Raw genomic sequence first — 83,554 nt, 5'->3', positions numbered from 1 at the left:
TTTCCATAGACAGAATCGAATTCCTCGGCTTCATCCTTCTAAGCTAGTGATATCGGCGGATTAGATCGCTATTCAACAGAGCAGTTTCCTGTAAGTCAGTAAGTCAGTACCGGCGCACCACAGCCCCCGTGGTTGTTCCGGTACCTCGGGACAGCAGTCCGTTTCGGGCGACTTGGATCATCGCTCGCTCACTCGGCGCGTCCTCTGGCGTTCCCGAACGCGTCCCGCAGCGCCTGGCGCTTGACCAGGACGAACCCGATCGCGATGAGGCCAAAGCCCACGATAGTCGTCGTATCGATACCTTCTCCGAGGTAGAGCCAGCCGACTACCGCGGCGAAGACCGGCGCGACGTAGGAGACCATATTGATTTCGACGGCACCCAGTCGCTCGAGCAGATCGAAGTACAGCAGGAAGCCGAGCGCGCTCGCGAGTAGCGCCAGATAGCCAAGCGCACCGAGCGCCTCGGGGTTGGTCCACGCCGACGGCTCGAGTGGTTCGCCCAGCCCGAAACTGAGCGCGTGCATCAGGAGAGCACCGCCGAGCATCGACCAGGCCTCCATGGTCTCGATCGGGAGCGTCGCGTCGATACTGCGCGTCAGGACGCTCCCGAGTGCGAACGAGGCCGCCGCACAGAAGACCAACAGCGTCGCGATTACCTCCGTTGCGAGGAGATCGGACGGGTCCGGTTGCGCAATGACGCCGACGCCAAGGAGGCCGACGAGGAGGCCGACGACACCGACCCGCGAGAGCGCGTCGGCGGGGACGAGCAACCGCGCGAACCCGGTTGTTAGGACCGGCGAGAGGCTCACGACGATCGCGGCCGCAGCGGCCGTCGTGTTCTGCTGTCCGATGAACAGGAAGGCGTGATAGGCCGCGATCAACAACACGGCGCCGACGACGACGAGTCCCCACTCGTCGCGACCGCGTGGCCGCCAGTCGTCGACGGCGTAGGCCGCGTACGCGAGCATGATCACGCCCGCAATATCGTATCGCAGCGCCGCGAACAGAACGGGTGGAAAGTGCTCGAGACCTGCGCTGATCGCGACGAACGATGTACCCCAGATCGCCGCGAGCGACAGGAAGAGCACGAGGTTTCGATACCGGCTCACATCGACAGTCTTGCCAGTACGGTCCTACGTGTTTCGGTTCAGAAGTTCCGACAGGGCTGTCGAAGGATGTTGCCGTACGCCGATCGGACGGTCGGACGACCGAACGTGACCGTCGGTAGTCGAACCGCAAATCGCGGGATGAAAGAGCGACTGTGACAGCTCAGAGCGGCGGAAGCTGCCGGATTTCGGGCAGTTCCTCGGTCTGTTTGAACTGTTCGAGCAGCGGCTTGACGTCGTCGAACCCCTCGCCGAGGACGATATCGCCACTCCGGAGATCGTACTCGATGATACCGTGATCCGAAAGCCGCGGGAGGTGGTTGTGGACCAGCGAAACGTAGACTCGCTGTCTGGTCTCTTTGTCGATCCGATCCGGATGCATATCGAACTCCCAGGAGGCAATCTGGGTCACGACGTCCTCGAGGTTCGCGTCCTGCTGTTCGGACAACTGATAGAGCAGGAACCGGCGTTCGGATTCCGAGAGAAGGCTACAGGCTGCTTCCATCCGACTCGCGCTCGCGTCGTTCATACACCGGGAAAGGAACCCAGTGATATTACACCTGCTGCCAACACAGATTGGCTTCCCAATTCGATTGATCTGCAAAACCCGGCTACAGAAGGGCCGTTAGCGCTGATTTCAACTGTTTCGGGAGCAGGTACCACTCGTTCATGAACGCCGACGTGTCCTCGAGGGGCTCGAGGTCGCCGAACCGTTACGTCCAGGAATCCGGTTCGGCGGTCCGCTCGCTCGCTGTACCGTGGAGGTGACAGGCGACCGGATGGGCTTGTTCTCCGAGGTCCGGAGACTCCCGTTCGCAAACGCTTTCGTACTCCGTTCGCAACCGTTCGGCGGCCGCTTCCCAGTTTTCGGCGGCTAATTCCGCGAGCGCCTCCTCGACGATCGCGTCGTGGCGCGGTGGCAACGGTACGTCGAGCAACCGCTCCTTCACCGCCGCGATGAACGCCGGGACGTCTTCGTCCGGAACGCTGCCGTCGTCGGCGTCGAACTGGCCGTCGTCGCCGACGGACTCGAGCGAAATGTCCCGGCGCTCGATGCGCTCGCGGAGGCTCATCAGTTCGCGGTAGGTCTCCTGTTCGAGTTCGAGGTCTTCGGGCGGGATGACCATCGGACACCGGGTCCGGAACCGACAGCCGCTCGGCGGATCCCGCGGCGAAGGGACGTCGCCGGCGAGGGTTTCCCTGTCCCGATCGCGTTCGTCGGTCGAAGCGCGGGGGACGCTCTCGAGGAGCGCCTGCGTGTAGGGGTGGTCGGGGTTCTCGAACAGTTCGTCAACGAGACCGATCTCGACGATCTCTCCGAGGTACATCACGGCGACGCGGTCACAGACGTGCCGAATCACGGAGAGATCGTGGCTGATCAGCAGGTAGGTGAGATTGAACTCGTCTTGCAGGTCGTCGAGCAGGTTCAACACCTGGGCTTGCACCGAAACGTCGAGCGCCGACGTCGGTTCGTCCAGCACGATGAACTCCGGCTCGAGGGCCAGCGCTCGGGCGATCCCGATACGCTGGCGCTGGCCGCCGGAGAACTCGTGGGGGTACCGATCGAGTTGGTCGGGCGAAAGCCCGACTCGTTCGACGAGATCGCGGACGCGTTCCCGGCGCTCGTCGTCGGTCCCGATGTCGTGGACCTCGAGCGGCTGTCTGATGGTCTCGCCGATCGTCATCCGGGGATCGAGACTCGAGAACGGGTCCTGAAAGACGACCTGTGCTTCCCGTCGGAACGCCGTCAGTTCGTCGCCACCGAGGTCGTAGACCTCGTGACCGTCGAACGTGACGTGTCCGTCGGTCGGCTCCTGCAGCCGAAGCAGGGTTTCTCCGGTCGTCGATTTCCCGCACCCGGATTCGCCGACGAGGCCCAGCGTCTCGCCTTCGTGAATGTCGAAGCTCACGCCGTCGACAGCGCGAACTGGAACCGGGTCGTCCCCGAACAGGCGATCGAGGATCGAGTCGTTCTCCCAGAAGTACTTCTGCAGGTCCTCGACCTGAACGAGCGGCCGTCCCGACCGGCGACTCATAGGCGATCACCTCCCGAGTCGTCGACCGGTTGTTCCGCTCGTTGTGGTTGTACGTCGTCTTCGGTCCGATCGGGGTCCGCGTGTTTATCCGCGGCGGTCCGACTCGTCTCCGAGAAGTGGTCGTCGGGTACCGCCCGCGACTCGGCGTACTCCATCTCCGCGAGAACACACCGAACTTCGTGATCGTCGCTTCCCGGTACCTCGAACTCCGGCGGATGCTCGAGACAGTCTTCCATGGCCTTCGGACACCGATCGGCGAAGTAGCACCGATCGTCCATCTCGTGATCGAGCAAGCTCGGAACGTTTCCGGGAATCGGCTGGAGTCTGCGGGTCGCTCCCTCGAGATCGGGGACGGAGCCGAGCAGCCCCTGCGTGTAGGGGTGGACCTGTTCGTCGAAAACGTCCTCGAGGCTGCCCCGTTCGACGATTTCGCCGGCGTACATCACGCCGACGCGGTCGCACATGCGGGCGATGACGCCGAGATTGTGCGTGATCAATAGAATCGTCATCCCGGTCTCTTCCTGAAGCTCATCGAGCAGGTCGAGCACCTGCGCCTGAATCGTCACGTCGAGTGCCGTCGTTGGCTCGTCAGCGACCAACACGTCGGGTTCTCCGGCGAGCGCCTGAGCGATCATCGCCCGCTGGAGCATCCCGCCGGAGTACTCGTGAGGGTACTCGTCGGCCCGTTCGACCGGGTCGGGGATGCCGACCAACTCGAGGAGTTCGATGGCTCGTTCGCGGCTTTCCTCGGTGATATACTTCTGGGACGGAAGGACCGTCGAGAGAAGGAAGTTCCCGAGCGAATACTCCTCGGACTGCGTCCGGGCACGAGTCGACCGCGGACGGGCGCTGGCCCGCCGCTGGACCTCGACGGCTTCGGCGAGTTGTTCGCCGACCGTGAGCGTCGGGTTGAAGCTGCTCTCCGGGTCCTGGAAGATCATACTGAACGACGTCCCCCGGAGCGACTGTCGAACGTTCGGGGGAAGCTCGAGGAGGTTGACGAACTCCCCATTGACGGCGTTCGGGTGCTCGTCGGCGACTGTCTCGGCAAACTCTCCGTTCCGGTACTTGATCTCGCCGCCGGTAATCTCTCCCGGCGGCTCGATCAGGTCCATGATCGATCGGGCAGTAACGCTCTTGCCGCTGCCGCTTTCCCCGACGATCCCGAAGACCTCGCCGCGTTCGATCCGAAGATCGAGATTCGAGACCGCATTTACCTGTCCGTCCTGCGTGAAATACCGCGTCGAAAGGTCGTGTACGCGAAGTATATCCTCTGTCATCGTCCTTCTCCTTCGATGTTCGGATCCAGTGCGTCGCGGAACCAGTCGCCGAGCAGGTTGACGCTAATCACCGCCAGGACGATTCCGATCCCCGGAAGCATCGAGATCCAGGGGCGGGTCCGTAGATAGTCCTGTCCGCGCTCGATTTCGTACCCCCACGACAGCGTCGTCCCGGAGAATCCGAGATACGCCAGCGAGGCCTCGAGCAGGATGATTACTGCAACCTGAATCGTCGCGAGGACGATTATCGGTGTGAGGCTGTTCGGGAGCACGTGTTTGAGCAGAATCGTCCGATCGCTCGTTCCGAAGCTCTTTGCCGCTTTGACGTACTCTTCGTTCCGTATGGACAACGCTTCCCCGCGAGCGACGCGTGCAAACCAGACCCAGGTGACGAGTGCGACGACGAGCGTAACCATTCCCGGTATCGGTATGGATTCGGGCATTCCGTCGGCGAGGCCGGCTAACACGATTGGATCGGGTACCTGAATCGGTGTCTGGCCGAACACGCCGATCAAGGCTAGTGCGAGGACGAGGGCCGGGAACGCGAGCATGATATCCGCGATGCGCATCATCGCGTCGTCGACCCGGCCGCCGTAGTATCCGGCGACGAGTCCGAACGGGACGCCGATCGCCAGTGCCATACTCGTTCCGAGCAGTCCGACGATCAAGGAAACCCGCGCCCCATAGAGGAATCGGGAATAGACGTCCTGACCGACGTTGTTCGTTCCGAGGATGTGCTCGCTGGTCGGCTCGACCGTCACTTCGACGATGTCACCGTCCTGTGCGATCTGGGTCGTCAGGTCCTGTCCGAGCGGCGGATACGCCGTCCCCTGATCGCTGTAGTGGCCGGTCCGTGTTGGATCGTGGGTGGCCAACACGGGTGCAAATATCGCCATAAAGACGATCGAGACGAGCAGTAGCAGTCCGAGTTTCGGCAACAAACTCTCGGAGAACGTCTGTTTGAGATTCGATTTGACTCGGTCTGAGATCATTCTTCTCTCACCTGCGGGTTGAGGTAGGTGTACAGCGAGTCGACGATAATGTTAATCGACACGAACGCGATGGCGATGAAGACGACGATCCCCTGCATGAGCGGCCAGTCACGCGCGTTCAGCGCGTCGATGAGCCGAAGCCCGAGCCCCGGCCAGTTGAACACTGTTTCCGTAATAACCGCACCGCCCAACAGGGTCCCCATCTGGAGGCCGAGGACGGTAATGATCGGGATCATCGTGTTACGAAGAACGTGTTTGTACCGAACGAGTACCGACGGCAGTCCTTTCGCCCGACTTGCGGTGACGTAGGGCTTGCCGAGTTCGTCCACCATACCGCTTCGAGTAAGACGAGTAATAAGCGCCGTAAAGTACGTTCCGAGCGTGAGCGCCGGAAGCGTGATGTACTGGAGCCAGATACCCAAATCGTAGAGCGATCCGTGCTGTACGAGCGTCATGACCGCTTCGGCGAACCCAACTGGTCGACGGCCGGTCGGAAAGATGCCGGCCCAGACGCCCAGAATCAGGATCAGCATGAGCCCGAGCCAGAAGTTAGGCGTCGAGATGCCAAGTAGCGAGAACAGCGTCGCTCCGTAGTCGGCGGATTCGTTCCGCCGCGTTGCCGAAATCACGCCCAGCGGAATCGCGATGACGATCGCGACGACCGTCGCGGCCACGGCGAGTTCCACCGTCGCTGGAATGCGCTCTATTACCATCGCCTCCACTTCTCTGTTCGATATCCAGGAGTACCCGAAGTCGCCGACGACCATTCCCTGGAGGTAATCGAAGTACTGGACGTAAATCGGCTCGTTCAACCCTTCCTGTTCACGGACGTGCTCGATGAGTTCCTGTGTCGCGCCTTCGCCGAGCATCAGGGTCGCCGGATCTCCGGGGGAAACCGCTCGGAGACCGAACATGATCGTGATCACTCCCCAGATAACGAAGATACCCTGTAGTAGCCGTCGTATAAGGAATTTCCCCATCGTCATTGGAATCTGTCACCTATCGTCATTAAAATGTATTACCCACGGTCATTGGACCATCTTCTCTCCCGTCATTGGAACGTTCGAGTGAATCGGGGGTTCGATATTGATACTTTCGTTTTGGCAAAGAACCGAACGTGGGTGTCTACGTGTCCATGCCCCAGATGTACACCGTTTCGTCTTCCCGTGGCTCCCACTGGATATCTTCTCTGACGCCGTAGATACTTTCCTGGGTGTGAAGGAACAGGAACGGCGCCTTCTCGTGGGCTAACTCGTTGACGTCTTCGAGCTGCTCGCGTCGCTCGTCCGGATCTTCGATCTGCTGGCTCTCGAGGATCGCGTCGCTGAGTTCCTCGTCGTCGAACGTTCGTGCTTCGTTGTCGGGGATCGTAAAGAAGCCCTGGACTCCGTAGTCGGTGTCGCCGGTGATGGTTCCCCATCCGATCAGGTAGAACGGAATCTCGATCGTGTCGGGATCGACACCGGCCGAATTCGCGTCCGAGACGACACCGAAGTCCACGATGTTTGCGTCACAGTTGACGTTATCGAGTTGATCGATCTGATCAGCGACCGTCTCGCCGACCTCTGCGTCGTTGAGATAGCGACCCTGCGGGACGGTCAGCTCGATATCCATATCGCCATACCCGCTTTCTTCGACGAGACTCTCTGCCGTACCGAGATCCTGTTCGTACGGTTCGATATCGTCGTTGAACCCGTTGATTCCGGGCGCGACCGGCTGCCCTCGTGCTTCGCCGTATCCGCTCAAGATTTCGTCGACGATGCTTTCGTTGTCGACCGCGTAGTTCATCGCCTGCCGGAACTCCTGGCTGTCGAACGGTTCGACCGTATTCTTCATCGGACAGAAGATGTTCCGGAAACTGGTCACTCGTCTGATCTCGACGCCGTCGGCGTCCTGGACGGTTGCGACGTCCTCCGGCAGAATGTTGATCGTGAGATCCGTCTCTTCCGTCTCGAGAGAGTTTACCCGGCCGCTGGATTCTCCGTCCGCGTTGAACGTTACTCTCTCGAACGGCGGTTCGTCGCCCCAGTAGTTGTCGAACCGCTCGAGGACGATTTCTTCTCCCGAGGTGAAGTCGACGACCTCGTACGGACCTGTTCCGTTGAAATCTTCGGCGTCGGCGCCGGAAATCGCCTCGTTTTCGGCGTCGTGGTTCTCGATCGCCCACTCTCTGTTGATCGCGCGGGCGTAGTTACCGAACTCGAACTCTGCAAGGCCCGGTGCAGCACCGTACTCGACCGCAACCGTCGTGTCGTCGAGCGCCTCTGCACCTTCGATCGAGCCGAGTCCGAACGAACCGATGTCGCTGACGACGCCCATGTCGGGATCGACCGTCCGTTCGATCGTCCACGCGATGTCTTCCGCGGTCAGATCGTCGCCGTTGTGGAACACGACGTCGTCTCGCAGGTAGAGCTCAGTGACCCCTTCGCCCTCCTGAATCTCCCAGTCATCGACGACCCGCGAAAAGATCCCTTCGCCGGGCTCGAAGTCGAACAGCGGCTCGTAGATGTGGTCGTATACGTCGAAGTAGTCCCCAGTAATGTGATCGAGCGGATCGATCGTGTCCGGGAACTGCGACAGCGTGATCGTCAGTTCGTCCGCATCGTCGTCCTCGTCGGCATCCGGATCGTCCAGACAACCGGCGATCGTACCGAGTCCGGCTGTTGCACCAGCAGCCCCAGTAAGCTTCAGTAGTGTTCGGCGATCGATGCTTCGTCTGTTAGCACCCTTCATGTCCCATAATGAGACAGGCATCCCTCTTATAAATATTGGTAATAGATGCCAATATTGCATCGTTGGTTCGATCGGTCGGAAAATCAACCACCGTACGCAATGGCTGTCCGGTCTACTGGAAGTCAGTGCCGGTGCAACCACGGACGGGTGTGGTTGCTCCGGTAACTCGTTGGAGCAGTCCGTGCGTTCAAAACCCATTTCGGAGCTTCCACTTCGATTCGTGTGCCGGACCGATACCCGGACAACGACGCTGCTGTCTCCGATATCGGGTGCTACTACGCCTGTCTCACCTTGTGATTTCCCCCACAAGCTTAAGTGGTCCTCATCTCCTAACAAAAGTATGGCCGCTCACGGCCGGTCCGCACTGCGGGACCTGTTCGACGAGTCGCCCACGCCGCATATCGCTCATCCCCCGCGGACCCATCATCGTGACTTCTACGTCGCTACTGATGGGTCCTTCCGGGAGTCGGGCGGCGGTCTGGGCGCCGTCATCGAAACACGCGACGGCACCCGCGTCGCACGGATTGCGACGACGGATACGTCGCCGGACAACAACGTCGCCGAGTACCGAGCGTTACACCTCGGACTCGACGTGCTGGCAGCCCGTGCCCCACGGGACGCCTGCGTCGGTGTTCTCATCGATCACGATGCACTCGCCAGCAACGTCAACAGCACCATTCTGGCGACGAACCACCCGGACGGGAAACCGCCGCGTCCCGTCTCCGTGCCGTCCGCGACACGGTATCACTGGCGTGGAATTCAGGCGCGGCTCAACGGTTTCGGCGAGGTCCGTGCCGCTCGTATCGACAGCGACCAGAATCCCGCACACCCGCTCGCAAACACACCCGAACACTACCAGCACGTCAACCGAGAGCCCGAGCGCTGCGTCCTTCCGGAGACGCCCGAACCGACTGCGGGTGAGTTCCCGCCGCCGTCCCGAGCCGACCGTAACGGCGGTAGCGGACGCGCGTCGGACTAACGCCGCGGCGTGTTGTGATATGGCTTACTGTAGTCAATTACCGCCGATCACCAGGGACGGGGTCGGTGATCGGCGGTACATAGTTACAGCAATCCGTATGAGTCGTCGAGTTCGCACACGAGTTCGCCGTCGCCGCCGTTCGTGGTGTAACTCGAAAGCTGTCGCTCGACCGGAACCGCCACCGTTATTTCGTCGTTCCCGCGATGGCTATTCGATGAGTCTTCGCGTCGCCGTCGCCGCCCCGTTCATCCAGAACGGCGCCCGTCGCCTGCAGGAAAACGAGTTCGTCGTCGCGCTCTCGCTCGATCGCGACTGGTTCTCCCCCGACCAGTCCAAACGCCTGATCGACGTCGCAACGCAGGACGGACTGCTCGAGCGCACGGACGACGCACTCGAGATCACGTTCGATCCTGCCGAGGTGACGGTCCCGGAGGAGTTCGTTCCCGACGAGGATCTCCTGCGGGAACGCTCCGCGTTCGAACGCGTCCTCGATACGCTCGTCGCTGAGGGGGTCGAGAAACACGAGGCGGTCGGTGCGATCAACACCCTGCAACAGGATCTCGGCCTGACCATCGAAGCCGCTGCCGTCGTCTACGCCCGTCGAGAGGGCCTCGACGTGACCGAGCTGATCCCGACCGCGCGCTCGGCGCTGGCAGCGGACGCTGCGGACGCGGAAGCGGAAGCCGAAGGGCGTTAATCCCCCGCCGACCGACAGCACGCATGGTCGAGGAACGGATCACCGACGGTCGCCGAATCGCCGAACTGCTCGCGTCCGAACTCGACGGCCGCGAAGACGGTACGCTCGCGTCGGTTCGCGTCACCGACGCCGATCGCGACGTCGAGCCGACTGCCGACGGATCTCGCGCGTACGATGTTACCCTTTCCGATGAGCGGATCGCACAGGTGTTCGTCCACGAGGACCGGGCCCGCCTCGAGTTCGAGGTCGGCCAGGACGTCGCCGCCGAGACGGGATCGGAACTCGAGTTACGAGTCCGGCCGAAGGCAACCCAGCCGCCGCGAACGCTCGTGTTCGTCGAAAGCGGGGCGGCGGTCAAGCGGGCGACGGACGTCGTGCAGGCCGTAAACCGGTCGCTATAGGACGAAGACGTTCGAACAGTGGGGACAGTGTTCTTCCCGTCCTCTCGATCGTCGTCCCGATGATCGTGGAGGCCGGCGGAAACGGGCCGTCTCCGATGTTACGATATCTGTTCGACGACCTCCGGAATCGCCGTCGCGACCGACGCTTGTTCAACGTGGGCCACTGCTCGCGGATCCGGGTCCGGGCCGTCCTCGAGGAGCACCTGAATCGCGTCTAGTCCGGCGTTGGTCGCGCCGTAGATGTCGGCTTCGACCTCGTCGCCGATGTAGACGGCGTCAGCGGGGTCGACACCCAACTCGCCGACGATCGCTTCGAACGCGCGTCGGTCGGGTTTGCCGGCCTCGAGCTCGCCCGTTACGAGGGCGGCGTCGAACGTTCGCTCCCACCCCAGCGTCGCGAGTTTGTCGCGCTGGGCACGGACCGGCCCGTTCGTCAGGAGGCCGACGCGGTACTCGCGTTTGAGCCCCTCGAGCATGGATTCGACGCCCGGAAGCGGCTCGAGTGTCTCCGCGATCGTTTCCCGGTAGGCGTTGGCGACGGCCGCCGGATCCGCCTCCGTCTCTCGCCCTTCGAGTAAGTCGGCGAAGATCGGTTCGCGCGACTCGCGAGTGAGGTTCCGACGGTGGGCCGCGAGGTACTCCTCGCGAGACAGCGGCGGGGCGTTAGCGGCGGCCGCGGCGTCCTGCAGAATCGTCGTTCGATCCTGCGTGGGAACAGCGAGCGTGTAATCGAGGTCGAAAACGACCGCCTGTGGCATAGACGTCACGGGGGGCTCGAGAAGGTTGAAGCTATCCCTTTTCGACGACCTCACCACCGATCACTGATCGTCGTCCGGCGGCTGGTACTCGTAGCCATCGCGTTCGACGTCCAGTTCGTTCACGCCGGTATCGAGCGTGGACGAATCGGGGGGAGACGCGGGATCGGAACCGGGAGCGAACTCGGCGCTTTCGAAGTGCAGATCTCGCTGCGGATAGGGGATGGTGATCCCCGCCTCGGCGAACCGGTCGTAGACACCCCGATTGACCTGGTCGACGGCTGACTTGTCTTTCAGGGGGTGGACGACGAACGCGCGCAGTTCGAAGACGAGCGCCGAGTCGCCGAACTCGCTGAACAGCACCTGCGGTCTCGGCGAGTCGCGGATCAACGTCGCCTCCTCGCAGACCTCGAGCAGGATCCGTTCGACGGCCTCGTAGTCGGTGCCGTAGGCGGCGGTGATCGGAATCCGCAGTCGCATTCGCCGCTGGGGGGTCGACTGGTTGACGACTTGCGAGGAGTTCAACACCGAGTTCGGTACGGTGATCGTCACGTTGTCCCGCGTGAGAACCGTCGTGCTCCGGATGCCGATATCGACGACCGTCCCGCGGAAGCCGTCGTCGAGTTCGATCACGTCGCCGACGGTGTAGGTGTTGTCGAAGTATAGGGAAACGCCGCCGATGAGGTTCGAGATCGTTTCCTGGGCTGCGAGTCCAAGGACGATTCCCAGGATGCCGGCCGAGGCGAGAAACGGCGTGATCTCGAGGTTCCAGATCGAGATCAACAGAAGCACTGCGCCGAGGACCGCCGCGATCGTCCAGAGATTCTTGAATATCGGGGCAAACTTGTAGTCGGTCTCGCTCGCGTGGGCGTGTTCGATCCAGCGGTTGCCGAGTCGGAGCGCCGCCCACGTCCACAGCAACACGAACGCCGTGAGCAGGGCGTCGACGAGGACGACACTCGAGTCCACGAAGCCGAGGACGACGAAGCTCAAATAGAGGCCGCCCAGTCCGATCGAGAGGTACAGCGGCGCGTGGATCACCTCGAAGAGCGTTCTGTTGAACGACGTCTCCGACGAGGCGTCCGACCGCTCGAGGAGTTCCCTCCCGCCCCACTCGACGAGGCGGGCCGCGACGTAGGAGAGGGCGAAGACGATTACGGCGACGAGCCAGGGGTTTTCGATCCCGAACGCGTCGAACGGGCCCGGAATCCTGACGGCGAGGTGTGAAGCGGCGATCATCTCGAGTCCGGTGATACCAACGTTCTCGAGGCGGGGATTATAATCGTGTCGTGACGTGCGGGCCCCTGGAACTGATACGGTTTACTGTAGTCAATTACCGCCGATCACCGACCACGTCCCTGGTGATCGGCGGTACATAGTTACAGCAATCCGTATGAGTCTCTCGGCAGACGGTATCGAGTGTGGGTTCGTACGTAGGTGGTTCAGTCCGGAGCACGAACGCAAGGCCAAGGAAGTGAGCCCGGTAGTGTCGGAGGAGGCTACCGAAACCGACATCGCGCACCTCGAGGATCGGTGGTGTCTCCCGCGACGGTTGGTTTCGTGATCGGTATCGTAGCCGCCGGAGGGGAATCCACACCCAACCGGTATCGAGTGGGGCGAAGATCGGGCTTTATGCACCGTCAGAGCGTCCAACCCCAAACGGGTAGATTGTGGGCCTTTTTGAGGCGACTCGCTCACGGTTACAAATCCGTCTCGCTTATGATACCGTCCCGAGAATTGATACTCGAGATGGTGGATCGAAGATTCCGTCGGAGCGTCCACCCACCGAGTTAGGAACCGGACCATGGATTCTACGTCAGTACTCAGTGACACGTCGACGAACTGGCATCGACGGATCGCGATCGCCACGGTCGCTGTCAGCGGCGTCGTCGTCATCTACACGTACGTCTATCAGTGGCTCGTGTTTAGTACGACAGGTGCCGAAATTTCGTTCGTTCAGGCCCTACAGGTCGTTATCGAGGCCCTGACGACCGCCGGATTCGGCGGCGACACCGACGCCTGGCGCGAGAGCGATGCGCTGGCCGGACTCGTCATCCTTATGAACCTCTCGGGCGTGTTTCTGGTCTTCCTCGCCATTCCGCTGTTTGCCGTTCCGCTGTTTCGTCGGGCCTTCGAGACCCAGCCGCCGACCAGCAGTTCGCTGACCGACCACGTGATCATCTGCGGGCACAATCCGCAAGACGAGACACTCCGAGAGGAACTCGACACGGTGGGTGTCCCGTATCTGTACGTGCTCCCCGATCGGGAGGCCGTCAAAGCGCTGACCGAGAACGGACTCCCAGCGATTCTCGGAGATCCGGAGCAAACGGATACTCTCCGAGCGGCGAACGCTGCCGACGCGCGGGCACTGGTTGCGGATATCGACGATGAGACGAATCCGACCGTGATTCTTTCGGCCGAACAGATCGACCCGGATCTGCGAACGATCAGTATCGTCAGAAGCGCCGAAGCGGAGTCCTACCACCGGTACGCGGGAGCCGACGAGGTCGTTCTCGCGCGCCAACTGCTCGGAAAAAGTCTCGGACTTCGGGCGGCGGGGTCGTACGCCGAGAAACTTCGGAAGACGATCGCGGTCGAGAGCGATCTGCAGGTCACGGAGCTTCTGGTAAACGCGGAGAGCGATCTCGTTGGAAAAACGTTCCGCGAAGCGACCGTGTTCGATCGCGAGGGAATTACCGTCATCGGGGCCTGGATCGGCGGTAAATTCATCGTCTCCCCAAACCCGGACACGCGAATCGAACGGCACACCATCCTACTCGTCGCGGGGGCACACGAGACGTACGGTGACCTGAAGGCGAGACCGATTCCAACACACGAGAACGACGGTCGACGCGTCATCGTCGGCGGGTACGGAACCGTCGGTCGATCCATCACCGACGCGGTTCGGGATGAAGCGATCGAGACGACGGTGATCGATGTCGAAGCGAAAGACGGCGTCGATATCGTCGGGGATCTTACCGACCGAGAGACGTTCGATCGGACGCCGATCGACGACGCTCGAGCCGTCGTACTTTCGCTCGACGAGGACACGCCGACCATCTACGCGACGCTGATCGTTAACCAGCTCGCACCCGACGTGGAGGTTATCGCTCGAGCCGACGACGACGAAACCGTCCAGAAGCTCTACAACGCAGGCGCGGATTTCGTCATTCCGCTCGAGACGGTAACCGGAAAGATCGTCGCGTCGCTTCTGATCGACGCAAAGGAGATCGTCACCCCGGATGTCGAGTTCGAATTCGTGCGTACCGAGGCGCCACCGTTCGTGGGACGGACTCTCGGCGAACTCGACGTTCGCGACGAAACCGGATGCACGGTCGTCGCTGTCGAGCGTGACGGAGATCTCCTGACCGATATCGGTGCGGCGTTCGTCGTCGAACCGGACGATATCCTCATCGTCGCAGGTGGCGCAACGTCCCGAAAGCGGTTTCACCGTCTCCTCGAAACGAATGCCACTTCCACTGACGTTTCATCGTGAGCGGGTACAGATCCGAACTCGATACGTCTCGGTGGGACCATAGCTGTCCGGAAGACGACACGCGAGGACAGAACCGTTCGGCCCAGGCCGGGATTCGGGGCGGTAAATCGGTTCCATCGTCATACTGACTGCTGTACCCATTTATCGCCGATCGCCGAATCGGGGTCGGCGACCAGGGTAATCGACCGCAACAGTCCGTCTCAGTCGTCGTCCGCCCGCGATCCCGATTCCGATCCGGATCGTGCCTCGAGTCGCGGTACGACCAGGCTCTCTATCTTTCCGGAATAGCCCATGAGCGTCGTGCCGAGGATGCTCATGAACAGCACGTAGCCGACGGCGAAGGCGTAGATGTCCTGTGCGACGGCGTCCGTGAGTCCGATTCCAGCACCGGCGATGGCGATACTCGCGATGATCAGCGAGAACTCCCCGCGGGTCGTCATGCCGAGGCCCACGCGGACCGACCGCCGCTCGTCGAGTCCGTAGATCTGTCCCCCGAGATAGCCGCTGACGAGCTTCGAGGGTGCCGTCAGGAGGACCGCGAGCGCGATCGCCCCGAGGACGAACGCGTCCGCGAACACGGCGGGATTCGTTAACAGACCGATCCAGAAGAAAAACACCGCCGCGAAGGTGTCCCGGACGGACTCGAGCAGCGTCTCGAGTTCGTGGACGTGGCCCGTCGAGGAGAAGGCCATTCCGACGAAGAACGCGGCGACGGCCTCGCTGACCTCGAGCGAAAGCGCCGCGCCGGCGATCAGGATCGTGATTCCGAGCGCCCGTAACACGGTGAACTCGTGTGAGTGGGTCTCGAGGGAGCGCTGGAAGAACGCGGTCCCGAAGTAGACGAGCAAGAGCAACGCGAGAATAAAGCCCATCGCGATGCCGATCTGGCCCATCGCCTCGCTGACGTCGCCGCCGCCGAGGACGAGCGCCGACGCGACGGCCAGGTAGATCGCGATGAACAGATCCTCGTAGACGAGCGTTCCGAGCATCGGATCGGACTCGTCGTTGGCGATCCAGCCCAGATCGATCAGGGACTTCGTGATGATCGCCGAGGAGGAGATGTAGACGATCCCGGCGGTCAGAAACGCCGGGAGGAACGCGCCGAACAGGACCCAGCCGATGACGAGGCCGATACCGAAGTTGATTACGAGGTCGACGGTTCCGGCCTTCCCGATTTTCTCCTTGGCGGCGATCAGTCGATCGAGGTTGAACTCGAGACCCAGGAAAAACAGCAGCATGACGATCCCGATCTCCGCGCCGATGTGGATGAAGTCGGTTTCGGTGAGCGCGATCGCCGAGAGTTCGGCGAGGACGTCGTAGCCGAGGAGCGAGACGTCGGCGCCGACGATATCGGGGAGACTTCCGAGGACGTACGGGTTGAAGATAACTCCCGCGAGAATGTAGAAGGGGATCACCGACTGGCCGATCCGGTTGGCGATGAGCCCGGCAAACGCGACCGCTGCAAAGAGGATGCCGACGTCGAGTAGAACCGTCTCACCGGCCATCGCCAGTCACCTCCGGCGAACGCGCCACTGTTGGATTCGGTCCACTCATCGATCAGTTCGAACCGCCAGTGTCGACGAGACGCGATTCGAATCGGTCGAGCGAGTCGGTTTCGCCGACGACGATGATCGTATCGCCGCTTCGAAGCCGCCGCTCGGCGTTCGAAGCCGGAATCACCTCGTCGCCGCGTTGGACCGCAACGATCGCAGCCTCGATCGACTCGTCCGCGAGGATATCGGCGAGAGACTCCCCCGCGAACGCCGAGCCGTCGGGAACGTCGAACCACTCGATGCTCGTCCCGTCCCCGAGCGTGGTCTCCCTGTCGTCGGTCTTGACCGGCTGAAAGTACGCACCCTCGAGAATGGTCCCGACGATCCTCGCGAGTTCGTCGGAGAGTTCGAACAGTTTCTCGGAGTCCGCGCCCTCGGCGGGCTTCAGGAACACGTCGCGCCGGCCCGTGTTGTGGGTAACGACGACGAGTATCTGTCCGCCATCGAGATCGATTTCGAATTTCTTTCCGACACCCGGTAGGTCGGTCTCGGTAATCGGCATACGTCTGTAGCTCTCGCGGTCCCTCTTAAATCGGTTGAGAGGCAGTGATCCGGCCGTCGTCGGTACCGCTTGACGAACGCGCGAGCAGCGACGAACCGCGCCGTCGTCGGAGTCGCTTTCGGTACCCTTAATCGAGTCCGATGGAAGATTCGAACGAATGATATCCGAGGTAGCGCTCACCGTCGATTTTGCCATCATCTTACTGGGTGCGACACTCGCCGGATTCATCGCGAAGCAGACGGGCCAGCCGACGATCATCGCCTACATCCTCGCGGGAGTCGTGCTCGGCCCGGCGGCGCTGGGTCTCGTCGGCGCCAGCGAACTCACCGAATTGCTCTCGGAACTCGGACTCGCCTTTCTCCTCTTTCTGCTCGGGATCAAGATGCGACTTGACGACATCCAGCACGTTCTCTCGCCGATCGTCAAGATATCGCTCCCGCAGATGCTGCTGGTCTTCATCGCGGGTGCGGGTCTCTCGCTGGTGCTCGGGTTCGGTCTCCTCGAGTCGTTCTTGATCGGGCTCGCGGTGATGTACAGCTCCACCGCGGTCGTCATCAAGATGCTCACCGACAAGGACGAGGCGACCTCGCTGCACGGCAAGATCGACGTCGGGGTGTTGCTCGTCCAGGACGTCGTCGTCGTCATTATTCTGGCGGTGCTCGCGGCGGGACGGCCCGAGAGCCTCGGCGAAGTCGCGACGACGCTCGGCGTCGTCCTCGTCCTCGTCGCACTCGTTACCGTCGCGGCCGTCGGCGCGTCTCAGACCGTGTTACCGGTCGTCTTCAGGCGGATCGCCGACAACAAGGAGGTGTTCTTCCTCATCGCCATCTCGTGGGCGTTCCTGTTCGTCTTCGTCTCCGACAACATCAACCTCTTTCTCGCCCCGCTCGGCATCGAGGCCTACCTCTCGATCGAGATGGGGGCGTTCATGGCCGGGCTGGCGATCGCCCAGCTTCCCTACAGCAAGGAACTACAGGATCGGGTCAACCCGCTGACCGACCTGTTCGTCATGGTGTTTTTCGTCTCCGTCGCGCTGGACCTCGAGGCGAGCCAACTGCTGGCCTACTGGCAGGAGGCGATCGTCGCCGCGCTGGTCCTGATGCCGGTCAAGTTCCTCGTCTTCTTCTACCTGCTCGACTGGCAGGGGTTCGACACGGAGACGACGTTCCTCGGCAGTATCAACATGATCCAGGTCAGCGAATTCGGCATTATCGTCGCCGCCGTCGCCTTCGAGGGCGGTTTCATCGACGCGGAAGTGCTCGGCTTCATGACCCTGCTCGCGATCTTCACGATGGCCGTCTCGGTGTACTTCATCGAGTTCAGCCACCCGCTGTTCGAGCGGTTCGAACCGACGCTCTCGCGGTGGACTTCCGACGGCACGTTCGAGGGCGGGAAGCGGGAGTACCGCAATCACGCGATCGTCATCGGCTACGACGACGTGACGCGAAACGCGCTTCCGCTGCTCGCCGACCGCTACGAGGACGTCGTCGTCGTCGACAGGAGCGTCGAACACGTCGAGGCGCTCGAGGCGGAGGGGTACGACGCCATCTACGGCGACTTCCGGAACGCCACGATCCGAAAGGATGCGGCCGTGAAGAAAGCCGACTTTGCGCTCTCGTCTTCGGTCGAACCTACGGTGAACAAGGCGTTGCTCCGTGAGGTCGGCGACGACGCGACGGTGTTCGTCGAGGCCGAGCGCGTCGAGGACGCGCGCGAACTCTACGACAGAGGTGCCCACTGCGTGATCATGACGGCACACCTCGCGGGCGAACGACTCGCGGACTACCTCCGGGCGTACCTCGCGGAGGACGAGCGACTCGAGAGCCTGATGGACGGCGACGTCGAACTGCTTGCGAGTTCGGACCCGTTCCCCGATACGTACGAGCAACTCGGGGGTGGTCTCGATGACTGAACTGCTCACCGCGGTTTCGATCATGTTCATCGTGGCCGGACCGTTCCTGCTGGTCGCCAACCGATTCGATCTCCCGACCGTCCCGCTGCTGGTACTCGCCGGGATCGTCGCCGGATTCGGATTGGACGCCTTCGGGATCGACGAAGAGCTCACGCTCGAGCTCGCGCAGTACGGCATCGCGCTGCTCGTGTTCGCCTTCGGCGTCGATATCGACCTCTCCGCGGTTCGGACGGTGATCGTCGACAGCGAAATCGCCGCGCTCGCTCAGGTCCTCGTCGTCGGCTCGCTCGGGGTCGCCTTCGGAGTCGCTCTCGGCGTCCCGATCGAAGAGGCGGCCTTCCTCGGCATCGCCGCGGCGCTCTCGTCGACGATGGTCGGGACCGCGCTGTTGCGGACCGAGATCGCGACGAACCTCGTTCGCGGTCGGCTGGCCAGGTCGATCCACTTCTCCCAGGACCTGCTGGCGATTCTGCTCCTCCTCGGTCTCGGCGCCGGAACGCTCGCCGTCGGCCCGATCGCGACGCTAGTGGGATACGGCCTCGCGTTACTCGCCGTTGCCGTCCTCGTTAACCGGTACCTCTTCGATGCCATCGGCCGACTCGCGGACGACTCGGCCGAACTCATGATTCTCGGCGCCGTCTCCCTGCTCGCCGTGTTCGTCGGTGCGGCCGAGTACGCCGGTATCTCGATCGCCGTCGGCGCGTTCGCCGCCGGGCTCGCCGTCCGACACGACCCCGTCGAGTATCTCGGGCTGTTCAACGGACTCGAGTCGATCAAGGACTTCTTCGTCGCCATCTTCTTCCTGACGATCGGCGCGCTTGTCGTCCTGCCGTTCCCGTTCCTGCCGTACGTCGAAATCGGCTGGACCGAGTCCGTCGAGAAGCTCCTCCTCGCGGGCGGACTCGTCCTCCTGACCGTCGTGGTGAAACCGGCGATCACCACGGCGACCCTGATCTACCGCGGCTACGAGGCGCGGTCGGCGACGCTGGCCAGTCTCAGCAGCGATCAGGTCAGCGAGTTCGCGCTGATCATCGCGATCGAAGCGCTGATACTCGGGCTGTTGACGCAGTCGGTATTCGACGCGATCATCCTCGCCGCTGCGGTGACGATGGTGGTCTCGAGTCTCACCCAGCGCTACGACGAGCGAATCTACCGCACGCTGGCCGATCGGGGTGTGCTCTCCGCCAACCACGAGCGAATCGATACACTGAGCGACGTCCCCAGAGAACTCTCCGACCACGTGGTCATCGTCGGCTACGGTCGACACGGCCGGAAGCTGATCGAAGCTTGCGAAGAGGACAACCAGCCGTACGTCGTCATCGAGAACGACCCGGTTCGCAGGGAAACGGTCGTCGCGGAGTGTGACGCGTTCGTCTTCGGCGACGCGATGGAACGATACACCTGGGAGAAAGCGAACGTCGACGACGCGCGGATCGTCGTTTCGACAGTGGACTCGGACCCCGTCTCGAGGCGGCTCCTGTCGTTCGAGTTCGACGCGGATCTCACGCTTCGGGCCAACGATCGAACGATCGCCCTCGAACTGCTCGAGGCGGGCGCGCTGTACGTTAGCCAGTCGGATCTCCTCGCCGGACAGCAACTCGTCACCCAGATCGAGAGCGTACTCGACGGCGAGCGGACGCCCGCGGAGCTCCGAGACGAGCAGCTGGCCGAACTGGAATCACACTCCCAGGCCACCTCCTGACACCTCCGAGAGCTCTGATTTGCCTCCCGTTGGGAGGACTATACGCGATCCTCGCGCGTCGCGAGTCCGTACCGCTCGAGCGTCTGGAAGTACTGCAGTTGCTCTCGCTCGAGCGCGTCGAGGTCCGTCTCACCGGCGGTGAGTTCCGACACGGTCGCGATCAGCTGTTCACCCGCGAGCACGTTCGGCACGCTCACGTAGGTCGCCCCCCGATCGAGCAACGCTCGCGCGTCGCCTGACGTCTCAGACCGGAGGATCACGTCCGCGTCTGTCTCGACCTCGAGGATCGCCTCCGAGACGGGGTGGTGATCGACCGTCGAGACGACGAGTTCGGCCTCCGTGACGCGGGCTTTCTCCCACGGATAGGTGGACATGGCGTCGCCGAAGACGTAGTTGCGACACTCCGCGCGCATGTCGTCCCAGAGGACGGGATCGTTGTCCATGACGACGTACTCGCGGTCGAGTCGCTCGCAGGTTTCGACGATCCGTCGGCCCTGTCGGCCGTAGCCGACGACCACAATGTGCTCTTCGAGATCGTCCGCGACCGCGCTCCGCTCGTCGATCTTTCGCGTCTGTCGGCCCGCGACGAGTCGCTCCACGAGCGAGCGGTAGACGGGTTCCTCGTATCGGCGGGCGACCGAGGTCAGGATCATCGTCGCCGCGGCCGCGAGGATGATCGCCTCGAACAACGTCTCGGAGATGTTTCCGAGCAACAGCGCCTGGATGGCGATGACGAGCGAGAGTTCGCTCACCTGATTGAGACTCGTACTCGAGAGGAACGCGGTGCGGGCGTCGTACCCCTCGTAGACGAACGCGAGCATGAGCACGAGCGGGTTGACGAAGAGGACGAGCGCGGCGAGCGTGGCCGCGACGAGCAGGACGCCGGGGCTGGGAACGGCGACGAGCGCGCCGAGGGTGACGAAGAAGATCGCGACGAAAAAATCCCGAATGGAGGCGATCCCGTTTCGGACACCGAGCGAGGAGACGTCGTCCCCGCGGATCGCGATGCCGGCGGCGAACGCGCCGACGACGATCGAGACGCCGGCGTACTCGGCTCCGGCGATGAACGCGATGAGAATCGAGATGCTGCCCATCATCACGAGCTCGTCCGAGCCGCTTGCGAGCCGAACCAGCAGCGGGAACCCGTGTCGGTAGACCAGAAACGCGACGAGCAGGAGGATCACGCCGTAGCCGATCTTGGACGTGACGAGCGTCGACGTGTACTGCTCGGCGGAGAGCATGACGATGAGCCCGATCGCCAGCAGGTCGTCGAAGAAGTGGACCGACGAAGCGAGTCGGCCGTGGACGAGGTTGCTCCGAATTTCCTGCTCGAGTTCGCGCGCGCCGACGATCGTCGAACTCAGCGTCGCCGCGATCGCGAAGTAGACGGCGTTCTCGAGGCCGAAGCCGAACACCAGGTGGGCCACGCCGAACGCGATCGGGCCGACGACGAGCAGCTGCGTGACGGCGGCGGTCTCCGCGTCCCTGATCACCGACTCGACGGAGCTGAAGTCCGTGCGGAAGCCGAAGGTGAAGACGAGAAACGCGATCCCCCACTGAGCGAGTTCGATCAGCTCCGGTTCGGAGACGAATCCTCCGGCGGAGATAACCAGCCCCGCGAGGAGGTAGAACGGAATCGACGAGAGCGAAAGCTGGTTCGCGATCAGCAGGAACACTCCGGCGGTGATGAAAACGACCGCGAGGGCCGTGATCAGGTCAGTCATCGTCCTCACCTCCCGTCTCGGTCGCCCGCCGCTCACGATCGGCCGGGACGTCGCCGTCCCGATCCACGATCCGCTCGATATCACGTTCGATCAATCGCCGGAACGCTTCGCGGTCGGTGACGTACTGCTCGACGTACTCGCTCAGTTTCTCGGCGGTCAGGTACGTACTCATGATGACGTAGGCCGCACCGCGGTCGTAGAGCTCGCGCGCGTCGTCGATGCGCTCGGCCTCGACGAACACCGTCGCGTCGTCGTCGACTTCCTCCAACAGGGCTCTGTTCACGTCCGCCTGCACGGTCGAGCTCAGGACGAACGACGCCCCCTTCAGATTCGCCGCCTTCCGGATCTCACCGTGACGGAAGTCGCCGTAAATGTAGTCGTATCGTCCTTCCTCCTCGAGCGCGTCGATGTGATCCGTCTGCCGGTCGATAATGACCACGTCGTCGTACTCGTCCTCGAGGACGGGAAGCACTCGCTCGGTGATCTCGTCGTAGCCGATCGCGATGGCGTGGTCGTTGTATTCTCCCAGGTCGACGTCGTTCTTGTCCGCGGATTCGAAGCGGCTGAACCACGGCCGCGTTTGTGCGTAGAGTGTGTGGTTGTAGTTGATAATGTACGTCGAGACGCTCATCGTCAACAGCGCCATCAGGCTCAGATAGCCGAGGATATCGGTTCCGATGTATCCCTGTTGGACCGCGAGTGCACCGACGACCAGCGAGAACTCGCTGACCTGGACCATGTTGATCGCCCCCAGAAAGGAGGTCTCGACGCTGAAATCCTCCCGGTCGATCAGATAGAACATGATCCAGAAGTTGCCGACCATCATGACGACCGAGGCAATGACGGCCTCGAGCCAGTACGCCAGCAGGTCGTCAGCCGCGAGCCGAAGCCCGATACTGGCGAAGAAGATGAGGATAAAGAAGTCCGTAATCGGGGTAATGCGATCCTCGAGTTCCTTGCTGTAGGGCAACTGGGCGAGACTGATGCCGGCGAGGAAGGCACCGACCTCGAGGGAGAGATCGAACTGTTCGGAGACGGCGATAAAGAGGAACGCCCAGGCGATGGCGACGACGAGGAAGACGTCCTTGTTGTCCGCGATTCGGCGAAACAGCGTCGGGAGCAGATATCTCGAGGACGCAACCGAGAAGAGGCCGATGAAGGTCATCATCACGGCGATGACGCCGAGGGTGGTTGCGATTTCGCTCGCGCTGCCGAGTTCCTCCGCCCCGAGCAGGGCGAGAACGACGACCAGATAGATGTCCTGGACGATCAACACGCCGACGTCGATCTTCCCGGGCAGCGACGTGATCTCGTCCTTGTCGGTGAGGATCTTGACGATGATCGGCGTCGCACCGAAAACGGTCGCGAGCGCGATGATGACGATCTCGGTGGGATCGAATCCGAGCGCCCAGGCGACCGCGAGTGCGAGTGCCGTCTGGAGGATCGTCTGCCAGACCGCGATGTTGACGATGGGCCGCAGAATCTCGCGGATGTCGTCGAACCGCATCTTCATCCCGAGCAAGAAGAGCAAGAATCCGAGACCGAGTTCGGCCATGCTCTCGACCAGCCCTTCCTCGGTGACGATATCGAACATTACCGGCCCGAGGATCAGCCCCGTAAGGATGTAGGCGATGATCGTCGGCTGGCCCGTCTGGCGGGCAATAATGCCGACGGTCGTCGCGACGACGATGATAATGGCGAAGTCGGCCGCGAGAGCGATTTCACTCATCAGAAAGTCGGTTCGTCCTCCCCTTTGTGTATCCCACCTTTATGCGTTGCTTTCCGTTTCAGCGAGCGGATCGGTCGGCTCCGCTGAATCGCCGATCGAGTCGGTCGGTCGTCGTGACGGTATTCGGTACTGAACCACCGTTTCACCCGTCTTTCCCTGTTTCTTGTGCAAGCCTGTCGGCTTTTCATCCGGAGCCCGTAAACGTCAATTATGACGGGCTGTTCGCGTTCTACCGGCGGGATCAACCAGAGGGGTGTCTCGTGAGCGGTGAGGACGGCGAACTCGCTCGCAACCTCGGCTTTACCGAGGCGATGACGATGGGCGGCGGGACGATGATCGGTGCGGGAATCTTCATCCTGCCGGGAATCGCCGCCGAAGGTGCCGGACCAGCGAGTTCGCTCTCCTTCGCCCTCGCGGGGGTCGTCGCCTTGCTCGCGGCGATCTCGCTGTCGGAGCTGGCGACCGGAATGCCGATCGCCGGCGGGAGCTACCACTACGTCAACCGGGCGCTCGGCAGTTTCTTCGGCAGCATCGTCGGCTGGGGGATGTGGACCGGGCTGATGTTCGCGAGCGCCTTTTATATGATCGGGTTCGGGCAGTATCTCGTCGCACCCGTGGCGCTGCTCGACGGGCGACTGTTCGTCGTCCTGCTGGGGCTGCTCGGCCTCGCCTTCCTCATCGGCGTCAACTACCTCGGCACCGAGGAGTCGAGCACCTTCCAGAACGTCATGATCGGCGCTGAAACGGCCGTGATTATCGTCTACCTCGCGGTCGGCTTCTTCTACGTCGATTCGGCGAACCTCGAGCCGTTCGCCCCGACGGGAGTGAGCGGGATCATCGCGACGACGGGGCTGGTCTTCGTCACGTTCCTCGGCTTCGAGATCATCGCGACGGTCGCCGAAGAGGTCGAGAACCCGGGGAAGAACATTCCGCTGACCATGATCCTCTCGGTGGTATTGGTCTCGCTGCTCTACGTCGTCGTCATGATCGTCAGCACGGGCATCGTTCCGTTCGACGAACTCGGCGGCTCGCTGGTTCCGGTCTCGGACGTCGCGGAAGTGTCGATGGGAACGGCGGGCGTCGTCGCGATCGTCACCGCCGCGGTGATCGCCGCGATCTCGAGTTCGAACTCCTCGATTCTCGCGGCCGCGCGGGTCGTCTTCGCGATGGGGCGGGATAACCTGATGAACGACTGGCTGAACGCGACCCACAGCCGATTTCGGACGCCCCATCGAGCGGTCGTAGCCACGGGCGCCGTGACCGCGCTCCTGATCGCCGCCGGCTTGCAGGTCGGGGCGATCATCGAACTCCTGGCGGAGGTCGCCAGCTTCAGCTTCCTCGTCGCCTACTCGCTCGTCCACGTCTCCGTCGTCGTAATCCGGCGGGCCGATCCCGACGAGTACGATCCGGCGTTCGAGATTCCGAGCCCGCTCTACCCGGGCGTTCCGATCGCCGGCATCGTGCTCTCGGTCGCGATCATCACGCAGATGGCGCCCGTCGTCATCGCGATCGGCTGCGGGATCGTTGCGCTTGGCGCCGCGTGGTACCTCGGCTACGTTCGGTATCGCGACATCGACGAGAGTCTCATGGGCGAAGCGATCGTCGGCGAGCCAACAGAAACCGGCTCACCCGAACGGTATCGCGTCGTCGTTCCGGTCGCAAACCCCGAAACCCAGAAGAACCTGTTGCGTCTCGCCGCCGTCAACGCACACACGCACCCCGGGGAGGCCGATCCGGAGATCGTCGCGGTCAATGTCGTCAAGGTGCCGAACCAGACCGCCCTCGAGCAGAACGTCCAGTTCGAGGAAGAACGCATCGAGACCCAACGGCAGTTGCTCGACAGCGCTCGCGAAGCCGCCGCCGATCTGGACGTCGACCTGCGGACCCGAGCGATCGTGGGTCGCGATATCGGACGAACAATCCTTACCGTCCTGGACGAGGAGAACGCGGATCACGTCGTCCTCGGCTGGCGAGGGCAACACCGAGATCGCGAGAAGGTGTTCGGCTCGACCGTCGATCCGGTTCTGAAACGAGCGCCGTGTGAAGTATCGATCGTGAACCTTGAAAAGGGCGAGATCGGCTCGCCCGTCGCACTGGCCGGGCCCGGCCCACACGCGCCGATCGCCGCGCGGCGCGCGGCCGAGTTCGCCACACTCTCGGGAACGAAGCCGACGCTGTTGAACGCCCAACAGCCGACTGACGACGACGATATCGATCCGGTCGACGTCGGCGAGTCGATGATCGATGAGGTCGCGAGGGAAGCCGGACTCGAGCCCGGATCCTACGACTCCGAAGTAATTATCGCGGACGATATCCAGTCGGCGATTCTGGAGAACATCGGCGACTACGACACCGTCTCAGCCGGCGTCTCCGAAAAGAGCGGCGTCTCGAAGATCCTGTACGGATCGATCGCCGAGAAGGTCGAATCGCACGCGAAGGACAACGTCGTTATGATTCGCGGACCGTACGACACGAATCGATCGGTCCGCGAAGCGGTCGCCGAACGCCTCGCCGACTGACCGCCACGCACGTTTCACTCGCACCCAGCTCCGAACGCCTATGTTTCGCTTCAGTCGGGACGTCACACTCCGGCCGAAGACCGAACTGTGTCGATCGACAAAGTGACCCACGCCACCCATGTACGACCGAATTCTCTTGCCGACCGACGGGAGCGACACGGCGGATCTGGCCGCGGAACGGGCGATCGACATGGCCGACAGACACGACGCCGTCTTACACGTCCTCTACGTCGCGGAACGAACGCGAGACGAGCCGACGCAGACGGGCCTCGAGGAGAAACTCACGGACGAACTCGACACCGGAGAAGACGTCGTCGAAGCCGTCGACGCGGAGGCGGCGACGGCGGGCGTCGAAACCGAGGTGACGGTCGAGTCCGGCGTTCCGCGAACCGTGATCGAGGAGTACACCGACGACCACGGCATCGAGTTGATCGTCATCGGGTCGACGGGTGCCTCGGACGTCACCGAGAAACTCCTCGGGACGGTCTCGAAGTACGTCGTCAACGAAGCGCCCGCGGACGTGTTCATCGTTCGGCCGGACGTCCTCCTGAGCGACATCGACGGGTAGTCATCGATCCGCGAGACCTTCGATCAGGAATTCGGCTGACGCCAGATTCGTCGCCAGCGCGGTGTCGTGGACGTCACAGATCCGCAGCAGTGCGGAGATGTCGGGCTCGTGGGGCTGGGCCCGCAGCGGATCTCGCAGGAACACGATCCCGTCGAGAACGCCTTCGGCGACCTCCGACCCGATCATCAGGTCGCCGCCCAGCGGACCCGACTCCTTGCGTTCGACCTCGAGATCCGTCGCCTCCATCAGCCGCTTCCCGGTCGTCCCGGTCCCGATCAGCTCGTACTCGCGTAACTGTTCCTCGTGGCTCCGGACGAACTCGATCAGTTCCGACTTCTTCTCGTCGTGGGCGATAAGCGCAATACGAGTCATACGGAACGGACATTTTCCCGCCACATAACAGTACGCTCGCGGCGACCCGTGGAGGTCGCCTTCCGGTCACGAAACGATTCCTTCACCGATCGTACCGCGATCTTGCGACGGAGGACCACTGACTTTCGGTGGCGACTCCACCCCTCGAGCGCCGCGGCGCAGACGCGTCCGTCAGTCGGCCTCGATCGGTTCCGCCACTTCCTTCGACTGCTGACCGTATTCCGACCCGGGTTTCGTCACGAGGCAATCCTCGAGGACGAGCACGTCGAGCCCCATCCCGAAAAAGTCCTTCAGCGCTTCGGTCGGCGTCCGAACGATCGGTTCGGCGTGGTCGTTGAACGAGGTGTTGAGGAGGACGGGAACGCCGGTCACGTCCTCGAACTCGCGAAGCAGGCGGTAGTAGCGCGGGTTCTGGTCCTTCCGAACCGTCTGGGCCCGCGTGGTGTCGTCGGCGGGGTGGACCACCGCGGCGAGGTCGTCCTGGCGCTCCGGTTTCACGTCGAACGTGTTGATCATGAACGGACTGGGCCGGGCGTTCTCGAGGTAGTCCTCGGCAGCCGCTTCGGTCATCGACGGGGCGAACGGCCGCCATTCCTCGCGGTGTTTGACGAAGTGATTCACCCGGTCGCGGGAGTCCTCGCTCCGCGGATCGGCGAGGATGCTCCGGTTGCCCAGCGCCCGCGGCCCGAGTTCCATCCGACCCTGAAACCAGCCGACGAGCGCGCCGTCCGCGAGCAGTTCGGCGACCCGACGCTCGAGGTCGTCAGGCTCGGCGTACTCGATCTTGTTCGTCTCAAGGAGCGCCCGAATCTCGTCGGTCTCGTACGCGGAGCCCCAGTAGACGTCGGTTAGCCGCTCGATCTCGGTCGGCCGGTGGTCGATCCAGCCGCCGCCGAGCGCGAGGCCGGCGTCGTTGGCGACCGGCTGGATGAAGACGTCGTCGACGCCGGGACGCTCCGCAACCTGCTTGTTGAGCTTGCAGTTGAGCACGACGCCGCCGGCCAGGCAGACGTTGCTCGTGCCGAAACGGCGGACGTAGTCGTCGACCAGCTCCGAGATCGACTCCTCGAGCAGTCGCTGGGCGGCGTACGCAAGGTCCGTCTCGAACTGGTCGAACTCGTCGGTCGTCTCCGAGGCCGGTCGACCGAACAGCTCCTCGAGCGTCTCGACGCCGTGTTCGGTCCCCCAGCGCCCGGTCAGTTCGGTCACGTCGTAGTCGACGCCGGTGTCGACGAGCGTTCGGAGCCGCCGTTCGATCTCTGCGTTTGCCTCGCCGTAGGGGGCGAGCCCCATCACCTTCCCCTCGCCGTTGAACATCCGGTAGCCGAGGTAGTTCGTGATCGCGGCGTAGAACAGCCCCCAGCTGTTGGGATGCTCGTACGTCCGCACGCGCTCGAGCCCGTCTGGGGTCGCGTGCCAGACGACGGTCGAGTCGTACTCGCCTTTGGCGTCGATGGTCAACACGAGCGCCTCGTCGAACGGCGACGGGTGGAACGCGCTCACGGCGTGGCACTCGTGGTGTGCGCGGTTCTCGATCGGCGGCACCGGCGTGCCGATCTCCTCGAGTCGGGACTCGACGATCCGATTCGGCGCGAACCGACCCAGAAGCTGATCTCTGGCGACGTTTTTCAGGTGCGTCACCTTGCTCAGGTGGCTATCGAGCTGCGCGGTGTTTTTGAGGTAGTGGCCGGCGATCTTCGAGCGGAGTTTCGGATCGTACGGCAGGACGATCTTCTCGACGTCGGCGAGTTCGATGCCCTCGTACTCGAGGCAGGCCCGGATCGCCCGCTCGGGGAAGGTGTCGACCGCGTGCTTGTCTCGTGTCAGCCGCTCTTCTTCGATCGCAAAGCGGAGCTTGCCATCGTCGAACAACGCCGCGCTCGGGTCGTGCTGGCCGTACAGGTCGATCGCCGGTTTGAACGATAGGGTGTATGTCATGGTACTGAAACTGGGGTGGTGGGGTCGGAGACGGTGTCCGCTCGAGTCACTCGACGTAGCCGAGGTCCGCCAGTCGGTCCTCGACGTCGGCGTCGACGGTGTCCCGCTCTGACGCCGCGTAGTCCGGATAGCCCGTCGGCTCGGTCGCCTCGACGATCGGCAGCACCCGTCCGTCCATGCGGTCGCTGTGGGCCACGCCGAGCGCGGAGAGAATCGTCGGCGCCACGTCGTACAGGTGTGGGTCCTCGAGCGACTGCGAGGCGTCGATTCCCTCGCCGCTCGCGGCGAAAACGCCCTCGAGTTTGTGGTTCCAGGGTTCGGTCGTCTCGGCGAAGTACTCGTCCGCGGGCTCCGCCGAGAGGAAGTGCTGAAAGTCGGTCGGAATCGTGACGATATCGACCGCGTCGTCCGCGTACGGTCCGTCGAAGTACTCCTCCCGCGGCGCGACCGTCTCGAAGATCGGGTCGCCGTCGGGGGCGGTCACCGACTCGAGATCCGCGATGAGTGCCGCCCGGACGTCGTCGTACTCCGCTTCGGGGACGACCCCCTCGGGATCCCGACCCTCGACGTTCAGTCGAACGCCGAGTTCCGTCCGCGCGCGGACGTACGCCGTCGAGTTCGGGAAGTCGACCTGTTCGTTGCCGGTTCGGACGACGCCGTCCGGGGCGTGGGCTTTCGCGAACTCCGCGAGGCCGAGTCGCTCCAGCACGACACCGATTCGGTGGGTCGTGATGCCGACGTTCGCCAGTCTCGCGGCGAGTCGTTCGGTCGCGCTCGGCTCCCACTCGTCGGCCTGTTCGCCGCTCCGGAGGTCGTCTCGCATCAGGTTCCACGTCGGCATCCCCTTCCCGCCCAGCGTGGTCTCGAGGTAGCCGGCGTCCTCCAGAAAGGCATTGACGCGGAACTCGGATTTCTCGTATCGCCCCATCCCGTGATCGCTCGCGACGAACACCTGGCGGGGGTTACAGGCCTCGAGGACCTCGCCGATCTGCTCGTCAGCGGCGGCGTACACCTCCTCGACTTTCTCCCACTCCCCGTCGAACTCGTGGAAGACGGTGTCGGTCTTCTGGAACTGGAGGAAGCCGAAGTCGGGTTCGAACCGCCCGCTCAGGTACCGGAACGCCTCGCCGCGCATCTCGACGAGCCGGCAGTACTCCTCGAGCTTTTCGGCGTCGGTCAGCGAATCGTCCCCGCGCGCGTAGTTGGGATATACCCGGTAGTCGCCGATCTCGTCGCGGACGTCGTCGAGGATTCCCTCGGGGTGGCAGGGCGGGTTCTCCGGACCGATGAACCCCGGAACGATCGCGCCGTCGATCTCGTCCGGCGGATGGGTGACGGGGACGTTGACGACGACGCTCGAGCGGTCGTGGCGGTCGAGTAGCGTCCAGAGCCGGTGGGCACGAACGTCGTCGCCTTTGACGACGTGAAAGTCGTAGCCGTCGAAGCCGGTGAAGCCGAACACGCCGTGTTTCCCGGGGTTGACGCCGGTGAACATCGACGGCCACGCGCTCGGCGTCCACGGCGGGATCTGGGACTCGAGGGGCGCGGAGACGCCCGTCTCGAGCAGCGATTCCAGGTTCGGAACGACGTCTTCGTCCGACAGTCGATCGAACACCGAGAGACAGCCGGCGTCGATCCCGACGAGCAGGGCGTCCATTCGGTTTCGGCCCTCGCTCGACTCCGTCCGCGCTTTCGCAGCGTTGCCTGTCATTTCGTTAGCCGAGCGTTGCAGTTGGAGGGTGATTATTAATATTCGCACAAACGCCGGCCGGTCGGACGGTCCGGTATCGCCTCGAGAATCACTCGAGCGGCGGTCGTGACCCGATTCCGCGACCGTTTCGTTTCTGGAACGGCGTCTAACACCTCCATAAACGCTCCCTTGTGGTCTCGGGCGGGGATCCGAAACCGGACGAACGACTCTTCGCGCCGGCGAATCTCGATTAACGGATCGATCACTAAGCGTCTCCGTCACCGATCGAACGCCGACGATGACACATCACTTCTCTCGGCGACGGGCGCTCGCCACGCTCGCCGCGACCGCGGGATCGGGCGCGCTCGCCGGTTGTTTCGAACGCAGTTCCGACGACGGCGACGGCCGCAACGACACCGCGTCCGGAGATACCGACGGTTCGACGGATGCCAGCGCCGTCTGGCCCGCGATCGACGACGGAGAGGTCCTCTCGGACTTCGAGACCCTCGACGAGTGGTTTACGCCGAAGGGACGAGTCGAGCCCGCACCGGACGAGGCACGAACCGGGACCCGGGCGGCGAGACTCGAGGGCGACGACGTCGAGGCTGAGCTGAGCATTTCGTTTCCCGACGGACTCGACCTCGAGGGCTGGGACACCTCGATCGCGGTCAAGCCGGAGTCCGCGACGCGAATCGTCGTCGAGTTCATCGCGCCCGACCGCGACAATCGGCTGACGACGGTCCGACAGCTCCCCAACGAGTACGACGGCTGGTTCCGACTCGACTGCGGCTACGAGCACAAGCCGACGGGTGATCCGGACGTGATGAACGAGCCGGACCTGACGAACGTCACCCGGATCAACGTGGTCGCCGTCGGACCCGAGGGGGAACCCCCGCGCATCGTGGTCGACGACCTCCGCCGGACGGAGGCGGTCGACAACGGCAAGGCGATCCTCGCGTTCTACGACGGCCACGAATCGCACTACGAGATCGCCGCGGACCTGCTCGAGGAGCGAGGCTGGTCCGGCGCGGTCCCGGTCGATCCAGGACGAGTCGGTGGCGGAAGCCGGATAGGGTTCGACGAACTGCGCGATCTCCGGGACCGCGGCTGGGACGTCTGTGCGTACCCGCGAAGCGAGTCCGCCCTCACCGAACAGCCCGAGGATCGCCAGCGAACGGTCGCCGAGGCCGCTCGCGATGCGTTGGCGGACCGCGGCTTCGAGGACGGCTCGCGACACTTCTTCGCCCCCTCCTGGCGGCGGATGACGCCGACGACCCACGAAGTCGTCCGGGACTACTACGAGACGGGATTCCTCTTCGGTAGCTGTCCCGTCGGTGCGCCCCCGACCGGGCCGCACATGACGCCGGTTATCTGGGGACCCGCGCTCCACAACGGCGTTCGCCGCCACATCAACCTCTGCGATCAGTACCGACAGCTCACCGTCATCCGGATTCCGCCGATCGTCGACGAGGAAGCGCCCGACGGCGACGTGATGTCCCTCGGCGACTTCGAGCACCTGCTCGATCACCTCGAACATCGAGGGCTCGACGTGATCACGCCCTCCGACCTCGTCGACGGGATGGACGCGGTCGAACACCAAGAGCCGGCAGGATCTGAGACGCGACCCGACGGCGTCGTCTTCGAGGCCGGCGAAAGCCACTCGTTCGACGGCTCGGGATCGAACGATACCGACGCCGTCGACCTGTCTGAGGGGCTCGTTACCGGCGAGTTCACCCACGACGGCGACGGTCCGTTCGAGGTGTCGGTCGTTCCCGAGGACGGTGCCGGAAGCGGCGAACGGCTGGTGACTCGCGCCGACGGCGACGGCGAGTCGGTCGCGGTCGTCGACGGCGGCTCGTACCGCCTCGAAGTCGACGCCGACGGCGGCTGGTCGATCGACCTCGACCAGCCCGGTGTCCGCGCCGACGACCTCGACGATCCGCCCGTCGAGGCCGGCGGAGACGGATCGGCGGTTGTCGGCCCGCTCTGGGCGCCGGACGCGCTCAGCCTCGGCGTGACCCACAACGGCACCGGTTCCGTCGTCGTCGACGGACTCGGGACGGACGGCAGCCGAGAGCAACTCGTCAATCGGACGGGCGCGTTCGACGCCACGCGGTCGTACGCTGCGGGCGGCGTCTGCTGGATCGACGTCGAGGCGGCGGGGAACTGGACCCTCGAGATCGGCGACCCGTAACGACGCTCGCCTGCGGCGTGGGCCTGCGTCTCGAGGGCGAACCGACGTCGCGGCCGGTCGGGAGCCGGAAGCGTTTTTCCGCCGCGGCCGGACGACCAAACGGATGACGTCTCTCAGCGCCCACCACGTCGGTATCACCGTTCGCGACCTCGAGGAAACCCTGCCGTTCTACCGGGACGTTCTCGGCCTTTCGGTCGCCGACCGGTTCAGCGTCGGCGGCGAGGCGTTCGCCGAGGGTGTCGGCGTCGAGGGGGCGAGCGCGGAGTTCGCCCACCTCGAGGCCGACGGCATCCGCGTCGAACTCGTGGAGTACGACCCCGAAGCGCGCGGGTCGCCAGCCGCGGGGCTCAACCAGCCCGGTGCGACACACGTCGGCCTTGCCGTCGACGATATCGAGGCGTTCTACGCCGACCTTCCCGAGAGCGTCTCGACGATCAGCGAGCCGCGGACGACCGAGAGCGGCACCTCCATCCTGTTCCTGCGCGATCCGGAGGCGAATCTCGTCGAAGTGCTCGAGACCTGAATGGCTACGGGCTGCGGGTACGGGCTACGAGCTACAATTGTGGATTCGGGTGCGTAGACGGAACAACGTGACAGAAATCAGTACGGCTACGGCCGCATGAGCGACGACTCGAGCGTCGACGAAACCTGTTCAACGTCTTCGTCACAGGTCGAACAACGGCTCTTTTCGGCGTCGATGTAGACGGTTCCACAGGTCGCACAGTGAAAGAGATTGCCCGGTGCATCGGGTGACGGAGTCGACGGTTCGGCTGCTTGCTCGCGGGCGCCAGGGGCGTCATCTGTCGTCTCCGTGTCAGTAAACAGCGTCGAACGGATACGATCTCGGAGCCGGCCGAGCGGTGAGTTGGATTTCGCATCGTTTCGTATTCCCATAGTGTAGCCATCAATTATACGAGCGAAGTACCTGATGTCTAAAGAATTTGGAAGTGGGGCCGTTCGGCGGGTCTGAGCGCTTCGCTCGTAGCGATCAAACCGTCCGGAAGAGCGGCTCGTTGCTCGATTAGAGGGTAGTATTCCAGTAGTTGACAGATATCCTCGTTCGACGAGAGATAGTACCACCTGTAACTACTTACACGCTGATCGCACGACGACTGTGCGATCGGGTGTACAGTGACTCGCAGCGGCTACTATAGCAACCTTTTCGACCGCTGGACTACCACTCGCGTACATGAACTTCTTCGACCGCTTGCACGACCGCATTCGGACGGTCGACAGCGTCGTCAGCGTCGGGCTCGACCCCGAACAGTCACGGATCCCGGACCACTTACAGGACCACGACCTTCCCCGGTGGGCGTTCAACCGGCGGATCATCGATGCGACTCACGAACACGCCGCCGTCTTCAAACCCAACGCCGCCTTCTACGAGGACCCCGACGGCTGGCGGGCACTCGAGGAAACGATCGCCTACGCCCACGGGAAGGGCGTCCCCGTCCTGCTGGATGCCAAACGAGCCGACATCGGGAACACGACCCGACAGTACGCGCAGTTGCTCGAGACGGTCGACGCGATCACCGTCAACCCCTACATGGGCCGGGACTCGCTGCAGCCGTTCCTGGCGAACGAGGAAGCCGGCGTCTTCGTTCTCTGTCGAACCTCGAACCCCGGTGGAGCCGACATTCAGGACCTCGAACTCGAGACCGGCGAACCGGTCTACGAGCGGGTGGCCGCGCTGGCGGACCTCTGGAACGAGAACGACAACGTCGGCCTCGTCGTGGGGGCGACGAACCCGGACGAACTCGAGGACCTGCGCGAACAGGTTCCCGACCTGCCGTTCCTCGTTCCCGGCATCGGTGCACAGGGCGGCGACGCGGAGGCTGCCGTGGAGTACGGCCTCGCGGACGGCGTCGGACTGATCAACTCTTCGCGAGGAATCATCTTCGCCGGGGAGAACGAGGGCGAAGGTTTCGCCAAAGTGAGCGGTCAGGCCGCAAAACGACTGAAACAGCGGCTGAACCGGCACCGGGAGTGACCAGTATCGGCGACAGTCAACCGATGGCGGTTCACGTATCACCGGTCGCGTCGTCCACCGGTTCGCCAGCCCCGGTACCGACCACGCGTCCCGCGATCCGTCCGTCGACGATCCGGCCGAGGAGTTCGACCTCGACGGGCTCCGTCGGCGGGTGCTCCGGTAATCGGTCCAACCCCTCGACGACCGCGACGTCCATCGGACTCGAGTCGTAGGGATGATCCGCGACGAGGGTGCCGTCGCGCTCCTCGATGGAGAGCGAAAACCGCTCGCCGATAGCGAGTGACTCGCCGAGGACGTCACGGATCGATGTCACGGTAGATCAGAACCGGTGGATGTCGACGTCCTCGGACTCCGACGGGGACGGTTGCGTCGGATCCGCTTGCGCGGCACATTCGACGCACAATCCCTTTCCCTCCTCGTAGTGGCCGTCGCAGGCAAGCGTCCCGCAGTTCGCACACCGCTCCTGAGCCGGCCGCGACTCGCAGATCTGACAGAGGCCGCTCACGCTCATAGCGAACGTAGGTTCTCGAGCGTCTTGAAACCGGGCCCGGAACGACCCGGTTCGTCCGCGGATCCGACCGATCGGTTCGTTTCGCGGTATCCGAACCACACGTTCACATTATGATTTAAGACGATAACACCACACCGAGAGAGTATGAACGAACCCAACCGCGTGAGCCGGCGTCGGGCGCTCGCGCTCTCAGGATCGGCGCTCTCGGTCGCGGTCGCCGGCTGTACCGGTAGTCGCGCCGACGGCGATAGCGGCGACGCCGACGGACAGATACTCGAGCGGGAAGATTGGGAAGATATCGAGGAGATCGAGTTAGAAGGATACATGAGCGGCTGGGTCGGCGTCGCTCCGGATCTCATCGCCGGGATCCGCAACCCGTCGTTGCTGCTCTTCGAGGGCAACGACTACGAGATCACGTGGGAGAACGCCGACAACGCCCCGCACAATATTGCGATCAGGAACGCGGAGAACCGAGTCGTCGACGGCAATCGCACCTCGAACGTGCGCGAGCGGGGGCAGACGCAGACCCTTGCGTTCGAAGCCACCGAGACGATGCACGAGTACGTCTGTGAACCCCATCCGCGGTCGATGATCGGTTACCTCAGGGTCGACGAATGAACGTTTTGACAGCGACGAACTCGCTCTGACAGTCAGCGACACACTCTTCTAGTCGGAGAGTGCCGTTCCGAAACCCACAGTAAACGCGGCCGGACGGCTGTTCTCGCTGTCAAATACCTTCTCGTCTCCCCGATAGTTTCTTCGGCGTTTCGACTCAGTACTGTGTCCCCTGTTGACAATATGCAGGAAGGCTTTTGCCATGTGGGCCGCTACCGTGGCGTATGAGCCGTGACCGGGCTCTCCTCGAGCGAGCCCTGGACCGTGGCGAACAGGACGGTGGCAACGTCGAGTTCAAGGAACGACTATCACGTGACGTTCACCTCGAGGGTGGACGCCGGGAGAGTCTGGCCGCGCAACTGCGTCATCGACTGCTCTCCGGGGATGGCGAGGCAACCTACGTCGTCGGCGTAACGGACGACGGCGGCCTCGCCGGAATCGATCCGGACACCTTCTCCGAGACGATGGACGTTCTTTCGCTGCTCGCCGAGGAAGCCGACGCGCACATCGACGACGTACAGACGTGGGGAATAAACGGCGGTCTCGTCGGCGTCGCGACGGTGCGGGAGGGCGGCGTCCTCGAGACGGACGACGAACACGTCGTCGTCGGCACGGCGGGCCACGTCGACCACGGCAAGAGTACGCTCGTCGGATCGCTCGTGACCGGCCAACCCGACGACGGCGACGGCGCGACACGAAGCTATCTCGACGTCCAGCCCCACGAAGTCGAGCGCGGGCTCTCGGCGGATCTGTCCTACGCGGTCTATGGATTCGACGACGATGGCCCGGTCCGGGTCCGGAACCCGAACCGCAAGGCGGATCGCGCGGAAGTCGTCGAGGAAGCCGACCGCCTCGTTTCGTTCGTCGACACCGTCGGCCACGAGCCGTGGCTCCGCACCACCATCCGCGGACTCGTCGGCCAGAAACTCGACTACGGCCTGCTCGTCGTCGCCGCCGACGACGGCCCGACGCGCACCACGCGAGAACACCTCGGCGTCTTGCTCGCGACCGATCTGCCGACGATCGTCGCGATCACGAAAACCGACGCCGTCGACGACGACCGCATCGAGGAGGTCGAACGCGAAGTCGAACGCCTCCTGCGCGAAGTCGATAAATCGCCGCTACGGGTTGCCCGCCACGGCATCGACGCCGCCGTCGACGAGATCAACGAGCGCGTCGTTCCGATCGTCGAAACGAGCGCCATTACGATGGACGGCCTCGAGACGCTCGACGAACTGTTCGATCGCCTCCCGAAAACGTCCCAGAACACCGGCGAGTTCCGAATGTACGTCGACCGCAGTTACTCGGTGACCGGCGTCGGTGCCGTCGCCTCGGGCACGGTCATGTCCGGCGAGGTCGAGGCCGGCGACGAACTCCTGCTCGGACCGATGCCCGACGGTCGGTTCCAGGAGGTCGAAGTTCGGTCGATCGAGATGCACTACCACCGCGTCGATCAGGCGCAGGCGGGCCGGATTGTCGGCATCGCACTCAAGGGAGTCAAAGAGAGCGCAATCGAGCGGGGCATGGTGCTCGTACCTCGAGATGCCGATCCCGACCCCGTCCGGGAGTTCGAGGCCGAAGTCATGGTGCTCAACCACCCAACCCGGATCGGCGACGGCTACGAACCCGTCGTCCACCTCGAGACGATCGGCGAGGCGGCCGCCTTCCACCCCGAGGACGGTCGTCTGCTCCCGGGTGATACCGGCGAGACTACCGTCCGGTTCAAGTTCCGTCCGTACCTCGTCGAGGAAGGCCAGAAGTTCGTCTTCCGCGAGGGTCGAAGCAAGGGCGTCGGGACGGTGACCGACGTTCGGCCGATGGACTGATCGACTCCCCTGTATTCCCGTTTTTTACCACGGTGGCGTCGTCAGGTCGGCCAGGCCCTCGAGCCGATAGGTCGGTTCCGGATCGGGGGCTGCAGTACTGCCGTCGCCGTCGGGAATCCACACTGACCGAAGCCCGGCCGCCTCGGCACCCGCTACGTCCGCCGACACCGAGTTACCGATGTAGACCGCTCGGTCGGGCGTCGCTCCGAGCGCCTCGAGCGCCGTCTCGAACGGCTCGGTCGCGGGCTTGGCTGCCGTGTCGTGGCCGGCGTAGACGACCGTTTCGAAGGCTCCATCGAGGCCCGTCGCCTCGAGCTTCGTTCGCTGCATGTCGGGCATACCGTTAGTGATCAATCCGAGTCGGTAGTCCGTAGCCAGCGTCTCGACGATGTTGCGCGCGCCCGGGAGCAACTCTACGGCCTCCTGATCGCGTACTTCGGCGTATGCGTCCGCGACGGCGTAGCCCGCCTCTCGGTCGTGGCCCGTCTCGACCGCAAGATCCCCGAAACATCGCCTGCGAAGGTCCGCGATGGCCTCACTGTCCTCGAGATAGTTCCGATACCGATCGTAGTAGTCGTCGACTGTCCACAGGGGATCGACGTCGGTGCGGTCGAACGCGGCCGCGAGCACGTCTTCGCTGCGTTGGGTGTAGCGACAGAGTGTTCCGTCGAGGTCGAAACAGACGGCGTCGACGTCGCCGGTTCCGGTCGTTGACTCGGTAACGGATTTGATTCCGGCTTGACGATCGGACATACCGATCGGTTCGTCCACCCAGGACTAAAATCAACCGCCCTGATCGGCTGTCAGCCGTCGGTCTCGTCAGACACGCTCGACGAGCGGTATCGATACCGATCGGCAGCCGCGGTTCGCTCGGCCAACTCGAGCACCACGGCCCACTCGAGCAACCGCCGGACGCGCTCGGTCCAGACGGGCTCGAACCGATCGCCGAGTTTCTCGCGTTCGTATCCGGGAATCTCGCCGCGAACCGCGTCGAAGACAGCCTCGACGCTCGCCGGTTCGTCAGCTGTCTCGAGCGCGTCGAGGACCGTCGACGCGGCGACGACGCGCTCGCGAAACGCCTGCTGGAGGGCCACCGACTCGAGGGACGGATCAACGGCCCGTCGATACCCCGCTGATTCCTCCGCGGCGAGTTCGAGCGCCCGAAGAAACGTCAACCAGGTCTCGGCCTCGCTTCGCGTCTCGAGTCGCGTCTCCTCGAGAAGGTGTGCACAACAGTCGTCGACGGCCCCGGCCGTCGCGGGAACGGCCTCGAGAATCGCCTCGACGCCTTCGGCGTTCTCGGGCGCTTCGGGAACCGGTTTGAACTGCACGGCTACAGGTCGAACGAATCGACGAGCAGGTCTTCGTCCGTCTCGCCGTGGACGTACGTCGGTCCGCCGACGACGTCGATCGTCACCTTCGCGGGCGCGAAGAGGTCGGATGGCACTTCCGCGAAGTCCCACTCAAGGTCGTCGAAGACCTCGCCGAACGGTCGCCCGTGGTCCTCGGCGGCCGTCGACGGCACCGAGTCGAAGACGTCGGCGTCCTCGCGGACCGTGAGGTGCGCCGTACCGCCGTACGCGATGGCGTCGTTCGTGCGGGCGATAGCGGTCTGTTCGTCCTCGGCAACGGGGGCGACCGGCGCCCGGCCCGTCGCGGAGACGATGTCCAGCGGATCGTAGCCTAGCTCCGAGAGCCGGAACGTCGCCAGTTCGGCCGCGCGAGCCGCGTTGGTGATGCTGCCGACGAGGCTCGCGGTCGGGTAGGCAAGCAGGAAGACGCTGCTGGTCTCGACTTCGGCGAGTTCTGCAACCTGTTCGGCGGCGGCTTCGGTCGGATCCTGCTCGGTTTCGAGTGCCAGCGCCGTCAGATCGAACGCGTCCGTGTACCCGATCCGGCGGAACTCGGACTCCTCGGCGACCAGGGCCCGTGCGGGGCCGCTACCCAGGCCTTCGAAGTCGTCCGTGGTCAGCTCCCAGCCCGCCTTTTGCGAACAGAGCAACGAGAGCGCTGGCTGATCCGTCGCAAGCTGGACGAACGGGATCGGTGCGCTGCCGATTTCGCCCAGCCGGTGGCTGGGCGTCGCCATCCCGGCCGTCTGGATCTCCGTTAGCAACAAGCCCGCTTCGATCCCGCCCTCGAACTCGAGGCCGAAGTCGAGTACCGTCGCCTCGTTTTCGAGATCGTACCCCCCGATGTTCAACTCCTCGGCGTAGTCGAGGGCCTCGTCGACCAACTCGATCGCCATCCGGTTGAGACTCTCCATAGCAACGGGTTCGCTCTCCGCCGTAAAACAGTTTGTTAGTTCGTGATCTGGACTCGTGGTCCGACGTGTCCGTTCCAGCCGCCGGCCAGACGGACTGCTACCAGTCGGTTCCGGTTATCGGTACGGCGAGTCGCGGATCCATCGGCAGATCGGACGACGGACCGTCTCATACGGATTGCTGTAACTAGTTACCGCCGATCGCCAGAACGGAGTCGCGATCGGCGGTAATTAACTACAGTAAACCGTATCAGGCCGGTACTTCGTATCCGGCGTCCTCGATCGTCCCGCTGATCGTCGTCTCGTCGACGGCCGTCTCGTCGTGTTCGACGCGGACCTCGCCGACCTCGTGGTTCGCCGTTACGGAGGAAACGCCCTCGAGTGCTTCGAGCGCTTCGATCACGGTCGATTCACAGCCGTCACAGGCCATTCCGGACACGTCGAGTGTCGTCTGTTCCATACCTGAATCTGTCTCTCGGGAACAGTGAGTCTTCCGCCCTCGGTGGTTCTACGGCGGCGGGTTTCGATGGGTGGTTTGATATGATGTCGCGCTGTTCGGTTCACCATGTACACAGTACTCGTCCCGGTCGATGCGGAGGAAGCGCGGGTGACCGCTCAGGTCGAAGCCGTCCTCGACCTTCCGAAAGCGGCCGACAGTATCCAGGTCGAACTGTTGCACGTCCAGTCGGAACTCGAGTTTGCGGACAGTGACGAGGGGGTCCAGATCGGCAAGATCAACAGCGACCTCGACGCCGAAGCAATCGACGACCTCGCCGAGACGGTCTCGCTCGCCGCGGACGAACTGACGGCAGCCGGTGTCGACACCACCGTCCACTCCGCGACCGGCAATCCTGCGGCCGCTATCGTCGACATCGCCGAGCAGTTCGACGTCGACGAACTCGTCGTCGGCGCCCGTCGGCAGTCGCCGGTCGGCAAAGTCCTCTTCGGGAGCGTTGCCCAGTCCGTCATCCTCGACACCGATCGGCCGGTCAAAGTCGTTCCAGCGTAGTCTCTCGGTACTCGAGGGCTCGATTCGAGTCTCACTTCCGGCGCTGTTACTCTTCGCGATTCGTCGCCGGACGGCCGAGATGTTCCTCCACGGCTTCGACTTTCTCCGCCGCGGACGTCTCCCGGGATCGCTTGTCGTCGATCTTCAACACCGTGCTTACCCGATCGCCGTCGACCGCTTCGTGGGCCGCCTGTGCGGCCGCGAACAGTTCGTCGATCTCGTCGGTTTCGATCACCGTCCCCATCGGATTCGTCTCGTACTCGACGTCGTACTCCTCGAGGGCATCGACGGCTTTTGCGATCTCGTCCGACATGCTGTCCTCGACGACCGGAGCGACGCTCAGTAGTGCGATCACCGTCATACGTGCCACTGTCGGCGGGGAGGGTTCTAAACCCGTTCCATGCGAGTCGCGTGGCTGTCCAGTGGTCCGGGTGCGTTCAGAAAAGGTGGCGGTTAGGGGTCCGGGGTGGGGTGACGACGATCGGAGACATCGCAGTCGGGGAGAAACCGGTTCGTCACCCACTTAGTTCGATGGCGTGTCAGCTTTCGCCGGTGGGTAGACGATGATGTCGCCGTTAGCGTAGACGTACACCTCGTGCTCGAGTGCGGTGAAGGCGACGTGACCGCCGCTGCGTTCGGTGCCGTCCGCCTTCTGTCGGAAGAGTCGATCGAGCGCGTCCGGATCGACGCTGTCGTAGAGGGAAAACTCGCCCTGAGACACGTCGGTCTCCGCGATCGACGCGATCGCGTGGACGATCGTCGTCGTGATCGTCGCCGTACCCTCGCTGTCGTGGTGGAAGACGTATCGATCGTTGGTCTGGTCGTAGCGGGGTTCGTTCGTCTCGTCGGAGGTAGGGATTTCCGTTTGCATTGATATCTCAGCGGTTCAATCGTCCATTGACTCGTAGCGCCTCGGACTATAAAAGCCAATCGCAGGCAGTATCAGTTGCGTATTGTGACGGAAAACATCGAATAATAGTTCATATATGGATATTGTGTCTGCGGATTGAAATCCAGCTGGGGTGATCGGTACCGATCCGGACAGCGTCTACCCCTTTTGCAACAGCTGGTTACCGTCAGTCACCGATCAGAACCGTGGCTAAGATCTAATTAAATCTGTGCTCGCGTACGCGCGTGTACTACTGCCTAAAATCCGACTTATGATCTGGTTACCCAGAATCAACACGACGGAGCAACGGATTACTGCTGGCGGTAGCGCTGATCTACATCGAAAAACGTGCGATAGTAGCAACTGAAACGATTGCTACATCGATCGCGTTCTGCGGTTCTCACTCTCCGTTGACTCAGGGCTTGTTTCTCCAATGTCTACCGAGATACAGCGAGAGTGCCTCGGGGCTTGACCCCGAGGTACTTCACGATAGCTTGGACTTGAACCACTCCTCGAGAACGATCTCTACTCGTATCGTCGCTCGGATTTCCGTGGTTCAAATCCACGAACGATTTCTGTCGCTCAGGAGTTTGTTCGAAAGAGAAATGCGCTGGCTGGGATTTGAACCCAGGTTGTGACCATGGCAAGGTCACGTGATACCACTACACTACCAGCGCCCTGCTGCACTCATACCTACTGCCCGAGGGATGTATAAGCGTTGCGAATCGGGCCGTCATAGGCATGCCGCGACATGCCGTCCTCTGGCCCTTTTGTCGCTGTGGATGCCGACTTTCGTCGGCACAGTTGTGCGTTTTCACCCGCTACAGGAACGTGACCAGTTACCTCGAGTGAGTGTGTGGCTGTAACACACGAATTTTGGGGTGTGAGAGCGTCACAGCCGGAATCGAATCCGCTACCCTTTTAAGAACCTATCCGCAACACATCGCTACAGTCTAGTGACGCGGCGCCGAAGCGTTTCGGCATGACCGTCAGCGTACTCGTCCCGTCGTCGCTCACCCGTGAAGCCGAAGACAAACGCGAGGCAACTCGGAAGCTCGGATACGTCGCCCGTGCGGTGACCGTGTTCCGGGCGGACCGCCTCATCGTCTATCCCGACCGGGATGGCGAACACGGGCGATTCGACGGCGGGTTCGTCCAAACCGTCTTGGAATACGCCGCAACGCCCCCATACCTCCGCAACGAGGCGTGGGGGATGCGGGACGAACTGGAGTATGCGGGCATCCTGCCACCGCTCCGCGCCATGTCACAGACCGGCTCCGAATCGAACGGTTCGGGGTCGTCAAGACAAGGGATCGTGACCGAGGTCGGACCTGAAGGGCGCGTCCGGGTCAATTGCGGCTTGCAACACCCGATCTCCCTCAACGTACCGCCGAAAATGGCGGTCGAGGAGGGGGAGCGCGTGACCGTCAGGATCTCTTCGCGACGACCGGTCCGAGCGAAGCTCGTCGACGAGCCCCTCCCGGGGCTTGCCGTCGAGTGGACGGACCTTTCGACAGCTCTCGGCCGTGAGGACGCCGGCGTCTGTATTGCAGCCTCCCGATTCGGTGAACATCTCACCGTCGGGCGGCTCGAGACGCTGGCCGGACGCACTGAGCGAGACGGGATGACCGTCGCGTTCGGCGCGCCCGACAGAGGGCTGCCGGATATCCTCGGAATCGAGGCATCCGCTGTCGCCGCTGCGTACGGACCAGGCGACGAGGATGACGGAGTCGAACCCACAGCCGATCCGGGGTTCGACCTCTGGCTAAACACGGTTCCGGATCAGGGAAGCGAGGTCGTGCGAACGGAGGAAGCTCTGTTCGCTTCCCTCGCTCCCCTCTCACTGAGAGAGTGATAGAATGCCACAAGCAAATTCACCACGCAAAGGCTCACTCGGGTTCGGCCCACGAAAGCGTGCGACCAGCGAGGTCCCACGCTTTAACTCGTGGCCGGACGACGACGGACAGCCGACGCTCCAGGGTTTCGCGGGCTACAAGGCCGGCATGACCCACGTTGTCATGGTCGACGACCAAGCGAACTCGCCGACCGAGGGGATGGAAGAGACCGTCCCCGTGACGATCGTGGAGACGCCGCCAATGCGCGCCGTTGCTCTGCGAGCGTACGAAGACACGCCGTATGGTATGAAGCCGATAACCGAGGTCTGGACCGACGAGTTCGTTCCCGAACTCGATCGCGTTCTCGACCTTCCCGGTGACGACTACGACACCGACGCCGCCGCGGACGAGCTCCGCGGCCTCCTCGAGGAGGGGCGCGTCGACGACGTACGCGTCATCACGCACACGGTTCCCGGATCCATCCAGTCGGTCCCGAAGAAGAAACCCGACGTGATGGAGACTCGAGTCGGCGGCGGCTCCGTACAGGACCGCGTCGACTTCGCCCTCGAACTGCTCGAGGACGGCGGCGGCGAACACGTCATGAACGACGTGTTCCGCGCCGGCGAGTACGTCGACGCAAGCGGCGTCACGAAAGGGAAAGGGACCCAGGGTCCCGTCAAGCGATGGGGCGTCCAGAAACGCAAGGGCAAACACGCCCGGCAGGGCTGGCGTCGCCGCATCGGCAACCTCGGCCCCTGGAACCCGTCCCGTGTTCGCTCGACGGTCCCACAGCAGGGACAGATGGGCTACCATCAGCGAACGGAACTGAACAAGCGCCTCGTCGACATCGGCGAGGGCGCAGACGCGACGGTCGATGGCGGCTTCGTCAACTACGGCGAAGTCGACGGACCGCACGCGCTGATTAAGGGCTCGCTCCCCGGGCCACAGAAGCGTCTCGTACGCTTCCGCCCGGCGATCCGACCCGGAGACCAGCCGCGCCTCGATCCCGAGGTGCGCTACGTCTCCACCGCATCCAACCAGGGATAACACATGGACGCAACAGTACGAAACCTGGATGGCTCGGACGCGGGCTCGGTCGATCTTCCGGCGGTCTTCGAGACCACGTACCGCCCGGATCTGATCGGTCGCGCCGTCCGCGCCGCACAGGCAAACCGAAAACAGGACTACGGCGCCGACGAGTTCGCCGGCCTTCGAACGCCGGCCGAATCGTTCGGTAGTGGCCGAGGTATGGCCCACGTTCCACGACAGGAAGGACGCGGTCGCCGCGTCCCCCAGACCGTCAAGGGACGAAAGGCACACCCGCCGAAAGCCGAGAAGGACCAGTCCGAATCGATCAACACGAAAGCAAAGAAACTGGCCGTCCGCAGCGCGATTGCTGCGACGACCGACGCCGAACTGGTCGCCGACCGCGGCCACCAGTTCGACGACGATATCGAGATTCCCGTCGTCGTCACCGACGAGTTCGAAGACCTCGTGAAGACCCAGGAGGTCGTCGAGTTCCTTGAGGCAGCCGGCCTCGCGGACGACATCGAACGCGCAGACGAGGGTCGAAGCGTCCGTGCTGGTCAGGGGAAAACCCGTGGCCGGAAGTACAAGACGCCGACGTCGATTCTCTTCGTCACCTCGAGCGAGACCGGCCCATCCCGAGCGGCCCGGAACCTCGCTGGAGCGGACGTGACGACGGCAGCCGAGGTTAACGCGGAAGATCTCGCCCCTGGCGCACAGCCGGGTCGACTGACCGTCTGGACCGAAAGCGCACTCGAGGAGGTGGCCGACCGATGAGCTCGCTTATCGAGCACCCACTGGTCACGGAGAAGGCGATGAACGACATGGACTTCGAGAACAAGCTCCAGTTCGTTTGCAACCCTGACGCCACCAAGCCCGAGATTCGCGACGAAGTCGAACAGCGCTTCGACGTCTCGGTCGCCGACGTCAACACGCAGGTAACGATGAAGGGCAAAAAGAAAGCAACCGTCAAACTGAGCGAGGACGACGACGCGCAGGAAGTCGCCTCGCGAATCGGGGTGTTCTGAGAATGGGACGACGCATTCAGGGACAACGACGCGGTCGCGGTTCCTCCACGTTCCGTGCCCCGTCGCACCGATACAAGGCGAAGCTCGAACACAAGAAAGAGGAAACCGACGACATCGTCCGCGGGACGGTCGTCGATATCGAACACGACCCCGCTCGCTCGGCACCCATCGCCGCCGTCGAGTTCGAAGACGGCGATCAGCGACTCATCCTCGTTCCCGAGGGCGTCGCTGTCGGCGAGGAGGTCCAGGTCGGTGTCTCGGCGGAGATCAAACCGGGCAACACGCTGCCGCTCGGCGAGATCCCAGAAGGGGTTCCGGTCTGTAACGTCGAAGCCAATCCTGGCGACGGCGGTAAGTTCGCCCGTTCGTCGGGTGTCAACGCGGACCTGATCACCCACGACCGCAACGCGGCGGTCATTCAGCTTCCGAGTGGCGAGGTCAAGCGCCTCGATCCACAGTGTCGAGCCACCATCGGCGTCGTCGCCGGTGGCGGTCGAACGGAGAAGCCGATGGTCAAGGCCGGGAACAAGTATCACAAGATGAAAGCACGGGGCACGAAATGGCCTCGCGTCCGTGGTGTCGCGATGAACGCCGTCGACCACCCGTTCGGTGGCGGCGGCCGCCAGCACCCCGGCAAACCGAAGTCCGTCTCGCGGGACGCCCCGCCGGGACGGAAGGTCGGTGACATCTCCTCGCGCCGTACCGGCCGAGGTGGAAACAAATGAGTCAGGAGTACAGAACCGGCCGTGAAGGTGAGTTCACCTACCGCGGCCACACGCTCGAGGAGTTGCAGGATCTGGACATCGAGGAAGTCGCGGAACTGCTGCCCGCTCGAAAGCGGCGAAGTATCGAACGCGGACTCTCCGTCGAGAAGCAGAAGCTTCTCGAAAAGGCCCGCGAGAAAGGCGAGGAAGAGACAGCGAACGCGCCGATCCGAACCCACCTGCGGGATATGCCGATCCTGCCGGAGTTCGTCGGGCTGACCTTCGAAGTGTACACCGGTCAGTCGTTCGAGCGCGTCCGCGTCGAGCCCGAGATGATCGGACACTATCTCGGCGAGTTCCAGCTGACCCGAAACTCCGTCGAACACGGACAGGCCGGTATCGGCGCGACTCGATCCTCGAAGTTCGTCCCACTGAAGTGATCATCGTATGGGAATCAACTACTCAGTCGACGCGGATCCGGACGCCACGGCGAAAGCGATGCTCCGGGAGCGTCACATGAGCCACAAGCACAGCAAGGAAGTCGCCCGCGAACTGAAGGGCCGAACCGTCGCAGACGCTCAGGCGTACCTGCAGGACGTCATCGACGAGGAGCAGTCGGTGCCGTTCAAGTCCCACAATTCCGGTGCCGGACACCGTTCCGACATCGACGGCTGGGACGCCGGTAAGTACCCCGAGAAGGTCTCGGGCGAATTCCTCGACCTGCTCGAGAACGTTGCGGCGAACGCAGACCACCAGGGCTTCGACGGCGAGGCGATGGAAATCGTCCACGTCGCCGCTCACAAGGTCGGCGAATCGGTCGGTCGCAAGCCCCGTGCGATGGGGCGTGCCTCGGCCTGGAACACGCCGCAGGTCGACGTCGAGATCGTGGTCGAAGAGGTAACCGAGGACGAGGAGGGAGATAACTAATGGCTGACGAACACCAGTTCATCGAAAACGGCCTGCAGCGATCCCAGATCGACGAGTTCTTCCAGGAAGAGCTCGGCCGTGCAGGCTACGGTGGCATGGATGTCGCCAAGACGCCGATGGGAACCCAGATCGTCCTCAAGGCGGAGAAGCCCGGGATGGTCATCGGCAAAGGCGGCGAGAACATCCGGAAGGTCACGACGGCTCTCGAGGAGAAGTTTAACCTCGAGGACCCGCAGATCGACGTCCAGGAGGTCGAGGAGCCAGACCTCAACGCACGGATCGTCGCGGACCGACTGGCCAACGCACTCGAGCGTGGCTGGTACTTCCGGAAGGCCGGTCACACGACGATCGACCGGATCATGGAAGCCGGCGCACTCGGCGCCGAGATCGTCCTCTCCGGAAAGGTCACGGGCGCGCGATCGCGCGTCGAGAAGTTCAACCGTGGCTACATCAAACACAACGGCGAACCCGCCGAAGAGGTCGTCGACCACGGACAGGGCGTCGCAGTGATGAAACTCGGTACCATCGGGGTCAACGTCAAGATCATCCCGCCAGGTGCCGAGCTGCCCGACGACTTCGGCGTCCACGAAGACATGGACCCCGAAGAGGTCGTTCCCGACGCCGTCGAGGCCAACGAGGCCGAGGGTGTCGAGGAACTCCTCGAGGGCGAACCCGAAGAGGCCGAAGCGACCGAATCCGGCGCCGAAGCGGCGGCCGACGAGGCCGTCGAGCCGGAGCCTGACGTCGACGAAGACGTCGTCGAGGAGGTCATCGAAGAAGAGGTTGCGTCCGACGAGGACGAAGCCGAGGAAGTCGAAGTCCCCGACGAGTCGCCGATCGAGGACGACCTCGACGAACTCGAGGAGGACGTCGAAGCGGAAGCCGAAGAGCTCGTCGCCGAAATGGACGAGGAGGACGCTGAATCCGAGGCTAACGCGGATGCAGAGGCAGACGAAGGAGGTGACGCCTGATGGCGATCCTCCACGTCGAAGAGATCCGCGACATGACGCCCGCCGAACGCGAAGAGGAACTCGAGGAGCTCGAGACGGAACTGCTGAACCAGAAGTCCGTCCTCGCCGCCGGTGGTGCCCCGGAGAACCCGGGTCGCATCGGTGAGTTGGGTACCACCATCGCGCGGATCAAGACGATCCAGCGGGAAGAAGGCGACCTCGACGACGAATAACGACACGATACAATGGCACTAACACCCGAGACCCTCCCGCGACACGAACTCAACGGCCTGCGCGTCCGCGTCGTCGAGAGTGACGACGCTTCGCGCGTTGGTATCGAGGGCCGCGTCGTCATCGAGACGACGAACACGCTCTCGATAGAGATTCGTGACGACGGGGAGTCTCGAGTGGTGATGGTGCCGAAGTCGGGCTCGACGTTCGAGTTCGCGATCACAGATGAAGCCGCCGACTCCGGGAAGGAGTCGGGGACTGCGTCCAAACTGGCCGACACTCAACCTGCAGCGGCGGACGATTCGTCCGACGCCGCAGACCGAGCCGGCGGCGATGGCAATGCTGATGCCGCCGGCTGTCGTGGCGATGATCCCTCCCGGGACCACTGCCGCGCTGCTGGCGAGGATGTAGCCTACGTTACGGTCGATGGATCGCGGCTGCTCTCACGACCCGCTCGACGCACGGAAACTAGTGGTGATTCACCATGGCAATAGGACTAGACGTTGAAACCCCTCCGGAACCCGAAAACCCGGAGGAATACGACTACGAGAAGTGTCCGTTCTACGGCGAGCTCTCCGTTCGAGGTCAGATCCTCGTCGGAACCGTCGTCTCGACGGACATGGACAAGACCGTAGTCGTCGAACGAGAGTACGATGTGGCGGTTCCGAAGTACGACCGCCTCATGAAGCGACGCTCGCGCATTCCGGCACACGTGCCGGGCGTGCTCGAGGAACTCTCTGTCGGCGATACGGTCAAGATCGCAGAGACCCGACCACTGTCGAAGACGAAATCGCACGTGGTCGTCGAAGTAACCGAAGAAGCGACTGCGGCTGACGTCGCCGACCTGACCCGTCAGGCAGAGCCTGACCGGGAACTGTCGGAAAGCGACGTCACCGAGGGCGCCGAACCCGAAGCAACCGAGGCTGATCAGTGATGGAGGCGATGAAAGCCGACGTCACCCAGGGGCTCAAAAAGGGCTCGCTGGTCACGTGTGCCGACAACACCGGCGCACGCGAACTCAAAGTCATTAGCGTCGCGGGCTACCACGGCACCAAGAACCGCCAGCCGAAGGCGGGGATCGGTGACAAAGTGACCGTCTCGGTCACGAAGGGTACCCCCGAGATGCGCCGACAGGTCCTCGAGGCCGTCGTCGTCCGCCAGCGGAAGTCGATCCGCCGGCCCGACGGTACGCGGCTGAAGTTCGAGGACAACGCGGCGGTCATCATCGACGAGAACGAAGAGCCTCGCGGGACCGAGATCAAAGGCCCGATCGCCCGCGAAGTCGCAGAGCGCTTCGGAGCAATCGCCAGCACGGCGACGATGATCGTATAGATATGAGTAAGCAACCACACAAACAGCGAAATCAGACGGAGCGTGCCCCGCTGCACAAGCGACAGAAGCAGCTCCACGCGACGCTGTCCGACGAACTCCGCGAAGAGTACGGCACCCGTCGAACCCGCGTCAACGCGGGCGACACGGTCGAGGTTATGCGCGGCGACAACGCCGGCGACGAAGGCGAAGTCCTGCGTGCCATCCTCGAGGACGGCACGATCCACGTTGAGGACGTCACGGTCGAGACGGCAGACGGCGAAGAAGTGCCGCGGCCGCTTGCCCCATCGAACGTCCGTATCACGGACCTCAACCTGGAAGACGAGCGTCGCGAGGCACGCCTCGAAGGCGAAAGCGACGACGGTGATAACGAATGACCAAACACCAGAAACGACTGTCCGTTCCGAAGTCCTGGCCGGTCGAGCGCAAGACGGAGACCTTCACGGTCAAAGCCGGCGCCGGCCCGCACGGTGAGGACGGCGTGCCGCTCGTCGTCTTGCTGCGGGACGTACTCGGTTACGTGGACTCGAAGAAAGAAGCACGATACGCCCTGAGCGAGGATGCGATCCTCATCAACGGGGACCCGATCAACGACGAACAGCGCCCGATCGGCATGTTCGATATCGTTGCGTTCCCCGGCCGCGAGGAGTACTACCGCGTCTTCCCCGACGAAGGCGGTCGGCTCGCGCTGACCGAAATCGACGAGGAATCCGCCGGAAGCCGCCTCGGCAAGATCGAGGGCAAACAGCAGGTCCCCGGTGGGGACACGCAGCTGACGCTTCACGACGGGACGAACGTCCTCGTCGATGACGGCAGTGAGTACAGCAGCGTCGACTCGGTCGTCGTCGATAACGACGATAAATCGATCGTCGCCCACTTCCCGTTCGAAGAGGGTGCGCTCGTGACGGCCGTCCGTGGCAACCACGGCGGCAAGATCGGCGAGATCGACGCGATCGACATCACGCCGGGCAGCGGCCCGAACACCATCGGTGTCTCCACGGACGATGGCGGTTTCGAGACCGTCCAGGAGTACGTCGTCGTGATCGACGAGAACTTCACTGGCGACGACGAGTCGTCGGAGAACGCAACCGAAGGTGATGACGAATGAGCGAAGCTGACGCCGGCGACTTCCACGAAATGCGCGAACCGCGCGTCGAGAAAGTCGTCGTCCACATGGGCGTCGGCCGCGGTGGCCGCGAACTCGGCAAGGCAGAGGACATCATCGAGGAAGTCACCGAACAACAGAGCGTCCGTACCCAGGCGAAACGGACCGAACCCGACTTCGGTATTCGTCAGGGCGATCCGATCGGCGCGAAGGTCACCCTTCGTAGCGAGGACGCCTACGACTTCCTCGAGAAGTCTCTGCCGCTCGCTGACATTGACCCCGCGCAGTTCGACGATACGGGCAACTTCAGCTTCGGCGTCGAGGAACACACCGAGTTCCCGAGCCAGGAGTACGATCCGAACGTCGGGATCTACGGACTGGACGTTACCGTCAACCTGGTTCGTCCGGGCTACCGCGTGGCCAAGCGCGACAAGGCCAACCGGTCGATCCCGTCGAGCCACCGACTCACCCCCGAGGACGCAATCGCGTTCATCGAGGCGAACTTCGACGTGAGCGTGGAGGCAGACGATGAGTGAAAGCGAAACAGACAACGTAGAAAGCGAACGCACGGGCGAGCACGCGGCAAAGCGCACCGGCCAGATCGAACAGTGCCAGCGCTGTGGCCGCGAGCAGGGCCTCGTCGGCAAGTACGACATCAACCTGTGCCGACAGTGCTTCCGCGAAATCGCCCGCGATATGGGATTCAAGAAGTATCGATAATATGACTGGGAACGATCCACTCAGCAACGCGCTCTCGGGACTCGACAACGCCGAGAGCGTGGGGCATCTCACCCACGAGGTAACACCCGCCTCGAACGAGATCGGCAGCGTACTTGAGGTCTTCTACGACCGCGGGTACATCGACGGCTTCGAGTACGTCGATGACGGAAAAGCCGGTCAGTTCGAGGTCGAATTGAAAGGAGCGATCAACCAGTGTGGCCCCGTCAAGCCCCGCTACGCCGCAGGTTCCGAAGACTACGAGAAGTGGGAGAAGCGCTATCTCCCCGCTCGAGACTTCGGTGCGCTCGTCGTGACGACGAGTAGCGGCATCATGAGCCATTACGAGGCTCGTGAGAAGGGTATTGGGGGTCAGGTGATCGCATACGTCTACTAACCATGCGAGTCGAACTGGAAATCCCCGAAAACGTAACCGTCGAGATCGATCATCTCGACGTGACCGTCGATGGTCCCGAAGGCAGCGTCAGCCGCCGCCTCTGGTACCCCGACGTGTCCGTCGAGACGGAAGACGACAGTGTGGTCATCGAAAGCGATGCCGAGGACGCGAAAACGAACGCGACCGTCGGCACCTTCGAGAGCCACATCCAGAACGCCTTCCACGGCGTGACCACGGGCTGGGAGTACAAGATGGAAGTCTTCTACTCTCACTTCCCGATGCAGGTCCGCGTCGAGGGCGAGGATGTCGTCATCGAGAACTTCCTCGGCGAAAAGGCACCGCGACGTACGACTATCCACGGTGAAACCGACGTCTCCGTCGACGACGAACGACTCGTCCTCTCCGGCCCGAACAAAGAGGACGTCGGTCAGACGGCGGCAGACATCGAGCAGCTGACGCGAGTCAGCGGCAAGGACACCCGCGTCTTCCAGGACGGGGTCTACATCACCGAGAAACCCGCCGCAGGAGGTGCCTGATAGATGGCAGACGACGAACCACAGGAACTCGAGGACATCAGCGGTGTCGGCGCGAGCAAGGCAGACGCCCTGCGCGAGGCCGGCTTCGAATCCATCGAGGACGTCAAAGAGGCCGACCAGGACGCCCTGGCCGAGGCCGAAGGCGTCGGGAACGCACTCGCGGCCCGAATCAAAGCCGACGTCGGTGACCTCGAGGTCACCGAGGAAACGGACGCCGAGATCGAGGACGAGAGTGCCGAGGAGGAAGAGCCCGAAGAAGACGTGGAGACGGAGCTGCAGCCCCGCGGGCTGACCGAGAAGACGCCCGAACTCTCCGACGAGGAGGAACGGCTGCTCAACCGTCGACGATCCGTCGGCAAACCGCAGTTCAACCGACAGGACTACCACAAGAAAAAGCGGACGCCCGAATCCTGGCGCCGACCACGCGGACAGCTGTCGAAACAGCGCCGCGGTGTCAAGGGGAAGGGTCCGAAGGTCGCGGCCGGCTTCCGCACCCCGAAAGAGGTACGCGGGAAACATCCCAGCGGCTTCGAAGAGGTCTACGTGGAGAACACGAACGATCTCGAGGGTGTCGACGGCGACCGCGAAGCAGTTCGAATCGCTTCTTCGGTCGGCGCGCGCAAGCGCGAGCGAATCGAAGAACAGGCCGAGGAACAGGGCGTTCGCGTCCTGAACCCGACCTACGAAGAAGTCGAGGTGGAATCCAATGACTGATCTCACCGCACAGAAGCGACTCGCTGCCGACGTCTTGGACGTCGGTCAGAACCGCGTCTGGCTCGACCCCGACGCTCAGGCGGACATCGCCGAAGCGATCACCCGTGACGAGATCCGCGAACTCGTCGACGAGGGTCGCATTCAGGCGGAAGACGCCAAGGGCAACTCCCGCGGCCGCGCTCGCGAGCGCAACGCAAAACGCGCGTACGGCCACCAGAAGGGGCCCGGCAAGCGCCGCGGCAAGAAGGGCGCACGCCAGAACGAGAAAGACGAATGGCAGAAGAAGATTCGCGCACAGCGACGGAAGCTGCGTGAACTCCGCGACAAGGGCGAGCTGACGCCCACGCAGTACCGCCAGCTCTACAAGAAAGCCGGCGGCGGGGAGTTCCGTAGCGTCCGGTACCTGTTGAACTACATCGACGAAACCTACGGTGACCAATAATGGCGACAGGACCACGATACAAAGTACCGATGCGGCGTCGCCGTGAGGTCCGGACGGACTACCACCAGAGGTTGCGCCTGCTGAAATCGGGCAAGCCCCGCCTCGTTGCTCGCAAGAGCAACAAGCACACTACGGCGCAGCTGATCACTCCCGGACCTCAGGGAGACGAGACGCTCGCAAGCGCACACTCGAGCGATCTAGAAGAGTACGGCTGGGAAGCCCCGACAAGCAACATCTCCGCTGCCTACCTGACCGGCCTGCTGGCCGGCAAGCGAGCGGTCGACGCCGGTCTCGAGGAGGCTGTCCTCGACATCGGTCTGAACACCGCGACGCCCGGGAACAAAGTGTTCGCGGTACAGGAAGGCGCAATCGACGCAGGTCTCGAGATCCCGCACAACGATAGCGTGCTCGCAGACTGGTCGCGTACCCGCGGCGAACACATCGCCGAGTACGCTGAACAGTTAGACGAGCCGCTGTACAGCGGCGAATTCGACGCAGCGGACCTCCCAGAACACTTCGACGAGGTACGAGAGGCGATTCTCGAATGAGTAACTACAACGACAGCGGATGGGAACCCGTCACCCGTCTCGGTCGGAAGGTCCAAGAGGGCGAGATCGACGATATGGCGACCGCCCTCAACTCGGGACTCCCACTGAAGGAGCCCGAGATCGTCGACCAGCTCCTCCCCGGACTGGACGACGAAGTGCTGGACATCAACATGGTCCAGCGGATGACCGACTCCGGACGCCGCGTGAAGTTCCGATGCGTCGTCGCGGTCGGTAACCGCGACGGCTACGTCGGCTACGCGGAAGGCCGAGACGATCAGGTCGGGTCTGCCATCCAGAAGGCGATCGGTATCGCGAAGCTGAACATCATTCAGGTTCCCCGCGGCTCCGGGTCGTGGGAGGATCGCTCGGACCGACCCCACTCGCTCACCCGACGGACGACCGGCAAAGCCGGCTCCGTCGAGGTCGACGTCATCCCCGCCCCCGAAGGGCTCGGGCTGGCTGCGAGTGACACCGTCCGCGCCGTCCTCGAACTGGCCGGCATCGAAAACGTCTGGACCAAGAGCCACGGAAACACTCGAACTACCGTGAATCTCGCCAAAGCGACGTTCAACGCACTCGAGAACGCATCGCAGTCGCGTCATCCACGACGCCGACCCGATCGAGAGCGAGAGGAAGCCGAGGTGAGTGAGTGATGAAGGCAATCGTGCAGGTTCGTGGCGAAGTCAACCGTCAGGAAGACGTACAGGATACGCTGGAGATGCTCAACATCCACAGCATCAACCACTGTACGCTCGTTCCCGAGACCGACGCCTACCAGGGGATGATCGCGAAGGTCAACGACTACGTCGCCGTCGGTGAGCCCGACGCCGATGTTCTCGAGACGCTGCTTGCAAAGCGAGCAGAGCCCCTCGAGGGCAAGCAAGCAGACGTCGACGAGGAGTGGCTCGCCGACAACACCGAGTACGCCGACTTCGGCGAACTGGCCGCGGCGCTGCTCGACGAGGAGACGACACTTCGTGATGAAGGACTGTCACCGACGCTTCGACTTCACCCACCGCGGGGAGGTCACGCCGGTATCAAAAAGCCGACCGTTGAGGGCGGCCAACTCGGAAAGCATACAACAGGGGAGATTAACGACCTCCTAGAATCGATGCGATAACCATGACGAGCAAAAAACGACGCCAACGCGGATCGCGCACTCACAGCGGCGGTTCTCACAAGAATCGACGCGGTGCGGGCCACCGTGGTGGCCGCGGTCGTGCCGGGCGCAGCAAACACGAGTTCCACAACTACGAACCGAAAGGAAAACACGGCTTCACGCGACCTGACGGCATCCGCGACGATGTCGCAGAGATCGACGTCCAGAAGTTAGACGAGGACGCGATCCTCTACGTCGCCGACGAACTCGCCGAAGAGACCGACGACGGCTACAAACTCGACGCACGCGATATCGTCGAGGACGGCCACGAGGTCGACATCGTCAAGGTTCTCGGCTCGGGGCAGGTCCGTAACTCCCTCGAGGTAACGGCGGACGCCTTCTCCGACAGCGCTCGAGAAAAGCTCGAGTCTGCCGGCGGCGAGGCGGTCGTTTCGGAACGAGGGCAGGAAGCCGCAGCCGAAGCAGAAGACGCTGACGCGGACGACGAATCCGAACAGGACGAGGAATAACATATGGGATGGAAGGAAGCCGCCGAACCGGTCTTGACGCGGATGCCCGCAGTGCGACGTCCTGAGGGACACGTCCCCTTCAAGCGCAAGCTGGCGTGGACTGCTGGCATCCTCGTGTTGTACTTCTTCCTGACGAACATCTCGCTGCTCGGCAGTGCCGAAGGAGCAACCGACATCTTCGGTGAGTTCCGTTCGGTCCTCGCCGGTGAGCAGGGATCGCTGATGCAGGTCGGTATCGGACCGATCGTCACCGCGAGCATCGTCTTGCAGCTACTTGGCGGTGCGAACCTGCTCGGTCTCGACACGAACGATCCGCGGGACCAGGTGCTCTACCAGGGGCTGCAGAAGCTGCTCGTCGTCATCATGACGGCGTTGACTGCGCTTCCGATGGTGTTCGCCGGCGGCTTCCTGCCAGCTCAGCAGTCGCTGACGCTCGGCGGGCTCGAGTTTGGCCACACGCAGGTCCAGACACTGATGTTCCTCCAGATCTTCGTTGGCGGGGTCCTCATCCTCTACATGGACGAGGTCGTCAGCAAGTGGGGGATCGGCAGCGGGATCGGCCTGTTCATTATCGCCAGCGTGAGCCAGCGACTCGTCACCGGGTTTATCCAACCCGATGCGGGCGGGTTCTTCTACGACTGGTATCGGATCATCACCGGACAGGTCGAGATCGGCTCGATCGTGGCCGGCGATGGTCTGTACACGCTGTTGCTCCAGGAGGGGCACATCATCGCGTTGATGACGACGTTGCTAATCTTCGGTATCGTCGTCTACGCGGAGTCCGTGCGGGTCGAAATCCCGCTCAGTCACGCCCGCGTCAAGGGTGCTCGCGGTCGCTTCCCGGTGAAGCTCATCTACGCGAGCGTCCTGCCGATGATCCTCGTTCGGGCGCTGCAGGCCAACATTCAGTTCATGGGCCAGATCCTCAACAGCCAGTGGGCTGGAATGCCGACGTGGCTGGGTGCGTACGGTGCTGAAGGCCAGCCAACCGGCGGGTTCTTCTACTACACCGCACCGATCTACTCACCCGACGACTGGATGTGGTGGACCGGTGCCGTCACCCAGGAAGCGTGGCAGGTACTGATCCGTATCTCGATCGACCTGACGTTCATGGTCATCGGCGGTGCGATCTTCGCCATCTTCTGGGTCGAGACCACCAACATGGGGCCCAAAGCGACCGCGCGACAGATCCAGAACTCCGGGATGCAGATCCCTGGCTTCCGACAGAACGTCGGCGTCATCGAGAAGGTCATGGAGCGGTACATCCCGCAGGTGACCGTCATCGGCGGCGCGCTGGTTGGACTGCTCGCCGTCTGGGCGAACATGCTCGGCACCATCGGTGGTGTTACCGGAACAGGTCTGCTGCTGGCAGTCTCCATCACGTACAAGCTGTACGAGGAGATCGCCGAGGAGCAGATGATGGAAATGCATCCGATGATGCGCGAGATGTTCGGCCGCGAATAGCGGTAGCGGTTCTTCTCCCTTCGTTCTCACCACTCGTTAGCAACAGCACCGTGGCGTACCGTTCCGAGACAGTATCGGACAGTTGTGTCGGCACTCCTCTCATCCATCGTCGGATCACTCGAGTGCGTAGCGCTTGACTTCTCTTGGCAGAAGAGCCAGTGTTGTAGACGCCACCAGAACGCGGTGCCGACTGGCGTCACTTCACTGATCCTCGAACGAGGCGGACCGGAAATCAGTTCGTAACGTACACCGCTTCCGTAGGAGGGAGCGAAACGAGGGCCAGACTCACCAGCGTCAGACAGGCGATAAGGGTGAGGACGGGGAGTAGAGTACGGATCGTCCACTGTTTGCCAGCAGCGCACTCGAGCGAGACGGCGTACGAGAGCCACACAGCGAGGACGTGTCCGCACAGGATGCCCGCGATTTCGACGAAGCCGAACCACGCTGGGAGAAGGTACTGGTTCGGGTTCTCTGGGGGGTTGAACGGAGCGATCAGCGTATCGATCAGCGACGGCCACAGCGAAATTGTGAACCCGACGTAGTGAGCAAAGTGCGCTCCGGCCGCGATTGCGAGCAGGGGCGGTGCAAACCGGACCGCGACGTCTCGACGAGAAAGGCGCGTCTCAGTTCGCCGTCGAGTGCTGACGACGGCAGCCCAGTACACCGTCAAGAAGAGTGCGAACCCGACCACCAACAACCCGAAATAGACGAGTTCTGGCGCCAGTCCGATACCGACCAGTGCCTCGACGGTTCGAATGCCGGGCCTCGTGACGATGAGCCCGCTGTAGGTCACCGACCAGACGAGTGCGAGCACGAACGCCGCGGCAGAAACGTCGGTAACGACGTCGTCGTCGCGAACTCTCGCGCCGGGATACCGTAGCTCGAGTCCGTCTTCGGTTCGCCCAACGGGTGCTAAGGCACCGTAGAGGCGAAACCAGACCGAGATCGGGTCGGCGTTCCGGAACCACGTGTCGGGGCCGACGGCGACTGCGCCGCCAATCGTGAATGTCGAATAGGCGAGTATGACGGTCACGAGCATCCGTGGAGAGCTGCTTACCGGGAGGACTAACTCGAGCCAGACGAGTACAAGCAGCGCTCCGACGGCGGGCCAGGAACCGAGCCGATCGGGATACGAGACGTAGCCGTTGGGAAGACGTGTCGCGATCCGACGCCACGGGTTGAGGGCGTACCACGGGTTGCCGACGGTGTACGCGACGATCGTCAACAGTGCGCGGCCGACGACGAACGTCACCAGTACGGCGGCGCTGAAGGAGCCGATCTGCGGGCCGACGAGGCCGACGGTGACGATGAACGCGAGCGCGGCCAGTCCGAGTACGCCGAGAACGAGCGACCCGACACGCCGGAGGCGGTCCACGTGGAGACCGACCGTCCGGTGGTGAAAGCGTTCGGCACGCCCGTGACCGCCTCCGAACGGCGTCAGCAGCGCCGAGGCTGCGACGAAGACGCTGCCCGTTGCGAGGACGAGCCACAGCGGGATCGGTATCCCGACACTCCGCTCTGAAAGGCCGGCCGCGACGTTACTCGCCGCAACGATCCCGGACCCGACTGTGAGTGTCAGTACCGCGAGTACGATGACGAGCCCAGTTCGGCGATATTGGGCTGACCGTCCACTCATTGCTGGATCGTTATTCCGCGTCGCCATCTAGGTGTTGTTTCGTGCGATAGTACCGATATCGACGGGATCGCATCGATCATATGAGGAAGGTATAAGTGGCCGTCATCCGCATTGTACACCAATGGCTGACGTTCGGACATACACCCTCATATACGTCGTACTGCTGGCGTTGGGTACGGGGAAATTCGTCTTCTTCACCTTCGACGACATCTTCACGTACCAGATGGCAATGGCTGGGACGATCATCTTGGCAGTCGCGAAGTCGTTGCTAATCGCAGGCTACTATCAGCACTTGCTCGAAGAACCACGAGCGATCACCTACATGATGGGGATCGCCGTGTTCATGGTCTTCCTGCTGACTATCGCGGCGGGCTATTCGATCCAGTAAGCGCTTCGCTCTCGTTTTGCGGCACAGTCCTGTCAGTTCTCAGTGTACTCGAGTGTTTAGAGCCCAGCGAACGGGTTCCTCGGCCCACCGGTTTGGTGTCTTTTGTCGATAGCAACGCGTCTGATAAACAGAAACGGCCTCGAGGCGAACATACAACTCGAGTGAACTCACTTTCGCTCCAGAATCTCTTTATTCGGTGACTACAGAGTGGACGTATCATGGCGGCTCACCGGGCGAGTGCGAGCGGACTCTCTCGCACCCTCTGTATCGCGATCGTTTGTCTGCTGTTGACGACGGCACTCGCCGGTCCTGCGTTCGCTGCAACCGGTAGCTTCGAGACCACCGTCGGCAACGACACTGTCACATCCGGCCAGGGCCACGCTAACTCACAGGACTTCGGCATCGATCCGACCGATATCGACGACACGATCGAGACGACCGACGGAACGGTCGAAGTGGTCGTCCGACTCAAGGAAGCGACAGTCCCCGCTGCTGTAAGTGCGGCTGAGACCGAACAACAGTTGGTGGACCACGCCGAGGACACACAGGAACCGCTCCTCGAGTACGCGGCCGATACCCGCGGTATCAGCACCGAATCGGCGTTCTGGCTCACCAATGCGGTGTTGCTCGAGGTCGATATCGACCGCGTGTCACTCGAGGCCGTCCAGGAGATCGAAGGGGTTGAACGAGTTCACGAGAACTTCGAACTCACCGTTCCCGGAGCGCCGTCGGCAACCGAGACGAAGCGTGTGCAACCGGAGTCGGCGGACGGGACGGAGACGGACAACTCCGATCACCGAACCACGCAGGGGATTAAACAGCTGAACGCACCCGACGTCTGGGATACGTACGAGACGCGTGGGGCCGGCGTACGGGTGGCGGTATTAGACACCGGAATCGACGCTTCCCACCCGGATCTCGACCTTCATACCGAGGACTCCTCCGATCCGACGTACCCCGGCGGCTGGGCGGCGTTCAACGAGACAGGCGATCGAATCGAGGGGGCAACGCCGTACGATTCCGGCACGCACGGAACCCACGTCAGCGGTACGGTTGCCGGCGGTGCAGCGAGCGGAACGCAGATCGGCGTCGCCCCCGACGTCGAACTGCTCCACGGCCTTGTCTTAAACGAAACGAGCGGATCGTTCGCACAAATCGTCGCCGGCATGGAGTGGGCACTCGAGGAAGACGCCGACGTCATCAGTATGAGTTTCGGAGCGACTGGCACGCACGAAGCGCTGATCGCCCCGGTCCGAAACGCCGTCGATAGCGGTGTCGTCGTCGTCGCGGCGGTCGGAAACGAGGGGGCAAAAACGTCGGGCTCGCCCGCGAACGTCTACGACGCGCTCAGTGTTGGCGCCGTCAACGGGAGCGGCGCGGTTGCCCCGTTCTCGGGCGGGCAACAGCTCAACCGAACTGACTGGCGAAACGCCCCGGAATCGTGGCCGTCATCGTACGCCGTTCCGAACGTCGTTTCTCACGGCGTCGGCGTTACGAGTGCCGTTCCGGACGGCGGCTATCGATCCATGCCGGGAACGTCGATGGCGACGCCTCACGTTTCGGGAACGATCGCGCTGATGCTGTCGATCGTTCCGGATGCCACTCCTGAGGAGATAACGACGACGCTGTACGAAACCGCCTGGACCCCCTCTGAAGTCGCTCAAGCGACCGAGACGTCGACGATGGACATCCGCTACGGACACGGTATCGTCGATGCCAGCGCCGCCACAGACGCCCTCGTCGAAACACGGGGCGGGACCCAAATCACTGCCGACGAATCGGTGGAAACGACGACGGACACTCGCGGCTCCCCGCCGTTTAGCGGGCTGGTCGCTGGTATCGTTTCGACCATCGTCGTCGCCGTGAGTTTCAGTGCGCTACTCGTCGCTCGATCCCTCGCTCGAGACTGACTACTGAGCCATTGTGGCGTTCGTTGTCGTCTCCGTTTCTGAAGCCGGACACTGGGCCGAATCGTCCTTGAATCGTTCTCGAAGTAGTCAGGTCCCTACTGGCCCGTCTCGCCTCTCGTCGACGTGCCCTGCACGCCGGTGAGCTATGCGATCGTTTTTCCCGTCTTCTCTTCGCTTCGAACCAGCAGTCGAGGGTCGTCTTCCTCGTCGAGACGGAACTGCGATAGCAAACAGAGACATGGGTAGCAACGGCTTTCATCCGATCCGGCTTGGTCCCTGTGCGCTTCGCTGGGAAGACACCAGCTGGCGGACGGCGGTTACAATTCACGGAGCAGCATTCGGTGGTCCACAAGACTCACAGACGCCACTACCGCACAGGTACCACTCGAGCGATCTGTGTCAAAACGAATCTTTCCGAAACCGAAACCCGTGTAGCGGGTGGCCGCTACATCAGGTAGAACAGCGGGAACAGGATGACCCACACGATGTCGACGAAGTGCCAGTAGAGTCCGAAGAACTCGACTGGTCGGTGGTCCTCGAGATACGCATCGACGCTCAGGATCCGGTAGATCATGAAGACGGCGATGAGCAGGCCGAGGATCACGTGGAGTGCGTGGAGGCCGGTCGTGACGAAGTAGATGGAGTACTCGATGCCGTACCACCAGTACTCACCCTCGGAGAACTTCACGCCGTATTCGTAGGCCTTGACGGCCATGAACGTCAGTCCCAGCAAGAGCGTCGCGCTCATCGCGCCGAGCAGCCCGCGCTTGTTCTTGCGCTCGGCGAAGACCAGCGCGAGGATAACCGTGAAGCTCGAGGTCAACAGCACGTAGGTGTTCAGCAGGCCGGGCCAGGAGGCGAACGGAACGGTGGTCCATTCGCTCCAACCCATGTGGAGGCGCATGAAGACGAATGCGCCGATTGCAGCACCGAAGACGACGACGTCAGAGGCCAGGAACACCCAGACACCCATCTTGGTGTTACCGACGCCCTCGAACGGCCATCGTTCGGCAACCGACATCTCCGGGACGTTGAACTCTTCGACACCGAACTTGAACAGAGTGTACCCGAGGATCGCGATACCGACCAGGACCAACGCCGGATAGATGATGCTGGCTTCGGCACCGGTTCCCATGAGGCCGTCGGGTTGGACATCGCCTGGCTGACTCTGTATGAAGTCGACGACGTACGGCGTAATCCCCGACAGACCGAGGAAGAACACAAAGGCACCGAGACCGATACCGAGCGGCCAGATGCTGGCGTGGTCAGCGTGTTCTTCCTCGTGGGCTGTCGCAGTGTCACCGTGGGCGGTCGCGACACCGCCGTCGGTGGCTGCAGCCTCGTCGTTGGCGAACTCGAGGTGGCCGCTCGCGTAGCTCGGACGGCCGTCCCAGTTCTCGAGTGGCGGCGGCGAGGGAATCGCCCATTCTGCAGTGCGGGAGAACTCCCACGGGTTGTCGGGTGCGTCGGGACCCGACACCCAACTCTTTGCGAACGTGTAGATCATGATCAGGAACGACGCGCCGAGGACGAACGCCCCGACGGTCGCTATCTGATGGTAGAACTGCATCCCTTCGCTGAAGTTGAAGACGCGTCGTGGCGTCTCCCAGGCGAGGAACATCGGGAAGTACAGCAGGTTAAAGCCGATGAAGTAGACCGCGAAGTTGAGTTTTCCAAGGGTCTCGGAGTACATCTTCCCGGAGATCTTCGGCCACCAGTAGTAGAGCCCGCCGATCAGGGCAGTGACGCCGGAGACCATCACGTAGTGGAAGTGAGCGACGACCCAGTAGGTGCCACGGAACTCGTAGTCGAGCACGACGGCACCGAGGAAGACCCCGGTAATCCCGCCGAGGATGAACAACACGAGTGCGCCAAGGCTGAACAGGAACGGCGTGGTAAACCGGACCCGCCCCTTGACCATCGTGTAGATCAGCGCGAAGACCATCAGGTCGAACGGTAACGAAATCCCGATCGTCGTCGCCATCATCAGCGTCTTGATCTCGAGATTAATCGTCGTCAGGAACATGTGGTGCATCCAGACGAGGAACGACTGCACGGCGACCAGGACCATCGCGATGATGACCCACTTCCGGCCGACGAGTCGTCGTCCCGTAAACGTCTGGAACGTCTCGAACATGATCCCCAGCGCGGGGAAGAAGACGATATACACCTCCGGATGGCCGAAGAACCAGAACAGGTGTGCCCACAGCAGGCCCGACCCCTGTTCCGTCGCGAAATACTGTGTCAGGAAGAGCCGATCGATCGATAGTAACAGCAGTGCGGCGAGCAGTGCTGCGAATGCGAACAGCATCATCCAGACGGTCAGCAGCCACGACCAGGTGAACATCGGCATGTTCCACAGACCGAGGCCTTCAGCCCGCGAGCGGTGGATCGTGACCAGGAAGTTCACCGTCCCGATCGTGATCGAGAACACGAACAACAGTAATGCGAGGACGACCGCATTGCCCCCGCTCGTTGCTTCCATCGCCGGCGTGTATGTCGGTACGTTCAGCGGCGCATACATCGTCCATCCGCCGGCGAACGAGCCACCCTGGAAGAACGAGATGGCAAACAGGACTCCCGAGAACAGATAGAACCAGTAGCTCAGCGCGTTCAGTCGCGGGAACGCGAGGTCCTTCGCACCGATCTGCAGCGGGACGAGATAGTTCGCAAACCCGGATGCAATCGGTGAGAGGAACCAGAACACCATCAACAGGCCGTGCGTCGAGACGGCCTGATTGAATTCATTCCCCGAAAGCAGTCCCGTACCACCGGCTTCCCACAGGTGTGCACGGAACACTAACGCGAGAACGCCGCCGAACAGCAGGAAGAACAGCGACGTCGCAATATAGAGGATCCCGACGTCCTTGTGGTTCGTCGTGACGAGCCACCGCTTGACGGACGTCATTGGTGGGAGGTCACTCATTCGTCGTCACCTCCGTCGTCGGTCTCATCGTCGTCCGTTTCCTCTTCATCATCGTCGTCGTCTTCGTCACCGTTTTCGTCTTCGTCGTCATCCTCTTCTTCTTCATCTCCGACGGTGTAGGTTTCACTTGCCGGACTGGTGACTTCGACGGTGTCCTCGATCGTGTCGAATTCGTCGTCTTCGAACTCGATGAGCAACTCGTACTCGCCACCTTGCTCGATCTCGTCGATAGTAACCGTCCCTTCATCGTCGAAGTCGTCGGCATCACGAGTGTACTCGAGGTCGGCGTCGTACTCGTCGTTGTTCTGGTGGACGAGCTGGACCTCGATGTTCTCGTCGGTGACGTTCGTAATCGCTTCCTCGTCGTGCGTCTCGATCGTGATGTCGAGCGTCAGTTGGTCGTCGAGCCACTGTTCGAACTCGTCTCCGTCCATGTCGTTGACTTCGACCGTTCCGGTCATGTCGGAGTGGAGATCACCGCAGAGTTCGAAACACTCGATCTCGTGTTGTTCACCGGCTTCTTCCGCGATAAACCACGTCTCGTCGTACTCGCCCGGGATCGCGTCCGCTTTCACGCGTAAGTCCGTGACCCCGAAGGAGTGCCAGACGTCGCCGGCAGTCACCTCAATTGCTACCGGATGATCTGCAGGCACGTTCATTGTTCCACTCTGTTGGACACCGTTCTCATACTCGAAGTGCCAGGCGAAACTGTCGCCGACAACCTCGACATCGATCGGCTCCTCCTCGAAGTCGTCCTCTGGATTCTCGACGTACAGAAGCATTCCGTACGTCCAGACAACCAGCGAAATAACGATGACCGCGCTGATTCCGAACGAGAGGAACAGTTTTTTGCCGCCCTTTCCACCTGTCGGTAACTCCCCAACAGTCGGGAGCGTATCGTCGTCTTTCGCGTCGCCGTTGTCACGATACTTGTACGCGTTGTACATTGTGTATGCGATCACGACGATGCCGACGAGTGTCCCGAGCCCGAGGAACACCAGGAAGATGCTCTCGAACACGTCCACACGCGTCCGCATCTCGTCTAACAACGGGATCGTAAGTGCGCTGTAGATTGTATTCACCTCGTTTGTAAACCGCTTATATGTCGGAGGATGATGGCCGGGGGCACTTATCTATTTGGAAACGCCCCTAACGCATCCGTCTCGGTGCCGCTAGCGCGGCGAATATCCGCTTCCCTCGCGGCGTCGGATCGTCCCCCTTCATACTCCTCACCAGTTACTCGTAGGGAGGGTCCTTTTTTCTATCGCTGGAATCCGGAATTCATGTTTTTGAACGGATAGATAGCGAGCTGAAAACGACTCGGTATCGAACGTGTTCGGCCCAGAAACGTCCGATCTCTATCGGCGGGGCTGATCTCCCGTCTCTCCTATCGATCAACGTGGCGGCTGTCGCTCGAGCGCGGTTCGTACTCTCGAACAGATGTTCCAAACCAGCGGAAGGTTCTATAGCGTTCGTCCCGAAATTCAGGTATGCCAGAAGAGGTCCTCTTTAAATTCGAACGGCAGATGGAACGGAGCGAGATCGCAGACTACCTTCGAACTGTGGCCGACAGCCTCGAGAGCGGCGGCGAAATCACGCTCGAGGCCGGCGGCGACTCGGTAACGATGTCGCCACCCGCACGGCCGACCTTCGAGATCAAAGCCGAGCGAGAGACCTCGAGTTCGGCCCCCGACGGACCGGGCGAACTCGGCCTCGAGTTCGAACTCGAGTGGGACGAAGGTGAGAGTGGCTCCGACGGCGGCGGCGAGCTCAACATCGAGTAGTCCGCTCCGCCTTCTCGGTCAACGTCTTGCACTCGAGCACCGACATCAGATCTCGACGACCCACACCCGAACCGTTTCCGGGAGTCCGTACACCCGCTGGAACAGCGCGTCGAGACACTGGGCGATCCGATTCGGGTCTGCTTTTGCGCTTACGTGTACGTTGACCCCGTCCGTGTCTTCGGGTCGGTGTATCTCGTCAATCTTGAACGCCGGAAACTCACCGAGAACTGATTTGAGCATCTCGAGTTCGTCGTCGGTGCAGTCGAGGTTGATTGTTCCGTCCCCGAACTGGATCCACGGTGTCCCAAGGTCGGGATCCAGATTCGGCGGTGAATCCGGATCTGAGTCGGCACCTGAACCATCGTCGCCGACTCGTTCGCGCTCATCGCCGCCCCGGGCGTCTTCGAGCGATCCATCACTGTCATCTGCGAACACCTCGTCGTCCACCTCGAGAGTCAAGAACCCACTCCCGCGTTGGCGGTGGGCCGTAATTGCGTCGACGTACAGTTTTCGTCGCTCCGCAGGATCGGCTGCGTCGAATCGTGTCATACGAGGGTAGATGTGCCCGTTTCTTTAAGCCTTTATGCGACGCCGGTCAAGAGTCCGGTATGGCACAGCCACGAATTCTGATCCTGGGTGCTCCCGGGGCAGGCAAGGGGACCCAGAGTGCAAAGATCACCGAGGCGTTCGACGTCGAACACGTCACCACGGGCGACGCGCTCCGCGCGAACAAGGACATGGATATCTCGGAGATGGACACGGAGTACGACACCCCCCGAGAATACATGGATCAGGGCGAACTCGTCCCCGATGAGGTCGTCAACGCTATCGTCGACGAAGCGCTCTCCCAGGCCGATGGCTTCGTCCTCGACGGCTACCCGCGAAACCTCGAGCAGGCCGAGGAACTCGAGGATATGACCGATCTGGACGTCGTTCTCTATCTCGATGTCGGCGAGGAGGAACTCGTCCATCGGCTCACCGGTCGTCGGATGGATCCCGAAACCGGCGAGATCTATCACGTCGAGTACAACCCGCCGGAGGACCCCGACGTTGAGGATCGACTCGAGCAGCGCGACGACGACACCGAAGAAACCGTCAAGGAACGACTGCGCGTGTTCCGAGAGAACACCGAGCCGGTGATCGAATACTACGAGGATGAGGGTGTACTCGAGCGCGTCAACGGCGAGCAGGCACCGGACGAGGTCTGGGAGGACGTGAAGGCGACGATCGAAGACGTGGCCTGAGCGGTTCGGTTATTGGTTATTGGTTTCTCACTTCGAGTTCGTGATGGGCGACGTTGAGGAACGTCAGCTGTGGCGGGAGTGCGTATTCTTCGGGATAGAGATCGATATCCGCATCAGTAAGTTCCGGATCGTGAGCAATCTCGGGACCACCTTGTAACCCAATAGAGGATGCGGCAATTGATCCGTCGCTTCCAGTATTCGATTGGAAACAAATCTGAACGTCTCTACACGCGTTTGAGTTTGCAAATTTGTTTTCTTCGTCAAACTCACCTTCGATCGGAGCGTATAGTATACCTTCGAGATAGGCTTCCTGCCCAGACCCAAACATTCCATGCATTTCCGAAGTCCCGTATATTTGCAAGTTTTCTGCGCTAACCTCCCCGTCTTCTTCTTTTCCGCAGGGATCGACGCAGAGATCACCCTTCGCGTGCAGATCCTCTCTAACGTAGATCTTTAAGCTATTCTCTGGATTATCTTCTGTACCTGTAACAAGAATTCTATTTCCGTGTTCCAGTTTCACACTTTCGTTTACGAGGAGTGTAATATTGCCTTCTGAGACATCAAATTCTACATTACCATTATCGAGGTGAACTGATTCAGTGAAGTACGTCCCATTTTCGAAGGCGCTTTCTGACCCGTCGATCGGGTCAATACGATTTTCGGGAACGTTCTCATCTTCCAACATTTCGTTGATTATCGGATCGAGTTCTTGAATACTCCCTGAGACGATTTCGTCATCATCGTATGACCCTCCACCTCCACTACTGATGTTGGCTTCCCCTTCTGGGAGGACCATACTTCCCTCGAATGCTTCATCGAACTCGAGATACCCAACACGAACCGTTACCTTTGCTGCGTCTCCATCGAGCTGTTCGATATCTCGAACGGTTGTGTCGCCCGCTTGCTGTTCGAAGAACGTGACCCAGCCGCGCCAGTATTCGCTCCTAATCGTGATATCGACACTTTCGTTCTCGACGACGCTCGACTCCGCATAGGTCGTCGTCTCGTTGTGTGCCATCGAAATGTCGCCGGACCCGAGCTGTTCGTCTCCCGTGACAGTGAGGACGGGCAACGAGAGGGTTTCCGTCTCGAGATCGTACTGGATGTTCGGCGAGGAGACGACGCGCGTTTCGTAGCCGGTCTCGCGGAACACGCCGCCGGCCTCGTAGGCGATCTTGGTCCCGTCGTCGCTTACGTACTCGACGGTCCCGAACGTCAGGTTGATGTCCTCGTCGAGGCCCTCGGATTCGACCTTCATGTAGCCCGTCTCGTCCTTTGCGATGGCTCCACTCTTTCCGGCATCGAGGTTGATATTGCCCGAGGTGTCCGGCCCAGCAGATACCCCGTCGAGGGACTGTCGCAACTCGACGAACGACTGTGAAATCCGTTCGTTTTCGGTCTCCTGCTCGACGTCGCCGATCGTCTCGCCGGCGACGAGAAAGATTCCGGCGCTGCCGACTGCGACCATTCCGATCAGGAGGACAAGGCCCATCAAAGTTGATTGGGCTCTCCGTGATGGAATGGGTAACTGGTCCCGGCGTGGCGCGCTCATACTCCCTTAATTGAGTGTCACTGTATTAGTACGGTCATTCGATCAAATACTTCATAACCGTTTATGTCGGCCTATATGTGGAAATAATATCGTCTAGACGGGCATAGAATTGGCTCATTAGGGACCAATAAACCCTAAAACATCAATAAACAATTTATCACCGATCAACTCTATTGGACTTTATTAGTCCCTGTCATCAATCGTATGGGTGGAAACACCGGTGTACAGGCATCAACGATTTCGTTCGCGGTCTCGCACTCGGACACATCGAGAATAGAAACGTGATGTGCTACTTTTCTCGTGACGGGTTCGTCGGGCTACTGATCGGCTTAATCACCGGTCCAATCGGGGGAGTAGCGGCCTACATCTGATAGTTGGACGAGCCGTATGCGCTCGAGTTAGCACTCATTGTCATTTCGGTCACGTGTCAGTCTGTGTGGTCGCGTCCGTCGTCGGCTACGTCACCCGTGGGTCATGAATAAATACGGGTTCGACCCGGCAGCAGCCTCTGACCCGCTTATCACCACAGTCAAGGACGTGACTGCCCTGCTAATCTACTTCGGCTTAGCGGCTGTCCTACTGGCCGAACTGTTGTAGAGACGCTCTACAATCACTGTTCACGTTATCAGTTTGGTTTTTTCTTTTCGGCAGGGAAACGGACAGATATCAGAACGCGTTCTCGTCCTGTCTATCTGAACGGAGGGGAAAATACGACCCTAGCTGATCACGATGGAACCAGCACCAACGGAAATAGTACCGGCCTCATCACTATCGAGGGTTCCTCCTCCTTCGACACTCGTATCGCGCGATTCGCCGTCAACACGAACGTTACGGAACGGATTCTCCTCGAGATTGACGTAGGTCCCGCCACCGTCAACCTGAACGAATCCGATCACGTCGTTGTAGTTTGGATCATTTGTACCAGATACGTTGTCCCGGTAATTCTCTCCGATATCCCACGCCGCATGGAACAGTTCGGTCTGATTGTCGGTGTAGAGATCATAATCACCATCATAGACATGGTCGTATACTTGTTGTAGCCCATTTTGGTCCATCGTCACCTCCATCATGAACGCGAAGTCTCGTGGGCCGAGTGTGAGATTGCCGTTCTCGTCGAGTTCGATGTCGTCAGTGCCGTCTTCGAAGACTTCGGTGACGTTTCGCTGTCGCGGATATCCTTCCTCGATCTCTGGTAGATTGTTCCGATCGGAATCTCGAGTCATGACGAATCCGGTATCAGAATCGGCTTCGTTACCGCCGCCTTCTGCTGTCGTGATCTCGGACCCAAAGTCGGCACACTCAAGATGATAGTAGTTGCTATCATACCCACTTTCATTGGAACTATCAACGCCAGCATATTCCCATCGATTACAGTTCCAATACGTGGAACTTATCGAGACGGTTCCGGTCACGTTCTCTTCGTCGTAGTTCCAGACCTCTTTCTGCGTACCGAAGGTATTTAGATTATGCTCGGCTATTGAATCGTCGTCGATGCTGTCTGCGGGCAGTGTGTTATCTTCGCCTTGTGGCGTCAGTTGAGTTTCTGTTTCGTTGACTGTGACAGATGCAGTTACCGGTGCCCATCGCTTGTATCGATCGAATTCAACCACTTCAGCCGACCCGTCTCCCTGCCAGCTCCAGTCACCTCCCTCGTGCCAGTTAAGTTCGTATCCGCCGTCCTCACTCCACTCTAATTCGTCAACGTCCCACTCCCAATGACCTTCAAACTCGTCCCAACATGTGAAAATACCACATTCTCTGATCCATTCTCCTTCAGCTTCCGGAGTAGTTCCATCTGTTGCAACCCATCCACCACGAGATGTCATCTCTGGTTCGTCATCAGGCGCATCTGGTTCGGATGGCACAAGGCTGAAACCAAGATTACCCGACCCCTGTTGGACCATCGAGCCGTCTGTCTCGTCGGCACCATTAATTACAACTGTTGCATCCGCAGTTGGCTTCACACCAGATGTTCCCCCGCCTTCTGCGGAAATTTCGGTACCAATAACGCTTGTACTTACGTTTGCTGGCTCAGTAATAATCACTTCACCTGGATCACCGATTTCACCACCCTCGATCTCGAACTCAGTAGATGCATTACACGTCCGTTCGTTACCAGCGGCACTGCATGTCTCGGGATCGTTTTCGATACTGACTGTGAGGTTGTACTCTCCGTCTGGAAGCGCGCTCCGGTTTATTGTCGATGTGATCGTGCTGTCGTTCCACGGTTGTTGTTTAATCGGTGTGGTAGATTCCCAAGAGACATCGACGACCTCTCCATCATCTTCAACCTGTTGATCACTATCGACACCGATTGTGACATTTCGTTCCTCATCATTTTCTCCGATATTCAAAAACCCAACCTCGAGGGAAACCGTTCCGTTATTGGGATCCTCAGTGACGTTGAGGCTGTCGTCTCGGAGTTCATAGTATGATGTGTTAGGATAGCTCAGGAAGAACTCGCGTTCAACAGAATCATTGACTGTACTGACGTTGTAGGTGTAGGCACCATATTGATCGAGATCTGTTTTCTCTGTTGAAATACTATCGACGGGGACCGTGAACGGTTTCGTCACCGACTCACCGGGTTTCAGTTCGACTTCGGTTTTGTTTTCCGGGTTTAGTGATAGCGTTACATTTTCCGCTCCCTGTGCGTGACCAATATTCCGAACCGTTGCGTTGGCAGATAAATCGCCGTTGTGCGAGACTATTCGATCGCCTTCGAGATCACTTACTTTGAATAGTGCATCGGATCTCGCATCTTCGATATATACTCTGACCTGATTTTCACTCGGGTTATGATCAATATCAACATCTCCTTCCATTGCTGATTGGAAATGTTGCTTCCACCCCTCGTGATACTCGCTTTCAATTTGTAACGCAAGATTGGTTCCGTTAGATTCCGTCGACGCTTCTTCTATTTGTGCAGCCAAATTCTCTGCTTTTTCGTCATTGATTTCTGCAATCGCTTCACCTCCTCTGATGTCACTTGCTTCGATCTGGACCGGTTCGACCGTCAATGAATTGTTATCGTATCGAATGGTTGGTGGAGAATAAACGGTCGTTCCATCAGATGTCTGTTCCCATATACCCCCTCCCTGATACGCAATCGTTCGTCCCTCTAATTCTGATTCAATTGTTCCGAGGGGATTGATTGTTGCATTGGGCTTGTGGTCCCATTTACCTGAGCTGGCATTCACCCATGCAATATACACCGATCCGTCTTCTTTGTATTGAGCATCCTCAAATGGGACCTCTTGTTTTTCGCCGGTGCCAATAACAGTTGCAAGTCCGTGGTCCATGACATCCATGGAATTACGTGTGTTTTCTGCTCTACTTTCGGACTCGAGCGAATCGATCAAACCCATTCCGGCGACGAGAACCAGTATACCAACGATAGCCACCATCCCAAACAATAAAATGAGACCCACCTGCGGAGATAACCCGCGTTTTCCCCCGATCGTGGTCCGCAGCCAGTCACCACTTTCTTTCATTATTTCGTACTGGTTTACATTCGATCATAATAAATGTTGGCTCAGCGTTTCATCTCCCTATTTTGGCTCTTTACTCTCTGAATAGAGAGGAGAACGAGGTGGAGTCGCAGCTTATTTTGGAACCACGATTCAGATTTGACGTCCACCTGATCCACGACCGAAGATAAACACTTGTATACCGAACGCCTCCTAGCCCCAAGCAGATGACGCGTACAGCGGAGAAGATCGACGACCTCGTCCGCGAGGATTCCTCGATGGCAGACGCTCTCGAGACCATCCGCGAGGAAGCCGACAGGAACGGGGGCGAGGTCAACTGGGCCGACGTCAACGACGACCTGTCGAGTGGACAGTGGGGTCGGCTGATCGAAAAAGGCGTACTAGTTGACGGTGACGAGGGGTTCGAAATCGCTGACCGGGAGGCCTACGACGAGGCGCTCGACGGGGACGGCGACAGCAGCAGTTACGGCGCCGACGTCGATATCGATGCCGAAGAATCCCAGTGGTCACAGTGGGATAAGTTGGCTGGCGTCGGCTCGCTGCTGTTGATGTTCGGCTACTGGATCGAGTCCGTTCGAGACACCGTTGGCGAGACACTCAATCTTGCGCTGGGGCCGCTCGACACCGCAATGCCATTTTATGCCGTGATCCTGTCCGTTGCACTCCTGACCGGCCTCTACTCGACGCTGTTGCAGGCGAATCTGATGAATCCCGAGATCATGGGGAAGTATCAGGAGCGCATGAAGGCGATGCAGGAGAAACAGAAGGACGTCCGCGAGCGCAAGAAAGAGGCCGAAGAACGCGGCGCCAGTGAGGCCGAACTCGAGCGTATCGACAACGAACTCGAGGAAGCTCGCGAGGAGCAGATGGAGGCCATGGCGGAGAACCTCGGGATGTTCAAAGAGCAGCTCCGGCCGATGGTCTGGATCATGCTGTTTACCATTCCGCTGTTCCTCTGGATGTACTGGAAGATCCACGGTGTGGGAGTCGAGGGAACCGTGGTGATGCCGATCGCCGGCGAAACTAGCTGGAACTCCGGACTTTTGGGTCCGATGCCGGCCTGGATTGTCTGGTACTTCCTGTGCTCGATGGGCTTTACGCAGCTGTTGCGCAAGTCGCTAAACATCGATATGACGCCGTCGTAATCTCGGTTGACGGTTCAGTTCTCCATTTTTCAGCTTTGCCGTCCCTATAGTAGCCACTGGAACGGTTTACACACCGATCGTACTCGAGCCCCACGGCTCGCGCCCACATCGCACACGGGTCGCGTTCGACGAGTTCGTCCGTCAACCGATTCAAAACCCATTTTACCCGGCACCTCGCAAACCCAGTATGTTACTGACCGTCTCTGGCCCGCCAGGAAGCGGGAAGAGCACCACTGCGGAGTTGCTCGCGGATACCTTCGATCTCGATCACATCAGCGGGGGTGATATCTTCCGGGAGTTGGCCGACGAACGCGGCTACACCCCACTCGAGTTCAACAAACTCGCCGAGGAAAACGACGAGATCGATCGGGATCTCGACCGGCGGCTTCGGGAAATCGCCGTGGCGGAAGATAATTTGGTTCTCGAGTCGCGGTTGGCCGGTTGGCTGGCCGGCGACGAGGCCGATTTCCGATTCTGGCTGGATGCGCCGCCGGCGGTTCGTGGCGAACGGATCGCGGAGCGCGAGGACAAGGATCCCGATCGGGCGACCGAGGAGACAAAAGCACGCGAAGCAAGCGAGGCCACGCGCTATCAGGAGTACTACGGGATCGATATCCAGGATCTGACGATCTACGATCTCTCGGTGAACACGGCCCGCTGGGAGCCCGATGCCGTGCTCGACATGCTCGTCACCGCCGTCGGAGAGTACGACGCCGCCGGCGACGAAGGACAGGCAACGGTTTCCATCGAGTACGAGTTGTAAGCGATGACGACGCGCCTTCGCGGTCCACCCGACGACCGAACGCCCGTCGAACTGCTCACCTTCGGTGTCGTCAATCTCGATAAGCCGCCCGGCCCGTCCTCACACCAGGTCAGCGGTTGGCTTCGGGATGCCGTCGCAGAGACCCTTTCCGAATACGGGGCGGACGCGACGATCGAGCAGGCGGCCCACGCGGGAACGCTCGATCCCAAAGTTACGGGCTGTCTCCCCGTCATGCTCGGCGAAGCGACCCGGCTCGCGCCGGTCTTTCTCGAGGGATCGAAGGAGTACGTCGCCGTCCTCGAGTGCCACGGGCCGGTGCCGACCGACGCCGAGTCGGTCATCGCCGAGTTCGAGGGGCCGATCTACCAGAAGCCCCCGCGGAAGAGTGCGGTGTCGCGGCGGCTTCGCGTGCGTGAGATTTACGATCTCGAGGTCCTCGAAACCGGCGAGCGGCAGGTTCTCTTGCGTATTCGGTGTGAGAGCGGGACCTACGTTCGGAAGCTGTGTCACGATCTGGGACTCGCCCTCGGGACCGGTGGGCACATGGGTCATCTGCGCCGATCGGCGACGACGCCGTTCAACGACAGCGATCTCTACAGTGCACACGACTTTCTCGACGCGCTCGCGTTCTGGCTCGAGGACGACGATCCCGCCTTCCTCTACGAAGTCGTGGATCCGGCCGAACGGATCCTCGAGGGGATTCCGTCGGTGACGATCGCCGAGAACGCGGCCCGCGAGGTGGCAAACGGCGCGCCGGTGTACGCGCCGGGCGTCCTCGAGGTCGAAGAGGGAATCGATCGGAACGCGCTGGTCGCCTGTTACACGCCGAACGGGGCTGCCGTGTGTCTCGGGAAGTTCGTCGGGGATCCAGATGCGGACAGTGGCGTCGTGGTCGATCTCGAGCGCGTGTTGGTCTGAGACGAACTGCTGTACCGAGTGACCGGTACATCACGGACGGCTGGTGGTCGATCCGGTGCGGAATTCAGTAGACCGAGAGGTTCGAGACGGTTGAGGCGGTTGGTCTGTTGTGAGGGCTGCTAAACTGTGATAGTTGTGACGTCACACGGTTATGAATGCTCGACCCTGCTGTTCCTCGCTGGTCCGGATTACTCGAGGTCGTTCGGAACCCTCGTTGACGAAGTCGGGCCAGCGGTCGACGAGGGCCGTAATCGATAGCGGTGAGCAGGGCAGTGTTGCGTGTTTACATGTCAACCCCTCCCACCATACTGCGACAGTGTGTTAGTACTCAGTATGGGGAACACGACCAGTCGGCGCGAGATACTGCGCCGAACGGGTGCGTTGACGACGGCCGGTGCAGTGGGTATCGCTGGTTGTCTGGACGAACAGGCTGACGGCAACGGCGACGACCAGTTGCGAATCGGCGCGATCCAACCCGTCTCGGGCGAACTCGAGTACTACGGACAGATTAGCCTGATGGGGTTTTACTCCGGACTGGCGTACAAGTACGATCTCGATCCGATCGAGGAGATGACGACGGGGACGTACGAACTCGAGCCGGACGACGGGCCGTCGATCGAAATCATCGTGCAGGATACGGCGTTCGATCCGTCGACGGCACAGCGCGTTGCGGAGGATCTGGTCGTCGACGAGGACGTCGACCTGCTGTTCGGCGGCTCCTCGTCGGACGGGGTTCGAAACATTATCCCGAACGTCGTCGACGAGGCGGACGTACCGTTTATCATCGGCCCGGCCGCGGACGGCGATATCACGGTCTCGGGCGACCACTGCCATGAACTGGCGTTCCGCGCGAGCGAACACACGGCGATGGACGCCCGCGCTGGCGGCCGATACGTCGCCGAACAGGGCGACGTCTCGACGGTTGCCATCTTCGCCGCGGAAGGGGCCTTCGGGCAGGGAGTGGCGAACAACTATCAGGAGGTGCTGGAAGCGGAAGGAATCGAGGTGCTCGAGCCCAGATTCGTCGAACAGGGGTACAGCGAGTTCGAGGGGATGTTTGAGGAGGCGATCGACCAAGGTGCCGACGGCGTCGTCGGCGGCTTTACCTTCATCACGTTGCCCGAGTTTCTGCCAGCGGCGATGGCCTACGACGAGGTCCAGGCGTTCGGAGGGTTCGCCGAACTCGTCACGACCCAAATTACGGGCCAGACGGTCGAGGCGACCCTCGGCGAGGACTTCACCGAAGAGGACATCCAGGAGGCGGGTCTCGGCCCGTTCACGACGCGCTATCACTGGAATCAGTACGACAACGAGATCAACGACGCGTTCATCGACATGCACACTGACGCCTACGGACAGGTTCCGGACCTCTTCAGTGCTGGGACCTTCGTCGGTGCCTCGGCGCTCGCTCAGGCGGTCGAGGAAGCCGATTCGACCGACGGCCAGGACATCGCCGAGGCGATGCGCGGGATGACCGTCGAGGCCACGCCGAAAGGTGAGAACGCCTACACCTTTCAGGAGCACAACAATCAGGCCGCCTCCGAAATGACGGTCGCCTGGCCGGTCCCGACGGAGTCGGAGTACGAAGACACCTGGGACGCGTCGGTAATGCCGGGTGAGCCGATCGAGACCTATTCGGCGGCGGACGTTATGGTACCGGCCGACGAGTCCACTTGTGATCTCAGCTGAGCTGATTCCATGTTACTGTCAACTCACGGACTCACCAAACGCTTCGGTGGCATCACTGCCGTCGACGCCGTCGATTTTACGCTCGAGGAAGGCGAACTCTGCTCGGTAATCGGACCGAACGGGGCCGGGAAGACGACGTTTTTCAACCTGCTTACAGGCGTTCTCGAGCCGACTGCGGGACGGATCGAGTTCAGTCCGACGGACCCGGCCGCCTACGGAAACGAGGCCGAAGACGGCGTCGTCGATATCACCGACGCTGCCCCCTACGAGACGGCGCTGCTCGGACTCCACCGATCGTACCAGATAACAAATATTTTCCCGACCGTTTCGGTGCTCGAGAACGTTCGGATCGCGGTTCAGGCCCATCGCGGCGGGGATTCCTGGCGATTCTGGCGGAACGTCAACGCGTTCGACGACCACGTTACGGAGGCCGAGTCGATCCTGCAACGGATCGGGCTAGCGGCCGAAGCCGACCGAACCGCCGAGAATCTCAGTCACGGCGAGAAGCGCAACCTCGAAATCGGGATCGCGCTCGCCGGCGATCCGGATCTGCTGTTGCTCGACGAACCCACGGCGGGCGTCTCGAGCGAGGATGTCGGTCAGGTGACCGAAATCATCGAGGACGTCTCCGAGGACCACGCGGTGCTGTTGATCGAGCACAACATGGACGTCGTGATGGGGATCAGTGACCGCGTCGCCGTGTTGAATCAGGGTGAACTAATTGCCCAGGACGAACCGGAAACGATCCGCGAGAGCGAGGCGGTCCAGCGGGCCTATCTCGGCGGGTACGACCCCGACGGGGCGGCCACCGGGACCGACGCGGACGACGGCGGCGAATCGGGGGTGTCCGCCGGATGAGCGCCGGCCGGCGGCGGATCATCGAACTGACAGCGTCGTCTCCCGCGGAGGTGGTGGCGTGAGCCTGCTCGAACTCACGGACGTCCACACCTACTACGGTGAGAGTCATATCCTGCAGGGGGTCGATCTCGCCGTCGAAGAGAGCGAGATCGTCGCCCTCATCGGTCGCAACGGTGTCGGAAAGACGACCACGCTCCGATCGATCCTACAGCTCACGCCGCCCCGGGAAGGAACTGTCCGGTTCAAAGGCGAGGACGTTACCGGCGATTCCACCCACGACGTGGCCGGACGAGGGATCGGCTGGGTACCGGAAGAGCGGCGGATGTTCGGCTACCTCACCGTCGAGGAGAACGTTCGGGTCGCCGTTCCGCCCGAGGCCGATTTCGAGGCCGAACGCGAGTACGTCTTCGATCTGTTCCCCGACCTCGAGCGATTTCGCGAGAAGGAAGCCAGAAACCTGAGCGGTGGCCAACAGCAGATGCTCGCAATCGCACGCGGGATGGTCGGGAACAACGACCTGTTACTGGTCGACGAGCCGAGTGAGGGGTTGGCTCCGCTGATCGTCGAACAGGTCGTCGACGCGCTGCGGGAGGCCTCCGCCGAGACCACGCTGGTCCTGGTCGAACAGAACTTCCCGCTGGCGATGGATCTCGCGGATCGGTTTTACCTGCTCGATCACGGGACTGTCGTCGAATCGGGCGCGACGGACGGCGTCACCGCTGACGACGATCGGATTCGGAGGTATCTCTCAGCATGATCGGCTTCGGTTCGTCGCTGGCGGTGTTCGTCGACGCTCCGCTGCTCGTCGACGCGTTCGGACGGTTTTTCCAACCCGACACCCTCGCACGGCTTCTCGTCGAGGGGCTCGGAAAAGCGGCGATCTACTTCATCATCGCCGTCGGACTGACGCTCGTCTTCGGTCTCATGGGCGTGCTCAACTTCGCCCACGGGGCGTTCGCCATGCTCGGTGCGTACATCGGTGGCGTCCTGCTCGTCGTCGGCATCTCGAGCACCACGGGATCCGGCGTCAGAATCCTCCTGTTCATCGCCGTCGCAGCGGTGATTTTCGCGTTACTGACGGCCTTCGGCTCCGCGCTCGAGGTCGGGCTCGTGCGGCCGATCTACGACCGAACGCCGATGTACCAGATCCTGCTGACGTTCGGCGTCGGACTGATTCTCGAAGAGACGGCGCGGATCCTCACGTCGGCTCGCGGCATCCAACCCGAACCGACGTGGACGGCCGCGGCGTCGACGATTCCGGCCGTTTTAGACGCGCGGTACTCGATCCTCGGTGCGAACATCCGCGGGTTCTACCTGTTCGCGATCGCCGCCGGCGCGCTGGTTGCGGTCGCCGTCTGGGCGTTCCTGACCCGAACGCTGTACGGCCTCTACATTCGCGCCGGCAGCGAGGACGCCGAAATGGTCGAAGCGCTCGGGATCGACGTCCGCAAGGCGTTCACGATCGTCTTCGGACTGGGAACCGGGCTCGCCGCCGTCGGCGGAGTCTTTCTCATCTGGGATCCGACCTACGGGCCGAGCGTCCTGCTCAACATCGACGTGCTGCTGTACGCCTTCGTCGTCGTCGTCATCGGCGGGCTCGGCTCGTTCAAGGGGACGCTCGCGGCGGCGGTGATCGTCGGCGTCACGGACTCGCTGACCACCTGGCTGTTCAACACGGGCATCGTCCCGTTCCCGGGACTGTCCGAGGTGACCATTTTCCTGTTGCTGGTGATCACGCTGGTCATCCGTCCACAGGGACTGTACGGCATCGAGGAGGTGGGCGGCCATTAGCCCCGCTCGTGACGACCGGGCCCGCGAAGACGGCGGGACGAGTTCCGACGTCGACGGGCCCGACGCCGGCCTCGCGGAATCGACCGATTCCGTGGACACCGTGACCGACACGACGGCCGCTCACGCTCGAGACGACGAGCACTGGCTCCGCGAGTACGCTCGGGAACACGTTCCACACCTGCTCGTTATCGCGCTCTTCGCGGTTTATCCACCGATATACGGGCTCTTGCTACGGACGCCGCTCAGCGCGGAGGCGAACGCGTTCTTGCCGGGAACGACGTTTCTGATCGCGATGCTCTTCCTGGGACTGTTCGCGATGAGCTTCGACTTCATCAGCGGCTACACCGGCTACCTCTCCTTTGGTCACGCCGCGTTCTACGGCGTCGGGGCGTACTTCATCGTGCTCGTAGCCAACGGAGACGTCCCCGGCATTCCCGCGGGGACGCCGTTCGTGATCACGATGATCGTCGGTGGACTCCTCGCCTTCGGACTCGCGCTCGCGATCGGAGCCGTCTCCTTCCGGCTGTCTGGGGTCTACTTCGCGATGATCACGCTCGGGTTCGCGCAAGTCGCCTACGAACTCGTCCGCAACTGGAACTACGTCGCCGTGAATCCCCAGGACGGCCCGACGCTTAGCGGTCCGACACCGGAGATCGGAATTCCGTACGTCGACTCGGTTTCGATCGCCCTCGGACGGCTCGCCGGCGACAGCTTCGAGAACGTCCTCGGGCTCGGGATCGATATTTCGGCGACGCTAACGTCGTACTACGCGATCGGCGCTGTCGTCCTCCTCAGTTACTTCGCGATGCAGCGGCTCATCCACTCGCCGTTCGGCCGCGTGATGATCGCTATCCGCGAAAACGAGGAGCGAGCGGCGGCAATCGGCTACAACGTCTTCTGGTATAAGATGGTCGCGTTCGGCTTCAGCGCCTTCTTCGCTGCGATCGCCGGCGCGCTGTTTGCCGCGTTCTCGAGGGGCGCCTCGCCGGACGAAACGTTCTACTTCCTCGTAACGGCCGACGCGTTGATCGTCACGATCGTCGGCGGGATCGGAACGCTCGCCGGCCCGTTCTTCGGAACGGCGTTCTACGAGTGGCTCGAGGACATCCTTTCCTCCGAACAGGGCGGTCTCGCGCCCTACCTTCGCGGGATCCTGCCCGACGGCGTGTTGACGGCCGACATCGCCGGGATTACGATCGCCGATCTGATCAACACGGTTGTCGACGGCCGCGCGCCGCTGTTCCTCGGCATCGTCTTCGTGCTGTTCGTGCTGTTCGTCCCCAACGGACTGCTCGGATCCGTCCGCGACCGACTGGGGAACACCGTCGGCAAGTACGTCGGCGGTCGTCTCGAGCGCTATCGGCGCTAAATTCCATCCTTATTTTTGTTGAGATGGGGGCTCGAAAGGGCGACGATCGGCTGTTGCTGAGAGCTCTGGTAGCGGGGCAATCGTTACACTGCCACCCAAAAACGACACGCTTAAACAGCAGACGACCATCGATTCACGTGCGGGACCGTGGGGTAGTGGTATCCTCTGCGGATGGGGTCCGTAGGACCCGAGTTCAATTCTCGGCGGTCCCACTCGAAATTATCTAAGTGTTCATTGTCGGGCACCTCAACCCCTTGAGCCTGCCGAAAATCCAATTCTCGGTTTCGGTATATTGCCACGTAGCCGACAGACCGGCCGGAGGTGGTCGGCGTGACGATCGCGCCGTGGCCGTCGGTCGACAACTCGACGTGCAAACACTGCGGGTCGTACGTTTCGGACCGCTTCTGCCGCGTTTACGGCGACAACAGTGACCGCGCCCACCGCTGCGGAGACTGTGACTCGTATCGCCGACTGACTCGCGGGTCTGCAGCTGGTGTCAACGTTGGCATTCCTATTCCGGAGAGGGCCGCCGGTCACCACGGAGGTGAGGCCGATGTCTGAGTTCGTCCCGGCGAGCCGACTGTACGATGTCGAGGGTCGGACACCCATAGTCCATCGGCTCATCACGCGACTGACGGTGACGTTTGTCGTGTCTTTAACGAAAGCTGGGACGTTCGTGCTGACGACGGTAACGCCGGCAGCGGGACTGAACGCTCCGGAAAGAGGCGACTCGAAAAGTGGATGCAGCCAGGTTACAGTGGAATCGACCACTCGTGACCGCATTCCGTACACTCGAAGTCAGCTATCGCCCCGTCGTCGGAAACGTATTTAGCAACCTGTTCGCCCAGTCCGTCGCACTCAGAACAAAGAGAAGTTATCAATATGTCTGAGATAAACAACCGACCATTCTTTAGCTCTGGCCCCAACTATGTGTGTAGTTCATCTCTCGAAAGCATCCTGAAACTCCACGGTCCTCGCACGTTTCTGTCGGTTATCGAGTATTAGTAGGGCAACCGATGAGCGCCTCGTCAAATCCATTGCGTACACGATCGAAAGCGGTGGCGAGCGATGATTCGACTCAAGGAGTGGTGACGGCGTCGTTTTGGCGTGTTCTGCTGATTCAAGAAATCAACCACGGGAGAGGTAGCGACGAGTCGCAAGTGCTGACAGAAATTTATCGTTAGAAATAGTTAATGTGGTGGGGTGATGATACCGATAGTAATAGGGATTGGTGCATGGAAGAGGCAACTCAGGAAGAGGTCGAAGAAGCGATTCTGGCGGCTGAAAAGGAAGACGCCGACAGGATCATCATTGCAGACGAGTAGGCAGACTCGCAAGCGCCGAAATTACCGGCCAGACCGGTAGCGTCTCGAACGAATCCAAATCGCGACCGGCGGATATCGGCCACGAGTTGACCGCCGGAGGCAAGGTGATTTATGCTGCTACGCTATCTATGGGAGAGTAAGTAATACATGCCGTATGATACGCCATATCGTCTTGTTCTGGATGACAACGATCGGCCCAGCGTGAGAATCATCGAATCGGTCCGCGCTATCACCGGCTCGGCGAGAGACGAGTTGCGCCCGCTCCATTCTGCGATCGATGCAGAATCGCTGGATACCTTACACCGGACGAACGTCGAGACAACCGTGTCCTTCGAGTACGAAGGCTTCCACATCACGGTCCACCCGGACGGCGAGCTACTGTTTCGAGATCCGGAGTCGATTCACACGAAACTCGAGACGGCGTCGAACGTGTTGCTGTTGGCACCGAGCAAGGACGACAAATCTCTCTGTACCGATCTACTCCATCCACACCCACCTGAAAACGAGAACATCCTCAGCGTCGTCACCGATCGAACGGTCGAGGAAGAAGCGAACTCGTGGGCGGGGACGAATCAGCCCCAACCCGCCGAGCGAAAGGTGATCAGCCTCGGCGAGTTCGCACGCTCGGCGGGGACGCGGACAGTGACGCTTCCCGACTCGACCGAGGCAGATCTGATCGGTGACGAGGCGGATCTCTCGACGCTCGGCGATCGGATCCATCGGTCGCTGACGGCGTGGGAATCGAATAGCAACGTCTCGACGATCTGTTTCCAGTCCGTCGATTCGCTGATCGATCACACGGATCTCGAGCAAACGATCTCGTTTTTCCACGCGCTCTTGCCGCGCCTCGAGGAACTGGACAGCATCGCCCACTATCATCTCGATCCGCTCGAGTGTGAGCAGTCGGAGGTAAACGTGTTGTTGCCGCTGTTCGATGCGGTTATCTACGAAGATGGCGAGCACACCGCCCGATTGTAGCCGACTCGTTCGAGCTTTCGGTGCCGGCATCCGCTCGCTGCTAATCGACTCCAGCACGGATCACTCTTCTACCGCCAATCACCCTCGGTAACATAGAAACCAACGGTAGGGGCGCTGAACGCATCCAGAACCACTCTGTACTGCTTTGTTGAATAGCTGCTGAATGGTAGTTAGAGTGGTTCACAGAGCTTTTCTATGTTGATGATGGCGAACATGAGGACAAT

At 61.7% G+C, this 83,554-nt stretch carries 85 protein-coding genes, 2 tRNA genes and 1 pseudogene; 56 read left to right on the top strand and 32 right to left on the bottom strand.

Going from position 1 to position 83,554, the window contains the following annotated elements; translation table 11 throughout:
- Positions 1–188: 188 nt before the first annotated feature.
- The 7 genes from GS429_RS09255 to GS429_RS09225 form a co-directional block, all read right to left on the bottom strand.
- Complete coding sequence (locus GS429_RS09255) at positions 189–1,109, bottom strand: DMT family transporter (protein ID WP_328821319.1); 921 nt, start codon at positions 1,107–1,109, stop codon at positions 189–191.
- Positions 1,110–1,269: 160 nt separating this feature from the next.
- A complete protein-coding gene (locus tag GS429_RS09250) occupies positions 1,270–1,635 on the bottom strand; it encodes a DUF7344 domain-containing protein (RefSeq protein WP_160064853.1) in 366 nt (121 codons plus the stop codon).
- Positions 1,636–1,819: 184 nt separating this feature from the next.
- Positions 1,820–3,142: an ABC transporter ATP-binding protein gene (locus tag GS429_RS09245; protein WP_160064851.1), complete on the bottom strand. Its 1,323-nt coding sequence runs from the start codon at positions 3,140–3,142 to the stop codon at positions 1,820–1,822.
- Positions 3,139–4,422, bottom strand: a complete 1,284-nt coding sequence (locus GS429_RS09240) for an ABC transporter ATP-binding protein (protein ID WP_160064849.1) — start codon at positions 4,420–4,422, stop codon at positions 3,139–3,141. The genes GS429_RS09245 and GS429_RS09240 overlap by 4 nt, the downstream gene beginning before the upstream one ends.
- Positions 4,419–5,414: an ABC transporter permease gene (locus GS429_RS09235; RefSeq protein ID WP_160064847.1), complete on the bottom strand. Its 996-nt coding sequence runs from the start codon at positions 5,412–5,414 to the stop codon at positions 4,419–4,421. The genes GS429_RS09240 and GS429_RS09235 overlap by 4 nt, the downstream gene beginning before the upstream one ends.
- Positions 5,411–6,400 (bottom strand): ABC transporter permease, encoded by a 990-nt coding sequence (locus GS429_RS09230; RefSeq protein ID WP_160064845.1) that lies wholly within the window; start codon positions 6,398–6,400, stop codon positions 5,411–5,413. Before GS429_RS09230 ends, GS429_RS09235 begins: the two co-directional genes overlap by 4 nt.
- A 139-nt stretch (positions 6,401–6,539) precedes the next feature.
- The gene (locus GS429_RS09225) at positions 6,540–8,147 is read right to left on the bottom strand and encodes an ABC transporter substrate-binding protein (RefSeq protein ID WP_160064843.1); all 1,608 of its coding nucleotides are present in this window, start codon (positions 8,145–8,147) and stop codon (positions 6,540–6,542) included.
- Positions 8,148–8,487: 340 nt separating this feature from the next.
- On the opposite strand from GS429_RS09225, the gene GS429_RS09220 reads away from it, so the two are divergent.
- From GS429_RS09220 to GS429_RS09210, 3 genes are all read left to right on the top strand, one after another.
- Positions 8,488–9,126 carry a reverse transcriptase-like protein gene (locus GS429_RS09220; RefSeq protein WP_160064841.1) on the top strand — a complete coding sequence of 213 codons (639 nt, stop codon included), beginning with the start codon at positions 8,488–8,490 and terminating at the stop codon, positions 9,124–9,126.
- A gap of 214 nt (positions 9,127–9,340) precedes the next feature.
- On the top strand, positions 9,341–9,823 hold the full coding sequence (locus GS429_RS09215) for a DUF2240 family protein (protein WP_160064839.1): 483 nt from the start codon (positions 9,341–9,343) through the stop codon (positions 9,821–9,823).
- A gap of 23 nt (positions 9,824–9,846) precedes the next feature.
- Positions 9,847–10,224, top strand: coding sequence for a DUF7993 family protein (locus tag GS429_RS09210; protein ID WP_160064837.1), 378 nt, complete (start codon positions 9,847–9,849; stop codon positions 10,222–10,224).
- Positions 10,225–10,322: 98 nt separating this feature from the next.
- Here GS429_RS09210 and GS429_RS09205 read toward each other — a convergent pair whose 3' ends face one another.
- Both GS429_RS09205 and GS429_RS09200 read right to left on the bottom strand, forming a co-directional pair.
- The gene (locus GS429_RS09205; protein ID WP_160064835.1) at positions 10,323–10,982 is read right to left on the bottom strand and encodes an HAD family hydrolase; all 660 of its coding nucleotides are present in this window, start codon (positions 10,980–10,982) and stop codon (positions 10,323–10,325) included.
- 60 nt (positions 10,983–11,042) lie between these two features.
- On the bottom strand, positions 11,043–12,218 hold the full coding sequence (locus GS429_RS09200; RefSeq protein ID WP_160064833.1) for a mechanosensitive ion channel family protein: 1,176 nt from the start codon (positions 12,216–12,218) through the stop codon (positions 11,043–11,045).
- Positions 12,219–12,372: 154 nt separating this feature from the next.
- On the opposite strand from GS429_RS09200, the gene GS429_RS09195 reads away from it, so the two are divergent.
- Together GS429_RS09195 and GS429_RS09190 are read left to right on the top strand one after the other, a co-directional pair.
- Positions 12,373–12,543, top strand: a complete 171-nt coding sequence (locus GS429_RS09195) for a hypothetical protein (RefSeq protein ID WP_160064831.1) — start codon at positions 12,373–12,375, stop codon at positions 12,541–12,543.
- A gap of 240 nt (positions 12,544–12,783) precedes the next feature.
- Complete coding sequence (locus tag GS429_RS09190; RefSeq protein WP_160064829.1) at positions 12,784–14,475, top strand: potassium channel family protein; 1,692 nt, start codon at positions 12,784–12,786, stop codon at positions 14,473–14,475.
- A gap of 200 nt (positions 14,476–14,675) precedes the next feature.
- Here the strand turns inward: GS429_RS09190 and GS429_RS09185 are convergent, their stop codons facing one another.
- The gene (locus GS429_RS09185) at positions 14,676–15,980 is read right to left on the bottom strand and encodes a cation:proton antiporter (RefSeq protein WP_160064827.1); all 1,305 of its coding nucleotides are present in this window, start codon (positions 15,978–15,980) and stop codon (positions 14,676–14,678) included.
- 52 nt (positions 15,981–16,032) lie between these two features.
- Positions 16,033–16,530, bottom strand: coding sequence for a cation:proton antiporter regulatory subunit (locus GS429_RS09180; protein WP_160064825.1), 498 nt, complete (start codon positions 16,528–16,530; stop codon positions 16,033–16,035).
- 157 nt (positions 16,531–16,687) lie between these two features.
- Between GS429_RS09180 and GS429_RS09175 the strand changes: the two genes are divergently transcribed.
- The gene (locus GS429_RS09175; RefSeq protein ID WP_160064823.1) at positions 16,688–18,442 is read left to right on the top strand and encodes a cation:proton antiporter; all 1,755 of its coding nucleotides are present in this window, start codon (positions 16,688–16,690) and stop codon (positions 18,440–18,442) included.
- Positions 18,435–20,144: a cation:proton antiporter gene (locus tag GS429_RS09170; RefSeq protein ID WP_160064821.1), complete on the top strand. Its 1,710-nt coding sequence runs from the start codon at positions 18,435–18,437 to the stop codon at positions 20,142–20,144. The genes GS429_RS09175 and GS429_RS09170 overlap by 8 nt, the downstream gene beginning before the upstream one ends.
- A gap of 38 nt (positions 20,145–20,182) precedes the next feature.
- On the opposite strand, the gene GS429_RS09165 is transcribed toward GS429_RS09170, so the two are convergent.
- Both GS429_RS09165 and GS429_RS09160 read right to left on the bottom strand, forming a co-directional pair.
- A complete protein-coding gene (locus GS429_RS09165) occupies positions 20,183–21,868 on the bottom strand; it encodes a cation:proton antiporter (protein WP_160064819.1) in 1,686 nt (561 codons plus the stop codon).
- Positions 21,861–23,597 carry a cation:proton antiporter gene (locus GS429_RS09160; RefSeq protein WP_160064817.1) on the bottom strand — a complete coding sequence of 579 codons (1,737 nt, stop codon included), beginning with the start codon at positions 23,595–23,597 and terminating at the stop codon, positions 21,861–21,863. Before GS429_RS09160 ends, GS429_RS09165 begins: the two co-directional genes overlap by 8 nt.
- A gap of 260 nt (positions 23,598–23,857) precedes the next feature.
- Here GS429_RS09160 and GS429_RS09155 point away from each other — a divergent pair, with 260 nt between their 5' ends.
- Complete coding sequence (locus tag GS429_RS09155) at positions 23,858–26,116, top strand: amino acid permease (protein ID WP_328821318.1); 2,259 nt, start codon at positions 23,858–23,860, stop codon at positions 26,114–26,116.
- 118 nt (positions 26,117–26,234) lie between these two features.
- On the top strand, positions 26,235–26,684 hold the full coding sequence (locus GS429_RS09150; protein ID WP_160064815.1) for a universal stress protein: 450 nt from the start codon (positions 26,235–26,237) through the stop codon (positions 26,682–26,684).
- Here GS429_RS09150 and GS429_RS09145 read toward each other — a convergent pair whose 3' ends face one another.
- The 3 genes from GS429_RS09145 to GS429_RS09135 form a co-directional block, all read right to left on the bottom strand.
- Positions 26,685–27,056, bottom strand: coding sequence for a methylglyoxal synthase (locus tag GS429_RS09145; RefSeq protein WP_160064813.1), 372 nt, complete (start codon positions 27,054–27,056; stop codon positions 26,685–26,687).
- 171 nt (positions 27,057–27,227) lie between these two features.
- The gene (locus tag GS429_RS09140) at positions 27,228–28,994 is read right to left on the bottom strand and encodes a carbamoyltransferase family protein (protein WP_160064811.1); all 1,767 of its coding nucleotides are present in this window, start codon (positions 28,992–28,994) and stop codon (positions 27,228–27,230) included.
- A gap of 46 nt (positions 28,995–29,040) precedes the next feature.
- On the bottom strand, positions 29,041–30,705 hold the full coding sequence (locus GS429_RS09135; RefSeq protein WP_160064809.1) for an alkaline phosphatase family protein: 1,665 nt from the start codon (positions 30,703–30,705) through the stop codon (positions 29,041–29,043).
- Between the two features lie 277 nt (positions 30,706–30,982).
- On the opposite strand from GS429_RS09135, the gene GS429_RS09130 reads away from it, so the two are divergent.
- Positions 30,983–32,878, top strand: coding sequence for a polysaccharide deacetylase family protein (locus tag GS429_RS09130; RefSeq protein WP_160064807.1), 1,896 nt, complete (start codon positions 30,983–30,985; stop codon positions 32,876–32,878).
- Positions 32,879–32,981: 103 nt separating this feature from the next.
- On the top strand, positions 32,982–33,401 hold the full coding sequence (locus GS429_RS09125; protein WP_160064805.1) for a VOC family protein: 420 nt from the start codon (positions 32,982–32,984) through the stop codon (positions 33,399–33,401).
- A gap of 86 nt (positions 33,402–33,487) precedes the next feature.
- On the opposite strand, the gene GS429_RS09120 is transcribed toward GS429_RS09125, so the two are convergent.
- Complete coding sequence (locus GS429_RS09120) at positions 33,488–33,772, bottom strand: hypothetical protein (protein ID WP_160064803.1); 285 nt, start codon at positions 33,770–33,772, stop codon at positions 33,488–33,490.
- Positions 33,773–34,067: 295 nt separating this feature from the next.
- Here GS429_RS09120 and pyrF point away from each other — a divergent pair, with 295 nt between their 5' ends.
- Complete coding sequence (pyrF, locus tag GS429_RS09115) at positions 34,068–34,868, top strand: orotidine-5'-phosphate decarboxylase (protein WP_160064801.1); 801 nt, start codon at positions 34,068–34,070, stop codon at positions 34,866–34,868.
- Positions 34,869–34,899: 31 nt separating this feature from the next.
- Here pyrF and GS429_RS09110 read toward each other — a convergent pair whose 3' ends face one another.
- Positions 34,900–35,181, bottom strand: a complete 282-nt coding sequence (locus GS429_RS09110) for a hypothetical protein (RefSeq protein WP_328821317.1) — start codon at positions 35,179–35,181, stop codon at positions 34,900–34,902.
- A gap of 6 nt (positions 35,182–35,187) precedes the next feature.
- Complete coding sequence (locus GS429_RS09105; RefSeq protein ID WP_160064799.1) at positions 35,188–35,379, bottom strand: hypothetical protein; 192 nt, start codon at positions 35,377–35,379, stop codon at positions 35,188–35,190.
- A 144-nt stretch (positions 35,380–35,523) separates the two neighbouring features.
- Between GS429_RS09105 and GS429_RS09100 the strand changes: the two genes are divergently transcribed.
- Both GS429_RS09100 and GS429_RS09095 read left to right on the top strand, forming a co-directional pair.
- Positions 35,524–35,997, top strand: a complete 474-nt coding sequence (locus GS429_RS09100; protein ID WP_160064797.1) for a cupredoxin domain-containing protein — start codon at positions 35,524–35,526, stop codon at positions 35,995–35,997.
- Positions 35,998–36,218: 221 nt separating this feature from the next.
- On the top strand, positions 36,219–37,820 hold the full coding sequence (locus tag GS429_RS09095; protein WP_160064795.1) for a GTPBP1 family GTP-binding protein: 1,602 nt from the start codon (positions 36,219–36,221) through the stop codon (positions 37,818–37,820).
- Positions 37,821–37,844: 24 nt separating this feature from the next.
- Here GS429_RS09095 and GS429_RS09090 read toward each other — a convergent pair whose 3' ends face one another.
- The 4 genes from GS429_RS09090 to GS429_RS09075 form a co-directional block, all read right to left on the bottom strand.
- Positions 37,845–38,573, bottom strand: coding sequence for an HAD family hydrolase (locus GS429_RS09090; RefSeq protein ID WP_160064793.1), 729 nt, complete (start codon positions 38,571–38,573; stop codon positions 37,845–37,847).
- Positions 38,574–38,623: 50 nt separating this feature from the next.
- Positions 38,624–39,151 carry a double winged helix-containing putative transcriptional regulator gene (locus tag GS429_RS09085; RefSeq protein WP_328821316.1) on the bottom strand — a complete coding sequence of 176 codons (528 nt, stop codon included), beginning with the start codon at positions 39,149–39,151 and terminating at the stop codon, positions 38,624–38,626.
- Between the two features lie 2 nt (positions 39,152–39,153).
- Positions 39,154–40,086, bottom strand: coding sequence for a methenyltetrahydromethanopterin cyclohydrolase (mch, locus tag GS429_RS09080; RefSeq protein WP_160064791.1), 933 nt, complete (start codon positions 40,084–40,086; stop codon positions 39,154–39,156).
- A 247-nt stretch (positions 40,087–40,333) separates the two neighbouring features.
- Positions 40,334–40,543, bottom strand: a complete 210-nt coding sequence (locus tag GS429_RS09075) for a heavy-metal-associated domain-containing protein (protein WP_160064789.1) — start codon at positions 40,541–40,543, stop codon at positions 40,334–40,336.
- A 105-nt stretch (positions 40,544–40,648) separates the two neighbouring features.
- On the opposite strand from GS429_RS09075, the gene GS429_RS09070 reads away from it, so the two are divergent.
- A complete protein-coding gene (locus GS429_RS09070; RefSeq protein ID WP_160064787.1) occupies positions 40,649–41,092 on the top strand; it encodes a universal stress protein in 444 nt (147 codons plus the stop codon).
- A gap of 46 nt (positions 41,093–41,138) precedes the next feature.
- Here GS429_RS09070 and GS429_RS09065 read toward each other — a convergent pair whose 3' ends face one another.
- From GS429_RS09065 to GS429_RS09055, 3 genes are all read right to left on the bottom strand, one after another.
- Positions 41,139–41,453: an MTH1187 family thiamine-binding protein gene (locus GS429_RS09065; RefSeq protein WP_160064785.1), complete on the bottom strand. Its 315-nt coding sequence runs from the start codon at positions 41,451–41,453 to the stop codon at positions 41,139–41,141.
- Positions 41,454–41,615: 162 nt separating this feature from the next.
- Positions 41,616–41,963: a HalOD1 output domain-containing protein gene (locus GS429_RS09060; protein WP_160064783.1), complete on the bottom strand. Its 348-nt coding sequence runs from the start codon at positions 41,961–41,963 to the stop codon at positions 41,616–41,618.
- Positions 41,964–42,587: 624 nt separating this feature from the next.
- Positions 42,588–42,658 (bottom strand) — tRNA-Gly (locus tag GS429_RS09055).
- Between the two features lie 305 nt (positions 42,659–42,963).
- On the opposite strand from GS429_RS09055, the gene GS429_RS09050 reads away from it, so the two are divergent.
- From GS429_RS09050 to secY, 25 genes are read left to right on the top strand one after another with little or no spacing between them, the layout of a single operon-like run.
- Positions 42,964–43,836, top strand: coding sequence for a putative RNA uridine N3 methyltransferase (locus GS429_RS09050; protein WP_160064781.1), 873 nt, complete (start codon positions 42,964–42,966; stop codon positions 43,834–43,836).
- Positions 43,837–43,840: 4 nt separating this feature from the next.
- Positions 43,841–44,863 carry a 50S ribosomal protein L3 gene (locus tag GS429_RS09045; RefSeq protein WP_160064779.1) on the top strand — a complete coding sequence of 341 codons (1,023 nt, stop codon included), beginning with the start codon at positions 43,841–43,843 and terminating at the stop codon, positions 44,861–44,863.
- 3 nt (positions 44,864–44,866) lie between these two features.
- Positions 44,867–45,619 (top strand): 50S ribosomal protein L4, encoded by a 753-nt coding sequence (gene rpl4p / locus GS429_RS09040; protein WP_160064777.1) that lies wholly within the window; start codon positions 44,867–44,869, stop codon positions 45,617–45,619.
- On the top strand, positions 45,616–45,870 hold the full coding sequence (locus GS429_RS09035) for a 50S ribosomal protein L23 (protein ID WP_160064775.1): 255 nt from the start codon (positions 45,616–45,618) through the stop codon (positions 45,868–45,870). Before rpl4p ends, GS429_RS09035 begins: the two co-directional genes overlap by 4 nt.
- Before the next feature lie 2 nt (positions 45,871–45,872).
- Entirely contained in the window at positions 45,873–46,595 is a 723-nt protein-coding gene (locus GS429_RS09030; protein WP_160064773.1) for a 50S ribosomal protein L2, read from the top strand.
- The gene (locus tag GS429_RS09025) at positions 46,592–47,014 is read left to right on the top strand and encodes a 30S ribosomal protein S19 (RefSeq protein ID WP_160064771.1); all 423 of its coding nucleotides are present in this window, start codon (positions 46,592–46,594) and stop codon (positions 47,012–47,014) included. The genes GS429_RS09030 and GS429_RS09025 overlap by 4 nt, the downstream gene beginning before the upstream one ends.
- 7 nt (positions 47,015–47,021) lie before the next feature.
- Positions 47,022–47,501: a 50S ribosomal protein L22 gene (locus GS429_RS09020; RefSeq protein ID WP_160064769.1), complete on the top strand. Its 480-nt coding sequence runs from the start codon at positions 47,022–47,024 to the stop codon at positions 47,499–47,501.
- Positions 47,501–48,472 carry a 30S ribosomal protein S3 gene (locus GS429_RS09015; RefSeq protein ID WP_160064767.1) on the top strand — a complete coding sequence of 324 codons (972 nt, stop codon included), beginning with the start codon at positions 47,501–47,503 and terminating at the stop codon, positions 48,470–48,472. The genes GS429_RS09020 and GS429_RS09015 overlap by 1 nt, the downstream gene beginning before the upstream one ends.
- Entirely contained in the window at positions 48,472–48,684 is a 213-nt protein-coding gene (gene rpmC / locus GS429_RS09010; RefSeq protein WP_160064765.1) for a 50S ribosomal protein L29, read from the top strand. Before GS429_RS09015 ends, rpmC begins: the two co-directional genes overlap by 1 nt.
- Positions 48,685–48,696: 12 nt before the next feature.
- A complete protein-coding gene (locus GS429_RS09005; RefSeq protein ID WP_160064763.1) occupies positions 48,697–49,176 on the top strand; it encodes a ribonuclease P protein component 1 in 480 nt (159 codons plus the stop codon).
- On the top strand, positions 49,167–49,616 hold the full coding sequence (locus GS429_RS09000) for a 30S ribosomal protein S17 (RefSeq protein ID WP_160064761.1): 450 nt from the start codon (positions 49,167–49,169) through the stop codon (positions 49,614–49,616). Before GS429_RS09005 ends, GS429_RS09000 begins: the two co-directional genes overlap by 10 nt.
- On the top strand, positions 49,616–50,014 hold the full coding sequence (locus tag GS429_RS08995; protein ID WP_006180012.1) for a 50S ribosomal protein L14: 399 nt from the start codon (positions 49,616–49,618) through the stop codon (positions 50,012–50,014). Before GS429_RS09000 ends, GS429_RS08995 begins: the two co-directional genes overlap by 1 nt.
- A 2-nt stretch (positions 50,015–50,016) precedes the next feature.
- Entirely contained in the window at positions 50,017–50,388 is a 372-nt protein-coding gene (rplX, locus tag GS429_RS08990; RefSeq protein ID WP_160064759.1) for a 50S ribosomal protein L24, read from the top strand.
- Entirely contained in the window at positions 50,385–51,119 is a 735-nt protein-coding gene (locus GS429_RS08985) for a 30S ribosomal protein S4e (protein ID WP_160064757.1), read from the top strand. The genes rplX and GS429_RS08985 overlap by 4 nt, the downstream gene beginning before the upstream one ends.
- On the top strand, positions 51,116–51,652 hold the full coding sequence (locus GS429_RS08980; RefSeq protein ID WP_160064755.1) for a 50S ribosomal protein L5: 537 nt from the start codon (positions 51,116–51,118) through the stop codon (positions 51,650–51,652). Before GS429_RS08985 ends, GS429_RS08980 begins: the two co-directional genes overlap by 4 nt.
- A complete protein-coding gene (locus tag GS429_RS08975) occupies positions 51,645–51,836 on the top strand; it encodes a 30S ribosomal protein S14 (RefSeq protein WP_160064753.1) in 192 nt (63 codons plus the stop codon). Before GS429_RS08980 ends, GS429_RS08975 begins: the two co-directional genes overlap by 8 nt.
- Position 51,837: 1 nt before the next feature.
- Complete coding sequence (locus tag GS429_RS08970) at positions 51,838–52,230, top strand: 30S ribosomal protein S8 (protein ID WP_160064751.1); 393 nt, start codon at positions 51,838–51,840, stop codon at positions 52,228–52,230.
- A 2-nt stretch (positions 52,231–52,232) separates the two neighbouring features.
- Positions 52,233–52,766: a 50S ribosomal protein L6 gene (locus GS429_RS08965; RefSeq protein ID WP_160064749.1), complete on the top strand. Its 534-nt coding sequence runs from the start codon at positions 52,233–52,235 to the stop codon at positions 52,764–52,766.
- Between the two features lie 3 nt (positions 52,767–52,769).
- Positions 52,770–53,480, top strand: coding sequence for a 50S ribosomal protein L32e (locus tag GS429_RS08960; RefSeq protein WP_160064747.1), 711 nt, complete (start codon positions 52,770–52,772; stop codon positions 53,478–53,480).
- Positions 53,473–53,922 (top strand): 50S ribosomal protein L19e, encoded by a 450-nt coding sequence (locus GS429_RS08955; RefSeq protein WP_160064745.1) that lies wholly within the window; start codon positions 53,473–53,475, stop codon positions 53,920–53,922. Before GS429_RS08960 ends, GS429_RS08955 begins: the two co-directional genes overlap by 8 nt.
- Positions 53,922–54,470, top strand: a complete 549-nt coding sequence (locus GS429_RS08950; RefSeq protein ID WP_006088317.1) for a 50S ribosomal protein L18 — start codon at positions 53,922–53,924, stop codon at positions 54,468–54,470. Before GS429_RS08955 ends, GS429_RS08950 begins: the two co-directional genes overlap by 1 nt.
- Positions 54,467–55,123: a 30S ribosomal protein S5 gene (locus GS429_RS08945; protein WP_160064743.1), complete on the top strand. Its 657-nt coding sequence runs from the start codon at positions 54,467–54,469 to the stop codon at positions 55,121–55,123. The genes GS429_RS08950 and GS429_RS08945 overlap by 4 nt, the downstream gene beginning before the upstream one ends.
- Complete coding sequence (locus GS429_RS08940; RefSeq protein ID WP_160064741.1) at positions 55,123–55,590, top strand: 50S ribosomal protein L30; 468 nt, start codon at positions 55,123–55,125, stop codon at positions 55,588–55,590. The genes GS429_RS08945 and GS429_RS08940 overlap by 1 nt, the downstream gene beginning before the upstream one ends.
- A 2-nt stretch (positions 55,591–55,592) precedes the next feature.
- The gene (locus tag GS429_RS08935) at positions 55,593–56,099 is read left to right on the top strand and encodes an uL15m family ribosomal protein (protein WP_160064739.1); all 507 of its coding nucleotides are present in this window, start codon (positions 55,593–55,595) and stop codon (positions 56,097–56,099) included.
- A gap of 3 nt (positions 56,100–56,102) precedes the next feature.
- Positions 56,103–57,563, top strand: coding sequence for a preprotein translocase subunit SecY (gene secY / locus GS429_RS08930; protein ID WP_160064737.1), 1,461 nt, complete (start codon positions 56,103–56,105; stop codon positions 57,561–57,563).
- Between the two features lie 232 nt (positions 57,564–57,795).
- Here the strand turns inward: secY and GS429_RS08925 are convergent, their stop codons facing one another.
- Positions 57,796–59,199 carry a hypothetical protein gene (locus GS429_RS08925; RefSeq protein WP_160064735.1) on the bottom strand — a complete coding sequence of 468 codons (1,404 nt, stop codon included), beginning with the start codon at positions 59,197–59,199 and terminating at the stop codon, positions 57,796–57,798.
- 121 nt (positions 59,200–59,320) lie between these two features.
- Here GS429_RS08925 and GS429_RS08920 point away from each other — a divergent pair, with 121 nt between their 5' ends.
- Together GS429_RS08920 and GS429_RS08915 are read left to right on the top strand one after the other, a co-directional pair.
- Positions 59,321–59,587, top strand: coding sequence for a cytochrome C oxidase subunit IV family protein (locus GS429_RS08920; protein ID WP_160064733.1), 267 nt, complete (start codon positions 59,321–59,323; stop codon positions 59,585–59,587).
- 218 nt (positions 59,588–59,805) lie between these two features.
- Positions 59,806–61,497 (top strand): S8 family serine peptidase, encoded by a 1,692-nt coding sequence (locus GS429_RS08915; RefSeq protein ID WP_160064731.1) that lies wholly within the window; start codon positions 59,806–59,808, stop codon positions 61,495–61,497.
- A gap of 445 nt (positions 61,498–61,942) precedes the next feature.
- Here the strand turns inward: GS429_RS08915 and GS429_RS08910 are convergent, their stop codons facing one another.
- A complete protein-coding gene (locus GS429_RS08910) occupies positions 61,943–64,423 on the bottom strand; it encodes a cbb3-type cytochrome c oxidase subunit I (protein ID WP_160064729.1) in 2,481 nt (826 codons plus the stop codon).
- The gene (gene coxB, locus GS429_RS08905) at positions 64,420–65,460 is read right to left on the bottom strand and encodes a cytochrome c oxidase subunit II (RefSeq protein ID WP_160064727.1); all 1,041 of its coding nucleotides are present in this window, start codon (positions 65,458–65,460) and stop codon (positions 64,420–64,422) included. The genes GS429_RS08910 and coxB overlap by 4 nt, the downstream gene beginning before the upstream one ends.
- Positions 65,461–65,913: 453 nt before the next feature.
- Here coxB and GS429_RS08900 point away from each other — a divergent pair, with 453 nt between their 5' ends.
- On the top strand, positions 65,914–66,207 hold the full coding sequence (locus GS429_RS08900; RefSeq protein ID WP_160064725.1) for an amphi-Trp domain-containing protein: 294 nt from the start codon (positions 65,914–65,916) through the stop codon (positions 66,205–66,207).
- A gap of 45 nt (positions 66,208–66,252) precedes the next feature.
- Here GS429_RS08900 and GS429_RS08895 read toward each other — a convergent pair whose 3' ends face one another.
- Positions 66,253–66,756: a DUF7975 family protein gene (locus GS429_RS08895; protein WP_160064723.1), complete on the bottom strand. Its 504-nt coding sequence runs from the start codon at positions 66,754–66,756 to the stop codon at positions 66,253–66,255.
- 59 nt (positions 66,757–66,815) lie between these two features.
- Here GS429_RS08895 and GS429_RS08890 point away from each other — a divergent pair, with 59 nt between their 5' ends.
- Positions 66,816–67,451 (top strand): adenylate kinase, encoded by a 636-nt coding sequence (locus GS429_RS08890; protein WP_160064721.1) that lies wholly within the window; start codon positions 66,816–66,818, stop codon positions 67,449–67,451.
- A gap of 16 nt (positions 67,452–67,467) precedes the next feature.
- On the opposite strand, the gene GS429_RS08885 is transcribed toward GS429_RS08890, so the two are convergent.
- Positions 67,468–69,003: a DUF7289 family protein gene (locus GS429_RS08885; RefSeq protein WP_425438197.1), complete on the bottom strand. Its 1,536-nt coding sequence runs from the start codon at positions 69,001–69,003 to the stop codon at positions 67,468–67,470.
- 186 nt (positions 69,004–69,189) lie between these two features.
- Between GS429_RS08885 and GS429_RS22470 the strand changes: the two are divergent.
- Positions 69,190–69,600, top strand: a pseudogene (locus GS429_RS22470) (magnesium transporter); the annotation flags it as partial.
- A 119-nt stretch (positions 69,601–69,719) separates the two neighbouring features.
- Here the strand turns inward: GS429_RS22470 and GS429_RS08875 are convergent.
- Positions 69,720–72,497, bottom strand: a complete 2,778-nt coding sequence (locus GS429_RS08875) for a DUF7289 family protein (RefSeq protein ID WP_160064717.1) — start codon at positions 72,495–72,497, stop codon at positions 69,720–69,722.
- 203 nt (positions 72,498–72,700) lie between these two features.
- Here GS429_RS08875 and GS429_RS08870 point away from each other — a divergent pair, with 203 nt between their 5' ends.
- The 11 genes from GS429_RS08870 (at position 72,701) to GS429_RS08820 (ending at position 83,330) form a co-directional block, all read left to right on the top strand.
- Complete coding sequence (locus GS429_RS08870) at positions 72,701–73,639, top strand: DUF106 domain-containing protein (protein ID WP_160064715.1); 939 nt, start codon at positions 72,701–72,703, stop codon at positions 73,637–73,639.
- A 187-nt stretch (positions 73,640–73,826) separates the two neighbouring features.
- A complete protein-coding gene (gene cmk, locus GS429_RS08865; RefSeq protein ID WP_160064704.1) occupies positions 73,827–74,402 on the top strand; it encodes a (d)CMP kinase in 576 nt (191 codons plus the stop codon).
- A 3-nt stretch (positions 74,403–74,405) separates the two neighbouring features.
- Entirely contained in the window at positions 74,406–75,320 is a 915-nt protein-coding gene (locus GS429_RS08860) for an RNA-guided pseudouridylation complex pseudouridine synthase subunit Cbf5 (RefSeq protein WP_160064702.1), read from the top strand.
- Positions 75,321–75,653: 333 nt separating this feature from the next.
- Positions 75,654–77,009 (top strand): ABC transporter substrate-binding protein, encoded by a 1,356-nt coding sequence (locus GS429_RS08855; protein WP_160064700.1) that lies wholly within the window; start codon positions 75,654–75,656, stop codon positions 77,007–77,009.
- Between the two features lie 9 nt (positions 77,010–77,018).
- A complete protein-coding gene (locus GS429_RS08850) occupies positions 77,019–77,867 on the top strand; it encodes an ABC transporter ATP-binding protein (protein WP_160064698.1) in 849 nt (282 codons plus the stop codon).
- Positions 77,868–77,925: 58 nt separating this feature from the next.
- Positions 77,926–78,624, top strand: coding sequence for an ABC transporter ATP-binding protein (locus GS429_RS08845; protein ID WP_328821313.1), 699 nt, complete (start codon positions 77,926–77,928; stop codon positions 78,622–78,624).
- Entirely contained in the window at positions 78,621–79,658 is a 1,038-nt protein-coding gene (locus GS429_RS08840) for a branched-chain amino acid ABC transporter permease (protein WP_160064696.1), read from the top strand. The genes GS429_RS08845 and GS429_RS08840 overlap by 4 nt, the downstream gene beginning before the upstream one ends.
- A 100-nt stretch (positions 79,659–79,758) precedes the next feature.
- Positions 79,759–81,027, top strand: coding sequence for a branched-chain amino acid ABC transporter permease (locus tag GS429_RS08835; RefSeq protein WP_328821312.1), 1,269 nt, complete (start codon positions 79,759–79,761; stop codon positions 81,025–81,027).
- A 141-nt stretch (positions 81,028–81,168) separates the two neighbouring features.
- A tRNA-Pro gene (locus tag GS429_RS08830) sits at positions 81,169–81,239 on the top strand.
- 109 nt (positions 81,240–81,348) lie between these two features.
- The gene (locus tag GS429_RS22145; protein WP_328821311.1) at positions 81,349–81,588 is read left to right on the top strand and encodes a DUF7563 family protein; all 240 of its coding nucleotides are present in this window, start codon (positions 81,349–81,351) and stop codon (positions 81,586–81,588) included.
- Between the two features lie 911 nt (positions 81,589–82,499).
- Positions 82,500–83,330 carry a DUF7504 family protein gene (locus GS429_RS08820; protein WP_160064694.1) on the top strand — a complete coding sequence of 277 codons (831 nt, stop codon included), beginning with the start codon at positions 82,500–82,502 and terminating at the stop codon, positions 83,328–83,330.
- The last annotated feature ends 224 nt before the right edge of the window (positions 83,331–83,554 follow it).

This window comes from Natronorubrum halalkaliphilum, assembly GCF_009834785.1.
Taxonomy (GTDB): domain Archaea; phylum Halobacteriota; class Halobacteria; order Halobacteriales; family Natrialbaceae; genus Natronorubrum; species Natronorubrum halalkaliphilum.
Note: the sequence above shows the minus strand (reverse complement) of the source record. Positions and strands in the feature narration are given on the sequence as shown.

Bases quoted from the DNA above. Each gene is read 5' to 3' on its own strand.
- GS429_RS09250 (WP_160064853.1), bottom strand. From the start codon at position 1,635: ATGAACGACGCGAGCGCGAGTCGGATGGAAGCAGCCTGTAGCCTTCTC.
- GS429_RS09245 (WP_160064851.1), bottom strand. From the start codon at position 3,142: ATGAGTCGCCGGTCGGGACGGCCGCTCGTTCAGGTCGAGGACCTGCAG.
- GS429_RS09240 (WP_160064849.1), bottom strand. From the start codon at position 4,422: ATGACAGAGGATATACTTCGCGTACACGACCTTTCGACGCGGTATTTC.
- GS429_RS09235 (WP_160064847.1), bottom strand. From the start codon at position 5,414: ATGATCTCAGACCGAGTCAAATCGAATCTCAAACAGACGTTCTCCGAG.
- GS429_RS09230 (WP_160064845.1), bottom strand. From the start codon at position 6,400: ATGACGATGGGGAAATTCCTTATACGACGGCTACTACAGGGTATCTTC.
- GS429_RS09225 (WP_160064843.1), bottom strand. From the start codon at position 8,147: ATGAAGGGTGCTAACAGACGAAGCATCGATCGCCGAACACTACTGAAG.
- GS429_RS09220 (WP_160064841.1), top strand. From the start codon at position 8,488: ATGGCCGCTCACGGCCGGTCCGCACTGCGGGACCTGTTCGACGAGTCG.
- GS429_RS09215 (WP_160064839.1), top strand. From the start codon at position 9,341: ATGAGTCTTCGCGTCGCCGTCGCCGCCCCGTTCATCCAGAACGGCGCC.
- GS429_RS09210 (WP_160064837.1), top strand. From the start codon at position 9,847: ATGGTCGAGGAACGGATCACCGACGGTCGCCGAATCGCCGAACTGCTC.
- GS429_RS09205 (WP_160064835.1), bottom strand. From the start codon at position 10,982: ATGCCACAGGCGGTCGTTTTCGACCTCGATTACACGCTCGCTGTTCCC.
- GS429_RS09200 (WP_160064833.1), bottom strand. From the start codon at position 12,218: ATGATCGCCGCTTCACACCTCGCCGTCAGGATTCCGGGCCCGTTCGAC.
- GS429_RS09195 (WP_160064831.1), top strand. From the start codon at position 12,373: ATGAGTCTCTCGGCAGACGGTATCGAGTGTGGGTTCGTACGTAGGTGG.
- GS429_RS09190 (WP_160064829.1), top strand. From the start codon at position 12,784: ATGGATTCTACGTCAGTACTCAGTGACACGTCGACGAACTGGCATCGA.
- GS429_RS09185 (WP_160064827.1), bottom strand. From the start codon at position 15,980: ATGGCCGGTGAGACGGTTCTACTCGACGTCGGCATCCTCTTTGCAGCG.
- GS429_RS09180 (WP_160064825.1), bottom strand. From the start codon at position 16,530: ATGCCGATTACCGAGACCGACCTACCGGGTGTCGGAAAGAAATTCGAA.
- GS429_RS09175 (WP_160064823.1), top strand. From the start codon at position 16,688: ATGATATCCGAGGTAGCGCTCACCGTCGATTTTGCCATCATCTTACTG.
- GS429_RS09170 (WP_160064821.1), top strand. From the start codon at position 18,435: ATGACTGAACTGCTCACCGCGGTTTCGATCATGTTCATCGTGGCCGGA.
- GS429_RS09165 (WP_160064819.1), bottom strand. From the start codon at position 21,868: ATGACTGACCTGATCACGGCCCTCGCGGTCGTTTTCATCACCGCCGGA.
- GS429_RS09160 (WP_160064817.1), bottom strand. From the start codon at position 23,597: ATGAGTGAAATCGCTCTCGCGGCCGACTTCGCCATTATCATCGTCGTC.
- GS429_RS09150 (WP_160064815.1), top strand. From the start codon at position 26,235: ATGTACGACCGAATTCTCTTGCCGACCGACGGGAGCGACACGGCGGAT.
- GS429_RS09145 (WP_160064813.1), bottom strand. From the start codon at position 27,056: ATGACTCGTATTGCGCTTATCGCCCACGACGAGAAGAAGTCGGAACTG.
- GS429_RS09140 (WP_160064811.1), bottom strand. From the start codon at position 28,994: ATGACATACACCCTATCGTTCAAACCGGCGATCGACCTGTACGGCCAG.
- GS429_RS09135 (WP_160064809.1), bottom strand. From the start codon at position 30,705: ATGACAGGCAACGCTGCGAAAGCGCGGACGGAGTCGAGCGAGGGCCGA.
- GS429_RS09130 (WP_160064807.1), top strand. From the start codon at position 30,983: ATGACACATCACTTCTCTCGGCGACGGGCGCTCGCCACGCTCGCCGCG.
- GS429_RS09125 (WP_160064805.1), top strand. From the start codon at position 32,982: ATGACGTCTCTCAGCGCCCACCACGTCGGTATCACCGTTCGCGACCTC.
- GS429_RS09120 (WP_160064803.1), bottom strand. From the start codon at position 33,772: ATGGGAATACGAAACGATGCGAAATCCAACTCACCGCTCGGCCGGCTC.
- pyrF (WP_160064801.1), top strand. From the start codon at position 34,068: ATGAACTTCTTCGACCGCTTGCACGACCGCATTCGGACGGTCGACAGC.
- GS429_RS09105 (WP_160064799.1), bottom strand. From the start codon at position 35,379: ATGAGCGTGAGCGGCCTCTGTCAGATCTGCGAGTCGCGGCCGGCTCAG.
- GS429_RS09100 (WP_160064797.1), top strand. From the start codon at position 35,524: ATGAACGAACCCAACCGCGTGAGCCGGCGTCGGGCGCTCGCGCTCTCA.
- GS429_RS09095 (WP_160064795.1), top strand. From the start codon at position 36,219: ATGAGCCGTGACCGGGCTCTCCTCGAGCGAGCCCTGGACCGTGGCGAA.
- GS429_RS09090 (WP_160064793.1), bottom strand. From the start codon at position 38,573: ATGTCCGATCGTCAAGCCGGAATCAAATCCGTTACCGAGTCAACGACC.
- mch (WP_160064791.1), bottom strand. From the start codon at position 40,086: ATGGAGAGTCTCAACCGGATGGCGATCGAGTTGGTCGACGAGGCCCTC.
- GS429_RS09075 (WP_160064789.1), bottom strand. From the start codon at position 40,543: ATGGAACAGACGACACTCGACGTGTCCGGAATGGCCTGTGACGGCTGT.
- GS429_RS09070 (WP_160064787.1), top strand. From the start codon at position 40,649: ATGTACACAGTACTCGTCCCGGTCGATGCGGAGGAAGCGCGGGTGACC.
- GS429_RS09065 (WP_160064785.1), bottom strand. From the start codon at position 41,453: ATGACGGTGATCGCACTACTGAGCGTCGCTCCGGTCGTCGAGGACAGC.
- GS429_RS09060 (WP_160064783.1), bottom strand. From the start codon at position 41,963: ATGCAAACGGAAATCCCTACCTCCGACGAGACGAACGAACCCCGCTAC.
- GS429_RS09050 (WP_160064781.1), top strand. From the start codon at position 42,964: ATGACCGTCAGCGTACTCGTCCCGTCGTCGCTCACCCGTGAAGCCGAA.
- GS429_RS09045 (WP_160064779.1), top strand. From the start codon at position 43,841: ATGCCACAAGCAAATTCACCACGCAAAGGCTCACTCGGGTTCGGCCCA.
- rpl4p (WP_160064777.1), top strand. From the start codon at position 44,867: ATGGACGCAACAGTACGAAACCTGGATGGCTCGGACGCGGGCTCGGTC.
- GS429_RS09035 (WP_160064775.1), top strand. From the start codon at position 45,616: ATGAGCTCGCTTATCGAGCACCCACTGGTCACGGAGAAGGCGATGAAC.
- GS429_RS09030 (WP_160064773.1), top strand. From the start codon at position 45,873: ATGGGACGACGCATTCAGGGACAACGACGCGGTCGCGGTTCCTCCACG.
- GS429_RS09025 (WP_160064771.1), top strand. From the start codon at position 46,592: ATGAGTCAGGAGTACAGAACCGGCCGTGAAGGTGAGTTCACCTACCGC.
- GS429_RS09020 (WP_160064769.1), top strand. From the start codon at position 47,022: ATGGGAATCAACTACTCAGTCGACGCGGATCCGGACGCCACGGCGAAA.
- GS429_RS09015 (WP_160064767.1), top strand. From the start codon at position 47,501: ATGGCTGACGAACACCAGTTCATCGAAAACGGCCTGCAGCGATCCCAG.
- rpmC (WP_160064765.1), top strand. From the start codon at position 48,472: ATGGCGATCCTCCACGTCGAAGAGATCCGCGACATGACGCCCGCCGAA.
- GS429_RS09005 (WP_160064763.1), top strand. From the start codon at position 48,697: ATGGCACTAACACCCGAGACCCTCCCGCGACACGAACTCAACGGCCTG.
- GS429_RS09000 (WP_160064761.1), top strand. From the start codon at position 49,167: ATGGCAATAGGACTAGACGTTGAAACCCCTCCGGAACCCGAAAACCCG.
- GS429_RS08995 (WP_006180012.1), top strand. From the start codon at position 49,616: ATGGAGGCGATGAAAGCCGACGTCACCCAGGGGCTCAAAAAGGGCTCG.
- rplX (WP_160064759.1), top strand. From the start codon at position 50,017: ATGAGTAAGCAACCACACAAACAGCGAAATCAGACGGAGCGTGCCCCG.
- GS429_RS08985 (WP_160064757.1), top strand. From the start codon at position 50,385: ATGACCAAACACCAGAAACGACTGTCCGTTCCGAAGTCCTGGCCGGTC.
- GS429_RS08980 (WP_160064755.1), top strand. From the start codon at position 51,116: ATGAGCGAAGCTGACGCCGGCGACTTCCACGAAATGCGCGAACCGCGC.
- GS429_RS08975 (WP_160064753.1), top strand. From the start codon at position 51,645: ATGAGTGAAAGCGAAACAGACAACGTAGAAAGCGAACGCACGGGCGAG.
- GS429_RS08970 (WP_160064751.1), top strand. From the start codon at position 51,838: ATGACTGGGAACGATCCACTCAGCAACGCGCTCTCGGGACTCGACAAC.
- GS429_RS08965 (WP_160064749.1), top strand. From the start codon at position 52,233: ATGCGAGTCGAACTGGAAATCCCCGAAAACGTAACCGTCGAGATCGAT.
- GS429_RS08960 (WP_160064747.1), top strand. From the start codon at position 52,770: ATGGCAGACGACGAACCACAGGAACTCGAGGACATCAGCGGTGTCGGC.
- GS429_RS08955 (WP_160064745.1), top strand. From the start codon at position 53,473: ATGACTGATCTCACCGCACAGAAGCGACTCGCTGCCGACGTCTTGGAC.
- GS429_RS08950 (WP_006088317.1), top strand. From the start codon at position 53,922: ATGGCGACAGGACCACGATACAAAGTACCGATGCGGCGTCGCCGTGAG.
- GS429_RS08945 (WP_160064743.1), top strand. From the start codon at position 54,467: ATGAGTAACTACAACGACAGCGGATGGGAACCCGTCACCCGTCTCGGT.
- GS429_RS08940 (WP_160064741.1), top strand. From the start codon at position 55,123: ATGAAGGCAATCGTGCAGGTTCGTGGCGAAGTCAACCGTCAGGAAGAC.
- GS429_RS08935 (WP_160064739.1), top strand. From the start codon at position 55,593: ATGACGAGCAAAAAACGACGCCAACGCGGATCGCGCACTCACAGCGGC.
- secY (WP_160064737.1), top strand. From the start codon at position 56,103: ATGGGATGGAAGGAAGCCGCCGAACCGGTCTTGACGCGGATGCCCGCA.
- GS429_RS08925 (WP_160064735.1), bottom strand. From the start codon at position 59,199: ATGAGTGGACGGTCAGCCCAATATCGCCGAACTGGGCTCGTCATCGTA.
- GS429_RS08920 (WP_160064733.1), top strand. From the start codon at position 59,321: ATGGCTGACGTTCGGACATACACCCTCATATACGTCGTACTGCTGGCG.
- GS429_RS08915 (WP_160064731.1), top strand. From the start codon at position 59,806: ATGGCGGCTCACCGGGCGAGTGCGAGCGGACTCTCTCGCACCCTCTGT.
- GS429_RS08910 (WP_160064729.1), bottom strand. From the start codon at position 64,423: ATGAGTGACCTCCCACCAATGACGTCCGTCAAGCGGTGGCTCGTCACG.
- coxB (WP_160064727.1), bottom strand. From the start codon at position 65,460: ATGCGGACGCGTGTGGACGTGTTCGAGAGCATCTTCCTGGTGTTCCTC.
- GS429_RS08900 (WP_160064725.1), top strand. From the start codon at position 65,914: ATGCCAGAAGAGGTCCTCTTTAAATTCGAACGGCAGATGGAACGGAGC.
- GS429_RS08895 (WP_160064723.1), bottom strand. From the start codon at position 66,756: ATGACACGATTCGACGCAGCCGATCCTGCGGAGCGACGAAAACTGTAC.
- GS429_RS08890 (WP_160064721.1), top strand. From the start codon at position 66,816: ATGGCACAGCCACGAATTCTGATCCTGGGTGCTCCCGGGGCAGGCAAG.
- GS429_RS08885 (WP_425438197.1), bottom strand. From the start codon at position 69,003: ATGAGCGCGCCACGCCGGGACCAGTTACCCATTCCATCACGGAGAGCC.
- GS429_RS08875 (WP_160064717.1), bottom strand. From the start codon at position 72,497: ATGAAAGAAAGTGGTGACTGGCTGCGGACCACGATCGGGGGAAAACGC.
- GS429_RS08870 (WP_160064715.1), top strand. From the start codon at position 72,701: ATGACGCGTACAGCGGAGAAGATCGACGACCTCGTCCGCGAGGATTCC.
- cmk (WP_160064704.1), top strand. From the start codon at position 73,827: ATGTTACTGACCGTCTCTGGCCCGCCAGGAAGCGGGAAGAGCACCACT.
- GS429_RS08860 (WP_160064702.1), top strand. From the start codon at position 74,406: ATGACGACGCGCCTTCGCGGTCCACCCGACGACCGAACGCCCGTCGAA.
- GS429_RS08855 (WP_160064700.1), top strand. From the start codon at position 75,654: ATGGGGAACACGACCAGTCGGCGCGAGATACTGCGCCGAACGGGTGCG.
- GS429_RS08850 (WP_160064698.1), top strand. From the start codon at position 77,019: ATGTTACTGTCAACTCACGGACTCACCAAACGCTTCGGTGGCATCACT.
- GS429_RS08840 (WP_160064696.1), top strand. From the start codon at position 78,621: ATGATCGGCTTCGGTTCGTCGCTGGCGGTGTTCGTCGACGCTCCGCTG.
- GS429_RS08820 (WP_160064694.1), top strand. From the start codon at position 82,500: ATGCCGTATGATACGCCATATCGTCTTGTTCTGGATGACAACGATCGG.